Here is a 110,572-nt window from a genome sequence, read left to right as displayed (position 1 = left end):
AGTGCGAGTACTTCGCGCTGCGCGGCGTAGCCCTGCTCAAGGAGACGATCGAGAAGGTCCGCCAGCGCACCAACTTCGACCTCGAGATCATCGGCCTGCTCGGCACGATGTACGACAGCCGGACGCTGCACAGCCGTGAGGTCCTGCAGACGCTGGTCGACGGGTGGGGCGACAAGGTCTTCCACACCGTCATCCGCCGTACGGTGAAGTTCTCCGACGCCACGGTGGCGGGGGAGCCGATCACCGACTTCGCACCCGACTCCAAGGGTGCCGACGCCTATCGCCAGCTTGCTCGGGAGGTGCTCGTCCGGTGCCCCGGCGTGTGAGACTGCCTGGCGCCGACGAGCTGTTCCGACCAACCACCGCCCCCGAGGGCGCGGACGCGGCTGCCGCGGCCGAGGCGCCCGCGGCGGAGCGCGCGGCTCGCCCCAGCGGGCGGGTGAAGCACGACAGCAAGGTGACCGTCTACATGAACTCCGACGAGCTCCTCGACCTCGAGCACGCCCGCCTCGAGCTGCGGCGCGACCTGGGGCAGACGCTCGACCGGGGGCGGCTGATCCGCGAGGCGGTCGCGATGGCGCTGGCCGAGTACGCCGAGAACGGCGTCGACGGCGAGCTGGCACGACGGCTCGGGGCGTCGTGACGGAACCCGTCGCCGACGGCGGTGCCGGGGTCGACGAGGCGCCCGGCGGGGCGGTCACGAGCGAGGGCGAGGGACAGCCCGGCGGGTTCGTGGTCCACCTCGACGCGTACGAGGGCCCGTTCGACCTCCTGCTCCAGCTGATCGCCAAGCACAAGCTCGACATCACCGAGATCGCGCTCTCGAAGGTCACCGTCGAGTTCATCGCGCACCTCAAGGCGATGGGTCCCGAGGGCGACCTCGAGCAGACCACGGAGTTCCTGCTGGTGGCGTCCACCCTGCTCGACCTCAAGGCGGCGCGCCTCCTGCCGCAGACCGACGTCGAGGACGAGGAGGACCTGGCGCTGCTGGAGGCGCGGGACCTGCTCTTCGCGCGGCTCCTGCAGTACCGCGCGTTCAAGCAGGTCGCCGCCCGCATGCAGGAGCGCCTCGCGGACGAGTCGCGGCGCTACCCGCGCTCGGTCGCGCTGGAGCCGCGCTTCGCGACGCTCCTGCCGGAGGTCCTGATCAGCGTCGGACCGGAGGAGCTCGCCGTGCTGGCCGCGAAGGCGATGCAGCCGAAGGCGCCGCCGGTCCTCTCCCTGACGCACCTGCACGCGCCGCAGGTCAGCGTCCGGGACCAGGCGGTCGTGGTGGTGGAGCGGCTGCGGCGCGGGACGTCGATCACGTTCCGTACGCTGGTCGCCGACGCCCCCGACACGCTGACGAAGGTCGCGCGGTTCCTCGCCCTGCTCGAGCTGTTCCGGGAGAGCGTGGTCGCGTTCGACCAGGTCACGCCCCTCGGGGAGCTGACGATCCGCTGGACGGGCACGGAGGAGGGCGACGTGGAGGTGAGCGCCGAGTTCGACGAGGACCAGATCGCCGTGCCGGAGGAGACGGAGAGTGACGATGAGCGACAGTGAGCCGACCGGCGAGAGCCCTGCAGCGGAGCCCGCGTCGGCTCCCGAGGGAGCGGAGGACCTCGTCTCGTACCCCGTGCGCCCCGCCCTCGAGGCCGTTCTCATGGTCGCCGACCAGCCGCTCGACCACGTGATGCTCGCGTCCGCCGTGGGGCACCCTCCGGCCGACGTCGAGGTCGCCCTCGTCGAGCTGGCCCGGTCGTACGACGACGAGGACCGTGGGTTCGAGCTGCGCCAGGTCGCCGGCGGCTGGCGCTTCTACACGCGCGCCGAGTACGCCGGGGCGGTGGAGCGGTTCGTGCTCGAGGGGCAGCAGGCCCGGCTGACGCAGGCGGCGCTGGAGACGATGGCCGTCGTGGCCTACCGGCAGCCGGTCTCGCGCGCACGCGTGTCCGCGATCCGGGGAGTCAACGTCGACGGGGTGATGCGCACGCTGGTGACGCGCGGCCTCGTCGCGGAGGCGGGGGCGGACGTCGAGACGGGCGCCATCCTGTACGCGACCACGCCGTACTTCCTCGAGCGCATGGGCCTGTCCAGCCTCGACGAGCTGCCCGACCTCGCGCCGTTCCTCCCGGAGATGGACGACATGGACGACCCGGAGAGCCTCGGTCGTGAGGTGCCCCGGTCCGAGGCGGTCGCGGAGCAGCCCGAGGGCACCGAGCACGAAGACCCCCGCGGGGAGCAGGCATGACCGAGCACCCCGACGGCATCCGGCTCCAGAAGGTCCTCGCCCAGGCCGGGCTCGGGTCGCGGCGCGCCAGCGAGGAGCTGATGGCCAGCGGGCGCGTCACGGTCAACGGCGAGGTCGTCACCCAGATGGGGCTGCGGGTCCACCCGGAGTCCGACGTGATCCACGTCGACGGCAAGCGGATCCCGCCGCCGTCCGACCACGTCTACCTCGTCCTCAACAAGCCGCGCGGCGTCGTCTCGACCATGAGCGACGAGCGCGGGCGCAGCGACCTCTCGTCGTACGTCGCCGACCGCCCGGAGCGGCTCTTCCACGTCGGGCGCCTCGACACCGACACGAGCGGGCTGCTGCTGCTCACCAACGACGGCGAGTTCGCGAACCGCATGGCGCACCCGTCGTTCGAGATCACCAAGACCTACGTCGCCGAGGTCGAGGGTCAGGTCGCGCGAGGGCTCGGGCGGCGCCTGCGGGACGGGATCGTCCTCGACGACGGGCCGGTCAGCGTGGACCGCTTCGTCGTGAAGCAGACGTCGGCCGACCGGAGCATCGTCGAGCTCGACATCCACCTCGGCCGCAACCGGATCGTGCGGCGGATGCTCGACGCGGTCGGCCACCCCGTCGTACGCCTCACCCGGACCGCCTTCGGAGGGATCCACCTGGGCGGGATGAAGCCCGGCGAGCTGCGCGACCTCACGTCGGACGAGCTCGGGGTGCTGTTGGATAGCGTGGACCTGTGAGCTCCGCCCCGCAGTCCCGCCCGTTCCCCGGCCCCGTCCTCGTGGTCGGGTGCGGGCTCGTCGGCACCTCCGTGGCGCTCGCGCTCACCCGTGCGGGCGCCGACGTGCACCTGCGCGACGCCAATCCCGAGCACGCCCGCACCGCCGAGATGCTCGGTGCGGGCACTCTCGCGAAGCCGGAGGCGGCCGCGCTCGTGGTCGTCGCGGTGCCGCCGGACTACGTGGCCGAGGTCGTGGCGGACGCGCTGGGGGAGTGGCCGGACGCGATCGTGACCGACGTCGCGAGCGTCAAGCTGCCGCCGCTGCAGGCGCTGGCCGCGGCGGGCACCGAGGGCCTGGAGCGCTATCTCGGGAGCCACCCCATGGCCGGCAGCGAGCGGTCGGGCCCGACCGCCGCCTCGGACAACCTCTTCGAGGGCCGCGCCTGGGCGATCACGCCGCACGCCGCGGTCTCCGAGCTCGCGCTCGAACGGGTGCGCGACCTCGCGCGTACGGCGGGGGCGACCCTCGTCGAGATGCCTCCGGACGAGCACGACGTCGCGGTCGCGCGCGTCTCCCACCTGCCGCAGGTGATGTCCGTCCTGACCGCCGCGCGGCTGCACGGCGGCCCCACCGACCACCTGGCGCTCGCCGGCCAGGGACTCCGGGACGTGACGCGGATCGCCGGCAGCGATCCGGCCCTGTGGCGCCAGATCCTCTACGCGAACCGGCTGCCTCTCGTGGAGCTGCTGCGGGGCGTCCGCGACGACCTCGACGAGCTCCTGGACGGCATCGAGCGCCGCCAGGTCATCGAGGACGTGCTGGGTCGCGGGGTCTCCGGGACGCAGCTGATCCCGGGCAAGCACGGCGAGGAGCGGACCGCTGCGCTGGCCACCGTGTTCGTCCAGGTGCCCGACCAGCCGGGCGAGCTGGGGCGTCTTTTCCGCGATACGGGACAATCGGGGGTGAACATCGAGGATCTGCGGATCGACCACGACCTCGGCCGACCGGTCGGTGTCGCCGAGATCGCGGTGCGCTCCGAGCGCGCCGTCGAGCTCGCGGACGCGCTCACCGAGCGTGGCTGGACCGCGTACCTGTGATGAGAGACGCCCGCTGAGGGCACTGCCCTGCTAGAGAACGACCGCCAAGAGAACCGTCCGCGACCGAGGTCGCGACGCCTGTGAGGAAGGTTGGCCCCGTGCCCCCTGTTGTCATCGCTCTCGACGGCCCCTCCGGGTCGGGCAAGTCGAGCACGGCGCGAGGCGTGGCGACGCGTCTCGGTCTGGCCTACCTCGACACCGGAGCGATGTACCGCGCGATGACGTGGGCGGTCCTGGAGCGCGGGGTCGACGTGGAGGACGCCGCCGCCGTCGCCGCTGCCGCGGCGGAGGTCACGATCACCTCCGGGACGGACCCGCAGGCGCCCACGATCGCCGCGGACGGCGTCGACGTCTCCGGACCGATCCGCGGCCAGGCCGTCACCGACGCCGTCAGCCAGGTGAGCCGCGTGCCGGAGGTGCGTTCCCGGCTCGTCGCGCTGCAGCGCGAGACGATCGCCGCCTCGCGCGGGATCGTGCTCGAGGGCCGCGACATCGGCACCGTCGTCGCGCCGCACGCGCCGCTGAAGATCTTCCTCGTGGCCGACACGGCCGCCCGCGCCGCGCGTCGTGCCGCGGAGCAGGGCCAGGACGAGGCTGCCCACGTCGAGGCGACCGCGGCGTCGCTGCAGCGCCGCGACGCCATCGACTCGTCCCGTACGGCGTCGCCGCTGGCGAAGGCCGACGACGCGATCGAGCTCGACACCACCCACCTGACGCTCGACGAGGTCATCGACGAGGTCGTTCGCCTCGCCACGAAGGCCGTTCCCGATCTCGGAGGAAGCACCCCATGACCGACCCCCTCAACGAGACCGGTGGTGGGCGCGTCCCCGTCCTCGCCGTGGTCGGCCGACCCAACGTCGGCAAGTCCACGCTCGTCAACCGCATCCTGGGGCGCCGTGAGGCGGTCGTCCAGGACGTGCCCGGCGTGACCCGGGACCGTGTCTCCTACGACGCGGAGTGGAACGGCCGCGAGTTCACCGTGGTCGACACCGGCGGCTGGGACCCGGACGCGAAGGGTCTCGCCGAGCGCATCGCCGCCCAGGCCGAGGTCGCCGTGGCCGCCGCCGACGCCGTGCTGTTCGTCGTCGACGCCACGGTGGGCATCACCGACGCCGACGAGGAGGTCGTCAAGGTCCTGCGGCGCTCGGGGAAGCCGGTCGTCCTGGTCGCCAACAAGGTCGACGACGAGCGCGGCGAGCTCGAGGCCGCGTCCCTGTGGAACCTCGGTCTCGGCGAGCCGTTCCCCGTCTCGGCGCTGCACGGGCGCGGGGCCGGCGACCTGCTCGACATCATCCTCGACGTGCTCCCCGAAGCCCCCGAGGAGACCGACGACGAGGACGAGGGACCGCACCGCGTCGCGCTGGTCGGCAAGCCCAACGCCGGCAAGTCGAGCCTCCTCAACAAGCTCGCCGGCTCCGAGCGTGTGGTCGTGGACAGCGTCGCGGGCACGACCGTCGACCCGGTCGACGAGCTGGTCGAGCTCGGCGGGGAGGTGTGGCGCTTCATCGACACCGCGGGCATCCGCCGCCGGGTGAAGGAGGCGTCGGGGCACGAGTACTACGCGAGCCTGCGCACGACGACGGCGATCGAGCGTGCCGAGGTGGCCGTGGTCGTCCTGGACTCCAGCGAGCCGATCTCCGAGCAGGACCTGCGGATCATCCGCCAGGTCGAGGAGGCGGGCCGTGCGCTCGTCATCGCGTTCAACAAGTGGGACCTCGTCGACGACGAGCGGCGCTACTACCTCGACCGCGAGATCACCCGCGAGCTCGTCCAGGTGCAGTGGGCTCCGCGGGTGAACATCACGGCGCTGACCGGCTGGCACGTCGACCGCATAGTGCGTGCGCTCAACACCGCGCTCGACGGCTGGTACACCCGCGTGCCGACCGGTCTCCTCAACACGTTCCTCGGCCGGCTCGTGGCCGAGCACCCGCACCCCGTGCGCAGCGGCAAGCAGCCCAAGATCCTGTTCGGCACCCAGGCGAGCGTGGCACCGCCGACGTTCGTGCTGTTCACCTCGGGCAAGCTCGAGGACCAGTACCTGCGGTTCGTCGAGCGCCGGCTGCGCGAGGAGTTCGGGTTCGAGGGGTCTCCGATCCACCTGACCCAGCGCGTCCGGGAGAAGCGCAAGCGCCGCTGACGCGTCCGCGTACCCGTCCCGACAGAAGGACCCGGCCTCCCCACCAGATCGTGGTGGGGACGCCGGGTCCTCTGGTCGGGTCCCGACTCAGCTGACGGTACGGACGACCACGGTGTGGCTCCCGCCGTCGACGCCGTCGATGTACACCCGCTCGCCGGTGCGGCGCACGGGGTGGCCGTACGCCTTGCCGTTGCTGCTGTTCCAGACGACCTTGCCGTCGAGCTGGACCAGCACGTGCTTGCCGTCCACCGGGACACCGACGGAGCCCTCGGTGCCCTCCGGGGCGGTGAACCGGATCGTCAGACTCTTGTCGGTGTCGGTCCACGAGACGTCGATCGGACCCTCGGCCGTGACGAGGCGTCCTTCGGCGTGCCGCAGGCCCGCGGTGTGCGGGTCGACCTCCCACCGTGCGCCGCCCTCGGTGGGCTGGATGCCGAGCACCTGCTCGGTCAGCGCGCGGGTCGGGCCGGTCGACCAGCCGTGGGCGTACGACTGGTACGAGCTCACGACCTCACCGGACTCCCGCAGCGACTCCCAGAACGTGCTCTGGGGTCCCTGCGGGCTCTCCAGCATCCAGCCCCACTGCCGCTCCATGAGGTCGACGGCGGCCTCCTGGGCCTCCGGGTCGCCCGCCGCGAGCTGCGCCTGGAGCTCGAAGGAGCCGAAGAGCAGCTGCAGGTCGTCGTCGCGCTCGGGGGTGCGGGCGCCCCGCTCGACCCAGTTGGTCGTGCGCAGCTGCTCCATCGCGCGGTCGGCGCGGGCCTCGTCGAGGAGTCCCCACCAGACGGCGAGGGAGTTCGCGCTCTGCGGGTGGACGTCGCGGCGGTCGGGGTACCAGGCGAGCGCCCCGGCCTCGTCGTCCCAGAGGTAGGTCTCGATCGCGGTCGCGACCGTCTCCGCCTCGGCCCGCAGCTCGGCGGCGAGGGCGCTGTCGCCGACGCGGTCGGCCAGGGTCGCCCCGGTCCCGAGCAGGCGCCAGTACATGACGTTCGCCATCGACTCCTCGCCGTCGGGGATCCGTGACTCGTGGGTCGTGTCGTTGGTCTCGTCGATGAACAGCAGCCCGCGGTCGCTCTTCTTGGCGCGGATGTAGTCCAGGCCGGCGGTGTACTTCGGCCACACCTGCTTCACCCAGGCGAGGTCGGCAGTGTTCTCGTAGTTCTCGGCCGTCGCCAGCAGGGTCCACATGTGGTACGTGTCCGAGCGGTAGAAGCTCAGCTCGGGTCCGGCGTACGGGAGCTCGCCGGTGGCCTTCTGGTTCGCGTAGGCGGTCATGATCGAGTTGCGGACCGAGGTCGTGTCACCGGTCGACACGAACGCCGTGCCCTGCGAGATGCCGAGGTCACCCGGCCACACGGTGCGGTCGCGCTTCGCCCCGTCGACGAGGATCGACGCGCCGACGCCGGTCACCGCGCTGTTGTCCCACAGCGCGCCGGGCGCCGGCCAGCTGCGGCCGGTCGTCGGGTCGATGGTGTTGATCTGCGTCGTGTACGCGCCGGCGTACCAGAGCCGGTTGAGAAGGTCCGAGGACGAGTAGAAGTGGTTCTGGTAGTCCCGCAGGTCCTCCATGAGCGGTGCGGCGGTGTAGTCCACGACCACGTCGTCGATGGCGACCGACGCTGCGTCGTCGACGAAGAGCGTCACGTAGCGGAACGCGCCGCGCAGGAGCTCCTTCGGTGCCGACCACGAGCCGTCCGCCTGGGCGTCGACCCAGACGGTGCCGTCGCGTCCGCGCGGGCCGCCGGTGGACGCCTCGGACTCGCGGCCGACGTACTTCGTGGTCTCCGAGAACGCGATGCCGACGCGCGCGGGGGAGCCGGACACGGCGCCGAAGTCGAGGTTGAGGAGGCCCGCGATGTTGACCCCGAAGTCGAGGGTGACCTGCGAGCCCTGGCCGAGGACCATCGCCCCGTCGCCGAACGCGCCCTCTGCGTTCTGGACGGCGCCGGTGGACGTGTACACGGCGTCGGCCCGGACGGTACGCGACTCCGGTGCGAGGACGTACTTCTCCCACGGCTGGTCGACGGCGGCTCCCTGCTCGGGCGCGGACGCGGCGGGGGAGCTCAGGCAGAGCCCGAGCGCCGAGACGGCGAGCGCGGCGACCGCGACCGTGGTCCGGCGGGAGCGTCGTGAAGAGGAATGCATGGTGCCTTCCGGTCAGGCGGAGCGACGCAGGCCGCGGGGGTGCGGCGGCCGCTCCGGGGAGGGTGGGTGATCCGGATGAAACGTTTCATTCGGCAGCCACCGTACAAGTGACCCGCATCACGGGGAAGATCTGTGGCCGGATGCGGCCATGGCGCGGTCGCGTCAGCGACGAGGCGCTCCCGCGTCAGCGACGAGGTGCGTCCAGGAACGGGAGAACCGCCGCGAGCCACGCCTCGGGCGCGTCGGCGTGGATCAGGTGTCCGACCGGGATCGTGACGCGCCGGGCGTCGGGCACGCGCTCGACGAGCTCGTCGATCGACTCGTCCGGGACATGGCTGGTCGGCCCGCCCGCGAGGACGAGCGTCGGTGCCGTGATGTCGGCGAGGTCGTCGCGCCATGCGGGATCGGGGGAGTCGATCTGACGTCGTACGGCGAGCACCATGTCCCAGTCGAACGGCAGCGGCCCGTCGGGGCGCCGCGGGGTGGACGGCGTGCGAGGACGCAGCGCGCCGACGTCCTCGAGCACGAGACGGCGCACCCGGTCGGGACGGGTCGCGGTGACGCGGCACGCGATCGCGCCGCCGAGCGAGTGGCCGACGAGGTCGACCTGGTCGAGCCCGAGCGCGTCGAGCGTGCCGAGGACGTCGTCACGCATCCGGGCGAAGGTGTAGGGCGGCTCCCAGGGTGCCTCACCGTGACCGCGGAGGTCGATCGGGTGCACCTCGCGCCTCTCGGAGAGCGCGGGGAGGACGCGGTCCCAGTCGGCGCGGGTCTCGCCGAGGGCGGGGAGCAGCACCAGCGGGACAGGCATGGGCCGACCGTACGCGGAGGACGCCGCGGGCGGAACCGCCATCGGCCGGGTTCCGCTCGCGGCGTACCCCGGAGGAGTCGCCGAGGGTGGCCTTCCGCCGTCAGCGGCGTCGTACGAGGTAGACCGCCGCTCCGACGGCGAGGACGGCGGCGCCGGTGAGAACCGACACGAGCGGGAGCGCGAACGCGAGCGCGAGGCAGCCGGCGAGTCCGAACCCCGCGAGGAGCCGCGGCGGGCGACGCTCGTCCCGCCCGAGCGTCAGAGCCGACGCGTTGGCGATGGCGTAGTAGACCAGCACGCCGAACGAGGAGAAGCCGATCGCGCCCCGCAGGTCGGTCGTGGCCGCGAGCACCGCGACCACGGCGCCCACCGCCACCGTCGCGTGGTGGGGGACGCGGGCGCGGGGGTGCACCGCCGAGAGGGTGCGCGGGAGGTGGCCGTCGCGCGACATCGCGAGCACGGTGCGCGAGATGCCGAGCACGAGAGCGAGCAGCGAGCCCGCGGCGGCGACGCAGGCCGTGACGCGGACCACCGGCACGAGAGCGGGCGCGCCGGCCGCCTCGACCGCCGCGGCCAGCGGGTCCGTGGCCGCGGCGAGCCCCTCCGCGCCGAGGACCGCGAGCGCCGCGTACGCCACGGCGGCATAGGTGACGACCGCGACGCCGAGCGCGAGGGGGACCGCGCGACCGAGGGTGCGGACGGGGTCGCGCACCTCCTCACCGAGGGTGGCGATCCGCGCGTATCCGGCGAAGGCGAAGAACAGCAGGCCGGCGCCTTGGAGAACGCCGGAGACGGTCGCGCCCTCGTACCCCGGCGCGCCGGGGTCGGCGGCCTCGCCGGCGAGGCAGACGGCCACGACGACGGCGAGCACGAGGAGGACCACGGCCACGACGACCTGCGCGACGGCCGACGACCGCTGGACGCCGAGCGCGTCCACGACCGTGACGGCGAGGACGACCGCCACGGCGACGGGGCGGGCATGCTCCGGCCACGCGTACGCGCCGACGGTGAGCGCCATCGCCGCGCACGACGCGGTCTTCCCGACGACGAACCCCCAGCCCGCGAGGTAGCCCCAGAACGGCCCGAGGCGCTCGCGCCCGTACACGTACGTGCCACCCGACTCCGGGTAGCGCATGGCGAGACGGGCGGACGACGTGGCGTTGGCGTACGCGACAGCGGCGGCGAGCGCGAGGGAGACCAGCAGGGCCTCCCCGGCCGCCTCCGCAGCGGGAGAGAGGGCCGCGAAGATGCCGGCACCGACCATCGCGGCGAGGCCGATGCCGACGGCGTCGCGGACACCGAGCCTGCGGTCGAGCGTCGCGTCCTCCACGGCCCCATCCGACCACACGGAACGGGCATGGCGGTGACGGTCCCGTGAACGGTGGCTGCTAGGGTTGCTTCGCAGGTTCGGAGGCGGTTTCTCCGGGCTTCGGGCTGTGGCGCAGCTTGGTAGCGCACTTGACTGGGGGTCAAGGGGTCGCAGGTTCAAATCCTGTCAGCCCGACCGAAGTAGCTGCACGTCAGAGGCTGTTTCCGAGGAGCTCGGGAGCAGCCTCTGCGCGTTGGGGGGCCGCAGACGCCCCCTCGCCAAGACCCCGGACGAGGCGACGCTCAGCCGAGCGGCGGCCGGGCGAGCAGCCGCCGCGCCGCCCCTCGCATCGAGCCGAGCGCGATCGCGGAAGCGAGGGCCGCGATGCCGGGCGCCACCCACCACGGCCCCTGGGGGACGGGACTGCCCAGGAGGCCGAGCCCCAGCAGGGACATCGGCAGCACCGACAGCACGAACCCGGTAGCGACCGCGAGGCCCGCGAGGACGGCCGCCTCGCGCGTCACCATCGCCTTGATCTGGCGCGGGGTGGCGCCGGCCATCCTCAGTGCCGAGAACTCGCCGCGCCGTTGCATCGTCGCGGCGACCAGGCTGTTCGCCGCGGCGACCAGGACGTAGCCGAGCATCGGCAGGAGCACGAGCAGGTTGATCCACCGCTCGAGCGACGCGCTCTCCTCGTCACCGAGCGCCGTCTCGGACCCGACAGAGACCCGCTGGCGGGGAGCGGCCCAGCGCGTCACCGCCCCGCGGTCACCGGCGACGAGGAGGGTGTCGACGGAACGGACGGCGCCGTGCGCGGCGAGCAGGTCCGTCGAGGCGGTGACCGTGCCGAAGCCGAGACCGCGCCGGTACGTGGCGACGACTCGGGGACGTACCTGCGCCCCGTTGCCGAGGACCAGGTCCACGCGGTCGCCGACCTTCACATCCCAGCTCCGGGCGGCCGAGACGTCGAGGGCGACGGTGTCGCCGACCAGGTCGGCCAGCGTGCCGTCATCCACCCCGAGGTCGACGACCCGGTCGGCGTGCGGGCCCAGGCCGAGCGCGCCGTACGACTCGGTGGTCGGGTCGCCGAGGAGGTCGGAGGTGCGCAGCACCGTGGTCCTCACCATCGGGACCACCGCCTCGACCCCGGGCGTCGAGGACAGGTCGGCGACGTCGGCCCGGGAGACCTGGCCTGTCACCGTCGCATCCGCGACCAGCCCGTGCGCCACGTCGTCGGCGACGACCCGCGCCAGCGTGGAGAGGGCGTAGAACTGAGTGATCGTCAGGCCGATCGCCAGGGCCAGCACCGTCACCGCCCCGGCCGTTCGGACGGCGTACGAGCGGGTGTTGTGGACCGCCAGCCACGTCGGCACGTGGACGCGGCGAGAGGTCCCGTCCCCCCACCGGCTGGCGGCCAACCGGTCGGTGACGGCGCGCGCGATGCCGGGGCCGGACAGCGCCAGGCCGATGACCGCGACCAACGTCCCGGTCGCCGCGGAGAGGAACGCCGCCTCCCCGCGGACGAAGAGCGGCAGCACGGTCTGGCCCAGCGCCGCCGCGATCACCACCAGCCCGATCACGGTGCGGACGCGGGACGGCTCGCGCGGCTCGACCTCGGACTCGGCCATCGCCTCGGTCGACGGCATCCGGGACGGACGCATCGCCGCACCGCGCGCCGCCAGCTGCACGACGAGCACGGTGAGCGCGGTGACGATCAGCGCGGCGTACGGCGTCGTGGCGAGGCGAAGGTCGGCGCTGAGCATCCCGGCCTCGGTGAGGGCGTCGGCGAAGCGGTGCGCCAGCGGGTAGCCGAGCGCGATCCCGGGAGCCAGACCGATCAGCGCGGCCCCCGTCGCCTGCTGGGCGATCAGCCGCCTGACCTGTCGCGGCGTGGCGCCGACGGCGCGCAGCAACGCGAGATCGCGACGCTGGTTGCGCGCCGAGATCGCCAGTGCGCCGGCGGTGATGCAGCCGACCAGGAGCAGCAGCGTCCCGGCCAGCGACCCGGCCAGCTCGAGCAGCTCCCCGCGGGCCGCGGCGGCCTCGACCCGTTCCACACCCCCGCGGTCGACGCCGGTGCTCACCAGGTAGGCGTCGCCGAGGGAGGACACGAGCCCGGCGGCGACCTGCGCGACGTCGCTGCCCGCGGTGGTCCTCACCGCGATCAGGTCCGTGGTGCCGTCGGGCAGTCCGGCCAACCCGACGGCGGTCGCTGCGTCGAGCGAGATGCCGGAGCCGGGGGCATCGACCACACCACTGACCCGGTACGTGCGGCGGTCGCCGCCGACAGTGACCTCGACGTGGTCGCCGGGTCGCAGACCGGCCGCTCCGGCGAGCTCCTCGTCCAGCACGAGCTCGTCGTCGCCGTGCGGTGCCGCGCCGTCGAGGGGAGGCTCGTCGAGCGCGGCCACGTCCCAGCTGTGCGCGTCGGCGCGGAGGCCGCCGGCGAGCGTCGCCGGGACCGTCACGTCGGCCGCCACCTCGGCGACACCGTCGGCCGTGGCCACCTGCTCGGCCAAGGTCGTGGGGACGAGGACCCGTTCGGGAAGCGGGACGTCGAAGTCCTCGGGGACCTCGACGTGCTGCCGTGCGGAGACGAGGAGGTCGGCACCGGCGAGCCGGTGCGGCGGCACCGACGCGGTGATGCCGGACTCGGCCAGGACGGTGGCCGCGGTGATCATCGCGGTGCCGCCGAAGACCGCGAGCACCACGGCGACGAGCGCTCCGAGATGTCCTCGGGCGAGAGCGCGGGCCATGCCGCGTCGGGTGGTCGAGGGCACGGGTCAGGCCGTCCTTGCCAGAGCGGTGGAGCGCGCCCGAGAGAGCTCGCGCGTGAGCTCCTCGGCCGACGGCCGTGGCAGGTACTGCCTGATCCGTCCGTCGCCGAGAACCACGGTCGCGTGCGCCCGGGCTGCCGCGGCGGGGTCGTGGGTCACCATCACCACGGTCTGCCCGAGGTCGTCGACCACCTCGCGCAGCAGCCCGAGCACGTTGTCGGCGGCCGCGAGGTCGAGGGCGCCGGTGGGCTCGTCGGCGAAGACCACGTGCGGGCGCGCGGCGAGGGACCGCGCGATGGCGGCGCGCTGCTGCTGGCCGCCGGACAGCTCGGCGGGGCGCCTGCCGAGGTAGGGGGCGAGGCCGATCCGCTCGACGACCACGCGCATCCACCGCCGGTCGAGGTCGGCGCCGGCCAGCCGCAGCGGGAGCGTGATGTTCTCCTCGACGGTCAGCGAGGGAAGCAGGTTGTACGACTGGAAGACGAAACCGATCGTGTCGCGCCGGATCAGGGTCCGCTTGGTCTCCCTCAGCCGCGAGATCTCCCGCCCGCCGATGAAGACCTGTCCCGACGTGGGTGTGTCCAGCCCGGCGGCGCACTGCAGCAACGTCGACTTCCCGGACCCGGACGGCCCCATCACGGCCAGGAACGACCCGCGTGGCACCTGCAGGGACACGTGGTCGAGGGCCGGGGTCGCGGCGCCGTACGACTTGGTGACGTCGCGCATCAGCAGCGCGTCCGGAGCGTTCACCGCGTCCTCCTCGGCGAGGCCGGAACAGAGGCTCGGTCGTGGGTGTGCTCGCCGCTCAGGCGGTGTCGATCGGTCATGTCACGACCGTAGGAACGGCGAGCGTCCGATCCCATCCAGCCCGCTGGTGGACTCGCGGTACAGCACGCTGTACCGACCGGTCGTGCCGGCGTCGGTAGCGTGTGCGTCGATGACCAGGGAGAGGGAGCCGGGCCCCGCGAGCCGCGTGATCGTCCGCGTGCGGCGCGCGGTGACCAGCACGGGCTACGCCCTGTACGGCGCGGGGATCGGGCTCGTCGCGCTCTTCACGATCCCGGCTCTGCTGCTGATCGGCGTGCTGTGGTTCCTCCGGGTCGGGCAGCCGCTGGTCCGGCCCACGCGGCAGTCGGTCCGGTGGGTGGCCGACCTCGAACGGCGCCGGCTGAGACGCCTCGGCCACGACGTCGTCGATCCGCACGTGCTCGGTGCAGGCGCTGAGGACGATGCCGTGACGCGACGCGAGCTGGGCTGGCTGGTGGTCCACGGCACCCTCGGACTGATCCTCGGCGCGGCAGTCCTGCAGCTGGTCCTGATCACCGTGCACGACCTCACCTACCCGCTCTGGTGGGAGCACGTGGGAGCGGGGGAGCAGCTGCTGCTCAACGGGACGCTGCCCGCCCGGAACGACGAGCAGGCGTTGCTCGGACCGGTGATCGGCGTGATCGCCTTCGGGCTCTGGTTCGTCGCGGCCCCCGCGCTGCTCGCCTGGCAGTGCCGGCCGGGCCTGCAGCTCCTCGGTCCACGGCCCGGTGCCGACCTGACCCGCCGCGTGGCCGAGCTGACCGCGACCCGCGCCGCGGCCCTGGACGCCCACGCGGTCGAGCTGCGGCGGATCGAGCGGGCCCTGCACGACGGGTCGCAGAACCGGATCGTCGGGCTCGCGGTGCTGATCGGTGCCGCACGGCGCGAGCTCGGTCGCGACCCGAGCCGTGCCGACGAGATCCTGGCCCGCGCTCAGGACACCGCCGAAGACGCGCTCTCCGAGCTGCGCGCCGTGGTGCGGACGATCCTGCCGCCCGTGCTCGAGAACCGAGGGCTCCAAGGGGCACTGAGTGCGTTGGCCGCCGACTGCCCGGTGCCCTGCACCGTCACCCTCGACGTCCCTGTGCGCTGCCCGGCCAGCGTGGAGGCTACGGCGTACTTCGTGGTGGCGGAGTCCCTCACCAACGTGGCGCGGCACAGCCATGCCCGCCATGCCGAGGTCGAGGTGCGCCTGATCGGCGACCGGCTGCACGTCCGGGTCGCCGACGACGGGAGCGGCGGAGCCGACCCGGACGCCGGTTCGGGGCTGTCCGGGATCATCGGCCGGGTGGAGGCGCACGACGGGCGCGCCGCACTGAGCAGCCCGCCCGGCGGGCCGACGGAGATGAGGGTGGAGCTTCCATGCGGGTCGTGATCGCCGAGGACGACACCTTGCTGCGCGAGGGGCTCGGCCTGGTGCTGCAGGGAGAGGGGTTCGACGTGGTCGCGGCCACCGGCGACCCGGAGGCGTTCTTGGCCGCGGTCGACGAGCACCGCCCTGAGATCGCGGTCGTCGACGTCCGGATGCCTCCGACCCACACCGACGAGGGGATCAAGGCGGCGGTGGCCGCCCGCAGGGCGCATCCCGGGCTGGCGGTGCTGGTGCTCTCGGCGTACGTGGAGCAGAGCTTTGCCACCGATCTTCTGGCGGACGGTGCAGAACGGGTGGGCTACCTGCTGAAGGAGCGGGTCGGGCGGGTCGAGTCCTTCGTCGAGGCGCTCCGCCGAGTGGCCGAGGGCGGCACGGCGATCGATCCCGAGGTCGTGGCGCAGCTGTTCGCCCAGCGACGCGCCGGGGACCCGCTCGAGGCGCTCACTCCCCGCGAGAAGGAGGTGCTCTCGGTGATGGCCGAGGGGCTGGGCAACAACGCCATCGCGCAACGGCTGCACATCACCGACAACGCCGTGCACAAGCACATCCGCAACATCTTCATGAAGCTCGACCTCCCGCCCGACGACCACACCGACCGGCGGGTGGCCGCCGTTCTGCGCTACCTCGAGGTCAGCTGACGCCCTTTCTCGTACACCCCTGTACAGGTTAGCCTGGACGGACACCGGGGAGGAGTGTCCGTGGACAGAAGGATCGGGGGAGGCACGCGGCTGACGCGCGCCCTCTCCCCATCCTCGGCGCCCCTCGCCGTCGGCGGGCTGACGGTCGTCGGGGCGGCTCAGGCGCACCGGGGGCTCCTCGTCGCCGTCGCTCTCGGCGTGGGAGTGCTCCTGGTGGCCTCCCTGGCCGCCTCGCGGGACCTCGCGGGGTTGCCGCTGCTCGCGGCGCTCGCCCTGGCGGCCGCCGGGGTGACCACCGCCTGCTACGGCGATCCCCGCAACCTCGGCTGGTTCGCGATGTGCGCCATCGCGGGGTGGGTCGCGTGGACGTCACCGCCGCGCACCGCCGCCGTCGCCGGGACGGCCCTGGCCGCGACCTTCGTGCTTCAGCTGCTGACGGTCAGCCGGGAGCCCGGATGGGTGACCTGGGTCGCGGGGACGGCGCTGAGCACAGGGGCCTTCATCTTCACCCGGCGCCAGCGCGAGCTCGTCCTGCGCCTGCGCGACGCGCAGACGGAGCTCGACCAGCGCGCACGGACCGAGGAACGGCACCGCATCGCGGGTGAGATGCACGACCTCGTCGGGCACACCCTGACCGTGACCCTGCTGCACCTCGACAGCGCGCGGCTGGCCCTCGACGACGACCTGCCACGGGCGCGCGGCTCGCTCACGGAGGCCGAACGTGCGGCCCGGACGAGCCTCGACGACGTCCGCGCGGCGGTGTCCCTGATGCGCACGGCCCCCTCCCCGACGACCCGGCCGGCGCCGTCGGCGACCGACATCGCGGACCTCGTCCGGTCGTACCGCCGGGCCGGCGCCGAGGTCGTTCTCGAGGTGCGGGGCCCGCTGACCAGGCTGGACGGGAGCCGCGGCCTGGCCGCGTACCGCGTCGTCCAGGAGTCGCTCACCAACGCCGTACGGCACGGGGACGGCGCCCCGGTCCAGGTGCGGATCGACGCGGGAGCGGCTCGCACCACGATCACCGTCCGCAGCGGTGGAACGCCCAGCGGTGCGGCCACCGGCGGGATCGGGCTGGCGGCGATGCGCGAACGGATCGAGACGGTCGGTGGCCGGCTCAGCGCCGGGCCCGTGCCCAGCGGCTGGCAGGTCGAGGCGGTGCTCCCGACGTGAGCGTCGCACCGGTCACCGTCCTGGTCGTCGACGACCAGGAGCTCGTCCGCACCGGGCTGCGCGGCATCCTGCGGGAACGGTACGGGTTCCGCGTCGTCGGGGAGCTCGAGGACGGGGCGGACGTCGTCGCCGCCGTCGCCCGTCTCGAGCCGGCCGTCGTCGTCATGGACGTCCGGATGCCCGGCGTGGACGGGGTGAGGGCCACCCGCGCCCTGGCCGACTCCGAGAACCCGCCACCGGTGCTGGTGCTCACCACCTTCGAGGACGACGACATCCTGGCGGAGTCGCTGCGCGCCGGCGCGGCGGGCTTCCTGCTCAAGGGAGCACCCGCCGAGGACCTGCAACGCGCCGTCCGGACACTGGCCGCGGGCGGCGCATGGCTCGACCCCGCCGTCACCGGCCGAGTCCTGGCCGGCTACCGGGAGGCGACGCCGCCGATCCTTCCCGGCGCGCAGGTCGACGTGCTCACCCCGCGCGAGAAGGACGTCCTCGCCCTGATCGGTGCGGGCCTGTCCAACGCCGAGATCGCCGCGGAGCTCGTCCTCGGAGAAGGCACCGTCAAGACCCACATCGGCCACCTCTTCACCAAGCTCGACCTCCGGGACCGTGCCGCTGCCGTGATCTTCGCCTTCGACCACGGCCTCGTGCGCCCCGGCGGCGCCCCAGGCGCCTGGCGCGCCGTCACGGCGACAGCCGCGCGACCAGGGACCTGACGATCTGCTGCTGCCCCGCGAGCGAGGGGTGGACGCCGTCCGGACCCTGGAGCGCCGGGTCGGCGGGGACGCCGAAGGGCGACACGAGGTCGACGACGGGGTCGTCGACGGCGGCAGCGAGGGCGTCGGCGAGCGCGACCAGGTCGGCGTTGCGCCAGGAGCTGGACCCGAAGCGGAACGCGGGGTGGCGCCCGGCACGCTCCTCGTCGACCGGCACCGGCGTGAGCCAGACCCACTGCACGCTCGCTCGTTCGGCGGCGATCCGGCGCAGCTCGCGGAGGTTCGCGACGCTCTCGGGGAGGGCGACCTGCGGCTTGCCGCCAGCGATGCGGGTGACGTCGTTGCCACCGAGCGCGCACACGATCCAGTCGGGTGCCGGGTGCAGGAGCGAGGGCCAGCGGCGCAGGACCATCGCGGTCGTGTGGGCCGACAGGCCGGCGTTGACCACGGTGACGTCCGGTCCGGTACGCGCGAGCGCGTGCCGGAGGATCTCCGCCCACGACTGGAGGTCGTCGGTGATGCTGTCCCCGACCGCGAGGACGCGGGCTCCGGGCTCGAAGGGGAGCCGCGCGAGCCGACGGGCGAACACGCTGTCGGCGACCAGCTCCTCGGCCGCGGCGCGTGCCTGGGCGTCGAACCGGTCGCGGACCGCGACGTACTCCTCGTGCGTGAGCCCGAAGATCCCCGGCACCGCGTCGGCGATGCCGGGGAGGTAGCCGTAGAGCTTCTCGAGGTGGACGTACTGCAGCTGGTCCGCCACCGCCGCGACGCCAGGACGCTCAGGCACCGCGAGCCCCCTTGCCGCCGTCGACGGCGAAGACCGCACCCGTGGCGTACGAGGCGGCGGAGGAGGTGAGCCACGCGACGGCTGCGGCCACCTCGTCGGGACTGCCGAGTCGTCCGAGCGGCGCCGTCGAGCCGATCTGCTGCCTGACCTCGTCGGACTGGGCGGCGATCCCGCCGGAGACGATCGAGCCGGGCGCGACGGCGTTCACGCGGATGCCGCGGTCCGCGTAGTCCAGCGCGGCACTACGGGTCAGTCCGATCACGGCGTGCTTGGCCGCGACATACGCGGCCATCCCGGGTGCCGCGGCGATGCCGGCGGTGGAGGCGACGTTCACGACGCTGCTGCCCTGGGGCAGGGCAGGCAGCTCGGCTCGCAACGCCACGAGGGTGCCGCGCAGGGTCACCTGGAGAACCCGGTCGACGTCGTCGAGCGCCAGATCGCCGAGCGGCGCTGGACGGTGCGTGGCGCCGGCGTTGTTGACCGCGATGGAGAAGCCGTCGTCGGCCGCCTCCTCGACCACGGCACCCACCGCGGCGTCGTCGGTGATGTCGACGGGGATCGCGCGGCTGGTCACGCCCGCGCCCTTCAGCTGGGCGACCAGCCGGTCCAGCCGTGCGGTGTCCCGTGCGGCCAGGACGAGCCGGGCCCCGGCCGAGCCGAGCGCGTGCGCGATGGCACCACCGATGCCGCCGTTGGCGCCGACGATCAGTGCGGTGCGTCCTTCGAGAGTGCCGGCCACAGGCTTCTCCTTCCCGGTGGTGGCGGAGCTTGGGGTGTCGATCCTCGTCAGCCGCGGGCGACCAGCGGCGGCCCCGAGCGCGAGTGGTCCGGATTCGCCGGTCGCGGGTCCGACGCGCGCGGACCGCGGAGTGCGCGGTAGCGCGAGGGCGGCATCCCGAAGTGGCGCGCGAACGCCTGCCGGAAGGCGTCGGTGCTGCGGAAGCCGGTGTCTCGCGCGATCGTCTCCACCGTCAGTCGCGTCGTCGCCAGCAGCCGTGCGGCGGCCTCACAGCGCAGCCGTCGGACCAGGCGGCCCGGCGGCGTCCCGAACTCGCTGACGAAGAGCCGCGTGAGGTGGCGGTTGCTGACGTTGACCCGTCGGGCCAGGGCGGCGGTGCCCAGGTCACCCGCCAGCTCCGCTCTGATGTGGTCCACGCACTCGCGGGCGAGGGCCGGACCGGCCTCGGCCAACTGGGGGGACCCGCCCGGGGCTGCGAGCCCGACCGGCCCGTCCGGCGGCAGCGCGAAGCTTCGCGCGACGGCGCGCGCGAGATCTGCCCCGAGGTCGTCCTCGACGAGCCTCCGCGCGAGGTCGACGGCCGCGCCGATCGCCTCCCGCGCACGGGCGTGCGGTGGGGGCGGTCGGTGGTGGGCGAGCGTCTCTGCGCCGTCCAGACGTCGCGCGGCCGCGAGCAGGGCGGCGCCAGCGCCGAGCGACGTGACACGTGCGGCGTCGCGGCCGACCCGCAGCACGTGGACCGGCGTGGACGGGTTCTCGGTGACGGCGGCCGCACCGCAGGCGACCACCAGCGTGTCGACGGGTCGCCGCAGGCGGTCGAGCGCCACGTCTGCGAGCAGCGCGACCCCCGCCTCCGTCCTCAGGACCGCGCCGCCCACCGAGGCGAGGAGCGGCTCGTACCGGGCCTCGGGCGCGAGCTGGTTCGCGACCTGGAGCGCGCGGGCGAGCGACGCGATCCCGAGCAGGTCCGTGGCCCGGTCGACCACCACGACCACGGTACGGCGCGGCCGCCGGTGTCGTGCTGACGCAGGCAGGTCCCGGCTGCTGCGGACGTCCTCCAGCGCGGCTTGCATGCTGACCACTCAACCGCCGACCGAGGGCCCAGGTCGTCGGACCACGGACGGAGATCGTTCTCCGACCCCAGGGGGAGGCGTCACCCGGCGGCGTGCGCGACGGTGGAGGCGTCACGACGACGAGAGGGGACGTGCGATGGCGTGCACGGTGACGGTCGACATGTTCGTGTCGGTCGACGGCTGGGCCGGCGGCGAGGGCCTGCCGGGATTCTTCGGATACCCCGGGCCGGACCTGGCCGCGTGGGACGCCGCCGAAGCGGCGGCCCCGCAGCGGGTGGTCATGGGACGACGGACGTACGAGGCGTTCGCGGCCCTGCCGAGCGAGGCGTGGGGAGAGACCTGGGACCTGGCGATGGGCCTGGAGAAGATCGTGTTCTCCACGACGTTGCGCGAGGTCCCGTGGCCGAACACCCGGGTGTGCGCGGACGACCTGCTGGACGAGGTGCGGACGATGAAGGCCGGCGACGGCACACCGATCCGTACGTGGGGGAGCCTCTCGCTCGCCCGGCAGCTGCTGAACGCCGGGCTGGTCGACACGCTCCGCCTGATGACCTTCCCGCTCACCGCGGGTGACGCCGGTCGCGACCCTGCCTTCAAGGACGTCGCCGCGGCCGATCTCGAGCTCGTCGGTCACCGCGTCCTGGACGACCGGATCGTCCTCACCGAGTACCGGCCCACCGGTAAGGACATCCCTCGCGCCTGACGTGCGTCGCGGGCCTACTCGGCGAGCGGGCTCAGGACCCGGACCTCGAGCTGCGGCGCGGCCGTCCGCAGCCGCCCGTGCCGCCACGCGGTGTGGATCGAGACCGCGGCGACGACGCAGCCCAGCGTCCCGAGGGCGAGGTCGCCCAGCGTGTCCGTGTAGGCGCCCTCCCGCTCCGTCGACTTGCTGAGGAAGGCGGCGAACTCCGCCAGCTCCCAGACGATCGCCGCCGTCGCGCCGAAGGCGAGGGCCCGCTCGACGGTCGCGCCAAGGCTGGCGGTGCGAGGGAGGGTCAGCAGGATCACGGCGGCCGCGAGCAGCCCGGTGTTCATGAAGTGCATCCAGTCGTCGAACCAGACGATGGTGTCGTACAGGTCCATCCGGTTGCCGAGGATGTCGGTGAAGCACGTGATGGTGATGAGGAAGTCCGCGAGCCACGGGAACGACGCCCGCTCCCGCCACCACACGTGCCACACCACCGGCACGGTGAAGGCGAGCATCGGGTACGCGATGGCGCGCGGGAGCGCACCCTTGTCCTCGAGGTTGCCGACCTCGGGGAACGCGAGCGCCGAGGCGAGCATCAGCACCAGCAGGATCTTGGCCGCGATGTCGAGACGCCGGAGCAGCGCGGGGACGGGATGCCGGACTTCGGCGACGTCGGTCATGCGCAGAGGCTAACCGAGGGGCGCCTCCGCTCCGCTCAGCCGGTCTGGTCGCTGTCCTTGTGCGCGCCCCACCCGTGCCAGCGCTCGACCTCGATCCAGGCACTGACGCGAGCGCGGTCGCGGTTCGTGTAGGCGTGGCCGGTGTAGTGCGTCGAGAGGCGGTCGATGTCGGCGAGGCCCTCGTCGTCCTTCATCTCGACGACCCGTCCCAGCACGGTCACGTGCGTGGCCCAGCCGTCCTCGGACAGGACGGTGAGGCTGACCCGCGGATCACGGCGCACGTGCTGCAGCCGGACGCGCGCCTCGTCCATGTTCACGAGGACGCGGCCGTCGTCCTCCCAGAGGTACCAGGTGGCGGTCGTGACCGGGGAGCCGTCCTTGCGCACGGTGGCGATGACGGCAGGGTTCGGTCGGCGCAGCAGGGCGATCGCGTCGTCGGGCAGCGGCGGCTTCGACACCGGGGGCTCCTTCGCTCGGGATGGGCGGTCCCTCGTCACGCTACTGCGCGGTCAGCCGCTCGTCGCGGCGGTCAGCCGCTCCTCGATGAGGGTGAGCGCCTGGCGCTGGGTGTCGTTCAGGACATCCGAGGTGTGCTCCAGGATGATCGCGACGTCCTCTCCGAGGTCGAGGGTGGACCCCGCCGCGAGGTGCTCGCGGACGGCAGGTGCCGCTGCGGCGACGATGTCGGCGGCGAGGCGGTCCGCCTCGGCGTACGGCGTCTGCTGGTCGAGAGCGTCGAAGCGGGCGTAGAGGTCGGCGGCGGCCGCCAGGAGTGCGGGGTCGGCGAGGCGCTCGTAGAAGCCCGCGAGCTCCGCCGTGCCCTCGTCTCCGGCGAGGTGCGCGAGCAGGATCGCCTGCTCCCGGTCGACCCGCGCGAGGACGGACGGGCCCGTGGCGGCGGCGAACAGCGCCGCGTACCGGCCGATCTCCGGAGGGAGGTCGGGCGCCGACCGGTCGAGACGCAGCCGCGCGATCAGCGCACGTCGCGCGGAGAGACGGTCGATCTCGGCGGCGAGCTCGTCGTCGAGCCGCTCCAGAAGGGCGTCGGCCTCGTCAGGGCGGTCGAGGACCTCCGGCAGGTCCTGCAGCGCGATCCCCAGCGCGGTGAGCCGCTTGACGCGCAGGACCCGCACGAGGTCGTGGACGTCGTACTCGCGGTAGCCGTTGGACGAGCGCGGCGGCTCCGGGAGGACGCCGACCTGGTGGTAGTGCCGCAGCGTGCGGACCGTCACCCCGGCGAGCGTCGCGAGCTCGTTGCTACGCATCCCACGTCACCTCGTCGCGGTCGACCGTCGGCTCCAGCGTACGCAGCGCGCGCGACCGCACCGCGACGAGCGCGGTGACCGCCCACAGCGCGGCGAGCGTGACGGCGGCCGCCTGGACGCCTCCGTACTCCGTCACGACCGCCGCCAGCACGAGGCCGACGGGAGCCGCCGCCGTGGCTGCGGCGTTCTGGGTGCCGAGAACGCGCCCACGCGCGGCGTCCGGGATCCGCTCCATCAGGAGCACGGTGAGCGAACCGTTGAGGAGCCCGCTCGAGGCGCCGACGACGAACGCGCCGGCGAACACCACCCACGGCGCGGCCAACGTCGCCATCACAGCGAACCCGAGCGTCGTCCCGAGCAGTCCGAGAAGCAGGATCCGCGCCCGCGACACACCCGTGCCGGCGACGGCGTACGCCGCGCTTCCCCCGAGCATCCCCACCGCGAGAGCGGTGAGCACGAAGCCGAGCAGCCCCGGCCGCCCGGCGAGGGTGAAGTGGACCGGCAGGACGAGTCCCTGGAACGCGGCGAGCATGAGCACGGAGACGGTGCTGACGGCGGTGACGGCGACGAGGAAGGGGCTGCGCGCGAGCGTTCGCAGGCCCTCCCGCAGGTCTGCGGTCGCGCTCCGCGGGCCCACGACCTCCTGGGGCTCCGCGACAGCGGCGCCGACGTCGCGAGGGAGGAGGAGGGTCGTGAGCGCGGCCGCGAGCGAGGTGGCGGCGGTGATCCACAGCACCGTCGCGCCGTCGAAGACCGTCATCAGCGTCCCCGCGACTGCTGGTCCGACCACGAGGGCGAACGCGGCGAGACCTTCCCGGAGACCGACGAGCCGCTCGGCGGAGATCCCGCCGTGCCGCACGACGGCCGGCAGCAGAGCCTCGCGTGCCGTCATGCCGGGCACGTCACCGAGGGACCCCACGACACCCAGGAGCACGAACCAGCCGAGCGACAGCCCCGTCACCAGGTCCACGACCGGCAGCGCCGCCACCGACGCGGCGGAGACAAGATCGGTGAGCACCGACGCCGTACGCCGGTCGATGCGGTCGATGACGACACCCATGAACACGCCCGCGAGCACCGCAGGCATCGCCGTCGCCGCCGCGACCACCCCGGCGCCGAGGGCGCTCCCGGTGGTCTGCAGGACGATCAGCGGCAGGGCGATGGCGGCGATCGCGTTGCCGAGCAGGGACAGGAACGACGAGGTGAGGTACGCGGCCGGGGCGAGGGTCATGCCTCGAGCGAAGACCATGACGCTACGTCGGGGTCAAACGCGCCGCCGTGACCCGGCCCGGCCACGAACCTCGATAACCACAGGAAAGGCGCGGTGCCGGTGCGCCACACTGAGCGCGTGCTCCTGACCGTCTCGACGACCCACCGGCCCGCGACCGACCTCGGCTACCTCCTCCACAAGCACCCCGACCGGGTGCAGGAGTTCCGGCAGTCGTTCGGCGTGGCCACCGTGTTCTACCCCGAGGCGACCGACGAACGCTGCACCGCCGCGCTGCTGCTCGACGTCGACCCGGTGCGGCTCGCCCGCTCCCGCGCGAAGGAGTCTCCCGACTTCACACTCGCGCAGTACGTCAACGACCGCTCGTACGCGGCGTCGTCCCTTCTCGGGGTCGCCATGGCGCACGTGTTCAGCACGGCGCGCAGCGGGCGCTGCACCTCCCGGCAGGAGCTGGCCGACCGCGCGATCCCGCTCGAGATCACGATCCCCGTCCTTCCCTGCCGCGGCGGTCCCGCGATCGCGCACCGTCTCTTCACCCCGCTGGGATGGACCGTGGAGGCGGAGGCGATCCCGCTCGACGAGCGCTTCCCGGAGTGGGGCGACTCCCGCTACGTCCGGCTGCGGCTGATCGGCGTCGTTCGGCTGGCCGATGCACTGAACCAGCTGCACGTGCTCCTGCCGGTGCTCGACGAGTCGAAGCACTACTGGCAGGGCCCCGACGAGGTCGACAAGCTCCTGCGCTCGGGCGAGGGGTGGCTGGCGACGCACCCGGACCAGGACCTCATCGCGCGCCGGTACCTGGGTCGTCGCGGCGCGTTGACCCGGATCGCCCTCGCACGCCTCGCGGAGCTGGGCGACGACGTCGAGGACGCAGTCACGCCCGCGGAGGACGAGGAGGCGCTCCAGCCCGAGGCGGCGCGGGCCCCGCTCAACACCCAGCGCCACGACGCGGTGCTCGAGACACTCCGCTCGCTCGGCGCCACGTCGGTCGTCGACCTCGGCTGCGGCCCCGGCCAGCTCCTCGCGCGGCTGATCGCGACACCGCCGTTCACCCGCGTCGCCGGCACCGACGTCTCTGCGCGGACGCTGCAGCACGCCGCGCGGCGGCTGCACCTCGACCGGATGAGCGAGCGTCAGGCGGAGCGCATCACGCTGCTCCAGAGCGCCCTCACGTACGAGGACGCGCGGATCGCGGGATACGACGCGGCGGTTCTCATGGAGGTCGTCGAGCACGTCGACCCGTCGCGGCTGGAGGCGCTCGAGCGCGTCGTCCTCGGTGCCGCGAGGCCGGGCGCGCTCCTCGTGACCACCCCGAACCGCGAGTACAACGTCCGGTACGAGGGGCTCAGCGGCATGCGTCACCCCGACCACCGGTTCGAGTGGGACCGGGCGGAGTTCGCCGCGTGGTCGGACCGGGTCGCCGCGACGTACGGCTACACCGTCGAGCGCCGTGGCATCGGCCACCACGACGAGGAGGTCGGCAGCCCGACCCAGATGGCCGTCTTCACCAGGAACGGGGGCGACAGCGATGAGTGAGGTCCGGGTCCCCGCACGCGGTCTGGTCGTCCTCGTCGGGGTGTCCGGCAGCGGCAAGTCGACCTTCGCCCAGGCGCACTTCAAGCCGACCGAGGTCGTGTCGAGCGACTTCTGCCGCGGCCTGGTCGCCGACGACGTGAACGACCAGTCCGCGACGCCCGACGCGTTCGACGTCCTGCACTACATCGTCGCGACCCGCCTCCGCCGCGGGCTGCTGACCGTCGTCGACGCCACCAACGTCCAGAAGGCATCCCGGGCGGAGCTCGTCGCGCTGGCCAAGCGCCACGACGTCCTCGTCGACGCGATCGTGCTCGACGTGCCCGAGCAGGTCGCGACCGAGCGCAACGCGCAGCGGCCCGACCGCGACTTCGGGCGCCACGTCGTCGCGCGCCAGAAGCGTGACCTCGACCGCTCGCTCCGCCGCCTCGGCAAGGAGGGCTTCCGGCGGGTGCACGTGCTGCGCGGGGACGAGCAGATCACGGCCGCCGAGATCGTGCGGGAGCGCCCCTGGAACGACCGCACCGACCTCCACGGACCCTTCGACGTCATCGGCGACGTTCACGGCTGTGCCTCCGAGCTGCGCACGCTGCTCACCGACCTCGGCTGGACGCTGCGGTACGACGGCGCCCAAGCCGTCGGCGCGTCGCACCCGGAGGGGAGGACCGCCGTCTTCGTCGGTGACCTTGTCGACCGCGGTCCCGACACCCCCGGAGTGCTCCGCCTGGTCATGGGAATGGTCGCCGACGGAGAAGCACTGTGCGTGAGCGGCAACCACGAGGCGAAGCTCGTCCGCGCACTCCGCGGATCCAAGGTCACCGTCGCCCACGGGCTCGCCGAGTCGCTCGAGCAGTTCGACGGCGAGAGCAACGACTTCCGCAAGGCCGCCCTCGCCTTCATGGACGGTCTCATCGCCCACTACGTCCTCGATGACGGGCGGCTCGTCGTCGCGCACGCGGGGCTGAAGGAGGCGTACCACGGGCGATCGTCGGGGCGGGTGCGCGCGTTCGCGCTGTACGGCGACACGACCGGGGAGACCGACGAGTACGGTCTGCCCGTCCGCTACCCGTGGGCGCAGGAGTACCGAGGTCGGGCGACGGTGGTCTACGGCCACACGCCGGTGCCGCGGGCAGAGTGGGTCAACAACACGATCTGCCTCGACACCGGCGTCGTGTTCGGCGGGGAGCTCACCGCCCTGCGCTATCCCGAGCGCGAGATCGTCTCGGTCCCGGCCGAGCAGGAGTGGTACGCGCCGGCGCGCCCGCTGGCGCCGGTCGGCGACGGCAGGGAGCCGCTTGCGCTGTCGATCGACGATGTCGCGGGGACGCGGTGGCTCGAGTCCCCGCACGCGGGGAAGGTGAAGATCCCCGAGGAGAACGCCGCGGCGGCGCTCGAGATCATGAGTCGGTTCGCCGTCGACCCGCGTTGGCTGGTCTATCTCCCGCCGACGATGTCGCCCGCCTCAACCTCGCGGCTCGACGGATACCTCGAGCACCCCGCGCAGGCGTTCGACGAGTACGCCGCGTGGGGCGTGACGCACGTCGTGTGCGAGGAGAAGCACATGGGCTCGCGGGCGATCGCCGTCCTCGCCCAGGACGAGGAGACCGCCGAGCGCCGGTTCGGCATCGGCGACGGCTCCACCGGTGCGGTCTACACCCGCACCGGGCGCCCGTTCCTCGCCGACACGCGCCCGCTCGTCGACCGGCTGCGCGAGGCGGCGTCGCCGCTGTTCGCGTCCCTGGAGACGGACTGGCTCGCGCTCGATGGCGAGCTGCTCCCGTGGTCGGCGAAGGCGCAGGACCTCATCACCTCCCAGTACGCCTCCGTCGGCGCTGCCGCCCGTCACGCGCTGCCCGCGGTGGTGTCCGTCCTCGAGCGGACCGCCGGGCGGGGGCTGGACGTCGCGCGTCTGACGGAGCACGCGCGACGGCGACTCGCGAACGCGGAGGCGTTCAGCGAGGCGTACGCGGCGTACTGCCGTCCGACCGACGGCCTCGACGGCATCACGTACGCGCCGTTCCAGGTCCTGGCCGTCGAGGGCCGGACGCTCGCCTCGACGGAGCCGCACCCCTGGCACCTCGCCGAGCTCGGCCGGCTCGATGCCGCGCTGATCACCCCCACGCGTCACCGCCTCGTCGCCCTGGCCTCGCCGCAGGAGCGTGCCGCGGCGGTCGACTGGTGGCAGGAGCTCACGGCGGGCGGGGGAGAGGGCATGGTCGTGAAGCCCGCCCACCACGTCGAGGGGCGACGGGTGCAGCCCGGCCTCAAGGTGCGCGGCCCGGAGTACCTGCGGATCGTCTATGGACCCGACTACACCGATGCGCTCGACGTGCTCCGCGACCGCAACCTCGGCAAGAAGCGCCAGCTCGCCCTGCGCGAGCACGGGCTGGGCCTGGACGCGCTGGACGGCTTCGTCGACGGGGAGCCCCTGTGGCGCGTGCACCAGCGGGTGTTCGCGGTGCTGGCGCTCGAGTCGGAGCCCGTCGACCCCCGTCTGTAGCGGACCCGAGCCCGGACCGAGCCGCAACGCGCATGCGGACCGGCGCCCAGCGCCGTACCTTCACTCCAAGGTCTCGGCCTCCCGTCAGAAGGGATCCCTACCGTGAGCGACTCCGACACTGCGGCCACCGCTGCCGACACGGCCCCGCCGGCGTACGCCCTCGCGGCCGAGGACGCCGTCGCCCAGGTGGGCTCCGACGCGACGACGGGGCTCAGCTCCGCCGAGGCGTCGGCGCGGCTCGCGTCGTACGGGCCGAACGAGATCGCTGCGGAGAAGCCCCCGACGGTCTGGGCGATCGCCGCGCTGCAGCTGCGCGACCCGATGAACCTGATGCTCGTGGCGGTCGTCGTCGTCAGCCTCCTGATCGGGGAGGTCCCGACGGGGATCGTCGTCGCCCTGCTCGTCCTCCTCAACCTCGTGCTCGGCACCCGCCAGGAGCTCACCGCGCGGGCGAGCGTGGACGCGCTGGCGAAGATCCAGGTCCCGCAGGCGCGCGTCGTCCGCGACGGCGAGCAGCGGCTGGTGCCGGCGACCGAGGTGGTCCCCGGCGACGTCGTCCAGGTGGAGGCGGGTGACATCGTCCCGGCGGACGGACGCATCCTCCGCTCGGCGACGCTCGAGGCGCAGGAGGCGGCGCTGACGGGGGAGAGCGCGCCGATCGCCAAGGACGCCCGGGCGCTGCCGTCGGCCGACGTCCCGCTCGGGGACCGCACCAACATGCTCTTCCAGAACACGTCGGTCACGCGCGGCACGGGCGCCCTCGTCGTGACCGCGACCGGCATGCAGACCCAGATGGGGCAGATCGCCACGATGCTGACCTCGGTGACCCGCACGCGGTCCCCGCTGCAGAAGGAGCTCGATGCGCTGACCAAGGTCCTCGGGATCGTGGCGTGGGGTGCCGTCGCGGTCATCGTCGTCGTCGGCCTCCTGCGCGGCATCCCGGGCAAGGACCTGCTGCTGCTCGGCACGGCGATGGCGATCTCGGCGATCCCCACGGGCATGCCGGCGTTCGTCTCGGGTCTGCTCTCGCTCGGCGCGAAGCAGCTCGCCGAGGCGAAGGCGGTGGTGAAGAACCTGACCGACGTCGAGACCCTCGGGGCCACCAGCGCGATCAACACCGACAAGACCGGGACGCTCACGCTCAACCAGATGATGGTCTCAACCCTGTACGCCGCGGGCTCGTGGTTCACCGTCGAGGGGGAGGGCTACCGCAAGACCGGCGAGATCCGCGGCGTCGCCGGCACCCCCACGCCCGACTTCACGCGGCTCGGTCTCGGGCTGGTCCTCGACAGCGACGCGGTGGTCGGCGACGACCAGACGGTGATCGGCGACCCGACGGAGGCGGCTCTGGTCGTGCTCGCTGCGAAGCTGGGGATCGACGCGGACGAGACGCGGCGTGCCTACCCGCGTCTGGCAGAGGTCCCGTTCGACTCCGACTACAAGTTCATGGCGACGTTCCACCGCGTCCGGCTCGACGACGCCGAGCACGTCGTCGCCCTCGTGAAGGGCGCCCCGGACGTCGTCCTCGCCCGCTGCAGCACCGCCGGTGGTCCGCTCAGCGGCTCGGCCGTCCCGATCGCCGAGGCACGCGACGGGATCACCGAGGCCAACCAGCGCATGGGGGAGAAGGGCCTGCGGGTGCTCGCGTTCGCAGTGCGCGTCATCGACGACGCCGACCTGGGGCGGATGACCACCGACCCCATGGCGCTCGTCTCCGACCTGGGTTTCGTCGCCCTCGCCGGCATCATCGACCCGCTGCGCGCCGAGGCCAAGGACGCCGTACGCGTCGCGCTGGCCGCGGGCATCGACGTCCGCATGATCACCGGCGACCACGCCGTGACGGCCCGCGCGATCGGTGAGGACCTCGGGCTCGGGCCCGGCGCGATCAGCGGGACGGAGCTGCAGGCGCTGAGCGACGAGGAGCTGAAGCACCGGCTGCCGGAGCTGCACGTCTTCGGACGGGTCACGCCTGAGGACAAGCTCCGGCTCGCCCGCGCGATGCAGGAGGAAGGACTCATCGTCGCGATGACCGGCGACGCGGTGAACGACGCCGCGGCGCTCAAGCAGGCCGACATCGGCGTCGCGATGGGGAGCGGGAGCGAGGTCACCAAGCAGGCCGGCCGCATGATCCTCACCGACGACAACTTCGGCACGCTCGTCCACGCCGTCGAGATCGGGCGCCGGGCGTACGACAAGGTCGTCGCCTACGTGCGCTTCCAGATGACGCAGCTGCTGGCGCTCGTCCTGATGTTCCTCGCCGCGACCGTCTTCGACATCAACGACGGCGTCGCCATGCGCCCGTCGATGGTGCTGTTCCTGCTGTTCTTCGCGACCGCGGTCGGCGTCGTGGTGATCGCGGTCGACCCCGGTGATCCCGACGTCATGCACCGGCCGCCCCGCGACCCCGCGCTCACGATCTCCAACCGTCGCGCGGTGACGCAGTGGCTCGTGTACGCGGCGGCGCTGTTCGTCGCCGGGCTGCTGCCCCTCGTCGCGGGGCCCGACGAGCCGCGGACGGACACCGCCTCCGTGTCGATGACGATGACCTTCGTGGTGATGGGGCTGGGCACGGCTTTCAACGCGGTGGTCAACCGGCGCGATCCCACGAGCGGACTCGCCCCGCCGGTCCTCAAGGCGGCGGGGATCGCGCTGGTGACGGTCACGGCGCTGTTCCTCGCGACGCAGCTCCCCACCCTGCGCACCGGCCTGGGCGCGGTGGCGCTCACGCCGCGGGAGTGGCTGGTCTGCGCCGGGCTCGCGGCGCTCCTGCCGCTGGTCGTCGAGGTGGGCAAGGCGATCCGTCGGCGGCGGACCGGCGGCCCCGCGACCCTCGACGCCGCGTCGGTGGTGTCGCCGGTCCGCGCGCTGCCGGGCTGACCGCGGAAACCGCCTCGGCGGCCGCGGCCCCGCCGTACGATGCAGGGAGCCCGCACGGGGGTGCGGGCCTGGCTCTGACTGGATGGCGATGTGATCAGGTCCGACGAGCTCCGTGCCCTTCCGCTGTTCGACGGGATGCCGGACGCGCAGCTGGAGGAGCTCGTCGCGCTCGGCGACGAGGTGGCGATCGAGCCCGGCGAGGTGCTGTTCCGCGAGGGTGAGGATGCCGACGCCTGGTGGCTCCTCGTGGACGGCGTCATCGCGCTGTCGCGTCGCGTGGGCCGGGAGGAGACCATCGTCCGGCGGATGGAGGTCCCGGGTCAGTGGGCCGGCGGCTTCCGCGCGTGGGACGCCCACGGCCGCTACCTCGCGACCGGTCGTGGTGAGCGCCCCGGGCGCCTTCTGCGCGTCCCGTCGGAGGTCCTCGGGGACCGGTCCCGCGTCTGGTTCCCGTTCGCCGCGCACCTCATCGAGGGCGTCTACAGCACCGCCCGCAGCATCGAGTCCACCGCTCGGCACCGCGAGTCGCTGCTCACGCTCGGCACGCTCGCGGCCGGGCTCGCGCACGAGATCAACAACCCGGCCGCTGCCGCGACCCGCGCGGTCGACGCGCTCGAGGAGACGGCCGCGCAGGTGCTGGCGTCGTTCGTCGCGCTGGCCGAGCACGGGGTCTCGCCGGCAGCGCTCGCCGCGACCGACGGGCTGCGCCAGGAGCTGGAGCCGGCGAGCGACGTCGACGCGCTCGCGCGAGCCGACGCCGAGGACGCACTGGCGGACTGGCTGGACGAGCGGGGCGTCGAGGACGGGTGGCAGCTGTCCGCGCCCCTCGCGGCCGCGGGAGCCGACGTCGCGTGGTGCGAGCGGGTCGCGGAGGCGGTGGGCCCGGCCGCGCTGGGCGGCGCCCTCGCGTGGGTGGCGAGCGCGGCCGAGACCGCGGCGCTGCTCGCCGAGGTCAAGGGCGCGACCCACCGCATCTCGAGCCTGGTGTCCGCGGTCCGGTCGTACTCGCAGGTCGACCGAGGACCGACGCAGGAGGCGGACCTCACCGAAGGGATCGAGAGCAGCCTGATCATGCTCGGGCACCGGTTGCGCGACGGCGTCGCGGTGTCCCGGGACTACGCGCCCGACCTGCCTCGCGTGGAGGCGAACGTCGCGGAGCTCAACCAGGTCTGGACCAACGTCATCGCCAACGCCGTCGACGCGATGGACGGCGCCGGCGAGCTCGCGATCGCGGTGCGGTCCGACGGCGAGCACATCGTCGTGACCTTCGCGGACTCGGGACCCGCGGTCGACGACGAGGTGCTCGCACGGGCGTTCGACGCGTTCTACACGACGAAGGACGTCGGCGAGGGCGCGGGCCTCGGCCTCGACATCGCGCGGCGCGTCGTCGAGGAGCGGCACGCCGGCACCATCGCGCTCACCCGCGAGGGAGACCGGACCGTCGTGAGGGTGACGCTCCCGGTCCACGGGCGACCCGGCTGATCACCTGTCGGCGGCCAGCAGGTCGGCGGGGGAGGACAGCGTGCCGCGTACGGCGGTGGCCGCCGCCACGAGCGGAGAGACGAGGTGCGTACGCCCGCCCTTGCCCTGACGCCCCTCGAAGTTGCGGTTGGACGTCGACGCGCTGCGCTCGCCGGCGCCGAGTCGGTCGGCGTTCATCCCCTGGCACATCGAGCACCCGGCGCCCCGCCACTCGGCCCCGGCCTCGGTGAACACGACGTCGATCCCCTCCGCCTCGGCCTGGAGCCGGATGCGAGCGGACCCCGGGACGACGAGAGCGCGGGTGTGGTCGGCGACGCGGCGGCCCTCGAGCACCGCGGCCGCCGCGCGGAGGTCCTCGATCCGGCCGTTGGTGCACGACCCGATGAAGACGGTGTCGATCGCGACGCTGCGCAGGGGAGTGCCGGGCTCGAGTGCCATGTAGTCCAGCGCCCGGACGGCGGCAGCCCGCTCGTGCGGGTCGGCGAAGTCGTCCGGGGACGGGACGACCGCGCCGAGCGGCACGCCGTGCGACGGGTTCGTGCCCCACGTGACGAAGGGCGTCATGCGGGACGCGTCGAGCACGATCTCCGCGTCGAAGACGGCGTCGTCGTCGGTCCGCAGGGTCCGCCAGTATTCCTCGGCGGCGTCCCACTCCGGGCCGGTCGGCGCCTCCGGGCGCCCTCGCAGGTAGTCGAACGTCGTCTCGTCGGGGGCGATCATGCCGGCTTTGGCGCCCCACTCGACCGACATGTTGCACAGCGTCATCCGCGCCTCCATGGAGAGCGCCTCGATCGCGGAGCCGCGGTACTCGACCACGTGCCCCGCACCTGCGCCGGTGCCGGTCGACGCGATCAGGGTGAGGGCGAGGTCCTTGGCGGTCACGCCGTCGGGCAGCACCCCGTCGACGGTGACCGCCATCGTCCTCGGGCGGGCCTGCCACAGCGTCTGCGTGGCGAGGACGTGCTCGACCTCGCTCGAGCCGATGCCGAACGCCAGGACGCCGAACGCGCCGTGGGTCGAGGTGTGCGAGTCGCCGCAGACGATCGTCATGCCCGGCTGCGTGAGCCCGAGCTGGGGACCGACCACGTGGACGATGCCCTGGTCGAGGTCGCCGAGCGGGTGGAGCCGGATGCCGAACTCTGCGCAGTTGCGGCGCAGCGTCTCGATCTGGGTCCGCGAGAGCAGGTCGGCGATCGGCCGGTCGAGGTCGGTCGTCGGCACGTTGTGGTCCTCCGTGGCCAGCGTCAGGTCTGGCCGGCGCACCGTCCGTCCCGCCAGCCGGAGGCCGTCGAAGCCCTGGGGCGACGTGACCTCGTGCAGCAGGTGGAGGTCGACGTAGAGCAGGTCGGGCTCGCCGTCGGCACGGCGTACGACGTGGGCGTCCCAGATCTTCTCGCTGAGCGTACGAGGCACGTCGCGAGGATATACGATCCGGACTCAGACGAGCTTGGGGAACGACACCAGGATGCCGCTGAGGACGAGGCAGCCGACGATCCCCAGCGTGAGCAGCGCCCACTGGCTGCGCCGGTCGCGCATGCGTCCGGCCAGCGCGCCGAAGAACAGCACGGCCGCGAACGCGATGGTCAGCGCGGTGTAGTTGTCGCCCCGCTGGTTGTTGCGCAGTGCCTCCCGGAACTTCGCGTCGGCGCGGGCGTCGGACGCCTCGGCCTGGGCGGTCTCGGGGATGGCGTACTCGGGCAGCGCGAACGGGGACGCGGCGGCGTCCGGGTTCTGCAGCGGACGACTGGCGATCCACACCGGGAAGGCGGTCTTCAGCGGCTCGGGGAAGCGCTGCTCGAGGAAGTCGGCGAGCTGGGTGTCGCCCTGCTGGTAGGCCGACAGCCACTGCGAGAAGAGCTGCACCTGGATCGTCTGCTTGCGGTTGGCGTCCGCGTCGAGGCGGCTCGCCTCGATCCGCGCGGTCGACGCCTGGCTGAACGCGATCGACATCGCGCCGCTCCACTTGCTCGCCTGGAAGCCCGTCCACGCGGTGAGGATGGCGGTGACGGACAGCAGGACGACGGTCACCAGCTCGCGCCAGTCGGTCCTGTCGTGCGTGGTGGCCCGCGCGTCCATGGTCGGAGTATGTCGGAGCCTCAGGCTTCCTGCCCGGCCACCACGTCGCCGAGCCAGCGGCGGAGCTCCGTCGCCAGCGCCACCGGAGCGTCGAGCTGGACCAGGTGCCCGGCGTCGGGGACCACCGTCAGCGTGCTGCCCGGGATCGCCTGGTGGAGCCGGTCGGCGCGGTCCGGCGGGATCCACGTGTCCTCGGCGCCCCACACCACGTGCGTCGGGATGGCAACGTCGCCCCAGCGCGGCTCGAGCTCGGCAGTGTGGCGCTCGTCGGCCTGGGCGATCTGGCGGTAGAACGCGGCCTGTCCCTCGGGGCCGCACCACGGCTCGGCGAGCATCGCCGTCGCCGCCGGGGTGAGGCCGACGTGGCTGGCGGTCGCGAGGTACGCCTCGAGCGCGCCGCGGTGGACGGCGGGGGGAAGCTGGGCGAACACGTCGGCGTGCTCCTTGACCAGCCGGAAGAAGGGCGACCCCCACGGGCGCAGCGCCACGACGTCGACCAGGCAGAGGGACGCGTACGACGCTCCGTGCAGGAGATGGGCGCGCAGCGCCACCGCGCCTCCGATGTCGTGCGCGACGACGTGCGGGCGGTCGAGGCCCCAGTGCTGGAGCAGCGCCACGAACGCCTCACCCTGCACGCCGAGGTCCACGGCGTGGTCGGCGTCCTTCGACGAGACGCCGTAGCCCGGCATGTCCCACAGGTGCACCGTGAAGTCCGTCCCGAGCGCGTCGGCGTACGGCTGCCACAGCGCGGACGACCACGGTGTTCCGTGACACATCACCACGGGTGGCCCGCTCCCCACCGTGCGCCACGCGATCCGACGTCCCTGCCACGAGAGCTCTCCGTCCTGCGTCATGCCTCCAGCCTGTCAAGCGCCTCCGCCGCACGGGCATAGCGGCCGCTGACACGCCGGAACGCCACCGCGAGCTCGGGCGGACCGTCGACGGTGAAGTCGGCGTCGAGCATGCCGAGCCAGAGCGCGAGCTGGTCGGGGGAGTCCGAGCCGACGTGGGCGATGCAGGTCGTCGCGTCCACCTCCTCGACGATCACCGCCGGAGGGACCCGCGCGATGATGCGGTCCGCGGGGGCGCACACCCGTGCCCGCGCACGGACCTGCCACTGCGCGGTGCCGAGCGAGCGCTCGACGAACCCGACCAGGTCGCCCTCGGGCTCGTCGCGCGGGGTGAACCGGCGGCCGTTGGGGACCCGCAGGCGCATCCGGTCCACCCGGAACGTACGCCAGCCCTGGCGGTCGACGTCCCATGCCGGCAGGTACCAGCGGCCGCGGGTGTGGACCAGCCGGTACGGCTCCGCGGTGCGGCGGCCCTCGGTCCCGTCGCGGGCCGTGTAGTCGAACCGCAGGCCCTCGTGGCGTCGTACGGCGTCGGCGATCGCGGTCAGCACGTCGACGGCGACGGCCGCGGCCTGGGGCGTCACCGCGACGGTGGCGTCGACCAGGGCGTCGAGGCGGTGCTGGACCCGGTGGGGGAGCGTCTGCTCGAGCTTCGCCAGCGCCCGGAGGGACGTCTCCTCGAACCCGGTCACGCCGCCGGCCGCGGTGTGCAGCGCGATCGCGACGGCGAGCGCCTCCTCGTCGTCCAGCAGGAGCGGCGGCACGTCGGCGTCGGCACCGAGCCGGTAGCCGCCCGCGACACCGGGGGTGGCGTCGACCGAGTAGCCGAGACCACGGAGGCGCTCGACGTCCGAGCGGATCGTGCGGGTGCTCACGCCGAGCCGGTCGGCCAGCTGGGGGCCGCTCCATCCCCGCTGCGACTGGAGCAGCGAGAGGAGGCGCAGAAGGCGCGCGGACGTCGAGATCACGGTCCTATCCTGCCTCCGATCGCGGAAGGAAGTCTTCCGCAAGCCTTCGTACCGTCGGGAGATGGACGACAACGCAGCACTCCGGCCGTACCGGATCGACGTCCCCCAGAGCGACGTCGACGACCTCCACGACCGCCTCCGGCGCACGCGGTGGCCTGACTACCCCTCGGGCTCCGACTGGAGCCGTGGGGTGCCGCCCGACTACCTCCGCAGCCTCGCGGACTACTGGCGCGAGGACTTCGACTGGCGTGCACAGGAGGCGCGGCTGAACGAGATCCCGCAGTACACGACGACGATCGACGGGCAGGACGTCCACTTCTTCCACGTCCGCTCGCCGGAGCCAGGGGCGATGCCGCTGGTGATGACCCACGGGTGGCCGAGCTCCTCGCTGGAGTTCCTCGAGGTGATCGGGCCGCTCACCGACCCCACGGCGTACGGCGGTGACGCCGCGGACGCGTTCGAGCTGATCCTGCCTTCGATGCCGGGGTACGGCCTGTCCGCGCCGGTCAGCGAGGCCGGCTGGGGCAACCTCTTCCGTGTGGCGCAGGCGTGGTCCGAGCTGATGCGACGGCTCGGCTACGAGCGGTACGCCGTCCAGGCGACCGACGCCGGCGCGGGGGTCGCGGGGATGCTCGCGATGATCGACCCGCAACGCGTGGTCGGCGTCCACCTCACCGGGACGACCGCGGGCATGCCGTTCGGGCCGCCGCTCGACGTCGAGGAGTTCGAGGGCGAGGACCGCGAGCGCGCCGAGCGCTACAACGCGTACCAGCAGGACGGGATCGGCTACCTGCACCTGCAGGCGACGCGCCCGCAGACCCTGTCGTACGCGCTGTCGGACTCCCCGGTCGCGCAGCTGGCCTGGATCGTCGAGAAGTTCAAGGAGTGGACCGACCCGGCCGCCGAGCTCCCCGAGGACGCGGTCGACCGTGACCAGCTCTTGACCAACGTCAGCCTCGCGTGGTTCAACCGCGCCGGCTCGTCCTCGGCGCACGCGACCTATGAAGGCATGCAGGCGTGGCGGCAGATTCTCGCTGCCCAGGACTCGGGCGGGCACGTCGGCAGTTCCGACGACGGCGAGGCGCCGGCGGGGCCGCCGACCGGGTACGCGGTGTTCGCCGCCGACACGACGATCCGTTCGGTCGCCGACCCGGACGGGCAGGTCGCGCACTGGTCGACGTTCGACACCGGCGGGCACTTCCCGGCGATGGAGGTCCCCGAGCTGCTGGTCGAGGACGTGCGGACGTTCTACCGGCCGCTGCGGTAGCCGCCCGGACCCGGGCGGCGCGGGGGAGTAGGCTGGGCAACTCCTCAGACAAGCAGAGAGGTTGTCCTGCGTGCAGATCCAGCGTCACGCCCTCGCCGACCAGGCCTCCGCCGCCCTGCTCGACCGCATCCGCGCGGGCGAGTGGCCGCTCGGCCACAAGCTGCCGGGCGAGACCACGCTCGCCGCTCAGCTGGGGGTCGGCCGCTCGACCGTGCGCGAGGCGGTGCGCGAGCTCGCCGGCAAGGGCGTGCTCCAGTCCCGCCAGGGCGCGGGGGTGTTCGTCACCGCGACCGACGTCCCGGAGGACTGGGACGCGGTCCTGCGCCGTGCCGGGATCGCGGCGGTGATCGAGGCCCGCATGGCGATCGAGGCGGAGGCCGCGGCGCTGGCCGCCGTACGACGGACGCCCGCCGACCTGCGCGCGCTACGACGTGCCCTGCGCGGACGGGCGGTGGAGGGACCGTCGCTCGAGCGGGGTGCGATCGCGGCGCACGTCGACGCGGACATGGCGTTCCACCGGGCCGTCGTCGTGGCGGCGCACAACGAGGTGCTCGTCGAGCTCTTCGACGGCTTCGTGCCACGACTGCGTACGGCGATGGTCGACATGCTGCGCATCCGGCCGCTGCCGTCGGAGGAGGCCGACCACGCGGCCCACGTGGCGCTCGTCGACGCCGTCGCCGCGCGCGACGCCCGCGCCGCCGCCGACCACAGCCGCACCCACCTCGCCTCGCTCAAGGAGGCGCTCGCGTGACCGGCACCGTTCCCGTGGTCGCCCTCGACCGCGTCACGTTCCGTCGCGGGGACACGCAGATCCTCCATGGCATCGACCTCACGGTGCGGACGGGGGAGCACTGGGCGCTGCTCGGGCCCAACGGCGCGGGCAAGAGCACGGTGCTGGGCTTCTGCGGGGCGCTCACCCACCCGACGACCGGCACGGTGCACGTGCTCGGCGAGCGGCTCGGCCGCGTCGAGCTGCAGGAGCTGCGGCGCCACATCGGTCATGTCAACCCGCGCCACCCGTTGCGGTCGCCGCTCACCGTCCGCGACGTCGTCCTCACCGGCGCGACGGGCACGATCGAGCTTCCGCTGCGCTGGGTGCCGGACCGCGCGCTGGTCGCCGAGGCGGAGGAGCTGATCGCCGAGGTGGGCCTCGCCGAGCGGGTCGACGCCCGGTGGCCGACCCTCTCGCAGGGCGAGCGCGGGCGGACGCTCCTCGCGCGGGCGCTGCTGCCGAGGCCGCGCCTCCTGCTCCTCGACGAGCCGTCCACCGGACTCGACGTCGCGGCGCGCGAGCAGCTCCTCACGACGGTCGACGACCTGGCGCGCACCCGTCCCGAGGTGGCGACGATCCTCGTGACGCACCACCTCGAGGAGCTGCCCTCGTCGACGACGCACGCTCTCCTGATCGCCCGCGGGCGCACCGTGGTGAGCGGGGACGCGACCGAGGTGATCACGACCGCGCACGTCAGCGCGGCGTTCGAGCACCCGATCCACGTCGGCCGTGCCGAGGGACGGTGGAGCGCCCGGGCTGGACGACCGCCACGAGGTCGCACGCCGGCGCCGATGACGGCTTAGGCGTCAGGCGCCAGACGGGTCGTTCGGCGCCTCACCCGCCGGAGCGTTCGAGGACGGCTCGCTGTCCTGGTCGTCGTCGTCCACCACCGCCCCACGGTCGGACGCGTCGCCGGTGCCGTGGACGTCGGCATCGGCCGAGGACCGGATCTCGTCCGTCTCGGGAGCGTCGTCGTTGATCGCCTCGTCGGGGCCGACGTCGAGGGGTTCGTTGGATGCGTTCGTCATGGGGACCTCCTGGACGGAGGACTACCCGCTGCGAGGCGTCACAATCCTGCCCGCGCCCGGGTGGTCCACGCCGTGGCCGTGAGGGTGAACGGTGCGTCGGGAAGCCGGGCGCGGCAGCTCTCCCGCACCGCGGCCACGCCGTCCGCATCGAGTCCGGCGACGTAGGACCCGGCGGGACCGACGCCGAGGGTGAACGGTTCCCACCACGCGTCGAACGTCGGGAACGCGACCTCGACGGTCAGCGCCCCCGCGTCGATCCGGGTGAACCCGGCCTCCGAGAACAGCTCGGCCAGGTGGCCTTCGCGGGTGCCCGCGAGACCCGACTCGTCAGGTGCGCCCGGGTCGACGTCGTGGACGGCCTGCCAGAAGGCAGCCAGCGGTCCCGTGCCGCCCTCGTGGTCCCAGACGCACGCCGCGACCCACGCGTCCCGGGCGGCGACGCGTCCCATCTCGCGCAGCCCTGCCACCGGGTCGGCCATGAAGTGGACGACGAGCTGGGCGAGGACGGCGTCGAAGTCCCCGTCGGAGAACGGGAGGTCCTCCGCGGGCGCACGGTGGACGTCGACCGCGGGGAGGCGCTCGTGGAGGGCGCGGACGAACGGCTCAGACGGGTCGACCGCCGCGACGGCGCCCTCACCGACGACGGCCGCGAGCCGTGCCGTCAGCGCGCCCGGGCCGCACCCCACGTCGAGCGCCCGCCGACCTCTCTCGAGGTCGGCGAGCCGGACGAACGCGTCGGCGAGCGGCTCGGAGAACCGTCCCATGAACCGCTGGTAGGACGTGGCGGCGACGTCGAAGGACATGTTCCGAATCTAGGACGCGGCGCCGCTCCTGGCCGCCGTCCTTGCCTCTCGCATGGCGACGAAGTGGGGGTTGGTCATGATCCCCAGGATGTTGCCGAACGGGTCGACGACCGACGCGGTCACGAACCCGCTGCCGTCGCCCTGCTCGGTGACGGGCAGGTGCGGCGTGGCGCCGAGGGCGAGGAGGCGGTCGAGCGAGGCCGCCAGGTCGTCGACGTGCCAGTAGGCGACGACTCCCGCCGGGCCCGACGGGCGGTCGGCAGGGGCGTACCGGGCGTCGATGATGCCGAGCTCGTCCTCGTCGTCGCCGATCCGGAACTCGACGTACGCCGGTGCCTCCTCGCGGGGAAAGGCGTAGTAGGCGTCGATGCCGAGCACCTCGGCGTACCAGGCGCGAGCGGCGACGACGTCGTCGGCGTAGAGGCTGAGGGTGGCGAGTCCGCGAAGCATGGTGTGGTCCTCTCGTCGTGTTGGTGAGAACCATGCTTCCGCTCAAAGTGCTCACCAACTGAGCACTTTTTTTGCGAGACTCGAGACATGCGCGCGGACCGGCTCGTCGCCACCCTCCTGCTCATGCAGTCACGCGGCCGCGTCACCGCCTCCGAGCTCGCCTCCGAGCTGGAGGTCTCGGTGGCGACCGCCCGCCGTGACCTGGAGGCGCTCTCCGCCGCAGGGGTCCCGGTCTACGCCCAGCCTGGGCGGCACGGCGGTTGGTCGCTCGTCGGCGGTGCTCGGACGGACCTCAGCGGGCTCACCGCCTCCGAGGCGCGTGCGCTCTTCCTGCTCGCCGGCCCGGCCGCCGGCGGCGCGCCCGAGCTGCGGTCGGCGCTGCGCAAGCTGGTCCGCGCGCTGCCGCAGACGTTCCGCGCCGACGCTGAGGCCGCGGCCGAGGCGGTCCACGTCGACGCGACCCCGTGGGGCGGCACGGATCGGCCGCGTCCTGCGCTCGTCGACCGGCTCCAGGACGCGGTCGTCCGGCGGCGGCGGGTCCGTCTCGTCTACGACGGCCGCGACGGCCCGTCGGAGCGGACGGTCGATCCCTGGGGTCTGGTCGACAAGGACGACCGCTGGTACCTGGTCGCGGGCACGGCCCGTGGCCGACGGACGTTCCGCGTGGACCGGGTGCGGGCGGCCGAGGTCACCGAGGAGCCGGCGGAGCGCCCGGACGACCTCGCGCTGGAGGACGCCTGGGCCGACGTCGTCGCGACGATGGAGCAGCGTCGCTCGCTCGTGTCCGCGGTCGTCCGGGTCGACGCCCGCTTCGTGCCGATCCTGCGCGACCACTTCGGTCGGCACTGCGCGCCCGAGGAACCCGGCCCGGACGGGGCCGTACGGGTCCGGGTCGCCGCGCACACGGCGGAGTCGGTCGCCGAGCAGCTCGCGGGGTGGGGATCACGGGTCCAGGTCGTCGAGGGCGATGCCGTCCGCGCCGCGCTGGCGCGCATCGGCGCGGAGCTCGTGGCGCAGTACGCCGACCGGCGATATTCCGCGCGCGCTGACGGCCTGCCGCCCGGTACGGTCCGGCGGTGAGCACCGCACGCGACATCCTCGGAGACCGGAGCCTGCCGCCCGGTTTCGCCCATCCGCACGCCTCGGAGGAGGCGCGCCGCATCGCCGAGGACGGGTTGATCCTGCGCACGCAGGTCGGCTCCGGCGTCCACGGCACCGCGGTGGACGGGCAGGACGACCGTGACGAGATGGGGATCTGCCTCGAGCCCGCGGCGTACGTCACGGGGCTTGCGCGGGTGCCCGGCGGTGTCGACGCCGAGATCCAGGTGGCCTTCGAGCAGTACGAGCGCCACACCGTGTGGGACCGTCCCGGCGGTCTCGCCAACCGGTCCGGCGCGGGCGACCTCGACGTCATCGTCTACTCGGCGCGGAAGTGGTGCCGTCTCGCGCTCGCGGGCAACCCGACGGTGCTCCTGGTCCTCTTCGTCCCCGACGAGGAGGTCGTCTTCCGCGACGAGGCCGGCTCCGAGCTGGTCGACAACGCCGACCGTTTCGTCTCCAAGTTCGCCGCGCAACGGTTCCTCGGGTACCTCCGGGCCCAGCGCGCGGCGATGACGGGCGAGGTCGGCGCTCACACCAACCGGCCCGAGCTCGTGGCGGCGCACGGCTACGACACGAAGTACGCCATGCACGCGCTGCGGCTCGGCATGCAGGGTGTCGAGCTGCTGACGGCGGGCCGCATCACGCTCCCCGTGCCGGAGCCCGGCGGCGGCCTCCTGCGGTCGGTACGGCGTGGCGAGGTGCCGCTGGACGAGGTGCTCGCGGCGATCGGTGAGGCCGAGGCCCGGCTCGCCGCCCTGGCGCGCAGCGCTGACGTCCCGGACGAGCCCGACCGGACGTGGGCCGACGCGTGGCTGCACCGCAGCCACCTGGCGTACTGGGAACGGCGTGCGGCCGCCTGACGCGGCTCAGGCGTGTCACAACCAGCGGGTCGGTCTCGTCGGAGGGGTCATGAACGTCGAAGCGACGAGAATCGCCTCATGAGCCCGCTCGACGACGAGGACCTCCGGCGCCTGCGCCCGCTGGCGTTCGCGGTGGCGTACCGCATGCTGGGCTCGGTCGCGGAGGCGGAGGACGTGGCGCAGGAGACGCTCCTGCGCGTGTACGCGACCGAAGGCATCGAGAACCACGACGCGTTCGTCACCACGGTGGCCACGCGGCTCAGCATCGACGTGCTGCGCTCCGCCCGGAGCCGCCGCGAGCAGTACGTCGGCGACTGGCTCCCCGAACCCCTGACGGGGGCGCCGGGGACGGTCGCCGACGCGTCGGCGCACGCGGTGCTGGCCGACGACGTCTCGACGGCGTTCCTCGTGCTGCTCGAGAGCCTGAGCCCGACCGAGCGCGCCGCCTTCCTCCTCCACGACGTCCTCGGCTACTCCTACCCCGAGACGGCCGAGGTGCTCGAACGCACGCCTGCGGCGGTCCGCCAGCTGGTGTCACGGGCGAGACGTCACGTCGCCGACCAGCGCCCGCGTTACGGCGACGACGAGGACCGGCGTACGGAGCTGGTCTCGCGCTTCCTCGCCGCGTGCGAGCGGGGCGAGGTCGACGGGTTCGTCGAGGTGCTCGCCGAGGACGTCGTCTTCACCGGGGACGGCGGGGGCAAGGTGCCGCCGGGGTTCGCCATCACGCGCCCCGTCGCGGGGCGTCTGGCGGTCGCCCGCCTTCTGGCCGGGTTCGTCCGCCGCGGGCTGCCGGTCACGCTGACCCCGCTGACGGTCAACGGCGGGCCGGGTGTGCTCGTCTCGGCCGGTGCCGAAGCCGGTGGGGGAGTCGTCGCCGTGTTCACCCTCGAGGTCGCCGACGGACACGTCACCCAGATCCGCTCCGTCGTCAACCCCGACAAGCTGCGCCACGTCGGCCCACCCGCCGATCTTCTGCGGCTGGCGCGGCTCGCGGCGGATCAGCGGTGAGCCGCCGGTAGCCGCACGGTGACGCCGAGCCCGCCGTCGGGGCGTGGGGTGAGAGTGAGAGCACCGTCGTGCGCCTCAGCGATGCTCTTCACGATGGCGAGCCCGAGCCCCACGCCCGCGTGGTCGGTGCGGACGCGTTCGGTGCCGCGCTGGAACGGCTCCACGAGCGTCGACGTCCGCTCCGGCGTCAGTCTCTCGCCGGTGTTCTCGACCGTGAGCACCACCGTCGTGGGTTCGGCACGGGTCGTGACCCGCACCCACCCCTGCTCGGGCACGTTGTGGACGATCGCGTTGTGCACGAGGTTCGTGGTCATCTGCAGCAGGAGGGCGTGCGAGCCGAGCGTCGGCGCGCGGTCGCCGGAGGTCTCGAGGGTGAGTCCCCGTGCCTCGGCGAACGGCAGGAGCGTCTCGGCGACCTCCTCCGCGACGAGCGAGAGGTCCACCTGCTCGCGGACGAAGGTCCCCTGGTCGGTGCGGCTGAGCAGGAGCAGAGCTTCGGTGAGGTCGATCGCGCGCGCGTTGACGGCGCGGAGGCGTTCGACGAGCTCGCCGTTGTCGTGGTCGGGATCCTTGCGAGCGACGTCGAGGAGGGTCTGCGTGATCGCCAGCGGGGTGCGCAGCTCGTGGGACGCGTTGGCGGCGAACCGCTGCTGCTCGGCGACCTGGGCCTCGAGCCGGGCCAGCATCGCGTCGAAGCTGTCGGCCAGCTCGCGGAACTCGTCCTGGCGGCCCTCCAGCTCGATGCGGTGGGAGAGCGACCCGCTCGCGGCCTTGCGGGTGGCCGCCGTGATGCGGTTCAGCGGGGCGAGCATGCGGCCGGCGAGGAGCCACCCGCCCACGAGCCCGACGACGAGCAGGACCCCCATCGCCTGGGCCGCCCGGGGAGCGAAGGCACGTTGGAGGTCCCCGCGGTTCGGGATGAAGGGCGAGCGCGGGTCGCCCGGCCCGAGCACGATCTGCTGGTCGGGCACGTACCGCAGGAGGAACAGCCAGACGGTGGTGAGCAGCAGCGCACCCGCGACCATCAGGAACCCGGCGTAGCTGAAGGTGAGCTTGAGGCGGACGCTCAGGCCCGGCGGCCTAGCCACGGTCCGCCCCGTCGGCTGCTCCGGCCGGCGCCGTGTCGATGCGGTAGCCGACGCCCTGGACGGTGGCGATCAGCCAGGGCTCACCGAGCCGCTTGCGCAGCGCGGAGACGGTGATCCGTACGGCGTTGGTGAACGGGTCCGCGTTCTCGTCCCACGCGCGCTCCAGGAGCTCCTCGGCGCTCACGACGCCGCCTTCGGCTCCGACGAGTACCTCGAGCACGGCGAACTGCTTGCGGGTGAGCGCGACGTAGCGGCCGTCGCGGTAGACCTCGCGGCGGAACGGGTCCACCCGCAGCCCGGCGAGCTCGCGGACCGGCGGCCGGCTGTGGGCGCGCCTGCGGTAGAGCGCGCGGAGCCGCAGGACCAGCTCCTGCAGGTCGAACGGCTTGGTGAGGTAGTCGTCGGCGCCGAGCCCGAACCCGGACGCCAGGTCGTCGATCCTGTCGGCGGCGGTCAGCATCAGGATCGGCATCCCGCTGCCGGAGCCGACGATGCTCGCGGCGATCTCGTCGCCGGACGGACCGGGGATGTCGCGGTCGAGCACGGCGACGTCGTACGTGTGGATGCTCAGCATCTCGAGCGCGGTGTCGCCGTCGCCGGCGATGTCGGACGCGATCGCCTCCAGGCGCAGGCCATCTCGGATGGCCTCCGCCAGGTAGGGCTCGTCCTCGACGATCAGCACACGCATGCTCGCCCATGCTACGAGCCGTGGTGTATCGCGGGCATATCGAGATCTGCGTACGCCCTGGCAACACGCCGCTGCCTTGACTGGGGCGCATGACCTTCCGCAGACCACCACAGGCCCGGACCCGCAGGCGTCGACCCGCGTTCGTCGCTGCCGTCGTCGTCGGCGCGACGCTGGTCGGCGTCCTCGGCTTCGAGGCGCTGACCCCCGTGCCCGGCCCGACCGCGGGCGTCCTCGACACGCTGACGCGCGACCGCGCCGAGCGCGGAGGGTCGGGGCGGGTCCCGGACGGCGTGACCGTGTTCGACGACGGGTACGCGGCCGTCGCGAGGCTCGACCCCGACCTCCTCGCCGCCCTGCGCGAAGCCGCGACCGACGCCGCGGACGAGGGGATCACGATCGTGGTCAACAGCGGCTGGCGTTCTGCGGCGTACCAGGAACAGCTGCTGGACGAGGCAGTCTCTGAGTACGGGACCACCGCGGAGGCGGCGCGGTGGGTCGCCACGCCGGAGACGTCGCCGCACGTGTCGGGGGACGCGGTCGACGTCGGCCCTTCCGAGGCCGCGTCCTGGCTGGCGGACCACGGGGCGTCGTACGGACTGTGCCAGGTCTACGCGAACGAGCCCTGGCACTACGAGCTTCGCCCGGACGCCGTCGACGAGGGGTGCCCGCGTCGGTACGCCGACCCCACCCACGATCCCCGGATGCAGCCGTGAGGACCACCACAAGCGGGGCAGGGGGAGCCGGTGGCGGGAATGACCCACGACCCCGACCGGTTCGTCACCGTCATGAGAGCTGTTGCGTACGAGAAGTTCGGAGACGCCGACGTCCTCGAGGTCCGTGACCTCCCCGAGCCGCACATCGGCCCGGACACCGTCGTCGTCAAGGTCGTCGCTGCCGGCGTGAACCCGGTCGACTATAAGATCCGCGAGGGCTACCTGCAGGGACTGATCGACGTCGACCTCCCGGCGATCCCGGGCTGGGACGTCGCGGGAGTCGTGGAGAAGGTCGGCCTCGACACGCCGGAGCTCCAGGCCGGCGACGAGGTGTACGCCTACGCACGCAAGGACGTGGTCTCGGGCGGCACTCTCGCCGAGTACGTCGCCGTGCCCGTCCGTACGGCCGCCCTCAAGCCCGCCTCGCTCTCCTTCGAGGAGGCGGCCGCCGTCCCGCTGGCCGGCCTCACGGCGCTGCAGAGCGTGCGCCGCGCGGGAGTCGCCGAGGGATCGACGGTCCTCGTCCACGCGGCCGCGGGCGGCGTCGGCTCGTTCGCGGTCCAGCTGGCCGTGCACGCCGGGGCGCGCGTGGTCGGCACCGCGTCCGAGCGCAACCACGACTACGTACGCTCGCTCGGCGCCGAGCCGGTGGCGTACGGCGAAGGGCTGGTCGAGCGCGCCCGCGCCCTGGCCCCCGAGGGGTTCGACGTGATCCTCGACTACGTGGGCGGGGACGCGATCGACACCGCGGCTGCCCTCCTCAAGGAGGGCGGGCACATCGCCTCGATCACCGACGCCCGGGCCCGGGACGAGCTCGGCGGCAGCTACGTGTGGGTGCGGCCGGACGCCGACGACCTCGCGGACCTGACGCGCCTCATCGAGGCCGGAGCGGTGACGGTCGAGATCGCGGAGGTGTTCGACCTCGAGAAGGCCGCCGAGGCCCACCGCGCCGTGGAGACCGGTCACACGCGAGGCAAGGTCGTGGTGCGGGTCGGCTGACCGTCGTCACGGCGCCCCGGCGCCGCTGCTGCGGCGGCGCAGGGAGCCGAGCGGCAGCAGGTAGCCGACGGCGATGACGAGGTAGCCGACGATGCTGACCACCGGCAGGACGAGGCCGACCGCGATCATGACGACGTACCCGGCCAGTCCGGGAGTGAGTCGTCGCGTCATCGCGCGGACCTCTCCCGCCGGCGCGTCGCTGCGGACGAGTGCGGCTCGCACGGCGTACCGCCAGAGGCTGGAGATCACCAGCGCGGCGGCGAGCAACGTGAGCCCGTAGACCGTCGCGGCCACGCTGCTCGCCCCCTCGTCGCCCACGCTCTCGGCGAGCAGTCCCGTCGGGAAGGGCACGAACGAGACGACGAGGAGGAGGAGCAGGTTGAGGCGCAGGAACCACGCGTCGGCGTGGTCCAGGAACTCGGTCATCGCGGTGTGCGCGATCCAGAGGGCGCCGACCGTCGCGAAGCTCACCACGTAGGCCAGGTACGACGGCCACTGGTCGAGCACCGCCGCCAGGAGGTCGTCGGAGCCGGGCGGCACCGAGATCTCCAGCACCAGCAGCGTGATCGCGATCGCGAACACGCCGTCGCTGAACGCCTCGAGGCGACTCGTGCGAAGGGCGTACCGGTGGCGGACCCCGTCGTCGTGGGCCATGGGACCAGGATCGACCCGCCCCTCGCCCGAGGGCCAGGGGCCGTGCAGACGATTGCCGGCGCCGCGGGACGGGTACGGGCAGAGGGCCAGTCCCGCCGAACGGAGGATCCCGTGCCCGACGCCGCCCCGTACGACCCTGACGTCCTGACCGTCCTCGACCCTGCCGACGGCTCCCTGGTCGGGCGCCTCGCGTGCGCGACGCCGGCCGAGGTCGACGCGGCGGTCGAGCCCGCGGCGAAGACGGCTCCCGACTGGGCCCGAACGTCGCCGACCGATCGGGCGGCCCGAGTGGCCGAGGCCGCTGCGCTGGTCGAGGCCGCCGCCGACGAGCTCGCCCTCCTCACGACCCACGAGATGGGGAAGCCGCTGGCCGACGCCCGCGGCGGAGTCGAGGCGGGTGTCGCGACGCTGAGGCAGTACGCCGAGCTCGGCCCGCTGCACCGCGGTCGCGCGCTGCAGGGCGGGTGGGACGCGACCGACCTGATGATCCCGCAGCCGCGGGGCGTCGTCGCGGCGATCACCCCCTGGAACGATCCCGTCGCCGTGCCCTGCGGGCTCCTCGGAGCCGCGCTCGTGACCGGCAGCACGGTCGTGCTCAAGCCGTCCGAGCGCTCGCCCCACACCGGTCTCGAGCTGGCGCGGGTGATGGCGGAGGCGCTCCCGGCAGGGGTGCTGCAGGTGCTCGTGGGCGACGGTCGGACGGGCGCGGCGCTGACCGGTTCGGCGCAGGTCGACCTCGTGGCCCACGTCGGATCGACTGCGACCGGACGCGCCATCGCGCAGGCGGCCGCCCGGACCGGGGCGAAGGTGGTCCTCGAGAACGGCGGCAACGACCCGATGATCGTCGACGAGGGCGTCGACGTCGCGTGGGCCGCAGAGCAGGCGGCGCTCGGCGCCTTCGCCAACGCGGGACAGATCTGCACGTCCGTCGAGCGCATCTACGTCGTGGAGCCGGTCGCCGACGCCTTTCTCGAGGCGCTGGTACGACGCGCCGACGCGCTCGTCGTGGGTCCCGGGACGGACCCGGCCACGCAGCTGGGTCCCCTCGTCGACGAGCGCCTGCGGGGGACCGTGCACGAGCACGTCGAGGGCGCGGCGGCCGCCGGTGCGACGGTGCTGACCGGGGGCGAGGTGCCGGGCGGCCCGGGGACGTTCTATCCCGCGACCGTGCTCGCCGGGTGCACCGACGACATGGCCGTGATGCGCGAGGAGACCTTCGGGCCCGTGGCGCCCGTGAGGGTGGTGCCCGACTTCGCAGCGGCACTGGACTGTGCCGCGGCCGGCCCCTACGGGCTCGCGGCGGTGGTACTCACGGCCGACATGGAGCACGCCCAGCGCGCTTGGCGCGAGCTCCCGGTCGGGACGGTCAAGGTCAACGCCGCCTTCGGAGGGGCGCCGGGCGGGGCCGCCCAGCCGCGAGGCGCGAGCGGGTCCGGCTTCGGGTACGGACCGGAGCTGCTGGACGAGATGACGACGACCAAGGTCGTCCACGTGGGCGTACCGCACGTGTGAGGGCGTGCGTCTGGTCCCGCCGGGACGGCCACGACGTGGCGTAGGTTGCTGGGATGCGACGTGCGTCCGTCCCGCTCCTCGCGAGCGTCCTCCTCGTGGTGTCGGCCTGCGCGTCCCCGTCGGCGGACGACGGGGCGACGGCGGACCCCGAACCAGCTCCTGCGACGGCGACGCGCTCGGCGACGGCGACGGCGGCTCCGACGGTGACCGCGGCACCGCCGGCGGCCGCGGCCGTCGACGCGTCCGTTCTGGCGCTCCGGGCGACGCGTCCGGCGACCGCCCGTTCCTGTGGTCCGCAGGACGTGGCCCTCTCGCTCACGCCGGTCGAGCCCGCGCTCGGCCACCGCTACGCGCGCGTCGCGCTCCGCAACGTGTCGGGCTCTGCCTGCACGGTCGAGGGCTACCCCGGTGTCGGCGGTCAGGGCCAGAGCGGTGACCCGCTCGTGCTCGCGGCCGAGCAGCGGCAGCGCACGGGGGAGTCCGCGGGAGTCACGCGCATCGCCCTCGGTCCGGCGGCGGAGGCGTTCGTGAACGTCGAGTGGGGCGGGTCGCTCGGGGGAGCCGAGACCGAGCGGATCACCGCCCTCGCCCTCCAGCTCGCGCGTGGGCAGGACCCGGTCGTGGCGCGCACGGAGGAGAGCCTCGACATCGGCAACGGCACGACCGTCCGCGTCGGCCCGTGGGAGGCCGGACCGGCGACGGCGCGCGCGGCCGCCTGCAAGGTCGGGCCGCGCCGTACGCCGTCAGGCATCAAGCGGTTCTGGACCACGGACCGACGGTGCTACACGTCACGCTGGTTCGCCGGCGCCCACCGGCGGATGATCCCCTACGGCTGCACGCGCGCCCCGTGGTACGCGCCGTCGTCGCGGTGCACCGGCGGCAAGGGGTTCCACCACGGGCTCGACCTCGACATGCCGAAGGGGACGAAGGTGTACGCCGGGGTGTCCGGCCGGATCATCACCCGCGGGATCGGCACCGCGTACGGCAGTCGCGCGGTGATCATCCGCTCCCGGGGTCGGGACATCCTCCTGGGCCACCTCCGTTCGCGGGCGGTGCAGCACGGCGACCGCGTCCGCAAGGGCGACCTGGTCGGGCGCAGCGGGGCCCGCGGAGCGCCGGACGGACCGCACCTGCACCTCGAGGTGCGACCCGCCGGCGGTTCGTACCGGTCCGCCGTGAGCCCACGACGGGTCGCGGGCCTGACGGTCGCGCGCTAGGACGCTGCGTGGCGCCCGGCGGCGTCAGCGGGCGAACGGGCCGCTCAGCACCGCCCACTGCAGCAGCATGATCGTCTTGGCGTCCACCACGTCGTGGCCGATCCGCGCGACGGCGTCGTCGATGCCGAGCTCCACGACCTCGATGTCCTCGCCCTCGTCGGCGATGCCGGCGGTCGTCCCGGCCCAGCGGTCGCCGGAGTACGGGGCGGCGAAGAAGTGGAGCTTCTCCGTGACCGACCCCGGGCTCATGTAGACGTCGAACACGTGGGTCACCTCGCCGACCTCGACGCCTGTCTCCTCCGCGGCCTCGCGGCGGATCGCGGTCTTGGGGTCGTCCTCGTCGAGCAGTCCCGCGGCAGCCTCGAGCAGCATGCCGTCGGGGTGCCCGTTGACGTAGACGGGGTAGCGGAACTGCCGGGTCAGGAGGACGGTGCGCCGCTCGAGGTCGTAGAGGAGGATCGTCGCGCCGTTCCCCCGGTCGTAGGTCTCGCGGCGCTCGGTCGTCACCGTGCCGTCCGGACGACGGCGGTCGTACGTGGTGGCCCGCAGGACGAACCAGTCGCTCGCGAGGAGCTCCACCTCGCGCACCGTCACGTCGGGATTGCCGTCGAGGTCGAGCCCGGTCAGGTGCAGGCCCGTCCGTCCGCGGCGGTCCGGCGTGTCCACTCCAGCGGTCATCCTCGTCTCCTCGTTCGCGGCCGCCTGCGACGCGTCCCGGATGCGTCGATGCTGGCCTCATGCAGCGTGACACGGCCGAGGGCGACGACCGCAGCCGCCCCGGCGACTTCGTCGAGGACTTCGCGGGGACCGGACTGGACCCGGAGGTCTGGATCGCCAGCTACCTGCCGGCGTGGAGCTCGCGCGCGGCGGCCGCGGCGACGTACGCGGTGGCTGACGGCGCCCTCACGCTGTCCATCCCGCCGGAGCACCCGCTGTGGTGCCCCGACCTGCACGAAGGTCCGCTCCGGGTGTCGGCGGTGCAGTCGGGGAGCTGGTCCGGGCCGGTGGGGAGCACGCGGGGACAGCAGCCGTTCCGCGACGGGCTCGTCGTGCGGGAGGCGCAGCCGAGGCTGGACGGCTTCACCCCGAGGTACGGCCGGGTCGAGGTGACCTGCCGGGCGGAGATCGGCCCTCGGTCGATGTTCTCGGCGTGGATGGTGGGGCTCGAGGACGAGCCGGAGCGGTGCGGCGAGATCTGCCTGGTCGAGGTGTTCGGCGACGCGGTGACCGCCGGGCCGGACGGGCGTCCGGTGGTCGCGTACGGCGCCGGGATCCACGCGTTCCGGGACCCGGCGCTCGTGGAGGAGTTCCGCACGGAGCCGGTCGCGCTCGACGTCGCGGAGCGGCACACGTACGGGGTCGACTGGCGGCCGGGGGCGGTCGCCTTCCTGCTCGACGGAGCCGTGGTGCGGACGGTGGCGCAGGCGCCCGACTACCCGATGCAGCTGATCCTCGGCGTGTTCGACTTCCCTGAGCGGGCGAGCGTGGAGGAGCGCGAGGGCAGGGTCCTGCCGCCCACCCCACGTCTGGTCGTCGAGCGGGTCGTCGGGCGCGTGGACGAGGATGGGCGGTGATGGACACCGCGAACCCGCTCGAGCAGCTGACCCTGGACGACCTGCGCACCCGGACGAGCGCGAAGTGGCGGTCCTACCCGCCGGACGTGCTGCCGTCGTTCGTCGCCGAGATGGACGTGCCTCTCGCCGACCCGGTCGCGCGGGCGCTGCACGACCTGGTCCGCCGCGGTGACACGGGCTACCCCAGCGGGACCGGCTACGCCGAGGCGCTCGCGGGCTTCGCGTCCGAGCGGTGGGGCTGGGACGGGGTGCCGGTCGGCCGGTCGTCGATGGTCGCGGACGTGATGACGGGGTTGACCGAGGTCGTCCGGCTGGTGACCGAGCCGGGGTCGCCGGTGGTGGTGAGCCCGCCGGTGTACCCGCCGTTCTACGGCTTCATGGCCGCGGCGGACCGGGAGGTCGTCGAGGCGCCGCTGGGCGAGGACGGGCGGCTGGACCTCGACGTGCTCGGCGCCGCGTTCGAGCGGGCGGTGGCCACGGGACGGCCCGCCGCGTACCTGCTGTGCAACCCTCAGAACCCGAGCGGCGTCGCGCACACCGCGGCCGAGCTCGAGGGCGTCGCCCGGCTCGCTCGCGCGTTCGGCGTCAGGGTGGTCGCGGACGAGATCCACGCTCCGGTCGTGCTCGACGGTGCGCGCTTCACCCCGTACCTGTCCGTCGAGGGCGCCGACGACGGATTCGCGGTGATGTCGGCGTCGAAGGCGTGGAACCTCGCAGGGATGAAGGCCGCGATCGTGCTCGCGGGGGAGACCGCGGAGAAGGACCTGGCTCGCATCCCGGAGGTGGTCGAGCACGGGGCGAGCCACCTCGGCGTCGTCGGCCACACCGCCGCGCTGCGCGAGGGCGGGGCGTGGCTGGACGCGGTGCTGGCCGGGCTGGCGGCCAACCGGCAGCACCTCGCGTCCGCGCTGGCCGAGCGGCTGCCGTGGATCGCGTTCCGGCCGCCCGAGGCGACGTACCTGGCGTGGCTGGACTGTCGCGGACTGGGACTCGGGGACGACCCGGCGGAGGTGTTCCTGCAGCGCGGGCGGGTGGCGCTGGGGTCGGGGCTGCCGTTCGGGACCGGGGGAGCGGGGCGTGTCCGGGTGACCACGGCGACGTCGAGGGCGATCCTGTCGGAGATCGTGGAGCGGATGGCGGCTGCGGTCGCGTCGGTGCGGTAGCGGACGCGCCCCAGGGTGGCGCGTCATCGGCGACGGGAGACGAGGGTCGCCGCAGGACCGGTGAGGTAGGCGTTGCGGGCGGCGACGCGCACCCGGACCCGTCTCGCGGCGGAGGAGACGGGCAAGGTTCTCGTCCCTCCTGCGGCGGTCGTACGCTTCCATGCTCCCCACGCGCGACCGGGCCTGCGCGTCCGGAAGACGATGTCGTGGGTGAACGCCGCGACCTCCTGACGCCAGGTCACGCGCACGCGGGTCCGGGACCACGCCGCGCGCAGTCCGGTGACTGCCCGCGGTCTCTGCCCCGAAGCGCGGACCCGTATCGGTTTCGACCAGGCGCCCTGCATGGTGCCTCGGCGGGGCTGGACCTGGATCTCGTACAGGCCGCCCGCGGCGAGCCCCGTGATCACCCGCGTGCTTCCCGGCTTGAACCCGGTCGTCACCGCAGGGGAACCGGGCTTGCTGAGGAGCCGGTAGCGGACGCGCGCGGACCAGGCGTCGATCCGGGTCGTGTCCCAACGGAGGGTGATCGACCGGTTGCCGCCGAGGCCGGTCGGGGCGAACGTCGCCGGCCACGCCACGGTCGCCTTGATCGACGGGCGGGTGGTGAGCGTGCCGTTGGCGACGAGCGCGTCGGCGAAGGCCTGCGCCAGGTGCGTCTGGCCCGAGGGCGTCGGGTGGATCCCGTCCCACGTGAAGGTCGCCGGGGTCCATCCGAGCGCGGTGCTCGCGACGGTGATCGACGACGTGACCGTGTCGAGCTCGGACGCGAGGGTGCTGATCCGGTTGTTCAGGTCGAGCGTCTCAGCGGCCTTCACCAGCTCACCCGTGTCCGGGACGCGTTGGGTGGTGACCTGGCCGAGGACGATGTCGACGTCGGGGTCGACGGTTCGTGCGGTCTCGATGGTGCGGCGGAGGTTGTCTGCGGTCGCCTCGGCGGTGCGGACCCTCAGGTCGTTGAACCCGATCATCAGCACGATCACGTCCGGGGCGTAGGTGGCGACCTCGTCGGCGACGCGCGGCAGGGAGGAGGTCGTCGTGGCCCCGGCCACAGCCGCGTGGTCGAGGTCGAACCGCGGGTCGAGATAGTGCAGCGTCCCGTACGCCAGGTCGCGACGCGGGCCGACGAGGTCGACGTCGGCACCGACGGACTGCAGACCGCGCCACAGCCAGTAGCGGTAGGTGAAGTCGCCCGAGCGGCCCTGGGTGATCGAGTCACCCGCCAGCATGATCCGGGTCGGCTCGGTCGTCGCGACCGCCGCGTGCCCGGCCACCGGCAGGCAGGCAGCGGCCAGGAGCTGGGTCAGGAGAACAGAGGTCGCCACCTGTGCAGCACGTACCCACAACCGCCTCACACCGACCCCCTCGACGTGACCGGCACGCAAGGGAGCCGGCCGCAGCGCTTCTCGCTGGTTCCGTGCCAGCGTGCGCTGCTGATCGAGCTCCGGTCATCGACATTCGACGAGGTTGGCTCGCCGCGAGCGGTCGATGGCCGGAGTTCAGACGGCGAGCGACAGGGCGAGGAACGCGACGGCGAGGAGGGGCGCGGTCCCCTGAGCGACACCGGCACGGAGCCGAGCGGGCGACCGGACGACCAGGACCACGGCGGCGGCCAGCATCGACCCGCAGCCGGCGAAGACGAGTGCGCGCCCCGCGTCCGTCTGGTCCACGCCGAGCAGCACGAGGCCGACGGTCGTCGTCACGGCGAGGAAGAGGTTGTAGAAGCCCTGGTTGTACGCCATCTCCCGGGTGGCCGCAGCGTCCTCGGCGCTCATCCGGAACGTACGTCGGGTGCTGGGGTGCTCCCATCGCACGGACTCCATGACGAAGATCCAGACGTGGAGGGCGGCGGCCAGAGCGGCGAAGACGACGGCGAGGACGGTCATGCCTTGCATGATCCGCCTTCGCCGCGGCTCAGGCCGGGATCGTCGCCGTGTCGATGACGAACCGGTAGCGCACGTCGGAGGCCACCACGCGGTCGTACGCCTTGTCGACGTCGTCGGCCGTGATGGTCTCGATCTCGGCACCGATGCCGTGCTCGGCGCAGAAGTCGAGCATCTCCTGCGTCTCGCGGATGCCGCCGATGTTGGAGCCGGCGAGGCGGCGGCGGCCCCCGATCAGGGAGAACGCGTGGAAGGACTGCTTGTTCTCGGGAGCGCCGACGAAGACCATCGTGCCGTCGAGCGTGAGCGTGCGGAGGTACGCGTCGACGGGGAGGTCGGCCGACACGGTGTTGATGATGAGGTCGAAGGAGCCACGGAGCCGCTTGAGCGTGTCGCGGTCGCCGGTCTCGTAGTGGTCGGCACCGAACCGGAGGCCGTCGTCCTTCTTGGACAGCGTGTGGCTCAGGACGGTCACCTCGGCACCGAGCGCGTGCGCGATCTTGACCGCGAGGTGGCCGAGCCCGCCCATGCCGACGACCGCGACCTTCGTGCCGGGGCCGGCGCCCCAGTGCCGCAGCGGGGAGTAGGTCGTGATGCCGGCGCACAGCAGCGGCGCGGCGACGTCCAGCGCGATGCCCTCGGGGATCCGCAGGACGTAGTTCTCGTCCACGACGACCTGCGTCGAGTAGCCGCCGTAGGTGGGGGAGTCGTCGGCGTAGCGGCCGTTGTACGTCGGCACGTTGCCGCGCAGGCAGAACTGCTCCTCGCCGGCGAGGCAGTTCTCGCACTCGCGGCAGGAGTCCACGAAGCAGCCGACCCCGACCCGGTCGCCGACGGCGTGCCGCGTGACCCCGCTGCCGACCGCGCTCACGACGCCGGCGATCTCGTGACCCGGGACCATCGGGAAGATCGACGAGCCCCACTCCTCACGGGCCTGGTGGATGTCGGAGTGGCAGATGCCGGCGTAGGCGATGTCGATGAGGACGTCGTGCTCGCCGACCTCGCGCCGCTCGACCGTCGCGCGCTCGAAGGCGGCTCCGGCGGACGCGGTGACCAGGGCAGGGACGGTGATGCTCATCGACACTCCTCGAGGGGATGCGGGTGGGACCCGGCGAGTCTCTCAGATCGCCCGTCGCCGTCGAGCGGCGTCCCCTGCGGGTGTCGCAGCGGCATCTCCGGGGTACCCGACGGCTGTGAATCCGATCCTCTCCGTCGCGGCCGTCCCGACCAGCGCGGCGGGCGGTGCGCTCCTCGCCGGCGCCGCCTTCGGTGTCGCCGCCCTCCGCCGGTTCGCCGCGAAGCCGTTGCACCCTCGAGGGGCGGTCGTGGAGGCGACCCTCTCCCGGACCGGTGTGCCGGAGGGTGGCCGCGCCAGCGGGGTCGCGTGGATCGACGAGCCGGGCCACGACCGGGTCATCATCCGGATGTCACGCGCCGTCGGGCTGCCCGAGTCCTGGCCGGACGTGCACGGCCTCGCGCTGCGGGTGCCGGTGGGAGGGGACGACTACGGCGACCTGCTGCTGGCGACGACGGGGTGGGCCGGACTCGGGCGGTTCGTCCTGACGGCGGCTCGCCGCCCGACGACGCGGCCCATGACCACGCTGCTGCCGTACCGGAGTCCAGCCGGCCCCCTGCTCGTGGGCGCCCGGGCCGCGGACGGCGGGACCCGGCTCCGGCTGTCGTGGTCGAGGCTGCGGGGCCCGTGGCAGCAGTTCGCCGTCGTCGACCTCGCGGCGACCGCCGGTCCGGACGCGCCCCTGCGGTTCGACCCGGTGCGTCGGACGGTGCCGGGTCTGGAGAACTACGGGTGGGTGGAGCGCCTGCGGGAGCCCGCGTACGCGACCGCTCGCCTGTCCCGATCCGCAGGGGACCGTCCGCGGGAGCCGAGCACCTCAGTCTGAGGGCCTGCGACCCACCTCGGCGGACGCGAGCCACGCGGGCAGGTCGTCAGGTCGTGCCGGCGGAGGGTCGGCGATCCGCGTGGCGATCCCGTCCGGGTGCAGCGTGGTCGGCCACGGGTCGGCGAGCGCGGAGACGATCGCGTCCCGGTCCAGGCCGGCCCGTGCCATGGCCGCGATCTCGCGCGGGTTCACGCCGAGGGGGAGGTCGCCGTTGCCGAGGTCGGTGCCGTACAGCACGCGGCCGCCGGCGGCGTGGAAGCGGCGCAGGTTGTCGAGGGCGAGTTCCTGCGTCGCGGGGTCGTCCCCGTGGATGTCGAGCGTCGTGATCCATCGCTGGCCCTGCCTGGCTGCGTCGCGGACGAGGTCCTCGTCGAGCTGCTCGGTCCACGGCGTGTGCGCGAGCACATCGATCCCGGCCGCCGTCGCGAGGGCCGTCGTCCCGGGGCCCTCGACGTGCGCGACGACGGGGAGGCCGTGGTCGCGGGCCGCGTCGACGAGCGCGGTGAGCGTCGCGCGGTCGGGGACCGGACCGGCGTCGGCGTTGAGCGTCACCTTGGCGGTCGTGGCGCCGACCGCAGCCTGCTCCGCGACGGCCTCGGCGGCGTCGGCGGGGGAGCGGACCTCGCGCACCGCACCGGCAGGGCACCACGAACGATCGCCCGGGTAGCCGCCCGGGGCGGCGAGGAAGGCTCCGGCGAAGCGGACGTACGGAGCACCCTGGTCGTGTGCGGCAGCCGCCTCCCGCGCCAACGCGGCCACCGTCGTCGCGTCGCCGCCGAGGTCGACGACGCCCGCGAGCCCGCTGCCGCGGAGCCGGTCGGCGTCGACGAGCTGCAGGTGGACGTGGTGGTCGACGAACGGCGGGAGCCACGTCGCCATGCTCAGCTGCCGATCTCGGTCCGGACGGCGAACAGCTCGGGGAAGAACGTGAGCTCGAGTGCGCGCTGGAGGAACGGGACGCCGCTCGAGCCGCCCGTCCCACGCTTGCTGCCGATGATGCGGGACACGGTCTTGAGGTGGCGGAACCGCCAGAGCTGGAAGTTGTCCTCGAGGTCGACGAGCTCCTCGCAGGTCTCGTACGCCGACCAGTTCTCCTCGGCGGCCGAGTAGATCCCGGTGAAGACCGGCACCAGGGCGGGGTGGAACGTCCACGCCTTCGTCACGTCGCGGTCGAGCACGTCCGCCGGGATCCCGTACCCGGCACGAGCGAGGTAGCGGAGGAACTCGTCGTACAGGCTCGGCGCCTCCAAGACCTCCCGCAGCATCTCCCGGTGCGCGGGCTCGGCGTCGAACACCGTGAGCATCGCGGCGTTCTTGTTGCCGAGGACGAACTCGACGGCGCGGTACTGGTACGACTGGAACCCGCTCGCGTTGCCGAGGACCCCGCGGAACTGCGCGTACTCGGTGGGTGTCAGCGTCGCGAGCACCGACCACTGCTCCGCGAGCGTCCGCTGCACGTGCTTGACGCGGGCGATGCGCTTGAGAGCCGGGCCCAGCTCGTCCGCGCGGAGGAGGGCGCAGGCGCTCTCCAGCTCGTGCAGCACGAGCTTGAGCCAGAGCTCCGTGGTCTGGTGCTGGACGATGAAGAGCAGCTCGTCGTGGTGCTCGGGTCGGCTGATCGGCCGCTGCGCCGAGAGCAGCGTGTCGAGGTCGAGGTAGCCGCCGTAGCTCATGCGGTCCGAGAAGTCGGTGACGACGCCCTGTTCGACCGTGCGGGTGTTCGCGTGCACGCCGTGCGGCGGCGTCTCTTCGGGACTCACCCCGTCACCGTATGCGATGTGACCGAGGACACGGACAGGCGAACCCCGGTCTGCGTTAGGTTAGGCAAGCCAAACCTAAGTGAAGAGCCCTTCATGCCGCCCGGACCGACGTCGTACCCGACCGCCACGAGGAGCCCGCATGACCCCGTCGCCCCTGCTGACGAACGGCACCACCGCACACTACGCCGACACCCTCCACGAGGTCGTCGACCGCCTGGCCGAGCGTGTCGGCTCCCGCACGACACCCTTCTCCGGGAGACCTCGCGACGTGCTCGAGCGGCTCGTGGACGCCGTCGACCTCGACGCCGAGCCGGTGGGGGACGCCGCCGCGCTGCGTGAGATCGACACGATGTTCGTCGACAACGCGGTCTGGTTCCACCATCCGTCCTACGCCGCACACCTCAACTGTCCCGTCGCGATCCCGGCGGTCGCCGCGGAGGCGGTCCTCGCCGCGGTGAACACCTCGGTCGACACCTACGACCAGTCGACGATCGGCACCTTCATGGAGCGCCGCCTGGTCGCGTGGACGGCGGGGCGTATCGGCTTCGCACACGGGGACGGCATCTTCACCTCCGGAGGGACCCAGTCCAACCTGCACGCCCTGTTCCTCGCACGCGAGCACGCGCTCGCCGTCCACGGCACCGGCGTCCCGACGGGCGCGGAGCGGTCGGCCCTCCAGCAGCGGATGCTCGTCGTGGCGACCGAGAGCAGCCACTTCAGCGTGCAGAAGTCCGCGCTCCTGCTCGGTCTGGGACAGGACGCCGTCGTCGCGGTCCCCACCGACGCCGACGGGCGTATGGACGCCGCCGCACTGCGCACGACGCTGGACGTCGTCGAGCGCACAGACCGGATCCCGATGGCCGTCGTCGCGACGGCCGGCACGACCGACCGCGGGTGCGTCGACCCGCTCGTCGCGGTGGCCGACGCCTGCGACCGCCACGGGGCGTGGCTGCACGTCGACGCCGCGTACGGGTGCGGCCTGCTGGTCTCCCCGACTCGACGGCACCTCCTCGACGGGATCGAGCGCGCACGCTCGGTGACCGTCGACTTCCACAAGAGCTTCTTCCAGCCCGTCTCCTCGAGCGCGCTGGTCGTCCGCGACCCCGCCGACCTCGAGCGGTCGGGCTGGCACGCCGACTACCTCAACCCTGACGGCGCCGACGAGCCCAACCAGGTCGACCACTCCCTCCAGACGACGCGCCGGTTCGACGCGCTGAAGCTGTGGGCGACGCTCCGCGCACTCGGGGCGGACGGCATCGGGGCGCTGTTCGACCGCGTGCTCGACCTCGCCGTCGACGTGCACCGCGTCGTCGAGGACGACCCCGACCTGCGCCTGCTCGCGCGGACGGATCTCAGCACGGTGCTGTTCCGCTACCAGCCGCACGGCGTCTCCGACGCCGAGACGGACCGGCTCGTACCGATGATCCGCGCCGCGATGCTCGCCTCGGGGCGCGCGATGGTCGCCAAGACCGTCGTCGACGGACGGCCCTGCCTCAAGCTCACGCTGCTCAACCCGGACGCGACGGTGCAGGACGTCAGGGGCGTGCTCGCCGTGGTGAAGGAGGAGGGGGAGCGAGGGCTCGGGACGCTGCGCCGGCCCGCACCGCGGGTGGAGCCCTCGCTCGACGCCTGGAGGCTGCGCGAGGGCGTGGAGGTGGCGCGATGACGTACGACCTGCTCGGCATCGGGATCGGCCCGTTCAACCTCGGGCTCGCCTGCCTCGCCGATCCGCTCGACGAGGTGGCGGCCGTGTTCCTCGACGAGTCCCCGGAGTTCCGCTGGCACCCCGGCATGATGATCGAGGGGTCGACGATCCAGGTCCCGTTCCTCGCCGACCTGGTGACGATGGCCGACCCGACGTCGCGGCACTCGTTCCTGAGCTTCCTCAAGGAGTCCGGGCGGCTCTACCCGTTCTACATCCGGGAGAGCTTCTACCCGCTGCGCGCCGAGTACGACGCGTACTGCCGGTGGGCGGCCGACCGGCTCGACACCCTGCGGTGGGGCCGACGCGTCGAGGCCGTGGAGCACGATCCTCGCGACGACACGTACGTCGTCCGGGCGCGTCTCGCCGACGGGAGCGTCGAGACCTACCGCACCCGTCACGTCGTCCTCGGCACCGGCACCCGCCCCACGGTGCCGGCAGCGGCGCACGGCCTGGACGGTCCGTGGCTGCACAGCGCCGACTACCTCCGCCACCGCGACGCGCTGCGCGGCTCCCGCGCGGTCACGATCGTCGGGAGCGGGCAGTCCGCCGCCGAGATCTACCGCGACCTGCTCGAGGACGCGCACCCCGACACGTACCGGCTCGACTGGGTCACGCGCTCGCCGCGGTTCTTCCCGATGGAGTACACGAAGCTCACCCTCGAGATGACGTCGCCGGAGTACACCGACCACTTCCACGCGCTGCCGCTGGAGCTGCGTCAGCTGCTCGGCCGCGAGCAGCGGGGTCTCTACAAGGGCATCAGCGGCGACCTCGTGGACGACATCTACGACACGCTCTACCGCAGGAGCGTCGACGGGCCGGTCCCGACCAGCCTGCTCACGGACACGGCGCTGGTCGACGCGAGGTGGACCGGCGAGGAGTATGTCCTGCGCCTGCGCCACGACCAGCTCGGCGAGGAGTACGAGCGCCGCACGGAGCGGCTGGTCCTCGCCACCGGGTACGCCGCGTCGGTGCCCGAGTGCGTCGAGCCGATCCGGCACCTGCTCGCGTTCGACGAGCTCGGCCGGTTCGCCGTCGGCCGCGACTACGCCGTCGACGGCGACCGGCGCCGTGTCTTCGTCCAGAACGGCGAGGAGCACACGCACGGCCTCACCGCGCCCGACCTCGGGTTCGGGGCGTGGCGCTCCTCCACGATCCTGGCGGCGGTCACCGGCCGGGAGGTCTATCCGATCGAGCGTCGCATCGCCTTCCAGGAGTTCGGCGTGCCTGCCGGTGCCGAGCGCGTACGACGTCGGACCCGCGAGCAGGTGAGCGTCCGATGACGGCGCGGACGGCGCCGCCCTTCGTGACGCCGAGCGCCGTGGGCGAGATCGCGTTCGACCGGGTGGTCCCCGAACGCGACGCCGCGCGGGTGCAGCGCTGGCTCGCCGACCCGCACGCCGCGTTCTGGCAGATGGGCGGTCTCGACGTCGCCCAGGTGGAGGCCTACCTCGAGGGCGTCGACGGTGACCCGTACCAGGACGCGTGGCTCGGGTCGGTCGACGGAACGCCGACCTTCTTCGCCGAGACGTACGACCCGGCGCACGTGCTGCTCACCGAGGTCTACGGCGCGCAGCCGGGTGATCTCGGGATGCACGTGCTCGTCGCCGCACCGGGTGAGCGACGCCGGCACGGCCTCACCGACGCGGTCATGACGGCCGTGATGCGTCTCTGCTTCGACGCTCTCGGCGCCGAGCGCGTCGTGGTCGAGCCGGACGTCCGCAACGACGCGATCGCCCGCAAGAACGCCGACGCCGGGTTCTCGGTCCTGCGGGACGTCCCGCTCGGCGACAAGGTCGCACGGCTGTCGGTGTGCACGCGCGTCGACTTCGCCCGCAGCCGACTCGGAGGAGGAGCCCGATGACGCTCGACGCCGCCCACCTGCGCCCCTGCACCATGGCGCGGGCGCAGCGCCACCTCGTCGCCAAGGCGCTCGCGGAGTTCGCCCACGAGCGGCTCCTCGCACCGGTCGACGTCGGCGACGGCTGGTTCCAGGTCGTCCTCGGCGACGAGGCCGTCTACCGCTTCCGCGCCCTCCGTCTGCGCCTCGAGCACTGGGTGCTCGACGAGTCGTCCCTGAGCCGGACGGTCGACGGGGAGCCGTGCGACCTCGACGCGTCGGAGCTGGTCCTCGAGCTCCAGCCGCTGCTCGAGATCCCGGACCACCTCCTCGCGACGTACCTGGAGGAGATCGCCGCCACGCTCGCGGCGGCGGCGTACAAGGTCGACCAGGGCGGGCCGACCGCGCACGAGCTGCTCTCCGCGGACCTCCCGACGGTCGAGGCCGCGATGACCGAGGGGCACCCCGGGTTCGTCGCGAACAACGGACGCCTCGGGTTCGGGCTCGACGCGTACCGCCGGTACGCGCCCGAGGTCGGTCGCCCCTTCTCGCTGCAGTGGGTCGCCGCCCGTCGCGACCTCACCCACCTCGCGCTCGGCGCCGGGCTGGACGAGGCCGCCCTGTACGAGGGTGAGCTCGACGCGTCGGAGCGGGACCGCTTCGGAGGCGTCCTCGACGACGTCGGGCTCGACCCCGCGGCGTACCGGCTCCTGCCCGTGCACCCGTGGCAGTGGGACACCCGGCTGGCCGTGACCTTCGCTCCCGACGTGGCGCGGCGCGACCTGGTCCCGCTCGGGCGGGGCGCGGACGCGTACCAGGCGCAGCAGTCGATCCGGACGATGCTCAACCTCTCGCGGCCGGACCGCCACTACGTCAAGACGGCGCTGGCGATCCAGAACATGGGCTTCCTCCGCGGACTCTCCCCGGCCTACATGCGGCACACCCCGGCCATCAACGACTGGGTCGCGGCTCTCGTCGCCGCCGACCCCACGCTCGGTGCGTGCGGCTTCGAGGTGCTGCGCGAGCGGGCGTCGATCGGCTACACGGGAGACGTCTACCACCGCGCACCGGCGCCCTCGGCGCAGCGCAAGATGGTCGCGGCGCTGTGGCGGGAGAGCCCGGTGACCCGGATCGGCACGGACGAGCGCCTCGCGACGATGGCGTCCCTGCTGCACCGAGACCACGACGGAGCCGCGTACGCGTCGGCGCTGATCCGGGCGTCCGGTGTCGGGGCCGAGGCGTGGGTCGCGCAGTACCTCCACGCCTACCTGCGCCCGGTCGTCCACTGCCTCCTCGTGCACGACCTCGCGTTCATGCCGCATGGTGAGAACGTGATCCTCGTCCTCGCCGACCACGTGCCGCGACGCGTGCTCATGAAGGACGTGGGGGAGGAGGTGGCGGTCCTCCGCGAGCGTGACCTCCCCGACGAGGTCGCCCGGATCCGGCAGCCGGTCGACGCCGCCGAGCAGGCGCTCGCGGTGTTCACCGACGTCTTCGACGGCGTGCTGCGTCATCTCGCCGGCATCCTGCACGTCGACGGCGTCCTCGACGAGGACCGGTTCTGGGCGCTCGTGGCGGCGTGCGTCGACCAGCACGCGGCCGAGCATCCGGGGCTGTCGTCGCGCGTGGACCTGCGCGTCGACCGCTTCGCCCACTCGTGCCTCAACCGGCTCCAGCTGCGCAACACGCTCCACATGGTCGACCTCGCGAGCCAGTCGGGGTCGCTGATCTACGCCGGCACGCTCGCGAACCCGATCGCGCGCAGCGCCGTGGCGGTGCCGGCATGACGGCCCAGCTGTTTCGCGACGCCTACGGCGTGCCCCATGTGCGTGCGGGCTCCCTCGTGGAGCTGGCCGAGGCGCAAGGCAGGGTGACCGCGCACGACCGGGGAGGGCAGATCCAGGTCGAGCACTGGCGGACCGAAGGGCGGCTGGCCGAGCGCGTCGGGGAGCCCGGCGTCGCGTGGGACCGCTTTGCCCGCGGTGCGCGCCTCGCCGACACCGCGCGACGCGCGTACGACGCCCTGGAGGAGGACGACCGGGAGCTCGTCGCGGCGTACGTGGCGGGGGTGAACGCGGTGCTTCCGGAGGCCGACTGGCCGGACTGGGCGCCGCTGGGCATCCTGCACGTCGCCCATGCGCTCTTCTCCGACCTGCCGGCGCTGCTCTGGCGCGAGCACGTGCACCGTTCGCTCGGACCCGCCTACGGCGACGCCGTCGTCGACCTGTTCCGGGCCGACGCCGGTGGCTCCGGCAGCAACGCGTGGGCGGTGCACGGCTCACGGACCGGTACGGGTCTGCCGATCCTCGCCGGGGACCCGCACCGCGTGATCGAGATCCCCGGCGTCTACCAGCAGGTCCGCCTGGCCTGTCCTGGCGTCGACGTCGTGGGGCTCGCGTTCCCCGGCGTGCCCGGCGTCGCGCACTTCGGGCACGCGGGCTCCGTCGCCTGGGGCATCACCAACGCGATGGCGCACCACGTCGACGTGTTCCGCGAGCGGCTGCGCGGGACCGAGGGCGGCGGGGTGGAGGCGTACGGCGCGTCCGGCTGGGAGCCGGCGTCCTGCGGGACGGAGGACCTGCGGGTACGCGACTCCGGCGCGGTCGCCGTGCCGTGGGTCGAGACCGCGCGCGGCGTCGTCGTCTCGGGTCTCGTCGCCCTGCCCGCACCCGGGACCGAGACGACGGCGTACTCGGCGCGCTTCCCGGCGCGCGCGGCCACGGACCTCGGCGCCGCCGCGATCCGCCCGTTGCTGCAGGCCCGCAGCGCCGAGGACGTGGCGGAGGCCTTCGGCCGGTGGGTCGACCCTGTCAACCGCCTGCTCGTGGCCGATCGCGGCGGCACGGTCCTCAGGCTCACCGTCGGGCGCGTCCCGGACACCGGGGCTGCTGCCCGCCGCCTTCCCCGCGACGCGTGGAGTGCCGACGCCGCGGACGTCGGGTGGCGCACGCTGCCCGACGCCCAGCCGGTGGACGCGTTCGCCGTCGACGCGAACGAGAGGCCGGACGAGCCGACCCGGGCGTTCGGCTACGCCTACGCGCCACCGCACCGGGCGACGCGGATCCGGGCGAGACTCGCCGACCTCGTCCGGGGTGAGCGGACGCTCGCCGTCGCCGACCTGCACGACGTCCATGCGGACACGCTCTCGCTCGGCGCCGAGCAGCTGCTCGCGCGCCACCTCCCCGACGCGACGAACACCGGCCTCTCGCCTGCCGCGCGCGCGATCGTGCGACGGCTGCACGCCTGGGACCGGTGCATGGACGCCGACAGCGTCGAGGCAGCCGCGTACGCGGCGTGGCGAAGCGCCCTCGTCACCCGGGTCGCCGCGATCCCGGCCCTCGCGCCCTTGCACGAGCCTCACGGGATGGATGCCGTGTTCGCGCCGTGGTTCGACGTCCGCGCGAGGGTCGGGGACGGGCTTCTCGCCCTGCTCGGCGAGCAGGGGGCCGCGGTCGGCGTCGCCATCGACGCCCCGGTCCTCGCCCGCGCCGCGCTGGAGGACGTCGCGCAGAGTCCCGCTGCCCGCACGTGGGGCGACACCCACCGGCTCGACCCCGTCCGGGTCCTGGCCGGGGTCCCCGGTGCGGCCTTCGCCCCGCTCGAGCCGGCTGCGCTCTCCGGCGACACCGACACCGTCCGAGCCGCCGCCAGCACCCCGGGAGTGAGCGACGTCTGCTGGCGCGGCTCCGTCGCCCGCTGGATCTGGGACCTGTCCGACCGCGACGCGAGCCGGTGGGGTGTCCCGTTCGGCGCGGCGGGCGATCCGGACGACGTGCACGCCACCGACCAGCTCGCCACGTGGCTCGCCGCCGGGACCGCGCCCGTCGTCACCGCGTGGGACACCCTCGAGCAGGAGGACCTGCCGTGACCGCCGTCTCCGACCGCCTGATCACCGGCGCACCAGGGGAGACCGTCCACCGCGACGCCGTCGACGGCTTCGGGGCCGTCACCGTCCGCGTGCTCGACCCGGAGGGCGACCTCGCCACGATCCATCGGTGGGTGACGGCGCCGCGGGCCCGCTTCTGGGGGCTGGAGGCCCTGACGGCCGACGAGCTGCGCGACCTGTACGCGTACGTCGACGGGCTCGCCACGCACCACGCGTTCCTGGTGTGCCGCGACGAGGTGCCCTTCGCGCTGCTGCAGACGTACGTCCCCGAGCACGATCCGGTGGGGGAGTGCTACCACCCCGCGCCGGGCGACGTGGGCCTCCACTTCTTCCTCGGTGAGCAGGTGGGGACGCGCGAGCAGCAGTGGGCGGTCCTGGTGCGCACGATCGTGGCCTTCGTGCTCGGTCCGCCGAGCGCTCAGAGGATCGTCGTGGAGCCCGACGTGGGCAACGCCCGCGCTCTCGCGATCCTCGACATGCTGGGCTTCGCGCTGGGCCCCGAGATCGTGCTCCCGGACAAGACCGCGCGGCTGGCCTTTCTCGGCCGCGAGCGCGCCGACCTGCTCCTGGCGCGAGCCACCGGCGAGCTCGGCGGCGCGCCGGTGCGCCAAGAGGGACTCACCGGCGATCCGCACGGCTAGGATCTCGTCCGCGGCACGGTGGCGGCGCACGGTTGCGCACCCGTTGGAAGGGAAGTGCGCATGGGTGGAGACTCTGTCGACCAGGTCGTCTTCTGGGGGGTCGTGGCGGCGCGGCTGCTGGTGCCGCTGTTCATCTTCAAGTTCCCGTTGCCGGGGATCGTCGCGTGCATGCTGCTCGACGGGGTCGACCAGACGGTCTTCCAGACCTTCACGTCGCTCGACCTCACGTACTACCAGAGCTACGACAAGGCGCTCGACATCTACTACCTGGCGCTCGCCTACGTCGCGACGATGCGCAACTGGACCAGCCGTCCGGCGTTCGAGGTGGCGCGGTTCCTGTTCTTCTACCGGCTCGTCGGGACGACGATCTTCGAGCTGACCGGTGGCGAGCACCGCTGGCTCCTGCTGATCTTCCCGAACACCTTCGAGTACTTCTTCATCTTCTACGAGATCGTGCGTCTGCGGTGGGACCCGAAGCGGTTCTCGATGCGGTGGTGGATCCTCGCGGCGGCCGCGATCTGGGTCTTCATCAAGCTCCCCCAGGAGGCCTGGATCCACGTCTTCAAGCTCGACCTCACCGACACGATGCGCGACGTCGCGTGGTTCACGCCCGCGATGGTGCTGGCGATCCTCGCGCTGGCGGCGGTGTTCTGGTTCGTCGTACGCCCGCGGCTCGCGCCGGCCGACCACACCTGGCAGGTCGCCGCGGAGCCGATCCCGGCAGAGATCGACGAGGAGCGCGAGCGTGCCGCGCTCCGGGTGGCGCGCGGCAAGGTGTTCGACGCGCGTCTCCTGGAGAAGATCGTCGTCGTGGCGCTGGTCAGCATCATCATCGCCAACATCGTCCCGAGCGTCACCGCGACGCCGGTCGAGATCGCGATCAGCTGCGCCGTGCTCATCGTGGTCAACTCGACGATCGGCCTCTGGAGCGCGCGCCGCGGTGGTGGCTGGGACTCGGTGCTGGCGACCTTCGTCGTGCTGTCGCTGGTCAACATCGGGCTGGTCTACGCGGCGAACTTCCTCGTCCCCACCAACGACGAGTTCTTCCTCGCGGCCGGCTTCTTCTTCGTCTTCCTGCTCACGCTCGTCGTGACCCTGTACGACCGCTACCGGCCGGTCCTCGACGTGCGGACGGGTGTGGTGCGCCAGGGGGAGGTAGCCTCAGCGCCGTGACCGACTCCGCGCCCTCCGCCGGCCGGGCCCCCGCCCCGACGGCCCCGGGGCTCGCTGGTCAGCGCGGTGTCCTGGTGATCGTCAGCGGGGGCACGGCGACGATGGCGCGCGGTGCCGGAGGGGGTCTCGAGGTCAGCGCCGAGGGCGTGGACGTGCTGCGCGGTGTCGTCGACGGGTGGGCGGCGGTCCACCGGGTCCCGGCCGAGCTCGTCCTCGACCTGCCCCTGCGCGACAGTGCCGAGATGGGCCCTGAGGACTGGACCCGCTGGCACCGTCAGATCCGCGCCGCGCTCCCGTCCGTGGCGGGCGTCGTCCTCGTGCACGGCACGGACAGCATGGCCTTCAGTGCCGGTGCGCTCTCGTACGCGCTGGCCGATGCGCCCCGCCCCGTCGTGCTCACCGGCGCCCAGCGCGGACCGCGCGAGCCGGGCACCGACGTCGCCGACAACCTGCGGCTCGCCCTCGACGCGGCCGTGTCGGGACCGTCGGGTGTCTCGCTCGCGTTCGCGGGCCGGATCCTCGCCGCGGCCACCGTCTGGAAGCGCTCGACGACCGACCTCGACGGCTTCGCCGGGGAGCCCGGCACCAGCACGCGACGGTCCACGCTCCTGCCGGTCGGACGCTTCCACGGGTACGACGCCGACCGCTTCGTCGCCCTCGCGACCGTCACGCTCGAGCACTGGCACGACCAGCTGACCTGGTCCCGGGAGCCGGCGGGCGTCGTGCTCCGCGTGTTCGGCGGGGGGACGGCACCCACCGACCCGCTCGCCGAGGCGCGGCTCGCAGCCCTCGCGGAGGCCAGGATCCCGGTCGTCGCGGTCAGCCAGACGCCGGCGGCAGAGGTCGACCTCGGCCGCTACGGCGCCGGGCGCGCGCTCGTCGAGGGCGGCGTGGTGAGCTGCGGCGCGATGACGGTCGAGGCGGCGTACACGAAGCTGCACTACCTGCTGGGCTGCGGCCTCCCGTACGAGGAGATCACGCAGGCCTTGGCCGAGGACCTGGTGGGAGAGTCCCGGCGCGGCTGATCGGGCGATGTCCGAAACGTCCGATTGCAATCCTTTCGTCCCTGACCCTCGGCTCGCGTGAGGCTCGTGGGTGGTGCGCCCCGACCGCTGCCATCGCCGCCGCCGTAGCGCCGGCGGGAACCCACTCACGCGAGGAGACCACCATGGCAACCACCATCGGGCACGAGACCTCCACCGGCGAGGAGCCCCAGCCGACGCCGGCGCCCGAGCCGACCACGCCGACGAAGCCGGTCCACCACGGGACGCCCCAGCGCGGCGTCGACGTGATCCCGTCGTCGTCGTTCAAGACGGGGCGCTTCGGCAGGATGTTCCGGCACCTGCCGGTGTTCGAGCACACCGCCGACGACATGACAGCCCTGGCCCAGCGCATGGTCGAGCCGGCCGGGCCGCCCGCCGCCGAGAACCCCGACATCCCGTCCGGCTACACCTACTTCGGGCAGTTCGTGGACCACGACATCACGTTCGACCCGGTGTCGAGCCTGCGGCGCCAGAACGACCCGGACGCGCTGCACAACTTCCGTACGCCGCGCTTCGACCTCGACTCCCTGTACGGACGCGGGCCGGCGGACCAGCCGTACCTCTACGACGACTCGGGACCGGTCACCAAGATGCGTCTCGGCGAGGACGTCGGCGTCGTGCCGGGCGAGACCAGCGGTGCCGGGCCGGACCTGCCCCGCAACGACCCCCGGCAGCGCGACGGTCAGGAGGTGTTCTTCGGCCGCGCCCTCATCGGGGACCCGCGCAACGACGAGAACCTGCTCGTGTCGCAGCTCCACCTGTCGATGCTGCAGTTCCACAACCGGGTCGCGGACGTGGTGGGGTCGACGACGCCGCTCACCGGTGACGACGCGTTCAAGGAGACGCAGCGTCTGGTCCGCTGGCACTACCAGTGGGTCGTCGTGCACGACTTCCTCGAGCGGATCGTCGGCAAGGCCGTCGTCGACGACATCCTCCGCACGGAGACGTACGTGTCCGACCCGAACGGGTCGACGATCGCCCTCGTACGCCCCACGTTCCAGTTCTACAAGCCCGCGAACGACGCCTACATCCCGGTCGAGTTCGCGGTGGCGGCGTACCGGTTCGGGCACTCGATGATCCGCGGTCGCTACCACATCAACGACTTCGTCCGGAACGCGCGCGGCAACCAGGGGCCGATCCCGATCTTCGGTCCCGAGCTGCCGCCCGACGAGCTGTCGAACCTCAACGGCTTCCGCCGGCTGCCTCCGCAGTGGGCGGTCGAGTGGAAGTTCCTGGTCGACATGCCGGGCTCCGGGACCACGCCGCAGGCGTCGCTGCCGATCGACACCCAGCTGGCACGGCCGCTCGCCGACCTGCCGCTGTCCGTGGCCGCGTTCCCGCCGCACGCGCTCGCCGAGCGCAACCTGCAGCGCGGCGTCGCCCTCGGTCTGCCGGCCGGCAACACCGTGGCGCGCGCCATGGGCATCGAGCCGCTGGACGCGGACACGCTCGGCATCGGCGACCTCGGGGAGGACCTGAGGATGCACCCGCCGCTGTGGTTCTACATCCTCAAGGAGGCGGAGGTCCTCGCCGAGGGCAAGACGCTCGGGCCCGTCGGCGGGCGGATCGTCGCCGAGGTGCTGCTGGGCATGCTCAACGAGGACCCGCTGTCGTACCTCAGCGTCGAGCCCAACTGGACGCCGCAGGCGCCGATGGCGCGTGACGACGGCTCGTTCGACCTGCCGCAGCTGCTGCGGTTCGCGAAGGAGGCGTGAGCCGTACGCCGGTGCGGCGACGGCTCAGGAGTGGCTGCGGACCAGCGTCCGGAAGAACGCGATGCCCCGCTCGAGGTCCTCGACGTGGAGGAGCTCGTCGGACGTGTGGATGCTGGCCCGCTGCTCCTTCGTCATCGTGAACGGCGAGAACCGGTAGACCGAGTCGCTCGACACCGCGAAGTGGCGGCTGTCGGTGGCCCCGGTCTGGACGTACGGCACGACGACCGCGTCGGGGTAGGTCTCGGCGACGGCCGTGCACAGCAGCGCGAACGCCTCGTTGTCCGTGCGCGAGACCGGTGCCGGGTCGCTGCCCTCACGCACGCTCACCGCGACCGAGTCGTCCCCGATCACCGACCGGAGGCGTTCGATCACCGAGGTCACCGTCTCGCCGACCGCGATGCGGATGTTGACGTTCGCCCACGCCCGCGACGCGATCACGTTCGCGCCGGGGCTGCCGGAGAGCTGCGTCGTCGTGGTGGTGGTGCGCACGATCGCGTTGGTCTCGGCGCCGACCTTCGACAGCACCTGGGCCAGCGGCTTGTTGACGCGGTCGGCGTTGGCCAGGACCTGGCGCAGCGGCGGGGGAGTGTGCGGCGCGATCGCGGCGAGCATCTCGACGATGGGCCGCGAGAGACGAGCGGGGAACGGGTGGTCGTCGATCCGCACGATCGCCCGCGCGAGGCGTGCGGTCGCCCCACGACGCGTCGGCGTCGACGCGTGGCCACCCGCGTCGGTCGTCTCGAGCAGGACGTCGAGCACGCCCTTCTCGCTGACGCCGATCATGGCCGTCTGCGGCTTCACTCCCGGGAACGCCCCCTGGACGACGGCGCCGCCCTCGTCGTTCACCAGCCACGGGACGACGCCTTCGGAGGTCAGGTGGGCGGCGATCGCCTTCGCGGTCTCGCCCGAGATCTCCTCGGTGTCGCCGAAGCTCAGGTAGACGTCGTGCGCCGGCACGAAGCCCTCGGCGAGGAGGGACTCGACCGCCTCCGCGACGGCGACGAGGTGACCCTTGTCGTCGAGCGCGCCGCGTCCGTGCACGGCGCCGTCGGCGATCTCGCCGCCGAACGGGTCGCGGCTCCAGTCCTCCACGACGACGGGGACGACGTCGTAGTGCGCCATCAGCACGATCGGCCGCGCGTCGGACCGCCCGCGCCAGCGGTAGAGCAGTCCGCCGCCGATCCGGGTCAGCTCGGTCTCGGCGTGCAGTCGCGGGTAGAGGTCGGCGAACGTGCGGCGGAACCGCTCGAACTCCGCCTGGTCGACCTCGTCGGCGTCGCGCGACGAGACCGTGCGGCAGCGGATCAGGGCGGACAGGTGCTCGGCGGCGCTGCTCATGGCTGCTCCTGCGGGGTGGTGGGTGTGGACACGGGTTGGTGCGAGAAGGCGCCGCGGGGGACGACGACGAGGCAGGCGGCCGCGATCAGGGCGGTCACGCCGCAGATCGCCCAGACGGTCACGTACCCGTGCAGCGGCGCGGCCGTGACGTCGGGGTCCACGGTGCCGCCCGAGGCGAGAGCGAGGGCGAACACGCTCGACGCGAAGGCGCCTCCCAGCGTCTTGGTGGTGTTGGTGAGGCCGGTGGCGACGGCGGTGCCGCCGGGCGGTGCCGCCGAGGCGGCGGCTGCGGGGAGAGCCGCGACGAGGGCACCCGAGCCGAGGCCGGCCGTCGCCATGCAGAGGACGACCTCAGGGAGCGAGTCGTGGAGCAGCAGGAGGCCGAGGTAGCCGATCCCGACCAGCGTCGCGGCGCCGATGAGCGTACGACGCGGGGTGAGGGCCGCGGACACGCGCGCGAAGAGGGCGGCGCCGACGAGCAGCGAGAGGACGTAGAGACCGATCACCGGGGCGACGCCGCTCGCGGACAGGCCGAGCCCGTAGCCGTACTCGTCGGGGTCGGTGCGCGCGAACGTCGACAGCGGGATCTGGGCACCCAGGATGCTCACCCCGAACAGCAGCGCGGTGAGCTGGACCGGCCACATCGACGACCGGCGCATCACCGCGAGGTCGATGAGCGGGTCGGGGTGGCGCTTCTCCTGGCGCACGAACGGGACGAGGAGGACGAGTCCCAGCGCGAACGTCAGCCAGGGCCACGGGGAGGCGAGCCCGTCGACGCGGACGAGCATGAGGCCACCGACCACCAGCAGCAGACTGGTGCTCAGGAGCCCGGCCCCGACCAGGTCGACCCTCCCGGCGCTGCGGTGGTGGACGTCGGGGACCCAGCGGACGACGACCAGGACGACGAGCGTCGTCGCCACCGCGGGAACGGAGAGCACCAGCACGAGGTCGCCGTCGAACACCGAGTCGAACAGCCCCGCGCTCAGGGCGCCGAAGATCGCGCCGGCCTGGAGGGCGGCCACGATGATCCCGGTCGCGCGCCGCGTCGTCGCGGCCGGGTCGGCCTCCCGCGCCGAGCGGATGTGGATCAGCGCGACCTCGAGCGGGAGCCAGACCGTGAAGATGCCCTGCGCGGCCCAGAAGACGAGGTACGACCCGAACCCGGGAGCGAACGCGATGCCCCACGTCGAGACGGCGGTGACGACGGCCGCGATCAGGAGCAGCCGGCGGTGGCCGTACAGGTCCCCGAGCTTGGACAGCACCGGCACGAGCATCGCCGAGACCAGCAGCTGCGCCGCCTCGAACCAGTTGACGTCGGCGTCGTGGATGCCGAGGTTGCGCGCGATGTCGGTCATCAGAGGCGTGTAGTAGCCCTGCAGCATGCCGCTCACGAGCTCGACGAAGAACAGCGCGCCGACGATGCCGCCGACGGCCTTGGGGGTACGCACCGGGGTCCTCCTGGGGATGCGCTCGAGCCGACGCCCGGAGCCAGACGATGCTACGTCAGCGCCCGAAGGTGCGGTCGACGAACGCCGGTGTCTCCTTCTTCGCGTTGGCGGCGCGGGCGATCGCGGTGTTCTTGGCCGCGAGCATCGCGAGCTGGAGACGGCGCTCGACCGCGAACGCCCGGCGCGGCGAGGCGTGGCGCGTGCGGTTGAGGAGCGCCTTCGACGCCGCGACCGCGTCGGGGGAGCGGGACACGATCTGGGCGATCAGCTCCTCGGCCGGGACGCCGGGGTCGTCCGCGACGCCGGACACGAGGCCGTACGCGTGGGCCGTCGACCCGTCGACCACCTCGCCGGTCATCGTGAGACGACGGGCCACGTCGCCGCCGACGAGCTCGCGCAGGCTGACCGTGCCGCTCATGTCGGGGACGAGACCCCACTTCGCCTCGAGCACCGACCACCGCGCGTCGGGCGTGCTGAACCGGAAGTCCGCGGCGGTGGCGAGCTGCAGCCCGGCGCCGTAGCAGTAGCCGTGCACGACGGCGACGACCGGAACCGGCAGCTCCCGCCAGGTCCAGACCGCGTGCTGGAAGAGGTTCTGGCCGCGCAGCGGGTTCGGGACGAACGAGCGGGCGATCGTCGCGGGGCTGCGCATCACCGACCCGAAGTCGAGACCGGCGCAGAACGCGTCGCCCGCGCCGCGCAGGACGACCGCACGGACGCTGCGGTCGGCGCGCACCTCCCGGGCCGTGGAGACGAGCTCGCGCAGCATCGCGATGTCGACGCCGTTGAGCTTCTCGGGGCGGTTGAGCGTCACGGTGGCGACGGGGCCGGCGATGTCGAGGAGGACGCGAGGTTCAGGCATGGCGCACATGTTACTCAGCGGTAGCGGGCCGGTGTCGCCTCCTGTCGTGGGGCCTGCGCGCGGCTAGCGTGGAGTGATGGCGACGCCGCGCGTGCGAGTCGGGATCTCCGGGTGGAGCTACGCGTCGTGGCGCGGCGACTTCTACCCGGCCGGGGTGCGGCAGGCGGACGAGCTCGCGTACGCCGCGGAGCGGATGACCGCCATCGAGGTCAACGCCAGCTTCTACCGGCTGCAGCGACCCACGACGTACGCGCGCTGGTACGCGGAGACTCCCCGCGGCTTCCGGTTCGCCGTCAAGGGCAGCCGGCTGCTCACGCACCTCCTTCGCCTGCGCAACCCCGAGGAGCCGCTGGCGACCTTCCTCGCGTCCGGCGTGCTGGTGCTGCGCGAGAAGCTCGGACCGATGCTCTGGCAGCTCCCGGCCCAGGGCGCGCCGACGCCGGACGCGCTGGACGCGTTCTGTGCCAGGCTCCCGCGCACGTACGGCGAGGCGGTGGAGCTGGCCCGCGGCCACGGGTCCCAGATCAGCGGCGAACGGGTCTGGCTCCCGGACACCGCCGAGGGATCGCAGCGGCGGCTCCAGCACGCCGTGGAGGTGCGGTCGCGCGAGGGGCTGGACGAGGTCGTGGACGTCCTGCGGCGGCACCGCGTGGCCCTCGTGGTCTCCGACGGCGCGGGTCGGTGGCCGACGGTCGAGCACCGGACCGCCTCGTTCGCCTACGTCCGGCTGCACGGGCACACCGTGCTCTACCACGGCGGCTACTCGGCGCGGCGGCTTCAGACGTGGGCCGAGCGCATCCGGGAGTGGGACGTGCCGACCTGGGTGTTCTTCGACAACGACGCCGACGGGCGGGCGCCGTACGACGCGGTGGCGCTGTCGCGGCTGGTGTCCTGACCGGGCCGTCCAGTAGCGTCCGTCACCCACCCGCGCGGTCGCGCCGCGTACGCCGGTTCCAGGAGATCCCGTGGCCCGACTGTCGCTCCTCGTCGTGCTGCTCGGCCTGCTCGTCGCCGGGTGCGGCGACGGACCCGCGGCCGTCCCGCTCGGCGGTGCCTCGGTCGCGCCGTCGACCGTCGAGCGTCCGTGGGGCACGGTGAGGACCTTCCCTACGCTGCAGCGGGCGGAGATCCCGCGAGAGGCCGACATGGTCTTCGCCGCCGAGATGGTCGTGCACCATCGGCAGGCCCTCGACCTCACCCGCAACCTCCTCGTGCACGAGGGCGTCGACGAGCGGGTCGCGGCCGCCGCACGCTTCATCGAGCAGGACCAGCGCGCCGAGATCACCACGATGCAGAGGTGGATCGACTCCTGGACGACCTCCCTCCCCGAGCTCGCGCACCACGTCCACGCCCACGGCGCCGGGAGCATGCCGGGGATGGTGCCGCAGGCCGAGGTCGATCGGCTCCGGTCGCTCGAGACGCCCGAGGCAGAGGCCTCCTTCCTCCGGCTCATGGTCGAGCACCACGAAGGCGCGATCGCGATGTCGGAGGACTACCTCGGGAACGACCACAACAGCTTCACCCGGAGCATCGCCCGGCACGTCGTCCGCGAGCAGACCGTCGAGGTGACGTACCTGCTTCGCCTGATCGACGGGCGCTGAGAGGGGCGCGGGGCGGGGCCGCCCCGTACGGGGCGGCCCTCGTAGCGCGGTGGTCAGTCGCCGGCGGTGCGGGTGGCGCGGGTGCCGCGCGTGTCCCGGGTGGGTGTGTCGCCTTGTGTCGCACGCGTGGCCTGCGTCGCGCCCGTGGCCCGCGTGCTGGTCGCCTGCGTGGCAGCGGTGGCCCGCGTGCTCGTCACCTGGCTCGCGCGCGTCGCGTCCGTGACGTCGTCCGGTCGGTCGTCATCATCGTCGTCCGCGACGACGACCGCGGTGTCGTCGTTGTCGAGCCGCTTGGTCACCGCCGGCTCCGAGCCGCTGCCGTCCGTGCTGGCGCTGGCCACCGACGTGGCGCCCCAGACGACGCCCCCGAGGGCGACGGACAGGCCGAGCGCTGCGACGCCGGTACGGATGAGGGTGCTGCTCATGGTGTTCTCCTCGTCGTCTGCCGGCGGTGCCGGCGCGAACTGTTGCTGACACCCCTGACTCTCGGCGGCCGGGGTGAGACCCGGGTGAGCCGCCGGTGAGAGGGGTCTCATCTGCGCCTCGGCGGCGATCGGCGTGGCGCCCTTCCGCGACCTAGAGTTCCTGGATGGACCGCCTCGACGTCCTCGCCGTCGTCCTCGCCGGCGGCAAGGGCAGCCGTCTCGCCGACCTCACCGAACGCCGGCCCAAGCCCGCACTCCCGGTCGCGGGCACCTACCGCCTGGTCGACATCGTGCTGTCCAACCTCGTGCACAGCGGTATCGACGAGGTCTGGATGATCGAGCAGTACCTGCCCGGGGCCCTCAACGCGCACCTCGCGCACGGGCGCCCCTGGGACCTGGACCGCTCGGAGGGCGGCCTGCAGGTCCTGCCGCCGTTCGAGGGCACCGAGGGGAGCGGCTTCGCCCAGGGCAACGCCGACGCGCTGGCCCGCCAGGCGGAGGCCCTGCGCGAGCGGGCGCCGGACGTCGTGCTCGTGCTGAGTGCGGACCACCTCTACACGCTCGACCTCGGCGACGTGCTCGCGACGCACACCGCGTCGGACGCCGACCTCACCGTGGTGACCACGACCGGCGTCCCGGACCCTTCGCGCCACGGCGTCGTCGAGTGCGCGGGAGACGGTCGCGTCACCGGGTTCGCGTACAAGCCGGACGAGCCCGCCACCGACGTCGTCGCCGCCGAGATCTTCGCCTACCGGACGACCACCCTGCTCGACGCGATCGGCGACCTCCTCGAGACCCACGACCAGCTCGACGACTACGGCGACCAGCTCGTCCCGTACCTCGTGGAGAACCGTCACGTGGTCGAGCACCGCCTCGACTCGTACTGGCGCGACCTCGGCACCGTCAACGGCTACTGGCGCGCGCACATGGACGTGCTGGACCGCACCGGAGTCGACCTCGAGGACCCGCGCTGGCCGATCCGAACCGCGGCGCCGGTCCGGCTGCCGGCCAGGATGACGCCCTCGGCTCGGGTTCACGAGGCCCTCGTCACGGCCGGCTGCCGCGTCGACGGGTCGGTCCGGCACAGCGTCGTCGGGCCGGACTGCGAGATCGCCGAGGGAGCGGAGGTCGTCGACAGCGTCCTCCTCGAGGGCGTGCGCGTCGGGCCGGGCATCCGTCTGGTCGGTGTCGTGGCGGACGCCGGCGCCGAGATCACCGGCGGGTCGGCTCGCGGCTCCGACGACGTCGTCACCCTCGTCGGTCCGGACGGCACGGTGTCGGGCCGCGCGCCTCGCGAGGACTGATCTCAGGCGCCGAGGACCTCGCCGAGCGCGTCGATGCCCTGGTCGAGCTCGTCCTCGGTCACGACGAGCGTCGGGGCGATCCGCAGGGTGCTCCCGTGCGTCTCCTTGCAGAGCACGCCGTGCTGCACGAGCGCGACCGCGGCCTCGCGCCCGCTCAGACCGCCGGGGGAGATGTCGATGCCGGCCCACAGCCCGCGGCCGCGCACCTCGTCGACACCGCGTCCGACCAGCCCGGCCAGCCGTCCGTGGAGGTGCTTGCCGAGCGTCGCCGAGCGCTCCTGCATCTCGCCGGTGCGCAGGAGGGCGACGACGGCCCGGCCGACCGCGCAGGCCAGCGGGTTGCCGCCGAAGGTGGATCCGTGCTGGCCGGGCCGCAGGACGCCCAGGACGTCCGCACGCCCGACGACGGCCGACACCGCGACGATGCCGCCGCCCAGCGCCTTGCCGAGGGCGGTGAGGTCCGCCGTGACGCCGTCGTGCTCGAGCGCCAGCGTCGTCCCCGTGCGTGCGAGGCCCGACTGGATCTCGTCGACCACCAGCAGGCAGCCGGCGTCGTCGGCGATCCTCCGGGCCGCGGCCAGGTAGCCCTCGGGCGGCACGACGACGCCGGCCTCGCCCTGGATCGGCTCCAGCAAGATCGCCGCCGTCCGCCCGTCGACCGCCTCGGCGAGCGCGTCGGCGTCGCCGTACGGGACCCGGACGAACCCCGGCGTGAACGGTCCGTAGCCGGTGTAGGCGTCCGGGTCGTCGGAGAACGACACGATCGTCGTGGTCCGGCCGTGGAAGTTCCCGCTCGCGACCACGATCGAGGCCGTGCCCTCCGGCACCCCCTTGACCTCGTACGCCCACTTGCGTGCGACCTTGACCGCCGACTCGACCGCCTCGGCACCGGAGTTCATCAGCAGCACCATCTCGGTGCCGGTGAGCTCCGCGAGCTCCTCGCAGAACGCGCCGAGCTGGTCGTGGTGGAACGCGCGGGACGTGAGCGTCACGCGGCCGAGCTGCTCGACCGCCGCTGCGACCAGGGCGGGGTGCCGGTGCCCGAAGTTGAGGGCCGAGTAGCCGGCGAGGAAGTCCAGGTAGCGCCGGCCTTCGACGTCGGTCACCCACGCGCCGGACGCCTCGTGGATCACCACGGGGAGCGGGTGGTAGTTGTGCGCGCTCCAGCGCTCGTCCCTCGCGACGATCTCGGCGGGTTCAGGTGCGCCATACCTCAGGCTAGGCGCTGTGGCACCCTCTCGGCACCGGTGTTCGCGTCAACTAGGCTGTCGCGCGTGAGCCCGGCGACCGATCCCGCAGCACCTGTACGCCGCTGGCGTGCCGTGCGCGCCGGCGTCGTCGCGTCCACCGCGCTGAGCGTCGCCCTGCTCGGCCACGTCGCCGGTGGCGGCGCGGTCCCGTCGACGCCCGCCGTGCTGGTCTTCGCCGCTACGGCGTCGCTCCTCTCCTACCACCTCGCCGCGCGTCGCTGGTCCGTCCGGACCCTCACCGGCCTGGTGCTCGCGGTCCAGGCCGGCGTCCACCTCTGGTGCTCCACCGCCGCCCCGGCGACGCCCGAGGCGACGACGGTCCCGGACTCCGCGATGCTGCTCGGCCACCTCGTCGCGACGGTCGCGACCGTCGCCCTGCTGCGCCGTGGCGAGGAGGCGCTCGCCGGTCTGGCCGAGCGCGTCGTCGCGCGGCCCGCCCGCCGGATCGCGTACGCCGTCGCCGCCCTCGTGGCGTCGACGTCGTCGCCCCGCACGCGCCGCCCCGCCCGGCGGGCCGTCCGCTCCGCACCGCTCCCGCTGCTCCTGCTCGGACCGACGGCCACCCGCCGTGGCCCGCCGGTGTGCGTCTGACCCCGTCACGCACCCCCATCGAGCAGAAAGCACTGTCATGAAGAAGTTCGTCCTGCGCTCCGGCATGCTCGCCGGAGCCGCAGCCCTCGTCCTCGCCGGCGTCGCCCCCGCCTCCGCGCACGTCGGCGTCGACGCGCCGGACGCCACCAAGGGCGGCTGGTCCACCCTGTCGTTCCGCGTCCCGACCGAGTCCGACACCGCCAGCACGACCGCCCTGACCGTCACCTTCCCCGAAGGCGCCGACTTCGAGTACGTCGCCACCCGGACCAAGCCCGGCTGGACCGTCACCCAGGTCGAGGGGACGTCGGTCACCTGGACCGCCGAGAAGGGCGTCGGCATCGCGCCGGGCGAGTTCGACGTCTTCGACCTGCGGGTCGGGCCGATGCCGACCGACGTCGACACCCTCGAGTTCCCCGCGACCCAGACGTACTCCGACGGCAGCACGGTCGCGTGGGACCAGCCGACCCCGGAGAGCGGCGAGGAGCCGGAGCGGCCCGCCCCGGTCGTCACGCTCGCCGAGGCCACCGAGGACGGTCACGGGGCGCACGGCGCGGACACGGCGTCCGACGACACGGCCTCCGACGAGGCAGCCGCGGACGACGCGTCCGAGGGCGTCGACGGCTGGCTCGTCGGCGGCATCGCCGTCCTGGCGCTCGCGCTCGGTGCCCTGGGGGCGAGCCTCGTCCGCCGGAGGCCGCGCAACCCATGAGCACCGCCCTCCGCAGGCTGCGCCGCGTCGCGCTCGCCTGCATCGCCGTCGTCGGGCTGCTGCTGGTCAGCAGCCCGGCGGCGGTCGGCCACGCCGTCCTCGTCTCCACCTCGCCCGAGGACGGCTCCACCGTCGCCACCCTGCCCTCCGAGATCGTCTTCACCTTCAACGAGAACGTCACGACTCCGGCGTACGTCGCGGTCGAGGCGCCGGACGGGACGAAGGTCACCGCGGGTGACGCCCGTACCGACGACACCGCGGTCCGGGCGGCGCTGACCGATGCCGGGATCGCGGGGGAGTACCGCGCCTCCTACCGCGTGGTCTCCGCCGACGGGCACCCGATCAGCGGCTCGGTGTACTTCACCGTGACCGAGGGGCGTACCGTCGAGAAGACCCGGGACGACGAGGGAGCCGACGACGCGAGCTTCCTCCACGAGCACCGCGCACACTTCCTGTGGGGCGCGGCGGGAGTCGTCGCTGCTGCGGCGCTGCTGCTGTGGCCGCGGCGCCGGGAGGAGAAGGAGGAGAAGTGATGGCCGCGCCCGCACGCTGGGCTCTCGGGGCGTTCCTCGCGACGTTCGCGACGCTGTACGTGGCGATGGTGGTCGGGGGAGCGGCGCCGGAGCCGCCCGCTCCCGGCATCCCGGACCCCGGGTCCTTCGTCGGCTGGTCGATCCCGGTCGTGAAGGTGCTGGGCGACCTCGCGGGCCTGGCGACGGCCGGGTTCCTCGTGACGGCGGCGTTCCTGCTCCCCTCCAGCGCCCACGACGTCCAGGGGTTGTCGGCCCGCGCGCTGCGTCGCGCGTCGGCCGCGGCGTTCGTGTGGGCGGGCGTCACCCTCGTCCTCTTCGCCCTGAACGCGGCCGACCTCCTCCTCATCCCGGTCGACCAGCTGTCGTGGAGCGTCCTCACGCAGTTCTTCGACGGGACCGAGCTGGGCTGGGCGCTGGTCGCGCAGGCGGTGATCGCCCTCCTCGTCGCCGTGCTCGCGCGGCGGACCTTCAGCGTGCGGGCGGCTGCGCTGCTGCTGGGTCTGGCGCTCGGCGGGTTCGTCCCCCAGGCGCTGTCCGGTCACTCGGCGGGCTCCGGGTCGCACGACCTCGCCGTCGTCAGCCTCCTGCTCCACCTCGTCGGCGCGGCGCTGTGGGTCGGCGGGCTCGCGGGCCTGGCCTGGATCGCGGTCCGGGGGAGCCGCCGGCTGCCGGCAGGCGTCGCACGCTTCTCGACGCTCGCGCTGTGGTGCGTCGCGATCATCGGCGTCTCGGGCGTCGTCAACGCGGCCACCCGCATCCAGGGCCTCGGCGACCTCGACTCGCAGTACGCGATGCTCGTGTGGGCGAAGGTCACCGCCTTCGCCGTGCTCGCGGCGTTCGGGCTCGTGCACCGGCGTCGTACGGTCGTCGCGCTCGAGCAGGCCGACGGGCTCGAGGACGAGGGCCCCGCGCACGGACGCGCCCGGTTCCTCTTCCTCAGGGTCGCCGCGGTCGAGCTGATCGTGATGGGCATGACGGTCGCGGTCGCGGTCGCGCTGTCGCGCACCCCGACGCCGCGCCCGGCCGACCTCTACCAGAGCCCGGCCGAGGCGATCCTCGGCGGTGCGATCCCACCGGAGCCGACGCTCTGGCGGCTGGTGTGGGGTTTCACCCCCAACGGTGTCGGCCTGGCGGTCGTGGGCCTCGGCCTCGCCCTGTACGTCGCGGGGCTGCGCGTCATGCGCCGCCGGGGCGACCACTGGCCGGTGGGCCGCACCCTCGCCTGGATGGCCGGCCTGGTGATGGTCGCGTGGGCCACGTTCGGCGGGCTCGGCGTCTACTCGCACGTGCTCTTCAGCGCGCACATGGTCTCGCACATGGTCCTGAGCATGGTCGCGCCGATCCTGCTCGTCCTCGGCGCGCCGGTGACGCTGGCGCTGCGGACGCTGCCCGGGCCGCGCCAGAAGGGCGACGTGTCGCCGCGCGCCATGCTCGTCTCGCTGCTGCACTCGCGGTTCGTCAAGGTCGTCACGTTCCCGCTGTTCGCGGCGGTCGTGTTCGTCGGCAGCCTGTACGGGCTCTACTTCACCCCGCTGTTCGAGATGGCGATGGAGAGCCACATCGGGCACGGGCTGATGGAGCTGCACTTCCTGGCGGCCGGATCGCTGTTCTACTACGTGATCATCGGCGTCGACCCCTCGCCGCGGCGGCTCGCGCCGCTGTGGCGGTTCGTGATCCTGCTCGTCACGATCCCGTTCCACGCGTTCTTCTCGATCGCGCTGATGGCGATGACGACGGTGATCGCCGGCGACTACTACCTGTCGCTCGGCCTGCCGTACGCGTCCGACCTGCTCGCCGACCAGTACCTCGGCGGCGGCATCGCGTGGGCGATGGGCGAGGTCCCGCTGGTGCTCGTGATGGGCGCGCTGTTCGTGCAGTGGTTCCGCTCGGACTCGCGGGAGGCGGCGCGGCTGGACCGCTCGGCGAGCAAGAACGAGGACGCCGACCTGGCGGCGTACAACGCCTACCTCGCGAGGCTCGCCGAGGGACGGCCGCCGGGCGCGGAGACGACAGGAGCCCGGACCGACCCGAAGGCCGACCGGGCTCCCGAGCGCTGACGCGGCTGGCGCCTCGTCAGCGCGCAGTCGACGTCACGGCGTGTAGAGCGTCGTGGTGTTGGTGCGTGCCGCCTCGAAGCGGGCCTGGACGTCGGCCCAGTTGACGATGTTCCACCAGGCCTTCACGTAGTCGGCCTTCACGTTCTGGTACTGCAGGTAGAACGCGTGCTCCCACATGTCGAGCATGAGCAGCGGGACCAGACCGACCGGCAGGTTGCCCTGGTGGTCGTAGAGCTGGCAGATGATCGGACGCTGACCCAGCGTCTCCCAGGCGAGGATCGACCAGCCGGAGCCCTGGATGCCGAGCGCGCTCGCCTCGAACTGGGCCCGGAACTTGTCGAACGACCCGAAGAAGTTGTCGATCGCGGACCCGAGCTCGCCGTCCGGCTTGTCGCCGCCGTCGGGGGACATGTTCGGCCAGAACACCGAGTGGTTCACGTGCCCGGCGAGGTTGAACGCGAGGTTCTTCTCGAGCAGGTTGACGGTCCCGAGCGAGTCCTTGTCGCGCGCCTCGGCCATCTGCTCCAGCGCCGTGTTGGCGCCGGTGACGTAGGCCTGGTGGTGCTTGCTGTGGTGCAGCTCCATGATCTTGCCGGAGATGTACGGCTCGAGAGCTCCGTAGTCGTACGGCAGATCGGGCAGGGTGTAGTCAGCCACGTGTCCTCCATCGATTCTCTTGAGTTGTCCTCACAGTCTCTCAGCCCTCATCCGGGTGCAAGCGCGGGGTTCACCAGGCGATCCGCGGAGCCTGCACGGCCAGCAGTTAGTCTTGGTGGCGCCCGTGAGACCCGCGTCGCCGACGCAGCCGAGTGAAGGAACCCAGTGACCGCCGCCCCGAACGCCTCGAGTGCCGAGCGTGTCCTGACGATCCCCAATGCGCTGAGCGTCCTGCGCCTGCTCGGGGTGCCGTTGTTCCTGTGGCTGGTCCTCGGTCCGGAGGCCGACGTCCTGGCGCTCGTCGTGCTGGTGATCTCGGGCGTCACCGACTACCTCGACGGCTACCTCGCGCGGCGGCTGGGGCAGACCTCCAAGGTCGGCGCGCTGCTCGACCCCATCGCCGACCGGATGTACATCCTGGCGGTCGTCTTCGGTCTCGCGATGCGCGACATCATCCCGTGGTGGCTGGCGCTCCTGCTCCCGCTGCGCGACGTGATGCTCTTCTCGCTCGTGCCGTTCCTGCGCACCCGGGGCTACAGCTCGCTGCCGGTCCACTTCCTCGGCAAGGCCGCGACCGCGGGCCTGCTGTACGCGTTCCCGCTGCTGCTCCTCGGCGACGACACCGGCACCGTCGCGGGGCTGGCCCGGGTGTTCGGGTGGGCGTTCGCGATCTGGGGCGTCGCGCTGTACTGGTGGGCCGGCCTCCTGTACGTCTGGCAGGTGCGGCGCCTGATGGCGACCGTGCCGCCGGTGAAGGCGCGCTAGGAGAGACGCGTGGCGGAGCGTCGTACGGGGGGAGCAGGTCCGGCACCGGGGGGCGTGCCGTCCGCCGACGCCACGGGCAACTCGATGACGCTCCTGCAGAACATCATCGACCGCCCCCTGGACGACGACTACTACACGCACGCCCCCCACGCGCGCACCACGCGCGGCCGCCTGGCGGCGATCGCGGTGGTCGCGTTCTTCGCACTCCTCATCACCCTCGCGGTGCTCCAGACCCGGGCGAACCGCCCGGAGGCCGAGACCGAGCGGGCGGTGCTGAGCCGCCAGATCGAGCAGCGCAAGTCCGACATCGCGACGCACCAGCAGGAGGTGTCGGAGCTGACGAGCTCGGTCTCCCGGCTGCGGCGCCAGCAGTCCGGGTCCGAGGCGCTGGCCCGGGCGCAGGAGCAGCGCGCCGTCGTCGGCACCGTCGCGGTGACCGGGCCTGCGCTGCGGGTGACGGTCGACAGCGCGCCCGACGCCGACGACCGTCCCCTCGCCCGTGTCCGGGACAAGGACCTCCAGCTCCTCGTCAACGGGCTGTGGCAGGCCGGCGCCGAGGCGATCGCGATCAACGGCAACCGGCTCACGGCGATGTCGTCGATCCGTTCGGCGGGCGAGGGCATCACGGTCAACTACCGCTCGCTCACCAGCCCGTACGTGGTGACCGCGATCGGCAACCCGCGTACGCTCCCGGGGAACTTCGTCGAGACGCCCGCCGCCCAGACGTGGACCGACCTGAGGCAGAATTTCGGCATGCGGTTCGACGTCAGCGGGCGCGACGAGGTCACGCTCCCCGCCGCACCGCGCCGGGCGTCCACGATCCGCCACGCCAAGGTGCTGGAGGTGCCGAAGAAGTGATCGCCGTCCTCGGACTCGTGGTCGGAGTCGCCCTGGGCCTCATCTTCGAGCCCACCGTGCCCGCCGGTCTCCAGCCGTACCTCCCGATCGCGGTCGTCGCCGCGCTCGACGCGGTCTTCGGCGCGATCCGCGCGTACCTCGACGGGCGCTTCGACGACAAGGTCTTCGTGGTCTCGTTCATCTCCAACGTCCTGATCGCGGCGCTCATCGTGTTCGTCGGAGACCAGCTCGGCGTCGGATCTCAGCTGTCGACCGGCGTCATCGTCGTCCTCGGCATCCGGATCTTCTCCAACGCCGCGGCGATCCGGAGGCATCTCTTCCATGCGTGAGGTGAGCCGTGCCTAGGGTGGGCCCGAGAGGAGGACAGCATGGCTGAGCCGAAGGCACCCGACTCGTCCAAGGCCTGGGCGCGCGTCAAGCACGCCCTCACGGGCCGGCCGAGCCGCGGTCAGTGGGTCGTGGCCGTGCTGTTCCTCGTGCTCGGCTTCGCCGCGGTGACACAGGTCCGCTCGACGAACGACGACGACTTCGCCGGCATGCGGCGCGACGAGCTCGTCAACCTCCTGGAGACGCTCGACAGCACCGACGAGCGGCTGACCCAGCAGCGGGCGGAGCTGTCCGCGACGCAACGGCGCCTGCAGCAGAGCTCCGAGCGCAACCAGGCCGCGATCGAGGAGACGCGCAAGGCGGCCGACACCCTCGCGCTGCTCGCCGGCACGGTCCCCGCCGTCGGACCGGGCGTCGTCATCACGGTCGACGACCCCGACCAGACGGTCGGTGCGAGCACGCTGCTCAACGCGATCGAGGAGCTTCGCGACGCCGGTGCCGAGGCGATCCAGGTCAACGGCGTGGTCCGCGTGATCGCGCAGTCGTACGTCACCGACTCGTCGGAGGGCGCGGTGCGCATCGACGGTCGCGAGGTGAAGCGGCCCTTCGTGATCGAGGCGATCGGCGACTCCCATACGCTGGACCAGGCCGTGGTGTTCCGGGGCGGGCTCGCCGACCAGGTGGAGGCGCTCGGGGGAGAGGTCACCGTCGATCAGACGGACTCTCTGGAGGTCACGGCACTGGCCGAGGAACGCGAGGCCGAGTACGCTCGGCCCGCACGTTGACGACGAGGAGCGAGCGTGATCCCCGAAGACCTCCAGTACAGCGCCGACCACGAGTGGGTCCGGCTCGACGGCGACATCGCGACGGTCGGCATCACCGACTACGCGCAGGACCAGCTCGGTGACATCGTCTACCTGTCGCTGCCGGCGGTCGGCGAGGCCGTCGAGGCGGGCGCGGTGATCGGCGAGCTCGAGTCGACGAAGTCGGTCAGCGACCTGTTCGCCCCCGTCACCGGCGAGATCGTCACGGTCAACGACGCGCTCGAGTCCAGCCCCGAGACGGTCAACTCCGACCCCTACGGACAGGGCTGGCTGATCACCGTCCGCGTGTCCGATCCGGGGGCTCTGGAAGATCTGATGGACGCCGCCGCGTACGGGGCGACGACCGAGTCCTGATCAGGCTCGCTGCCGGTCCCGTGTGTCGGTTGACCGCCCCCCGGCAGGCACGTAGGTTTCACTGCAACAGCCGTCAGCCTGAAGCACGGGTTGAGAGTAGCGAAGGGGATCCCCGCCAATGTCGCGCACGAACGAGGACGACCCGACTCCGGACGTCCCCGAGAGCCCGTCTGAGACGACGTCGACCATCTCGTTGCCCCCGACGTCGGACACCGACCTGGGGTCGGGCGGCGGGCTGAGCGCGGACGACGCGGCGGCGCTCGACGCGCTGCCGCCGGGCTCGGCGCTGCTGGTCGTCCAGCGCGGCCCGAGCGCGGGATCGCGCTTCCTGCTGGACACCGACGAGGTGTCCGCCGGGCGCCACCCCGACAGCGACATCTTCCTCGACGACGTGACCGTCTCGCGCCGCCACGCGGTGTTCCGGCGGACCGAGGAGGGCTTCACGGTGAGCGACGTCGGCAGCCTCAACGGCACCTACGTCAACCGCGACCGGATCGACGACGTGCTGCTCAACAGCCGCGACGAGGTCCAGATCGGCAAGTTCCGCCTGGTGTACTACCCGAGTGCCGCGAGGGGCGCCGCGTCGTGACCGAAGACGGCGCAGCGTGACCCAGCCCGCGCCGCATGCCGGTCGGTTGAGCATCGGGGAGGTGCTCGACGAGCTTCGCGCGGACTTCCCGGACATCTCGATCTCCAAGATCCGCTACCTCGAGACCGAGGGTCTCGTGGAGCCGGAGCGGACGCCGTCGGGATACCGCAAGTTCTCGCGCGCCGACGTCGAGCGCCTGCACCTGGTGCTGCGCGTGCAGCGCGACACGTACTGGCCGCTGAAGGTCATCCGGCAGAAGCTCGACGACCTCGACCGCGGTGTCGTCGCACCCGACGACGAGGGCACGCTCCAGGTGCCCCGGGTGATCATGTCGTCCGACGGGCTCCCGGGCCCCGACACGTTCGCGAGCAGCCCCAAGGACATCCGGTTCCGGCGCGCCGAGCTGCTGCAGGCGACCGGCATCGCCGAGGAGCTCCTCGACGCGGCCGAGCAGTACGGCCTGGTGTCGCCCTCGTCGGGCTACTTCACCGAGGCCGACGTCGTCATCGTCAAGACGCTCGGCGACCTGGCCGCCTTCGGGCTCGAGCCTCGTCACCTGCGGTCCTTCCGCTCCGCCGCCGACCGCGAGGTGGGGATGGTGGAGCAGATCGTCGAGCCGCTGCGGCGTCGTCGTGATCCCGGCTCGGCGGCACGCGCGGACGAGACCGCACGCAACGTCGCCGCCCTCTCGGTGGTCCTCCACACGATGCTCGTCAAGAACGGACTGCGTCGCCGGGGGTAGTCTGAAGTCGTGCGGGAGCTCGATGTGGTCGGCGTTCGGGTGGAGATGCCCACCAACAACCCTCTGGTGCTGCTCCGTGAGGTCTCGGGGCCGCGCTACCTACCGATCTGGATCGGTGCGGTCGAGGCGACGGCGATCGCCTTCGCCCAGCAGGGAGTGGTGCCGCCACGGCCCCTCACGCACGACCTCCTGAAGGACGTGATCGAGGCGCTCGGCGACGAGCTGACCGAGGTCCGCATCACGGAGGTCAAGGACCACGTCTTCTACGCCGTGCTCGTCTTCGCCTCCGGGGCGGAGGTCGAGGCGCGGCCGTCGGACTCGATCGCGCTCGCGCTCCGGACGGGGACGCCGATCTACTGCGACGAGGACGTGCTGACCGAGTCGTCGGTGGGGGTGCCCGACGAGGAGGAGGAAGAGGTCGAGAAGTTCCGCGAGTTCCTCGACGAGATCACTCCCGAGGACTTCGAGCAGGGAGGTTCGTGAGCCAGGACTCATCCTGGACCTGAGGTTGAGGGTCGCCCCGGCGCGTCGCGACGGATGTCGTTGACCACCCGGGGGAGCGGCCCTACCTTGAACGGGCAGATGACGGTGCGAGACGGAGGCTCCGGTGGGCGGCAAGCAGAACTCGACGACCCGGCATGACGAGGGTGTCGACGCGGCGCGTGAGGCCGCCGGTGATCAGGGCCTGCTCTTCGACGACGACGTGGCCACCGTCCCCGAGGACACCGGCTTCCGCGGGCCGACCGCGTGCAAGGCCGCCGGGATCACCTACCGACAGCTGGACTACTGGGCCCGCACGGGGCTCGTGGAGCCGTCGATCCGTGACGCGAGCGGCTCGGGCAGCCAGCGGCTCTACTCGTTCCGGGACGTTCTCCTGCTCAAGATCATCAAGCGCCTCCTCGATGCCGGGATCTCGCTCCAGCAGATCCGGACGGCGATCCAGCACCTCCGCGAGCGCGGCACCGACGACCTGACGACGGTGACCCTGATGAGCGACGGCGTGTCGGTCTACGAGTGCCGCTCCGCCGACGAGGTCATCGACCTCCTCCAGGGCGGCCAGGGCGTGTTCGGCATCGCCATCGGCGGCGTCTGGCGCGAGATCGAGGGCACGCTGTCCGACCTCCCGAGCGAGCGCGCCGAGTCGTCCGCCGAGGACCCGGCCGACGAGCTGGCTGCGCGTCGCCGCAACCGGCGCGTCGGCTGACCCGGCACCAGCTCAGCGCTCGTCCCCGTTTTGAAGGGTTGCGGTCGGTCTTTGGGTCGCCATACCCGCGCGAACCCTTCACAACGGGGAGGCGGCGAGCGGCTGGTAGCCTGACCGCGTACGGCCGAACACGTCACGCGGGAGAGCCCGCGCAGCGTCGCGGCGCCGAAGGGGCAATTCCTCCCCGGAACCTCTCAGGCACCAGGACCGCGTGACCCAGGCACTCTGAAGCGCACAGCCGCGTGACAGAGGGGGAGGGTTGACCGACCCACCCGAGCCTGCGGGAGATCGCGCATGAGCGACACGTCCACGTCACCCTCTTCGTCGTCACGGCCCACGCTGTCCGAGCTGGCGGGAGCCGCGCCGTTCGCTGCGCGCCACATCGGCCCCGACGCGGCCGAGCAGACGCAGATGCTGGAGGCGCTCGGCTACGGCAATCTGGACGACCTGATGGCGGCCGCCGTCCCGAAGGGCATCCGTCTCGGCGAGACGCTGTCGCTGCTCCCCGCGCTGTCGGAGCCGCAGGTGACCGCGGCGCTGCGCGACCTCGCCGCCCAGAACAACCCCGGCGTGGCGATGATCGGGCTCGGCTACCACCCGACCGTGACGCCCCCGGTCGTCCGGCGCAACGTGCTCGAGGACCCGCGCTGGTACACCGCCTACACGCCGTACCAGCCCGAGATCTCCCAGGGCCGGCTCGAGGCGCTGATCAACTTCCAGACGATGGTCGCCGACCTCGCCGGCCTGCCGACCGCCAACGCGTCGCTGCTCGACGAGGGGACGGCGGCGGCCGAGGCGATGACGCTGACGCGCCGGGCCGTCCGCGCCAACGCCGACAAGCCGTTCGTCGTCGACACCGGCTGCCTCCCGCAGACCCTCGCGGTCGTGCGGACCCGCGCCGAGGCCATGGGCATCCCGCTGGTCGAGGCCGACCTCGCGGAGGGGTTGCCCGACGGCGACCTCTGCGGTGCCCTGATCGCCTACCCCCGCCAGGACGGGGCGATCGCCGACCCGGCCGACGTGATCGCGGCCGTGCACGAGCGCGGCGGGCTGGCCGTCGTCACGAGCGACCCGCTCGCGCTCACGCTCCTCGCCTCTCCGGGGTCGCTCGGGGCCGACGTCGTGGTCGGTTCCAGCCAGCGCTTCGGCGTCCCGATGTTCTACGGCGGTCCGCACGCGGGCTTCATCGCCGTCAAGGACGGGCTGGAGCGTCACCTCCCCGGGCGTCTGGTCGGCGTGTCCGTCGACGCCGAGGGACGCCCGGCGTACCGGCTCGCCCTCCAGACCCGCGAGCAGCACATCCGCCGTGACCGTGCGACGTCCAACATCTGTACGGCGCAGGTGCTCCTGGCCGTGGTCGCGTCGATGTACGCCGTCTACCACGGCCCGGAGGGGCTCCGCCAGATCGCGTACCGGGTCCACCGCAGCGCGGCCGTCCTCGCCGAGGGACTGCGCCGGCACGACGTCGAGGTCGTCCACGACACCTTCTTCGACACCGTCCTCGCGCGCGTGCCCGGGCGCGCCGGCGACGTCGTCAGCGCTGCCCGCCGCCTCGGCGTCCACCTGCGCCCGGTCGACGAGGACCACGTCGGGATCAGCACCTCCGAGGTCACCACGCCGGCGCACCTGGAGGCCGTCTGGGAGGCGTTCGGCATCACCGGCGCCGATCTCCCGGCGATCGACCTCGCCGCCCCCGACGCCCTGCGCGGCGCTCCGCGGCGTGACGACGACGTCCTCACCCACGAGGTCTTCAACACGCACCACTCCGAGACCGAGATGCTGCGCTACATCGCGCGCCTCGGCGACCGCGACTACGCGCTCGACCGCGGGATGATCCCGCTCGGCTCCTGCACGATGAAGCTCAACGCGACGACCGAGATGGAGCCGGTGAGCTGGCCGGAGTTCGCCGACCTGCACCCGTTCGTGCCGGGCGAGGACGCCCAGGGAACCCTGCGGCTGGTGAAGCAGCTCGAGTCCTGGCTCGCGGAGGTCACCGGGTACGCCGCCGTGTCCGTCCAGCCCAACGCCGGGTCCCAGGGGGAGCTGGCCGGCCTGCTCGCGATCCGCGGCTACCACCGCAGCCGTGGCGACGAGGCCCGTGACATCTGCCTGATCCCGTCCTCGGCCCACGGCACGAACGCCGCCTCGGCCGTGATGGCCGGCATGCGCGTCGTGGTCGTCAAGGCCGCCGACGACGGCGAGGTGGACCTCGACGACCTGCGCGCCAAGTGCGCGGAGCACGCCGACGACCTCGCGGCGATCATGGTCACCTACCCGTCGACGCACGGCGTGTACGAGCACGGGATCACCGAGCTCTGCGACGTGGTCCACGGTGCCGGCGGGCAGGTGTACGTCGACGGGGCCAACCTGAACGCGCTTCTCGGGCACGCGAAGCCCGGCGAGTTCGGCGGGGACGTCAGCCACCTCAACCTGCACAAGACGTTCTGCATCCCGCACGGCGGCGGCGGCCCCGGCGTCGGTCCCGTGGCGGTCGCGGAGCACCTCAAGCCGTTCCTGCCGAGCCACCCGATGGCGCCGCTGGCGGAGGACCGGGAGGGCATCGGCGCGATCAGCTCCGCCCCGTACGGCTCCGCCGGCATCCTGCAGATCTCGTGGGCGTACGTCGCGCTGATGGGCGCGCAGGGCCTGACCGACGCGACCTCGGTGGCGGTGCTGAACGCGAACTACGTCGCGCACCGGCTGCGCGAGCACTTCCCGGTGCTCTACGCGGGCGACCACGGTCTGGTCGCGCACGAGTGCATCATCGACGTCCGCCCGCTGACGAAGGCGAGTGGCGTCAGCGTCGACGACGTCGCGAAGCGGCTGATCGACTACGGCTTCCACGCGCCGACGATGAGCTTCCCGGTCGCCGGGACGCTGATGGTCGAGCCGACGGAGTCGGAGTCGCTGACCGAGATCGACCGCTTCTGCGACGCGATGATCGCGATCCGTGCCGAGGCCGACGCGGTCGAGCGCGGCGACGTCGCGGTGGAGGAGAGCCCGCTGCGCCGCGCCCCGCACACGCTCAAGGCGCTGGCAGGGGAGTGGGACCGCCCGTACGACCGTGACCTCGGCGCGTTCCCCACCGGCAGCCACGTCGACAAGTACTGGCCGGCGGTGGCGCGGATCGACCAGGCGTACGGCGATCGCAACCTTGCGTGCGCCTGCCCGCCTCCGGAAGCATTCGCGGAGTGACCTCGCAGCCCGACGCGCACCCCGTCCTTCCCTCGACCGCCGTCCACCTCGAGGCCGCGGTGGCCGCGGCGCAGGCAGGGAGCCGCGTCCCGTCGCTGAGCGCCGCGGTGGTCCGTGACGGGGAGGTGGCGTGGTCCGGCGCGCGCGGCACCGCCGTCCACGCCGGCGGGACGGCACGGGCGACGGCTGACACGCAGTACCGCATCGGGTCCATCACCAAGACCCTCACGGCCGCGCTGGTGCTGCAGCTGCGGGAGGAGGGTGCGCTCGACCTCGCTGACACGGTCGGCACGTACGTCCCGGAGGGCCCGTTCGCCGACGCGACGGTCCGCGGCCTGCTCTCGCACGCGGGCGGGCTTCCGGCCGAGCCTGCGGGGCCGTGGTGGGAGCGCAGCCCCGGCGGCCCGTACGCCGACCTCGTCGCCGCCAACGCCGACGCGACGCGGGTCCTCGGGGCGGGCGAGCGGTACCACTACTCGAACCTGTCGTACGGCATCCTCGGCCGCGTCGTCGAGGTGCTCCGGGGCGCGCCCTGGCGCGAGGTCCTCACCGATCGGATCCTGAAGCCGCTCGGGATGTCGCGCACCTCGTACGCGGCGACCGCCCCGCACGCCGACGGCTTCGCGGTCGAGGCGCTGACCGGCGCCCTCGTCGCCGAGCCGCACCAGGACTCGGTCGCGATGGCCCCGGCCGGACAGCTGTGGAGCACCCCGAGCGACCTGTGCCGGTGGCTCGCGGAGCTGGCGTGTCCGACGCTCCTCAGCCCCGCGTCGCTGACCGCGATGACGACACCGCAGTCGGGCGACCCGGACGAGAAGGGCGCGGGCGCGTACGGGCTGGGGCTCCGGCTCTCCGTCGCGGGGGAGCGGGTCCTCGTCGGTCACGGCGGCTCCATGCCCGGCTTCCTCGCCGGCGCGTACGTCGACCGTGACTCCGGCGTCGGAGCGGTGGTGCTCGCGAACACCGCGTACGGGCTCGACGTCGGCGGGCTCCCGCGCACGATGATCGAGACCGTGCTGGCGCACGAGCCGGTGATCGCGCCGGAGTGGACGCCGACCCGCGAGGTGCCGGACGCGGTGCGCGAGCTCCTCGGCACCTGGCACTGGGGGCACCAGCCGGCCACGATGTCGTACGACGGCAGCGTGCTGGCGCTCGCTTCCGAGGGCGGCCGCGCGTACACCTTCGCGCCGGCCGGCCCCGACACCTGGACCGGGCTGAGCGGCTACCAGCTCGGCGAGACGCTGCGGGTCGTCCGCCGCGAGGACGGGTCGGTGAGCCACCTCGACGTCGGCACGTTCTGCTACACGCGGGTCCCGTACGACCCCACCGTCCCGATCCCGGGCGGCGCCTGACGCTCAGCGCCCGCCGAGGAGCCCCCGCTCGTACGCGGTGGCGACGGCTGCGGCACGGTCCTTCACGCCGAGCTTCTCGTAGACGTGCCCGAGGTGCGTCTTGACCGTCGCCTCGCTCACGAAGAGCAGCTTCGCGATCTCACGGTTCGAGCGGCCCCGCGCGACGAGCGCGAGCACCTCCTCCTCGCGGCCGCTCAGCTCCTGCGAGCGCGCCCGGACCCGAGACACCACGCGCGTCGCCACCGCGGGCGACAGGACCGACTCCCCGCGCCCGGCGGCGCGGATCGCGGCGAAGAGGTCGTCGCGCCGCGCGTCCTTGAGGAGGTAGCCGGTCGCCCCGGCGTCGAGCGCCGCCATGATGTCGCGGTCGGTGTCGTACGTGGTGAGGACGAGGACCCGACCCGGGAACCCGCGCTCCTGCAGTGCGGCGATCGCGTCCACGCCACCGCCGCCGGGCATCCGCAGGTCCATGAGGACGACGTCCGGCTGCAGCGAGACGGCGAGCCGCACGCCGGCCGGGCCGTCGGACGCCTCGCCGACGACCGCGAACTCCGACGAACCCTCGAGCATGCCGCGCAGGCCGTCGCGGACCACTGGGTGGTCGTCGACCAGCAGCAGGCGCAGGGCGGGCTCAGTCATGGCACCCCGACGGTACGCGGAGCGAGACCGCCGTCCCGCCCCCGGGCTCCGACTCGACCACCAGCACGCCACCGGCCCGGTCGGCGCGGCGACGCATCCCCGCGATACCGAAGCCGCCACCGTCGCTGGTCCCGTTCGGACCCGCCGGGTCGAACCCACGTCCGTCGTCGCGGACGTCGAGCACGACCTCGTCGTCGGTGTACGAGAGCGTGATGCCGACCCGCGACGCGCCCGCGTGGCGCGTCACGTTGGTGAGCGACTCCTGGACGACGCGAAGCACCACCGCCTCGACGTCGGGCGGGAGAGGCTCGGGCTCGCCGGTGACGACGACGTGGGACGCGACCCCGGCCTCGGCGGTCCACTCCTGCGCCCGGCTGCGGACGGCGTCGACCAGGTCGAGGGTGTCGAGCGCAGCCGGTCCGAGCGCCTGCACGGAACGCCGTGCCTCGTCGAGGGAGGCGCGGGCCAGCTCGGCGGCGCGCTTGCGGTGGTCGGACGCCGCCGCGTCGTCGTACGCCTCGTCGGCCGCCTGCAGCTGGGTCACGATCCCGGCGAGCCCCTGCGCGATCGTGTCGTGGATCTCGGCGGCGAGCCGCTCGCGCTCCTCGTGGATCCCGGCCTCGCGGGCCCGCCTCACCAGCGCCTCCTGGAGCGCGGCGTTCTCCTCCATCGCCTCCTCGAGCCGGGCGTTCGTGCGCTCCAGCTCGGCGATGGTGGCGACCCGCTCGTCAGCCAGGGCGGACTCCTGGCCGGCGATCGCGGTGAAGACGAGCACGAGGCCGAAGTTCAGCGCCAGGAGTCCGAGGAACACCAGCGTCTGCGTCGTCCCCGACGGCGGGAAACCTCCGGACTGGGAGCCGGCCATGGTGACCGCCGTGACGCCGAGGACGACCGGCACCCAGCGGCCCTTCGCGTAGAGAGACGCGTCGAAGTACGCGACGAACCCGAAGACCGCGCAGAACGGGTTGAGCCACGACATCACGAACGCGGCGAGCGTCCGGAGCACCACGTACGTCTGCCCCAGCTTGTCGTCGAGCCGCCCGCCGTCCCACCGCCGGTCGACACACCACCAGTGGCCGACCGCGACGAGCACCGCCAGCGCGACGACGTACGGCAGCTGGGCGACGAACCCCAGCGGCTCGGCCGTCAGCACCGCGAGGAGGGTGGCGACGGCGAGGATCCCGTACGGCCCGCGGCGCTGCAGCACCGCCCAGCGCTGCTCGATCCGTGCCGCCAGCTCGCTCATCGCCTCCGCCTCGTCCGCTCCCGCCCCCCGCGGGTCACTCCCACCGGAAGTATCGCGCAGCCAGGGCGCCGAGCCCGACGGTCCAGGCCAGCAGCACGAGGACGTGGAGCAGGTCCGGGCTGCGCCCGGCGGCGGCCTCGTCGAGGGCGAGCGCCGCGGCTCCGTTCGGGGTGAGCGCGACGATGTCGCCGAGGAGCCCGGGGAGCACCGTGACCGGGAGCCACACGCCGGCGGTGAACATCGTCGGGAAGAACACCACCGTGCCGATCGCCGCCGATGCCTTGGTCGACGGGGCGAGGCCGGCGATCAGCCCGCCGGTCGAGAGGTTCGCCAGGACCGCCAGGACGAAGATCCCCAGGTAGGTGAGCGGAGATCCCGGCAGCGACACGTCGTAGACGAGCCGCCCGACCGTGACGGCGAGGATCGACCCCGCGAGGATCCCCGCGCCGTGGATCACCCACTGCGCCATGAGGATCTGCGTCGGCCTCGCCGGCGTCGTCGCGTAGCGCCGCAGCACCTGGTTCTCGCGGTACGCCGAGATGACCGCGGGCATGGACTGCAGCGACGCCATGATCGCCGACAGCAGGACGACGATCGGGACGTAGAGGTCGATGACGCGGATGCCGCCCAGGTCGTCGCTGGCCTCACGGAAGGACGGGATGGCCCCCAGGACGCAGAGGAGGATCGTCGGGAAGGCGACGATCCAGAACATGGATCCGGGCTCACGGAGCATGAGACGGCCCTCGGTGCGCAGCATCGCGGCGGCCGGGGAGGTGGCGGTGCTCATCGGATCGACTCCTTCTCGGGCGCGTCGGTGGTGGTCTCGTCGCCGGCGACGAGGTCGAGGTAGGCCTCGTCGAGCGACGACTCGGTGACCCGCAGGTGCTCGGGCCGGACGTGCTGGTCGTGCAGCCAGTCGAGGACGCGGAGCACCGCCGCGTCGTCGCACGCGACCTGGAGGCGTCCGCTGCGCTCCATCACGTCGGACACCCCCGCGAGGGCGACGAGCCCTCCGGTGTCGAGCGCGCGGTCGGGCACGAACGACATCACCAGCGGCGCTGCCGTGCGCCCGATCAGCCCCTCGGGAGTGTCGACGACGAGGATCCGGCCCCGCTCCACCAGCGCGATCCGGTCGCACAGGTGCTGAGCCTCCTCCATGAGGTGCGTGACCAGCAGGATCGTCGTCCCGTCGGCGCGGACCTCCTCGACCAGGTCCCACACGTCCCGGCGCGAGCGCGGGTCGAGCCCGGTGCTCAGCTCGTCGAGCAGCGCGACGCGGGGTCGTCCCACGAGCGCCAGCGCGATCGCGAGCCGTTGCTGCTGCCCGCCGGACAGCTTGCGCCACGGGTGGTCCAGGCGGTCGCCGAGGCCGAGCCGCGTCGCCAGCTCGAGCGGCTCGCGCGGGTCGTCGTAGAACGACGCGAAGAGGTCGAGCGCCTCGCGGACCCGCAGCTTGGGCTGGAGGCCCGCGCTCTGGAGCTGGACGCCGACCGAGCGCTTCACCGCGTCGTGGTCGGCGACGGGGTCGAGCCCGAGGATGCGGACGGTCCCCGCGTCGGGGCGCCGCATCCCGGCGATGCACTCGACGGTGGTGCTCTTGCCCGAGCCGTTGGGGCCGAGCACGCCGAAGATCTCCCCCTCGGCAACGGCAAGGTCGACGTGGTCGACGGCCACCACCGGACCGTACGTCTTGCGCAGCCCGCGGACGTCGATCGCGGGCGCTGGTGTTGTCGTCATACGGTCCATCCCATCGCGGGGCGCGGCGCCGGCACATCCGCCGACCGGGTCGTCGTCGCTCCGCCGATCGGCTGCGGCGTGCTGCCTCGGAAGCGCTCAGACACGGTCGTAGACCAGGACGGCGTTGCCACCCGGGAACGTCTTGAGGTCCGTCAGGTCGAACGCGGTCGGGGCGAAGGGTGCACCGCCGAACGCCTGGATCCCCGCCCCGGCGACCACCGGGTAGCGCTTGACGACCATCCGGTCGATCTCGGGCAGCAGCGTCGCGGCGAGCCGCCCGCCCCCGCAGAGGTAGACGTCCAGCGGGGAGTCCTCGGACTTGAGGCGGCGGACGAGCGAGACCGGGTCGTCACGGACGATCGTCACCGCGGGGTCGAGGTCCTCCTGGGTCGTCGACACCACGTACTGGCGCAGGTGGGGGAACGGGCTGGTGAGCCCGGCGGCGAGCCCGGGCTCGTACGACCGGCGTCCCATCAGGACGGTGTCGAAGTGGCGGTTCGGGGCGTCCGACAGCCCGAGCTGGGCGCGCCCGTGGACGGGCAGGACGTCGGGATACTCCTCGAGCATCCAGGCCGTGTAGGCGTCGGACGCCGGGTAGAAGTCGACCTCGTCGTCCGGTCCGGCGATGAAGCCGTCGATCGACAGGGCGATGAAGTAGGTGAGTCGTCGCATGCCTCCAGGCTCGTGCGGGGCGGTGTCGGGACCAACGGCGAACGCTGAGACAATCCATAACCCACGGGTGATGAGAGCGGAGGATCGACGGGGTGGAGCTCAGGGACATCGAGATCTTCCTGACGTTGGCCGACGAGCTCCACTTCGGGCGTACGGCCGAGCGGCTCGGCGTCTCGCAGGCGCGGGTGAGCCAGGCGATCGGCAAGCAGGAGCGCCGGATGGGGACCGCGCTCTTCGTGCGGACCAGCCGGCAGGTCGCCCTCACGCCGGTCGGGGAGCGGCTCCGTGACGACCTGCGGCAGGGGTACGAGCTGATCCGCGCCGGGATCGCGACGGCCAGCCGGGCCGGCGCCGAGGCCTCGGGCGAGCTGCGGATCGCGACGATGGGAGCGATCGGCCACGAGATGCAGCCGGTGGTCGCGGCGTTCGAGGAGCAGCACCCGCAGTGCACGGTCGCGCACCGGGAGTTCCACTTCAGCGACCCGTTCGGAGCGCTGCGCCGCGGCGAGGCGGACCTCCAGGTGATGTGGTTGCCGCTGCGCGAGCCCGACATCCGGGTCGGGCCGCGGGTGCTCACCGAGGGTCGGGTGCTCGCGATCGCCTCGGACCACCCGCTCGCGCAGGCCACGGAGGTCTCGCTGGAGGTCCTCGGCGACCTCCGCGTGCCCGACCTCGGCCCGACGATGACGGGCTACTGGGAGCAGGCGATGCTGCCCCGCACGACGCCGTCCGGGCGACCCGTCCTGAGGGCCGCCGTCGCGGCGCGGACCTTCCACGAGATCCTGACCGTCGTCGCGGCGGGCGACGCGGTCTCGACGCTGAACGCCCACGTGCTCCGCTACTACACCCACCCCGGCGTCACGTTCGTGCCGATCGACGACGCTCCGCTGACGGAGTGGGTGCTCGCGTGGTCGACCGAACGCGAGTCGACGGAGATCAGGGCGTTCGCGGAGGTGGCTGCGGGCCTGGGCACGCGTCCGGTCTGAGCCTCAGGACGCGGTGATCGTGCTCCGGTGGCGCGACCACCAGTCCTGCAGGGCTGCGACGGCGGGAGCGGGTGCCTTGGCCCACGCGAGGTGGTCGATCCGGGCGCCGTCGGGCGCGTCGGCGCGGCGGTAGTCCCACCACGTCACGGACTCCTCGCGGACGGCACGGACCAGGGCGCGTGCGGCGCGCGGCACCGACAAGGTGTCGCCCTCGACCTGGAGGACGAAGGTCGGCAGGTCGAGCGCGTCGTGGGGGAGCCGGCCGACGGGGTAGGGGAATCGACGCCGGCGCACCAGCCGGGACCACTCGCGCATCAGGGTCTTGGGCTGGGGACCGCCAAAGCCCCACGAGGGCCAGTAGCCGTAGACCGCGGTGACCGGCGGGACGGCGGCGGCGAGGCTCCAGATTCCCCACGCGCGGCTGCCGTAGCGGCGGTAGTACGGCTCGGAGGCTCCGGCGAGCACGAGGCCGTCGGCCTCCCCGCCGCTGAGCAGGTGCCCGAGCGCCACCTGGCCGCCCAGGCTGTGCCCGAGGAGCACGACGGGGATGCCCGGGTGCTGGTCGCGGATGTGCGCGACGTGCTCGGCGAGCGCGTCCGCGAGGTCGGCGTACGCCCAGTCGTTGTCGCGCGACGGCGGCTCGGTGTCGCGGTCGATCCCGCGGGCAGCGAGGGTGCAGGAGCTCCAGCCGACGGCGGTGAGCGCGTCGGCGAGCTCACGGTAGTACCGCGAGTGGACGCCCATCGCCGGGGCGATGACCACGTGCGGCTTGGTGGGATCGGTGTGCACGAGGGGGAAGTCTAGGACGCCTGGGTCGGGTCGGCGTACACGACCACGCGTCCGTCCCGCGCGAAGCCGGCCAGCGTGACGGACGCGCGGTCGCACAGCCGGGCGGCGAGCGTCGTGGGCGCGCCGACCCCGACTACGGCGGAGACCCCGGCGACGGCTGCCTTCTGGACGATCTCGAACCCGATGCGGCCGCTGGTGCAGAGGGCCAGGCCGTCGGTACGGACGTCGTGGAGCAGGGCGTGACCGACCGCCTTGTCGACCGCGTTGTGACGGCCGACGTCCTCACGGACCACGACGACGGTGCCGTCGCGTCCGAACAGGCCGGCGGCGTGCGCGCCCCCGGTGCGGTCGAAGTGGCGCTGGTGGCGGCGCAGCAGGGTCGGGAGCGCGGCGAGCGCCGCCGGCTCCCAGGCGTCGCCGGCCGGCGCCCGCTCCGGCAGCTGCGACACCAGGTCGTCGACCTCGTCCAGCGAGTCGGTCCCGCAGACCCCGCACGCCGACGTCGCGCGGAGCGAACGCTCCTGCCAGGTCCGTGCCGGCTCCGAGGCCAGCGCGACGGTGACGACGTTGAACCGCTGCTCCTCGGTGAGGTCCGCGTCGGTGCAGTACGCGATGCCGGAGATCGCCTCGTGGCCCGCGACCACGCCCTCCGACAGCACGAGGCCCGCCGCCAGCTCGAAGTCGTGCCCCGGCGTCCGCATCGTCACCCCGAGGCGCCGGGCACTCGCCCCAGGAGCGGAGATCCTGATCTCCAGGGGCTCCTCGGCGATGAGCCGGTCCTCGTGCGCGCGAGAGACGCCATCGACCCATTCGACGACGCGACGACGCGCGGTGGGTGCGGTCATGTCTCCAGCCTATTCCGGGAGCGTGGAACGCCGGGTCTAGCATCGAGGCATGACGACCCGCCGGGCACCCGCCCTCGACCCGACCGACCCGCTCGGCATCGACGACCTGCTCGAGCCCGAGGAGATCGCGATCCGCGACAGCGTCAGGGCGATGCTCGACGCCGAGGTCGAGCCGCACGTCGCGGAGTGGTTCGAGACCGGCGAGGTCCCGGCGCGCGACCTGATGCGGTCCTTCGGCAAGCTCGGGCTGCTCGGCATGCACCTCGAGGGCTACGGGTGCGCCGGCACCAGCGCGACCGCGTACGGGGTGGCCTGCCTCGAGCTGGAGGCGTCCGACTCCGGGATCCGGTCGATGGTGTCCGTGCAGGGCTCGCTGGCGATGTTCGCGATCTGGGCGTTCGGCAGCGAGGCGCAGAAGCAGGAGTGGCTGCCGCGGATGGCCTCCGGCGAGGCGATCGGCTGCTTCGGGCTGACCGAGCCCGACGCCGGGTCGGACCCGGCGGGCATGCGGACGCAGGCACGTCAGGAGCCCGGCGGCGACTGGGTCCTCGACGGCACCAAGATGTGGATCACCAACGGCTCGATCGCCGACGTCGCGGTGGTCTGGGCCCAGACCACCGACGGGGTCCGGGGGTTCGTGGTCCCGACCGACACGGCCGGATTCACCGGCACCGCCATCAAGCACAAGATGTCGCTGCGGGCGTCGGTCACGGCCGAGCTGGTCCTCGACGGCGTACGCCTGCCGGCCGACGCCGTCCTGCCCGAGGTCACCGGTCTCAAGGGGCCGCTGTCGTGCCTGAGCGAGGCCCGCTACGGCATCGTCTGGGGCGCGATGGGTGCCGCGCGCTCGTCGTACGAGGCCGCCCGCGCCTACGCGGGGACCCGGACACAGTTCGGCGCGCCGATCGCGGCCTTCCAGCTGACCCAGGCGAAGCTCGCCGACATGGCGCTCGAGCTCAACAAGGGCATCCTGCTGGCGCTGCACCTCGGCCGTCGCAAGGACCGGGTGGGACTGCGCCCGGAGCAGGTGAGCTTCGGCAAGCTCAACAACGTGCGCGAGGCGCTGGAGATCTGCCGGACGGCCCGCACGGTGCTGGGCGCCAACGGCATCTCGCTGGAGTACCCCGTGATCCGCCACATGAACAACCTCGAGTCGGTGCTCACCTACGAGGGCACCTCCGAGATGCACACGCTGATCATCGGCCAGGCGCTGACCGGCCTCCCGGCCTTCCGGCCGTCGCAGGGCTGAGCGCGCGCCGTGTCCACCTGGTTCGCGTGGTTCGTCGCGCTCGCAGCGGTCGGTGTCGCCGCCTACGCCGCGTACCTCCTGGTGCGCAACCGGCCGGTCGACAACCCGCTGTTCTACCTCGCCGCTGCGCTCGAGGTCGTCCTCGTGGTCCAGCTCGTGGCGGGCTGCGTCGCGCTGGCCGCCACCACGCGTGACATCGAGGGCGTCACGTTCGTCGGCTACCTGGTCACCTGCGTGCTCGTCCCGCCCGCGGCCATCATCTGGGGCGTCGCGGAGAAGAGCCGGTGGGGGACCGGCGTCGTGGTCGTGGGGATGCTCACGGTGGCCGTCCTCGTCGCCCGTCTCGTCCAGCTCTGGAGCGGCCATGCCTGATCGACCCGACTCCGCGTCCTCGCAGGAGGAGCCTCGCGCCGCCACCGGCTCGGGGTTCGGACGCGTCCTCGTGGCCGTCTACGCCGTCTTCGCGCTCTCCGCGACGGCGCGCTCGGTCGTGCAGCTCGCCCTCCACTTCGACGAGGCGCCGCTGGCGTACCTTCTCTCGGCCTTCGCCGCCGTCGTCTACATCGTCGCGACCGTCGCTCTGGCCCGGAAGGGCGAGACGTCGTCCAAGGTGGCGACGGCGGCGATCGCGGTCGAGCTCGTGGGCGTGCTGGTGGTCGGCACGCTGACGGTGCTCGACCCGGAGCTGTTCCCGGACGCGACCGTGTGGTCGGACTTCGGCGCGGGCTACGGCTACGTCCCCCTCGTGCTCCCGATCGTGGGCTTGTGGTGGGTCCTGCGTACCCGTTCACGGAACCGTGTGACCGGACGGTAACCTCGTCGCGTGAGTGAACGCACCGTGATCACCTTCGGAACGTTCGACGTGTTCCACGTCGGGCACGTCCGCATCCTCGAGCGCGCCGCGGCCCTCGGGGACCGCCTGGTGGTGGGGGTCTCCGCGGACGCGCTCAACATCCGCAAGAAGGGCAGGGCACCCGTCTTCTCGCAGGACGAGCGCATCGAGATCGTGTCCGCCCTCCGGGTCGTCGACGAGGTGTTCGTCGAGGAGAGCCTCGAGCTCAAGGGCGACTACATCCGCAAGTTCGAGGCTGACGTCCTCGCGATGGGCGACGACTGGAAGGGACGCTTCGACGAGTTCTCGTCGCTGTGCGAGGTCGTCTACTTCCCGCGGACGCCGTCGGTCTCGACGACCGCGCTCATCGAGCACATCGCGTCGACGAGCTGACCCCGGGGGACCGGGGGCCGGTCACGGCTCCTCGGGCAGTCCCGCCTGGCGACGGCGCCGCACCTGGGCGATGCGGACGACCACGAAGACCACGGCCGCGAGCAGGACCAGCACGAGCACGACCTTGGAGTAGGTCCCGACCACGTCGCTGACTGTCTCCCACCGGGACCCGAGCCCGTAGCCGAGCATGATGAACAGCGTGTTCCAGATCGCGCTGCCGAGCGCGGTGAGGGTCAGGAAGAGCCGCAGCGGCATCCGCTCCAGCCCCGCCGGGATCGAGATCAGGCTGCGGAAGATCGGCACGAAGCGCCCGAAGAACACCGCCTTCGTGCCGTGCTTGGCGAACCACGCCTCCGTCTTCTCGACGTCGGTGACCTTCACGAGGGGCATGCGGGCGACCACCGCGTACAGGCGGTCGCGACCGAACCACTGCCCGATCCAGTAGAGCGCGAGCGCCCCGACGATCGAGCCCAGCGTCGTGCACACGAGGGCCGCCGCGAGGTTCATGTCGCCGACGCTGGCGGTGAAGCCGGCGAGCGGGAGGATCACCTCGCTCGGGATCGGCGGGAAGATGTTCTCGAGCGCCACGGCAAGGCCGGCGCCGGGGGCTCCGAGCCAGTCCATCAGGTCGGCTGCGAAGCCCGCGATCCCTCCGATGTCACTCACGCGTAGAGCCTAGCGAGACCCCCTGAGCGTCCTCTCAGGCACTCCTGCGTGCGCGTCGGCGCTCGGACCAGCGCCGGACCTCGGCGTCCACGTCCCGGGGCGGCGTGATGACCGGCGGCCCGCCGCGGAGCTGGCGTCTCGCCTCGACGACGCGCCTGTTGAAGGCCTCGACCGCCTCCCGCACCGCCGTCTCGGCGCCGAGACGGTCCAGCGTCGCGTCGAGCGCGGCGTCGTCCTTGCGCAGCTGCAGCGCCTCCGGCAGCACCCCGGTGATGTGCTCCCGGTCGATCAGCCGCTTGACCCACCAGTCGGGGTCGTGCGCGTCGCCGAGCCCCGGGATCGGCTTGCCGTGCAGCGGCAGGTCGTCGAACTCGCCCCGGGCCATCGCGGCGCGGATCTGCTGGTCGACGTACGACGCCTGCTGCACAGCGACCGTCTCCGGGTCGACCCTGCCGTCCCCAGGGCGGCGGGCACGGTCACGAGCACCGTCACGGGTGCGGTCACGGTCGGTCACGGAACCACCTCCGCCTCCAGGCTAGCCCGCACCTCATCCCGCCGGGGTGATGCCGCGTGCCGCCTGGCAACGGAAGATGTAAGGGCTGCGAGGAAGGGGGATCCCGCGTGAACGTGGTCATCGGCGTGGTCGTCGTGGTGGTGGTGACGGCGCTGACGGTCACCGCGATGCTCGTGGTCCGCAAGCATGCTCCCGAGGGCAGCTACTTCTCCGACGGCGACCGCGCGTCAGGCGTCTTCGGCGTCCTCGCGACCGGGTTCGCGGTGATCCTGGGCTTCATCATCTTCCTCGCCTTCGAGTCGTACGACGGTGCGCGCTCCGGTGCGGAGACCGAGGCGCTGCTGGTCGTGAGGCAGGTGGAGACCGCCCAGTTCTTCGAGCCGGACACGGCGGGGGAGCTGACGGGGATGCTGGTCTGCTACGCACGCTCGGTCGTCGGGACGGAGTGGCCGGCGATGGACGAGGGGACCCTCGGTGACGCGTTGAACCCCTGGGGTGCTGAGATGTTCCGCACGATGCGCACGGTCCAGCCGACGACCGACGCGCAGGACTCCGCGTACGACCGGTGGATGGACCAGACGGCGGACCGGGAGCAGGCGCGGATCGACCGGGTGCACGGCGTCGAGGGGGTCGTGCCGCTCCCGATCTGGCTCGCGCTGTTCGTCGTCGCCGCGGTCATCTTCGGCTACATGCTGTTCTTCGCCGACCGGGCCGAGCGTGCCCGGACGCAGGCGATGCTCATGGGCAGCGTGACGGTGGTCGTCACGCTGCTCCTGCTCCTGCTCGTCTTCTTCGACAACCCGCACGGCGACGGCGTCGGCCGCCTCGAGCCGGTGGCGATGGAACGGTCGCTGCGGCTGATCGACGCCGCCCTCGAGGCTGTCGACGTCGAGCCGAGCATCCCGTGCGACAGCGATGGCCGAGCGCTCTGAGCCGGCCGAGCGCCGGGAGGGCGTGGTCCGGGACCTCGCGGTCACCGTCCTCCTGGTCGTCGCCGCGGTCGCGACGTCGTGGAGCAGCTACCAGGCGGCCCGGTGGCACGGTGAGCAGGCGGAGGCCGCGAGCCGGACGAGCGCGATCCGCTTCGAGGCCGCCCGTGAGCAGGGGCTGGCCGAGGCCCAGAACGAGATCGACGTCGCGACGTTCATCGCCTGGGTCGACGCGGACCGCGGCGGGGAGCGCGACCTCGCGGCGTTCTACGAGGCCCGCTTCCGGCCGGAGTTCCGGCCTGCGTTCGAGGCGTGGAAGGCGACCGACCCGTTCACCGACCGGACGGCGCCGCCGACGCCGTTCGCGATGCCCGAGTACGCCGTGGCGGCGAGCACGAAGGCCGACCAGCTCGACCGCGAGGCCGAGGCCTCGGCTGCGGAGGTCCGCGAGGACATCCAGCGGGCGAGCAACTACGTGCTGACGGTCGTCCTCTACGCGGTGGCGCTGTTCTTCGCTGGGATGAGCACGAAGATCGGCAGCCGTCGTCTGCAGACGGTCATGATCGCCGCCGGCTACGTCGTGCTCGTCGGCGCGATCGCCTGGATCGCGACGTTCCCGGTGAGCATCTCGATCTGAGCGGTCGGCGTCAGTCCAGGACCGGCGCGTAGGTGAGGAGCACGTTGCCGCCGTCGAACTCCCGCAGCCCCGTGCGCTCCAGCCGGACCGGGCCCGCCACGCCGGCGAGCACGCTCTGCCCGTGGCCCAGCACGACCGGGTTCACGATGATCCGCACCTCGTCCACGACTCCCGTCGGCAGCAGCTCGGCGACGAGCGTGGAGCTGCCGAAGATCGCGATGTCCTTGCCCGGCTTCTCCTTGAGCGCGCGGACGTGCTCGGCGATGTCGTCCGCGACGAAGGTGGTCGGGCCCCACGGGTGCTCGCTCATCGTGCGCGACGCCACGACCTTGGGGAGGTCGTTCATGAATCCGGCGACCACCGGGTCCTCCGCGTACGCCTCCGGGGTGGGCCAGTAGGCCGCCATCAGCTCGAACGTCCGCCGCCCCATCACGATCGTGTCGATGTGGTCGCCCTGGGCGCGCGAGTACTCCTCGAACTCCTCGTCCAGGGCGAACCACTCGATGTCGCCGTCGCTCTCGGCGTGGTATCCGTCGGCAGTGGTGAGCAGGAACGCGTACACCGATCTCATCGCGGCGTCTCCTCAGGTCGTGGGCGGGGTACGCGGTGATGACCGTGCAGGACGGGCGAACTCATCGGCGGGCGGTGGCAGACTCGGGGGATGACCGCGACCGAGCTCGTGCCGACCGCCGAGGGACTGCCCGACCACGCCGACCTGCTCGACGCCACGCGCGCTGTCCGCGAGGTGTTCGCCCCGACCCCGCAGCAGGTCTGGCCCCTGCTGTCGGACGCGCTGGGGACGACCGTGTGGGCCAAGCACGAGAACCACACGCCCCTCGGCGCGTTCAAGGCACGCAGCGCGCTGGTCTTCTTCGACCGTCTGGCACGCAGCGGAGCGTTGCCGTCCGGAGTCGTCTCCGCGACCCGCGGCAACCACGGGCAGGCGCTCGCGTACGCCGCCGGGCGGCACGGCATCCCGGCGACCGTGGTCGTGCCGCGGGGCAACAGCCGCGAGAAGAACGCCGCCATGCAGGCCCTCGGGGCCGACCTGATCGAGCACGGCGACGACTTCCAGGAGTCGCTGGAGCACGCCGTCCGGCTCGCCGACGAGCGCAGCGTCACGCTCGCCCCCAACTTCCACCCGTGGCTGGTCGCCGGGGCAGGCACGTACGCGATGGAGCTGCTGACGGCGGTGCCGGACCTCGACGTGGTCTACGTGCCGATCGGCCTCGGCTCCGGCGTGTGCGGCATGCTTGCGGCCAAGGCGGCGCTCCAGCACCCCGTCGAGGTCGTCGGCGTCGTCTCCGCCGGCGCGACGGCGTACGCGGACTCCGTGGCCGCCGGGAGGCTGGTCTCCTCGCCCGTGACCACGCAGATCGCCGACGGGATGGCCTGCCGCACCCCAGTCCCGGAGGCGCTCGCGCTGATCCGCGACGGGGTCTCGCGGCTGGTCGTGGTGAGCGACGACGAGGTCGCGGACGCGATGCGGCTGCTGTTCCGGACGACGCACAACGTCGCGGAGGGCGCGGGGGCGGCTGCCACTGCGGCCGCGGCGCAGGAGCGCGCCCGCAACAAGGGCCGGACGGTCGGGGTCGTGGTCACCGGCGGCAACGTCGACACCGACGTCTACGCCACCGCGCTCGGCCGGCCGTCGTGAGCGAGAGGTCGGTCGCGGAGCACCTGGCCGCCGTGACCCCCGCCAAGCGGCGTCGTGACGCGGAGACGCTGCTGGCGATGATGTCCCGGATCACCGGGGAGGAGCCGGTGATGTGGGCGACGATCGTCGCGTTCGGCAGCTACCACTACCGGTATGCCAGCGGCCGCGAGGGAGACGCGCCGGCCGCCGGGTTCGCGCCGCGCAAGGCGGCGACGACGATCTACCTGCCTGACGGCGTCGGCACGTACGAGGCGGAGCTGGCGCGACTCGGCCCGCACACCACGGGCGTCGGGTGCCTGTACGTGAAGGACCTCGAGGCGGTCGACCTCGAGGTCCTCGAGCGGATCGTCACGGCCTCGTACGCGCGGGTGAGCGCGGGCACCTTCGGCGAGCGCGCCCGTGACGGCGGAGGCGAAGGCTGACCGGCCGCCTCAGAGCATCCGTCGGACGAAGCGGTCACGGTCGACGAGCTGGTGCTTGAGCACGAACCCGACATGGAGGGCGACTGCCGCGTAGAGGACGAGGTGGCTCGTCACGTGCAGCGCGACCAGCGTGTCGTCGTCGGCGAACGACCAGGGTGCCTGCCACTCGCCCTCGTCACTGGTCTCGAAGTCCTCGCCGGAGCCGAGCACCAGGGCGAGACCGGACAGCGGCACGAGGAACAGGAGCGCGTACAGGGTCCGCTCGACCAGCTGGGCGACCCGCTGCTCGCCGGGCGTGACGGTGGAAGGCCACGGTGGCAGGGTGCTGGCGAGGCGCCACGTGAGGCGGACGATCGCGAGCGCAAGGATGCCGACGCCCAGAGCGACGTGCACCGGCAGCAGCAGGTCCTCGTCCCCGTCGTACGCGCTGTCGACCCACCCGTCCAGCGGACCTCCGCCACCGGTCATCGTGTAGCCGACGAGGAGCTGGGCCAGGAGGGCGAGCACGGTCGCCCAGTGCAGCAGGCGCGCGACGACGCCGTAGCGGGCGTCTGTGCGAGGTGCCGTGCTGACGACCACCAGGGCCTCCGATCGCGGCGAGGGGACTGCCGCTCAGGATCGCTGCCCGGCAGCGGGTCCGCAAGGCGTCGATGAGTCCCGGCCGCCGGCGGGGTCGTACGAAGGAGTCCCGATCCCTCGGAGGTGCACCATGACGACCGGCGCCGATCCGGCACTGACGGCCCGGCAGATGTTCGACGCGTACCGTGCTCAGGACCGCGAGACGGCCGAGGAGCTGCTCGCGCCGGACTTCGTGTTCACGAGCCCGCAGGACGACCACATCGACCGTGCGGCTTACTTCGCGCGGTGCTTCCCGACCGCCGACCGTTTCACCCGCCAGGAGCTGCTGCACGTCGTGGAGGTCGGTGGGGGCGACGTGCTGATGGTCTACGAGTACGACGTGCGTGACGGCGGCACGTTCCGCAACGCGGAGCTCGTCACGATCGACGACGGTCGGCTCACGGAGGTCCAGGTGTTCTTCGGCGGTGCCGTGCGCTGAGCGTGGCGGCTCACCGTGGCGCCCATCCGAACATCTCCGCCGCGGGGAGGGTCGCACCGTCGAGCCGGCCGAGCGCCTCCACGATCCGGCGCTCCTCCCACCGCAGGTGCGACTCGAGCACGGACGCGAGCCCCTCGACCTCGCCGCGCAGCGCCTCTCGCGCGGCGGTGTCGGCCCCGTGCGCCGCGGTCGCGAGGCGCTCGATCCGTCCGAGCAGGTCGGCGACGAGCGTGTGGTCGTGCGCGAGCTCGGCGAGGACGGGCGCCAGCTCGGGCACCGCCGTCGCCAGCGCCGGGAACGCGGTGTTGTCCTCGCTCGTGTGGTGGCGGGTGACGACGGCGCAGAAGGCGAGGCAGTGCTGGCGCAGCGAGCGGGGGAGCGGCCGGCCGGTCCCCTCGATGGCCGGGTCGTCGAAGGCGTCGAGCAGGAGGTCGAGGTGGGTGCGGAGCTCGTCGTGGACGGCGACGAGGGCTGCTCCGAGGGCTTGGGAGCGGTCGGAATCGTGAAGACTCATACGGGGGAAGCGTGCCACGATCGTGCCGTGCCGCGCTTCTCTGCCTTCGACGGGACCCTGCTCGCCTTCCACGCGTCGGGGGACGGTGAACCCCTCGTCTGCGTCCCCGGCGGTCCGATGCAGGACTCCTCCTACCTCGGAGACCTCGGCGGGCTCGACGCGCGACGACGCCTCGTCCTCCTCGACCCGCGGGGGACCGGGGAGTCGGCCGTCCCCGAGGACCCCGCCTCGTACCGCTGCGACCGCCAGGTGGACGACGTCGAGGCGCTCCGCGTGCATCTCGGCCTGGAGCGGATCGACCTCCTCGGGCACTCGGCGGGGACGAACGTCGCCGTCCAGTACGCGCAACGTCGCCCGGAGCGGGTCCGGCGGCTGGTCCTCGTCACGCCGAGCGCGTTCGGCGTGGGAGTCGCCGTGACGCCCGAGGACCGGCTCGACCTGGCGCGGCTGCGCAGGGACGAGCCGTGGTTCCCGGAGGCGTTCGGCGCGCTGGAGGAGGTCGTGGCCACGGGGACGGCCGGGCCCGGCACGCGGGAGGCGCTCGAGCCGTTCTGGCACGGTCGCTGGGACGAGCGCGCGCAAGCCCTGCACGCGGCTCAGGTGGCACGTCGCGACGACGCGCTCGCCGCCGCGTTCGCGGCCGAGGGGGCGTTCACGCCCGAGGAGACGCGCCGCGCGCTCGCGGACTTCGAC

At 73.0% G+C, this 110,572-nt stretch carries 114 protein-coding genes, 1 tRNA gene and 1 riboswitch (2 of these 116 running past the window's edge); of the genes, 69 read left to right on the top strand and 46 right to left on the bottom strand.

The features are described 5' to 3' along the window. The 8 genes from ACQSSQ_RS11185 to der form a co-directional block, all read left to right on the top strand. On the top strand, positions 1–326 hold the final stretch of the coding sequence (locus ACQSSQ_RS11185) for a ParA family protein (RefSeq protein ID WP_431327159.1). Its footprint begins 562 nt before the window's first position; 326 of the gene's 888 nt are visible here — the last part of the coding sequence; the start codon falls outside the window, past its left edge; its stop codon occupies positions 324–326. Next, positions 311–643, top strand: a complete 333-nt coding sequence (locus ACQSSQ_RS11180; protein ID WP_431327158.1) for a hypothetical protein — start codon at positions 311–313, stop codon at positions 641–643. Before ACQSSQ_RS11185 ends, ACQSSQ_RS11180 begins: the two co-directional genes overlap by 16 nt. Then, the gene (locus tag ACQSSQ_RS11175) at positions 640–1,542 is read left to right on the top strand and encodes a segregation and condensation protein A (protein ID WP_431327157.1); all 903 of its coding nucleotides are present in this window, start codon (positions 640–642) and stop codon (positions 1,540–1,542) included. Before ACQSSQ_RS11180 ends, ACQSSQ_RS11175 begins: the two co-directional genes overlap by 4 nt. Next, positions 1,529–2,230, top strand: coding sequence for an SMC-Scp complex subunit ScpB (scpB, locus tag ACQSSQ_RS11170; protein ID WP_431327156.1), 702 nt, complete (start codon positions 1,529–1,531; stop codon positions 2,228–2,230). Before ACQSSQ_RS11175 ends, scpB begins: the two co-directional genes overlap by 14 nt. Further along, positions 2,227–2,964, top strand: coding sequence for a pseudouridine synthase (locus tag ACQSSQ_RS11165; RefSeq protein ID WP_431327155.1), 738 nt, complete (start codon positions 2,227–2,229; stop codon positions 2,962–2,964). Before scpB ends, ACQSSQ_RS11165 begins: the two co-directional genes overlap by 4 nt. After that, positions 2,961–4,043: a prephenate dehydrogenase gene (locus tag ACQSSQ_RS11160; protein WP_431327154.1), complete on the top strand. Its 1,083-nt coding sequence runs from the start codon at positions 2,961–2,963 to the stop codon at positions 4,041–4,043. Before ACQSSQ_RS11165 ends, ACQSSQ_RS11160 begins: the two co-directional genes overlap by 4 nt. A 98-nt stretch (positions 4,044–4,141) precedes the next feature. Continuing rightward, on the top strand, positions 4,142–4,834 hold the full coding sequence (gene cmk / locus ACQSSQ_RS11155; protein ID WP_431327153.1) for a (d)CMP kinase: 693 nt from the start codon (positions 4,142–4,144) through the stop codon (positions 4,832–4,834). Further along, the gene (gene der, locus ACQSSQ_RS11150; protein WP_431327152.1) at positions 4,831–6,180 is read left to right on the top strand and encodes a ribosome biogenesis GTPase Der; all 1,350 of its coding nucleotides are present in this window, start codon (positions 4,831–4,833) and stop codon (positions 6,178–6,180) included. Before cmk ends, der begins: the two co-directional genes overlap by 4 nt. An 87-nt stretch (positions 6,181–6,267) precedes the next feature. Here der and ACQSSQ_RS11145 read toward each other — a convergent pair whose 3' ends face one another. From ACQSSQ_RS11145 to ACQSSQ_RS11135, 3 genes are all read right to left on the bottom strand, one after another. Further along, positions 6,268–8,325 (bottom strand): alpha-L-rhamnosidase-related protein, encoded by a 2,058-nt coding sequence (locus ACQSSQ_RS11145; protein ID WP_431327151.1) that lies wholly within the window; start codon positions 8,323–8,325, stop codon positions 6,268–6,270. A 184-nt stretch (positions 8,326–8,509) separates the two neighbouring features. Continuing rightward, entirely contained in the window at positions 8,510–9,136 is a 627-nt protein-coding gene (locus ACQSSQ_RS11140; RefSeq protein WP_431327150.1) for an alpha/beta fold hydrolase, read from the bottom strand. 100 nt (positions 9,137–9,236) lie between these two features. Further along, positions 9,237–10,466, bottom strand: a complete 1,230-nt coding sequence (locus ACQSSQ_RS11135) for an APC family permease (RefSeq protein ID WP_431327149.1) — start codon at positions 10,464–10,466, stop codon at positions 9,237–9,239. A 100-nt stretch (positions 10,467–10,566) separates the two neighbouring features. On the opposite strand from ACQSSQ_RS11135, the gene ACQSSQ_RS11130 reads away from it, so the two are divergent. Beyond that, a tRNA-Pro gene (locus tag ACQSSQ_RS11130) sits at positions 10,567–10,640 on the top strand. Positions 10,641–10,747: 107 nt separating this feature from the next. On the opposite strand, the gene ACQSSQ_RS11125 is transcribed toward ACQSSQ_RS11130, so the two are convergent. Further along, entirely contained in the window at positions 10,748–13,225 is a 2,478-nt protein-coding gene (locus ACQSSQ_RS11125) for an ABC transporter permease (RefSeq protein WP_431327148.1), read from the bottom strand. A 3-nt stretch (positions 13,226–13,228) separates the two neighbouring features. Then, on the bottom strand, positions 13,229–13,972 hold the full coding sequence (locus ACQSSQ_RS11120) for an ABC transporter ATP-binding protein (protein ID WP_431327147.1): 744 nt from the start codon (positions 13,970–13,972) through the stop codon (positions 13,229–13,231). Positions 13,973–14,159: 187 nt separating this feature from the next. On the opposite strand from ACQSSQ_RS11120, the gene ACQSSQ_RS11115 reads away from it, so the two are divergent. Genes ACQSSQ_RS11115 through ACQSSQ_RS11100 form a run of 4 tightly spaced genes read left to right on the top strand, consistent with a single transcriptional unit; the run spans position 14,160 to position 17,922 of the window. Further along, positions 14,160–15,404, top strand: a complete 1,245-nt coding sequence (locus tag ACQSSQ_RS11115) for a sensor histidine kinase (protein ID WP_431327146.1) — start codon at positions 14,160–14,162, stop codon at positions 15,402–15,404. Next, positions 15,392–16,039 (top strand): response regulator transcription factor, encoded by a 648-nt coding sequence (locus ACQSSQ_RS11110; protein WP_431327145.1) that lies wholly within the window; start codon positions 15,392–15,394, stop codon positions 16,037–16,039. The genes ACQSSQ_RS11115 and ACQSSQ_RS11110 overlap by 13 nt, the downstream gene beginning before the upstream one ends. A 60-nt stretch (positions 16,040–16,099) precedes the next feature. Next, the gene (locus tag ACQSSQ_RS11105; protein WP_431327144.1) at positions 16,100–17,209 is read left to right on the top strand and encodes a sensor histidine kinase; all 1,110 of its coding nucleotides are present in this window, start codon (positions 16,100–16,102) and stop codon (positions 17,207–17,209) included. Continuing rightward, complete coding sequence (locus ACQSSQ_RS11100; protein WP_431327143.1) at positions 17,206–17,922, top strand: response regulator; 717 nt, start codon at positions 17,206–17,208, stop codon at positions 17,920–17,922. Before ACQSSQ_RS11105 ends, ACQSSQ_RS11100 begins: the two co-directional genes overlap by 4 nt. Here the strand turns inward: ACQSSQ_RS11100 and ACQSSQ_RS11095 are convergent. The 3 genes from ACQSSQ_RS11095 to ACQSSQ_RS11085 are packed head-to-tail and all read right to left on the bottom strand — an operon-like array spanning position 17,891 to position 20,521. After that, positions 17,891–18,709, bottom strand: a complete 819-nt coding sequence (locus tag ACQSSQ_RS11095) for an SGNH/GDSL hydrolase family protein (protein WP_431327142.1) — start codon at positions 18,707–18,709, stop codon at positions 17,891–17,893. The two genes, ACQSSQ_RS11100 and ACQSSQ_RS11095, sit on opposite strands and share 32 nt — an antisense overlap. Further along, on the bottom strand, positions 18,702–19,448 hold the full coding sequence (locus ACQSSQ_RS11090) for an SDR family NAD(P)-dependent oxidoreductase (protein ID WP_431327141.1): 747 nt from the start codon (positions 19,446–19,448) through the stop codon (positions 18,702–18,704). The genes ACQSSQ_RS11095 and ACQSSQ_RS11090 overlap by 8 nt, the downstream gene beginning before the upstream one ends. Before the next feature lie 47 nt (positions 19,449–19,495). Further along, positions 19,496–20,521 (bottom strand): GlxA family transcriptional regulator, encoded by a 1,026-nt coding sequence (locus ACQSSQ_RS11085; RefSeq protein ID WP_431327140.1) that lies wholly within the window; start codon positions 20,519–20,521, stop codon positions 19,496–19,498. A gap of 136 nt (positions 20,522–20,657) precedes the next feature. Here ACQSSQ_RS11085 and ACQSSQ_RS11080 point away from each other — a divergent pair, with 136 nt between their 5' ends. Next, a complete protein-coding gene (locus ACQSSQ_RS11080; RefSeq protein WP_431327139.1) occupies positions 20,658–21,224 on the top strand; it encodes a dihydrofolate reductase family protein in 567 nt (188 codons plus the stop codon). A 14-nt stretch (positions 21,225–21,238) separates the two neighbouring features. Here ACQSSQ_RS11080 and ACQSSQ_RS11075 read toward each other — a convergent pair whose 3' ends face one another. Genes ACQSSQ_RS11075 through ACQSSQ_RS11060 form a run of 4 tightly spaced genes read right to left on the bottom strand, consistent with a single transcriptional unit; the run spans position 21,239 to position 24,385 of the window. Next, complete coding sequence (locus ACQSSQ_RS11075; RefSeq protein ID WP_431327138.1) at positions 21,239–21,889, bottom strand: DUF2238 domain-containing protein; 651 nt, start codon at positions 21,887–21,889, stop codon at positions 21,239–21,241. 35 nt (positions 21,890–21,924) lie between these two features. Then, complete coding sequence (locus ACQSSQ_RS11070; RefSeq protein WP_431327137.1) at positions 21,925–22,347, bottom strand: PPOX class F420-dependent oxidoreductase; 423 nt, start codon at positions 22,345–22,347, stop codon at positions 21,925–21,927. Between the two features lie 51 nt (positions 22,348–22,398). Then, positions 22,399–23,154, bottom strand: a complete 756-nt coding sequence (locus ACQSSQ_RS11065) for a helix-turn-helix domain-containing protein (protein WP_431327136.1) — start codon at positions 23,152–23,154, stop codon at positions 22,399–22,401. Next, positions 23,147–24,385 (bottom strand): MFS transporter, encoded by a 1,239-nt coding sequence (locus ACQSSQ_RS11060; protein ID WP_431327135.1) that lies wholly within the window; start codon positions 24,383–24,385, stop codon positions 23,147–23,149. Before ACQSSQ_RS11060 ends, ACQSSQ_RS11065 begins: the two co-directional genes overlap by 8 nt. Positions 24,386–24,502: 117 nt before the next feature. On the opposite strand from ACQSSQ_RS11060, the gene ACQSSQ_RS11055 reads away from it, so the two are divergent. The 4 genes from ACQSSQ_RS11055 (at position 24,503) to ACQSSQ_RS11040 (ending at position 32,774) form a co-directional block, all read left to right on the top strand. Next, on the top strand, positions 24,503–25,918 hold the full coding sequence (locus ACQSSQ_RS11055) for a 3' terminal RNA ribose 2'-O-methyltransferase Hen1 (RefSeq protein WP_431327134.1): 1,416 nt from the start codon (positions 24,503–24,505) through the stop codon (positions 25,916–25,918). Next, positions 25,911–28,415 (top strand): polynucleotide kinase-phosphatase, encoded by a 2,505-nt coding sequence (locus ACQSSQ_RS11050; protein WP_431327133.1) that lies wholly within the window; start codon positions 25,911–25,913, stop codon positions 28,413–28,415. Before ACQSSQ_RS11055 ends, ACQSSQ_RS11050 begins: the two co-directional genes overlap by 8 nt. Before the next feature lie 102 nt (positions 28,416–28,517). Continuing rightward, positions 28,518–31,292, top strand: coding sequence for a cation-translocating P-type ATPase (locus ACQSSQ_RS11045; protein ID WP_431327132.1), 2,775 nt, complete (start codon positions 28,518–28,520; stop codon positions 31,290–31,292). Between the two features lie 90 nt (positions 31,293–31,382). Further along, positions 31,383–32,774, top strand: a complete 1,392-nt coding sequence (locus ACQSSQ_RS11040; protein ID WP_431327131.1) for a sensor histidine kinase — start codon at positions 31,383–31,385, stop codon at positions 32,772–32,774. Here the strand turns inward: ACQSSQ_RS11040 and leuC are convergent, their stop codons facing one another. From leuC to ACQSSQ_RS11020, 4 genes are read right to left on the bottom strand one after another with little or no spacing between them, the layout of a single operon-like run. After that, complete coding sequence (leuC, locus tag ACQSSQ_RS11035) at positions 32,775–34,187, bottom strand: 3-isopropylmalate dehydratase large subunit (protein WP_431327130.1); 1,413 nt, start codon at positions 34,185–34,187, stop codon at positions 32,775–32,777. 24 nt (positions 34,188–34,211) lie between these two features. After that, a complete protein-coding gene (locus ACQSSQ_RS11030; protein ID WP_431327129.1) occupies positions 34,212–34,850 on the bottom strand; it encodes a hypothetical protein in 639 nt (212 codons plus the stop codon). Between the two features lie 20 nt (positions 34,851–34,870). After that, a complete protein-coding gene (locus tag ACQSSQ_RS11025; RefSeq protein ID WP_431327128.1) occupies positions 34,871–35,704 on the bottom strand; it encodes an alpha/beta fold hydrolase in 834 nt (277 codons plus the stop codon). Continuing rightward, a complete protein-coding gene (locus tag ACQSSQ_RS11020; RefSeq protein WP_431327127.1) occupies positions 35,701–36,669 on the bottom strand; it encodes a helix-turn-helix transcriptional regulator in 969 nt (322 codons plus the stop codon). Before ACQSSQ_RS11020 ends, ACQSSQ_RS11025 begins: the two co-directional genes overlap by 4 nt. A 61-nt stretch (positions 36,670–36,730) precedes the next feature. Here ACQSSQ_RS11020 and ACQSSQ_RS11015 point away from each other — a divergent pair, with 61 nt between their 5' ends. The 3 genes from ACQSSQ_RS11015 (at position 36,731) to ACQSSQ_RS11005 (ending at position 39,511) form a co-directional block, all read left to right on the top strand. Further along, positions 36,731–37,936, top strand: coding sequence for an epoxide hydrolase family protein (locus ACQSSQ_RS11015; protein ID WP_431327126.1), 1,206 nt, complete (start codon positions 36,731–36,733; stop codon positions 37,934–37,936). 70 nt (positions 37,937–38,006) lie between these two features. Beyond that, positions 38,007–38,687: a FadR/GntR family transcriptional regulator gene (locus ACQSSQ_RS11010; RefSeq protein WP_431327125.1), complete on the top strand. Its 681-nt coding sequence runs from the start codon at positions 38,007–38,009 to the stop codon at positions 38,685–38,687. Further along, the gene (locus ACQSSQ_RS11005) at positions 38,684–39,511 is read left to right on the top strand and encodes an ABC transporter ATP-binding protein (RefSeq protein ID WP_431327124.1); all 828 of its coding nucleotides are present in this window, start codon (positions 38,684–38,686) and stop codon (positions 39,509–39,511) included. Before ACQSSQ_RS11010 ends, ACQSSQ_RS11005 begins: the two co-directional genes overlap by 4 nt. Positions 39,512–39,514: 3 nt before the next feature. On the opposite strand, the gene ACQSSQ_RS11000 is transcribed toward ACQSSQ_RS11005, so the two are convergent. From ACQSSQ_RS11000 to ACQSSQ_RS10990, 3 genes are read right to left on the bottom strand one after another with little or no spacing between them, the layout of a single operon-like run. Next, positions 39,515–39,736, bottom strand: coding sequence for a hypothetical protein (locus ACQSSQ_RS11000; RefSeq protein WP_431327123.1), 222 nt, complete (start codon positions 39,734–39,736; stop codon positions 39,515–39,517). Between the two features lie 38 nt (positions 39,737–39,774). Continuing rightward, positions 39,775–40,539, bottom strand: a complete 765-nt coding sequence (locus ACQSSQ_RS10995) for a class I SAM-dependent methyltransferase (protein ID WP_431327122.1) — start codon at positions 40,537–40,539, stop codon at positions 39,775–39,777. Between the two features lie 9 nt (positions 40,540–40,548). Continuing rightward, entirely contained in the window at positions 40,549–40,989 is a 441-nt protein-coding gene (locus ACQSSQ_RS10990; RefSeq protein ID WP_431327121.1) for a VOC family protein, read from the bottom strand. A gap of 87 nt (positions 40,990–41,076) precedes the next feature. Between ACQSSQ_RS10990 and ACQSSQ_RS10985 the strand changes: the two genes are divergently transcribed. The 3 genes from ACQSSQ_RS10985 (at position 41,077) to sigJ (ending at position 43,961) form a co-directional block, all read left to right on the top strand. Further along, a complete protein-coding gene (locus tag ACQSSQ_RS10985; RefSeq protein ID WP_431327120.1) occupies positions 41,077–42,069 on the top strand; it encodes a helix-turn-helix transcriptional regulator in 993 nt (330 codons plus the stop codon). After that, positions 42,066–42,950, top strand: a complete 885-nt coding sequence (locus ACQSSQ_RS10980) for a DNA polymerase beta superfamily protein (RefSeq protein ID WP_431327119.1) — start codon at positions 42,066–42,068, stop codon at positions 42,948–42,950. The genes ACQSSQ_RS10985 and ACQSSQ_RS10980 overlap by 4 nt, the downstream gene beginning before the upstream one ends. Before the next feature lie 78 nt (positions 42,951–43,028). Further along, a complete protein-coding gene (gene sigJ, locus ACQSSQ_RS10975; protein WP_431327118.1) occupies positions 43,029–43,961 on the top strand; it encodes an RNA polymerase sigma factor SigJ in 933 nt (310 codons plus the stop codon). Here the strand turns inward: sigJ and ACQSSQ_RS10970 are convergent. Both ACQSSQ_RS10970 and ACQSSQ_RS10965 read right to left on the bottom strand, forming a co-directional pair. Next, entirely contained in the window at positions 43,952–45,049 is a 1,098-nt protein-coding gene (locus tag ACQSSQ_RS10970) for a sensor histidine kinase (RefSeq protein ID WP_431327117.1), read from the bottom strand. The genes sigJ and ACQSSQ_RS10970 overlap by 10 nt on opposite strands. Continuing rightward, entirely contained in the window at positions 45,042–45,737 is a 696-nt protein-coding gene (locus ACQSSQ_RS10965; protein WP_431327116.1) for a response regulator transcription factor, read from the bottom strand. The genes ACQSSQ_RS10970 and ACQSSQ_RS10965 overlap by 8 nt, the downstream gene beginning before the upstream one ends. An 89-nt stretch (positions 45,738–45,826) precedes the next feature. Here ACQSSQ_RS10965 and ACQSSQ_RS10960 point away from each other — a divergent pair, with 89 nt between their 5' ends. After that, on the top strand, positions 45,827–46,450 hold the full coding sequence (locus ACQSSQ_RS10960) for a M15 family metallopeptidase (RefSeq protein WP_431327115.1): 624 nt from the start codon (positions 45,827–45,829) through the stop codon (positions 46,448–46,450). A 39-nt stretch (positions 46,451–46,489) separates the two neighbouring features. Then, positions 46,490–47,449, top strand: coding sequence for an NADP-dependent oxidoreductase (locus tag ACQSSQ_RS10955; protein WP_431327985.1), 960 nt, complete (start codon positions 46,490–46,492; stop codon positions 47,447–47,449). A gap of 6 nt (positions 47,450–47,455) precedes the next feature. On the opposite strand, the gene ACQSSQ_RS10950 is transcribed toward ACQSSQ_RS10955, so the two are convergent. Next, positions 47,456–48,103: a TMEM175 family protein gene (locus tag ACQSSQ_RS10950; RefSeq protein WP_431327114.1), complete on the bottom strand. Its 648-nt coding sequence runs from the start codon at positions 48,101–48,103 to the stop codon at positions 47,456–47,458. Between the two features lie 111 nt (positions 48,104–48,214). Between ACQSSQ_RS10950 and ACQSSQ_RS10945 the strand changes: the two genes are divergently transcribed. Both ACQSSQ_RS10945 and ACQSSQ_RS10940 read left to right on the top strand, forming a co-directional pair. After that, positions 48,215–49,615: an aldehyde dehydrogenase family protein gene (locus ACQSSQ_RS10945; RefSeq protein WP_431327113.1), complete on the top strand. Its 1,401-nt coding sequence runs from the start codon at positions 48,215–48,217 to the stop codon at positions 49,613–49,615. 53 nt (positions 49,616–49,668) lie between these two features. Continuing rightward, positions 49,669–50,832, top strand: a complete 1,164-nt coding sequence (locus ACQSSQ_RS10940) for a peptidoglycan DD-metalloendopeptidase family protein (RefSeq protein WP_431327112.1) — start codon at positions 49,669–49,671, stop codon at positions 50,830–50,832. 24 nt (positions 50,833–50,856) lie between these two features. On the opposite strand, the gene ACQSSQ_RS10935 is transcribed toward ACQSSQ_RS10940, so the two are convergent. After that, positions 50,857–51,510, bottom strand: coding sequence for an NUDIX domain-containing protein (locus ACQSSQ_RS10935; protein ID WP_431327111.1), 654 nt, complete (start codon positions 51,508–51,510; stop codon positions 50,857–50,859). Between the two features lie 59 nt (positions 51,511–51,569). On the opposite strand from ACQSSQ_RS10935, the gene ACQSSQ_RS10930 reads away from it, so the two are divergent. Together ACQSSQ_RS10930 and ACQSSQ_RS10925 are read left to right on the top strand one after the other, a co-directional pair. Further along, on the top strand, positions 51,570–52,406 hold the full coding sequence (locus ACQSSQ_RS10930; RefSeq protein WP_431327110.1) for a glycoside hydrolase family 16 protein: 837 nt from the start codon (positions 51,570–51,572) through the stop codon (positions 52,404–52,406). Continuing rightward, positions 52,406–53,569 carry a MalY/PatB family protein gene (locus tag ACQSSQ_RS10925; RefSeq protein ID WP_431327109.1) on the top strand — a complete coding sequence of 388 codons (1,164 nt, stop codon included), beginning with the start codon at positions 52,406–52,408 and terminating at the stop codon, positions 53,567–53,569. The genes ACQSSQ_RS10930 and ACQSSQ_RS10925 overlap by 1 nt, the downstream gene beginning before the upstream one ends. A 23-nt stretch (positions 53,570–53,592) precedes the next feature. On the opposite strand, the gene ACQSSQ_RS10920 is transcribed toward ACQSSQ_RS10925, so the two are convergent. The 3 genes from ACQSSQ_RS10920 to ACQSSQ_RS10910 form a co-directional block, all read right to left on the bottom strand. Next, positions 53,593–54,891 (bottom strand): GDSL-type esterase/lipase family protein, encoded by a 1,299-nt coding sequence (locus tag ACQSSQ_RS10920; RefSeq protein ID WP_431327108.1) that lies wholly within the window; start codon positions 54,889–54,891, stop codon positions 53,593–53,595. Between the two features lie 174 nt (positions 54,892–55,065). Further along, entirely contained in the window at positions 55,066–55,452 is a 387-nt protein-coding gene (locus ACQSSQ_RS10915) for a DUF1304 domain-containing protein (RefSeq protein WP_431327107.1), read from the bottom strand. 28 nt (positions 55,453–55,480) lie between these two features. Further along, positions 55,481–56,527 carry an NAD(P)-dependent alcohol dehydrogenase gene (locus ACQSSQ_RS10910; RefSeq protein ID WP_431327106.1) on the bottom strand — a complete coding sequence of 349 codons (1,047 nt, stop codon included), beginning with the start codon at positions 56,525–56,527 and terminating at the stop codon, positions 55,481–55,483. A 115-nt stretch (positions 56,528–56,642) separates the two neighbouring features. Between ACQSSQ_RS10910 and ACQSSQ_RS10905 the strand changes: the two genes are divergently transcribed. Beyond that, entirely contained in the window at positions 56,643–57,350 is a 708-nt protein-coding gene (locus ACQSSQ_RS10905; protein ID WP_431327105.1) for a hypothetical protein, read from the top strand. Here the strand turns inward: ACQSSQ_RS10905 and ACQSSQ_RS10900 are convergent. Next, positions 57,342–58,229 carry an amidohydrolase family protein gene (locus ACQSSQ_RS10900; protein ID WP_431327104.1) on the bottom strand — a complete coding sequence of 296 codons (888 nt, stop codon included), beginning with the start codon at positions 58,227–58,229 and terminating at the stop codon, positions 57,342–57,344. The genes ACQSSQ_RS10905 and ACQSSQ_RS10900 overlap by 9 nt on opposite strands. 2 nt (positions 58,230–58,231) lie before the next feature. Then, positions 58,232–59,110, bottom strand: a complete 879-nt coding sequence (gene kynA, locus ACQSSQ_RS10895; protein WP_431327103.1) for a tryptophan 2,3-dioxygenase — start codon at positions 59,108–59,110, stop codon at positions 58,232–58,234. A 139-nt stretch (positions 59,111–59,249) separates the two neighbouring features. On the opposite strand from kynA, the gene ACQSSQ_RS10890 reads away from it, so the two are divergent. The 9 genes from ACQSSQ_RS10890 (at position 59,250) to ACQSSQ_RS10850 (ending at position 71,110) form a co-directional block, all read left to right on the top strand. Then, positions 59,250–60,776: a pyridoxal phosphate-dependent decarboxylase family protein gene (locus tag ACQSSQ_RS10890; RefSeq protein WP_431327102.1), complete on the top strand. Its 1,527-nt coding sequence runs from the start codon at positions 59,250–59,252 to the stop codon at positions 60,774–60,776. Next, on the top strand, positions 60,773–62,095 hold the full coding sequence (locus tag ACQSSQ_RS10885; protein WP_431327101.1) for a lysine N(6)-hydroxylase/L-ornithine N(5)-oxygenase family protein: 1,323 nt from the start codon (positions 60,773–60,775) through the stop codon (positions 62,093–62,095). The genes ACQSSQ_RS10890 and ACQSSQ_RS10885 overlap by 4 nt, the downstream gene beginning before the upstream one ends. After that, the gene (locus ACQSSQ_RS10880) at positions 62,092–62,676 is read left to right on the top strand and encodes a GNAT family N-acetyltransferase (RefSeq protein ID WP_431327100.1); all 585 of its coding nucleotides are present in this window, start codon (positions 62,092–62,094) and stop codon (positions 62,674–62,676) included. The genes ACQSSQ_RS10885 and ACQSSQ_RS10880 overlap by 4 nt, the downstream gene beginning before the upstream one ends. Continuing rightward, entirely contained in the window at positions 62,673–64,439 is a 1,767-nt protein-coding gene (locus tag ACQSSQ_RS10875; protein ID WP_431327099.1) for an IucA/IucC family protein, read from the top strand. The genes ACQSSQ_RS10880 and ACQSSQ_RS10875 overlap by 4 nt, the downstream gene beginning before the upstream one ends. After that, a complete protein-coding gene (locus ACQSSQ_RS10870) occupies positions 64,436–66,520 on the top strand; it encodes a penicillin acylase family protein (RefSeq protein WP_431327098.1) in 2,085 nt (694 codons plus the stop codon). The genes ACQSSQ_RS10875 and ACQSSQ_RS10870 overlap by 4 nt, the downstream gene beginning before the upstream one ends. Continuing rightward, complete coding sequence (locus ACQSSQ_RS10865) at positions 66,517–67,179, top strand: GNAT family N-acetyltransferase (protein ID WP_431327097.1); 663 nt, start codon at positions 66,517–66,519, stop codon at positions 67,177–67,179. Before ACQSSQ_RS10870 ends, ACQSSQ_RS10865 begins: the two co-directional genes overlap by 4 nt. Before the next feature lie 60 nt (positions 67,180–67,239). Then, a complete protein-coding gene (locus ACQSSQ_RS10860) occupies positions 67,240–68,352 on the top strand; it encodes a hypothetical protein (RefSeq protein ID WP_431327096.1) in 1,113 nt (370 codons plus the stop codon). Beyond that, positions 68,349–69,377 (top strand): asparaginase domain-containing protein, encoded by a 1,029-nt coding sequence (locus ACQSSQ_RS10855; protein ID WP_431327095.1) that lies wholly within the window; start codon positions 68,349–68,351, stop codon positions 69,375–69,377. The genes ACQSSQ_RS10860 and ACQSSQ_RS10855 overlap by 4 nt, the downstream gene beginning before the upstream one ends. A 143-nt stretch (positions 69,378–69,520) precedes the next feature. After that, positions 69,521–71,110, top strand: coding sequence for a peroxidase family protein (locus ACQSSQ_RS10850; protein ID WP_431327094.1), 1,590 nt, complete (start codon positions 69,521–69,523; stop codon positions 71,108–71,110). A gap of 24 nt (positions 71,111–71,134) precedes the next feature. On the opposite strand, the gene ACQSSQ_RS10845 is transcribed toward ACQSSQ_RS10850, so the two are convergent. Genes ACQSSQ_RS10845 through ACQSSQ_RS10835 form a run of 3 tightly spaced genes read right to left on the bottom strand, consistent with a single transcriptional unit; the run spans position 71,135 to position 74,758 of the window. Continuing rightward, positions 71,135–72,448 (bottom strand): M20/M25/M40 family metallo-hydrolase, encoded by a 1,314-nt coding sequence (locus ACQSSQ_RS10845; protein WP_431327093.1) that lies wholly within the window; start codon positions 72,446–72,448, stop codon positions 71,135–71,137. Beyond that, entirely contained in the window at positions 72,445–73,896 is a 1,452-nt protein-coding gene (locus tag ACQSSQ_RS10840; RefSeq protein ID WP_431327092.1) for an MFS transporter, read from the bottom strand. Before ACQSSQ_RS10840 ends, ACQSSQ_RS10845 begins: the two co-directional genes overlap by 4 nt. 55 nt (positions 73,897–73,951) lie before the next feature. Further along, positions 73,952–74,758, bottom strand: coding sequence for a crotonase/enoyl-CoA hydratase family protein (locus ACQSSQ_RS10835; protein WP_431327091.1), 807 nt, complete (start codon positions 74,756–74,758; stop codon positions 73,952–73,954). A 76-nt stretch (positions 74,759–74,834) separates the two neighbouring features. On the opposite strand from ACQSSQ_RS10835, the gene ACQSSQ_RS10830 reads away from it, so the two are divergent. Then, positions 74,835–75,653, top strand: a complete 819-nt coding sequence (locus tag ACQSSQ_RS10830) for a DUF72 domain-containing protein (protein WP_431327090.1) — start codon at positions 74,835–74,837, stop codon at positions 75,651–75,653. Positions 75,654–75,723: 70 nt separating this feature from the next. Beyond that, positions 75,724–76,359 (top strand): DUF305 domain-containing protein, encoded by a 636-nt coding sequence (locus tag ACQSSQ_RS10825; RefSeq protein WP_431327089.1) that lies wholly within the window; start codon positions 75,724–75,726, stop codon positions 76,357–76,359. A gap of 53 nt (positions 76,360–76,412) precedes the next feature. Here ACQSSQ_RS10825 and ACQSSQ_RS10820 read toward each other — a convergent pair whose 3' ends face one another. Beyond that, the gene (locus tag ACQSSQ_RS10820; protein ID WP_431327088.1) at positions 76,413–76,784 is read right to left on the bottom strand and encodes a hypothetical protein; all 372 of its coding nucleotides are present in this window, start codon (positions 76,782–76,784) and stop codon (positions 76,413–76,415) included. Between the two features lie 164 nt (positions 76,785–76,948). Here ACQSSQ_RS10820 and ACQSSQ_RS10815 point away from each other — a divergent pair, with 164 nt between their 5' ends. Next, positions 76,949–78,088 carry a glucose-1-phosphate adenylyltransferase family protein gene (locus ACQSSQ_RS10815; RefSeq protein WP_431327087.1) on the top strand — a complete coding sequence of 380 codons (1,140 nt, stop codon included), beginning with the start codon at positions 76,949–76,951 and terminating at the stop codon, positions 78,086–78,088. 2 nt (positions 78,089–78,090) lie between these two features. Here the strand turns inward: ACQSSQ_RS10815 and rocD are convergent, their stop codons facing one another. Continuing rightward, on the bottom strand, positions 78,091–79,275 hold the full coding sequence (gene rocD, locus ACQSSQ_RS10810; RefSeq protein ID WP_431327984.1) for an ornithine--oxo-acid transaminase: 1,185 nt from the start codon (positions 79,273–79,275) through the stop codon (positions 78,091–78,093). A gap of 87 nt (positions 79,276–79,362) precedes the next feature. Between rocD and ACQSSQ_RS10805 the strand changes: the two genes are divergently transcribed. The 4 genes from ACQSSQ_RS10805 to ACQSSQ_RS10790 are packed head-to-tail and all read left to right on the top strand — an operon-like array spanning position 79,363 to position 83,228. Beyond that, complete coding sequence (locus ACQSSQ_RS10805; protein ID WP_431327086.1) at positions 79,363–79,929, top strand: hypothetical protein; 567 nt, start codon at positions 79,363–79,365, stop codon at positions 79,927–79,929. 37 nt (positions 79,930–79,966) lie between these two features. Beyond that, positions 79,967–80,638: a YcnI family copper-binding membrane protein gene (locus ACQSSQ_RS10800; RefSeq protein WP_431327085.1), complete on the top strand. Its 672-nt coding sequence runs from the start codon at positions 79,967–79,969 to the stop codon at positions 80,636–80,638. Then, entirely contained in the window at positions 80,635–81,171 is a 537-nt protein-coding gene (locus ACQSSQ_RS10795; RefSeq protein ID WP_431327084.1) for a copper resistance CopC family protein, read from the top strand. The genes ACQSSQ_RS10800 and ACQSSQ_RS10795 overlap by 4 nt, the downstream gene beginning before the upstream one ends. Continuing rightward, on the top strand, positions 81,171–83,228 hold the full coding sequence (locus tag ACQSSQ_RS10790) for a bifunctional copper resistance protein CopD/cytochrome c oxidase assembly protein (RefSeq protein ID WP_431327083.1): 2,058 nt from the start codon (positions 81,171–81,173) through the stop codon (positions 83,226–83,228). Before ACQSSQ_RS10795 ends, ACQSSQ_RS10790 begins: the two co-directional genes overlap by 1 nt. Before the next feature lie 33 nt (positions 83,229–83,261). Here ACQSSQ_RS10790 and ACQSSQ_RS10785 read toward each other — a convergent pair whose 3' ends face one another. Beyond that, the gene (locus ACQSSQ_RS10785) at positions 83,262–83,885 is read right to left on the bottom strand and encodes a superoxide dismutase (RefSeq protein ID WP_431327082.1); all 624 of its coding nucleotides are present in this window, start codon (positions 83,883–83,885) and stop codon (positions 83,262–83,264) included. Positions 83,886–84,050: 165 nt separating this feature from the next. Here ACQSSQ_RS10785 and clsA point away from each other — a divergent pair, with 165 nt between their 5' ends. The 11 genes from clsA (at position 84,051) to ACQSSQ_RS10730 (ending at position 94,095) form a co-directional block, all read left to right on the top strand. After that, entirely contained in the window at positions 84,051–84,650 is a 600-nt protein-coding gene (gene clsA / locus ACQSSQ_RS10780; protein ID WP_431327081.1) for a cardiolipin synthase ClsA, read from the top strand. Positions 84,651–84,659: 9 nt separating this feature from the next. Next, positions 84,660–85,508 carry a DUF881 domain-containing protein gene (locus tag ACQSSQ_RS10775; protein WP_431327080.1) on the top strand — a complete coding sequence of 283 codons (849 nt, stop codon included), beginning with the start codon at positions 84,660–84,662 and terminating at the stop codon, positions 85,506–85,508. Continuing rightward, on the top strand, positions 85,505–85,837 hold the full coding sequence (locus tag ACQSSQ_RS10770) for a small basic family protein (protein ID WP_431327079.1): 333 nt from the start codon (positions 85,505–85,507) through the stop codon (positions 85,835–85,837). Before ACQSSQ_RS10775 ends, ACQSSQ_RS10770 begins: the two co-directional genes overlap by 4 nt. A gap of 39 nt (positions 85,838–85,876) precedes the next feature. Then, on the top strand, positions 85,877–86,620 hold the full coding sequence (locus ACQSSQ_RS10765) for a DUF881 domain-containing protein (protein WP_431327078.1): 744 nt from the start codon (positions 85,877–85,879) through the stop codon (positions 86,618–86,620). Positions 86,621–86,635: 15 nt separating this feature from the next. Then, positions 86,636–87,013 carry a glycine cleavage system protein GcvH gene (gene gcvH, locus ACQSSQ_RS10760; protein WP_431327077.1) on the top strand — a complete coding sequence of 126 codons (378 nt, stop codon included), beginning with the start codon at positions 86,636–86,638 and terminating at the stop codon, positions 87,011–87,013. Between the two features lie 118 nt (positions 87,014–87,131). Beyond that, positions 87,132–87,602 (top strand): FHA domain-containing protein, encoded by a 471-nt coding sequence (locus ACQSSQ_RS10755; protein ID WP_431327076.1) that lies wholly within the window; start codon positions 87,132–87,134, stop codon positions 87,600–87,602. A 16-nt stretch (positions 87,603–87,618) separates the two neighbouring features. Continuing rightward, positions 87,619–88,344, top strand: a complete 726-nt coding sequence (gene ftsR, locus ACQSSQ_RS10750; RefSeq protein ID WP_431327075.1) for a transcriptional regulator FtsR — start codon at positions 87,619–87,621, stop codon at positions 88,342–88,344. A 9-nt stretch (positions 88,345–88,353) separates the two neighbouring features. After that, positions 88,354–88,827, top strand: coding sequence for a bifunctional nuclease family protein (locus ACQSSQ_RS10745; RefSeq protein ID WP_431327074.1), 474 nt, complete (start codon positions 88,354–88,356; stop codon positions 88,825–88,827). A gap of 124 nt (positions 88,828–88,951) precedes the next feature. After that, the gene (locus tag ACQSSQ_RS10740) at positions 88,952–89,548 is read left to right on the top strand and encodes a MerR family transcriptional regulator (RefSeq protein ID WP_431327073.1); all 597 of its coding nucleotides are present in this window, start codon (positions 88,952–88,954) and stop codon (positions 89,546–89,548) included. A gap of 128 nt (positions 89,549–89,676) precedes the next feature. After that, a riboswitch (glycine riboswitch) is annotated at positions 89,677–89,768 on the top strand. Positions 89,769–89,842: 74 nt separating this feature from the next. Further along, positions 89,843–92,743, top strand: a complete 2,901-nt coding sequence (gene gcvP, locus ACQSSQ_RS10735) for an aminomethyl-transferring glycine dehydrogenase (protein WP_431327072.1) — start codon at positions 89,843–89,845, stop codon at positions 92,741–92,743. Continuing rightward, positions 92,740–94,095, top strand: coding sequence for a serine hydrolase domain-containing protein (locus ACQSSQ_RS10730; protein ID WP_431327071.1), 1,356 nt, complete (start codon positions 92,740–92,742; stop codon positions 94,093–94,095). The genes gcvP and ACQSSQ_RS10730 overlap by 4 nt, the downstream gene beginning before the upstream one ends. Before the next feature lie 3 nt (positions 94,096–94,098). On the opposite strand, the gene ACQSSQ_RS10725 is transcribed toward ACQSSQ_RS10730, so the two are convergent. The 5 genes from ACQSSQ_RS10725 to ACQSSQ_RS10705 all read right to left on the bottom strand — a co-directional run bounded on the left by ACQSSQ_RS10725 (position 94,099) and on the right by ACQSSQ_RS10705 (position 98,389). Next, positions 94,099–94,734: a response regulator gene (locus ACQSSQ_RS10725; protein WP_431327070.1), complete on the bottom strand. Its 636-nt coding sequence runs from the start codon at positions 94,732–94,734 to the stop codon at positions 94,099–94,101. Next, positions 94,727–95,980, bottom strand: a complete 1,254-nt coding sequence (locus ACQSSQ_RS10720) for a sensor histidine kinase (protein ID WP_431327069.1) — start codon at positions 95,978–95,980, stop codon at positions 94,727–94,729. The genes ACQSSQ_RS10725 and ACQSSQ_RS10720 overlap by 8 nt, the downstream gene beginning before the upstream one ends. A 34-nt stretch (positions 95,981–96,014) precedes the next feature. After that, complete coding sequence (locus ACQSSQ_RS10715; RefSeq protein ID WP_431327068.1) at positions 96,015–96,767, bottom strand: ABC transporter permease; 753 nt, start codon at positions 96,765–96,767, stop codon at positions 96,015–96,017. Next, a complete protein-coding gene (locus ACQSSQ_RS10710; protein ID WP_431327067.1) occupies positions 96,764–97,717 on the bottom strand; it encodes an ABC transporter ATP-binding protein in 954 nt (317 codons plus the stop codon). Before ACQSSQ_RS10710 ends, ACQSSQ_RS10715 begins: the two co-directional genes overlap by 4 nt. Before the next feature lie 96 nt (positions 97,718–97,813). After that, positions 97,814–98,389 carry a dihydrofolate reductase family protein gene (locus tag ACQSSQ_RS10705; RefSeq protein ID WP_431327066.1) on the bottom strand — a complete coding sequence of 192 codons (576 nt, stop codon included), beginning with the start codon at positions 98,387–98,389 and terminating at the stop codon, positions 97,814–97,816. Between the two features lie 92 nt (positions 98,390–98,481). Here ACQSSQ_RS10705 and ACQSSQ_RS10700 point away from each other — a divergent pair, with 92 nt between their 5' ends. Then, on the top strand, positions 98,482–99,375 hold the full coding sequence (locus ACQSSQ_RS10700; protein ID WP_431327065.1) for a LysR family transcriptional regulator: 894 nt from the start codon (positions 98,482–98,484) through the stop codon (positions 99,373–99,375). Positions 99,376–99,378: 3 nt separating this feature from the next. Here the strand turns inward: ACQSSQ_RS10700 and ACQSSQ_RS10695 are convergent, their stop codons facing one another. Further along, the gene (locus ACQSSQ_RS10695; protein ID WP_431327064.1) at positions 99,379–100,164 is read right to left on the bottom strand and encodes an alpha/beta fold hydrolase; all 786 of its coding nucleotides are present in this window, start codon (positions 100,162–100,164) and stop codon (positions 99,379–99,381) included. A gap of 11 nt (positions 100,165–100,175) precedes the next feature. After that, positions 100,176–101,009 (bottom strand): formate dehydrogenase accessory sulfurtransferase FdhD, encoded by an 834-nt coding sequence (locus tag ACQSSQ_RS10690; protein ID WP_431327063.1) that lies wholly within the window; start codon positions 101,007–101,009, stop codon positions 100,176–100,178. Between the two features lie 49 nt (positions 101,010–101,058). On the opposite strand from ACQSSQ_RS10690, the gene ACQSSQ_RS10685 reads away from it, so the two are divergent. Genes ACQSSQ_RS10685 through ACQSSQ_RS10670 form a run of 4 tightly spaced genes read left to right on the top strand, consistent with a single transcriptional unit; the run spans position 101,059 to position 103,483 of the window. Next, complete coding sequence (locus ACQSSQ_RS10685; RefSeq protein ID WP_431327062.1) at positions 101,059–102,258, top strand: acyl-CoA dehydrogenase family protein; 1,200 nt, start codon at positions 101,059–101,061, stop codon at positions 102,256–102,258. Between the two features lie 9 nt (positions 102,259–102,267). Next, positions 102,268–102,630: a hypothetical protein gene (locus ACQSSQ_RS10680; RefSeq protein WP_431327061.1), complete on the top strand. Its 363-nt coding sequence runs from the start codon at positions 102,268–102,270 to the stop codon at positions 102,628–102,630. Then, on the top strand, positions 102,623–103,072 hold the full coding sequence (locus ACQSSQ_RS10675; protein ID WP_431327060.1) for a hypothetical protein: 450 nt from the start codon (positions 102,623–102,625) through the stop codon (positions 103,070–103,072). The genes ACQSSQ_RS10680 and ACQSSQ_RS10675 overlap by 8 nt, the downstream gene beginning before the upstream one ends. Positions 103,073–103,081: 9 nt before the next feature. After that, positions 103,082–103,483 (top strand): FAD synthase family protein, encoded by a 402-nt coding sequence (locus tag ACQSSQ_RS10670; protein ID WP_431327059.1) that lies wholly within the window; start codon positions 103,082–103,084, stop codon positions 103,481–103,483. Between the two features lie 21 nt (positions 103,484–103,504). Here ACQSSQ_RS10670 and ACQSSQ_RS10665 read toward each other — a convergent pair whose 3' ends face one another. Beyond that, on the bottom strand, positions 103,505–104,149 hold the full coding sequence (locus ACQSSQ_RS10665; protein ID WP_431327058.1) for a DedA family protein: 645 nt from the start codon (positions 104,147–104,149) through the stop codon (positions 103,505–103,507). Positions 104,150–104,183: 34 nt separating this feature from the next. Further along, positions 104,184–104,663, bottom strand: a complete 480-nt coding sequence (locus tag ACQSSQ_RS10660; RefSeq protein WP_431327057.1) for a DnaJ family domain-containing protein — start codon at positions 104,661–104,663, stop codon at positions 104,184–104,186. A 107-nt stretch (positions 104,664–104,770) separates the two neighbouring features. On the opposite strand from ACQSSQ_RS10660, the gene ACQSSQ_RS10655 reads away from it, so the two are divergent. After that, positions 104,771–105,595: a bestrophin-like domain gene (locus ACQSSQ_RS10655; protein ID WP_431327056.1), complete on the top strand. Its 825-nt coding sequence runs from the start codon at positions 104,771–104,773 to the stop codon at positions 105,593–105,595. Beyond that, positions 105,579–106,229 carry a hypothetical protein gene (locus ACQSSQ_RS10650; protein WP_431327055.1) on the top strand — a complete coding sequence of 217 codons (651 nt, stop codon included), beginning with the start codon at positions 105,579–105,581 and terminating at the stop codon, positions 106,227–106,229. Before ACQSSQ_RS10655 ends, ACQSSQ_RS10650 begins: the two co-directional genes overlap by 17 nt. Positions 106,230–106,239: 10 nt before the next feature. Here the strand turns inward: ACQSSQ_RS10650 and ACQSSQ_RS10645 are convergent, their stop codons facing one another. Continuing rightward, positions 106,240–106,800, bottom strand: coding sequence for a dihydrofolate reductase family protein (locus tag ACQSSQ_RS10645; RefSeq protein WP_431327054.1), 561 nt, complete (start codon positions 106,798–106,800; stop codon positions 106,240–106,242). A gap of 90 nt (positions 106,801–106,890) precedes the next feature. Between ACQSSQ_RS10645 and ACQSSQ_RS10640 the strand changes: the two genes are divergently transcribed. Then, entirely contained in the window at positions 106,891–107,886 is a 996-nt protein-coding gene (locus ACQSSQ_RS10640) for a threonine dehydratase (protein ID WP_431327053.1), read from the top strand. Then, positions 107,883–108,308, top strand: coding sequence for a DUF1801 domain-containing protein (locus ACQSSQ_RS10635; RefSeq protein ID WP_431327052.1), 426 nt, complete (start codon positions 107,883–107,885; stop codon positions 108,306–108,308). Before ACQSSQ_RS10640 ends, ACQSSQ_RS10635 begins: the two co-directional genes overlap by 4 nt. A 9-nt stretch (positions 108,309–108,317) precedes the next feature. Here ACQSSQ_RS10635 and ACQSSQ_RS10630 read toward each other — a convergent pair whose 3' ends face one another. Next, positions 108,318–108,887, bottom strand: coding sequence for a cytochrome b (locus tag ACQSSQ_RS10630; RefSeq protein ID WP_431327051.1), 570 nt, complete (start codon positions 108,885–108,887; stop codon positions 108,318–108,320). Between the two features lie 130 nt (positions 108,888–109,017). On the opposite strand from ACQSSQ_RS10630, the gene ACQSSQ_RS10625 reads away from it, so the two are divergent. Then, complete coding sequence (locus ACQSSQ_RS10625) at positions 109,018–109,365, top strand: nuclear transport factor 2 family protein (protein ID WP_431327050.1); 348 nt, start codon at positions 109,018–109,020, stop codon at positions 109,363–109,365. Positions 109,366–109,375: 10 nt separating this feature from the next. Here ACQSSQ_RS10625 and ACQSSQ_RS10620 read toward each other — a convergent pair whose 3' ends face one another. Further along, positions 109,376–109,879, bottom strand: a complete 504-nt coding sequence (locus ACQSSQ_RS10620; protein WP_431327049.1) for a hemerythrin domain-containing protein — start codon at positions 109,877–109,879, stop codon at positions 109,376–109,378. 27 nt (positions 109,880–109,906) lie between these two features. Here ACQSSQ_RS10620 and ACQSSQ_RS10615 point away from each other — a divergent pair, with 27 nt between their 5' ends. Next, positions 109,907–110,572, top strand: the 5' portion of a protein-coding gene (locus ACQSSQ_RS10615; RefSeq protein ID WP_431327048.1) for an alpha/beta fold hydrolase. 177 nt of this gene lie beyond the right edge of the window; the window shows 666 of its 843 coding nt (coding positions 1–666); the start codon lies at positions 109,907–109,909; its stop codon lies off the right edge, out of view.

It is taken from the genome of Mumia spirodelae (assembly GCF_050632745.1).
GTDB lineage: Bacteria > Actinomycetota > Actinomycetes > Propionibacteriales > Nocardioidaceae > Mumia.
The sequence above is the reverse complement of the archived record's forward strand: the minus strand, read 5'-3'. Positions and strand labels throughout refer to the sequence as shown.

What these genes read in the sequence shown, in the direction of transcription:
- ACQSSQ_RS10650 (WP_431327055.1), top strand. Translation starts at nt 105,579, where the DNA reads ATGGCCGAGCGCTCTGAGCCGGCCGAGCGCCGGGAGGGCGTGGTCCGG.
- ACQSSQ_RS10955 (WP_431327985.1), top strand. Translation starts at nt 46,490, where the DNA reads ATGACCCACGACCCCGACCGGTTCGTCACCGTCATGAGAGCTGTTGCG.
- ACQSSQ_RS10990 (WP_431327121.1), bottom strand. Translation starts at nt 40,989, where the DNA reads ATGCTTCGCGGACTCGCCACCCTCAGCCTCTACGCCGACGACGTCGTC.
- ACQSSQ_RS10710 (WP_431327067.1), bottom strand. Translation starts at nt 97,717, where the DNA reads ATGACGACAACACCAGCGCCCGCGATCGACGTCCGCGGGCTGCGCAAG.
- ACQSSQ_RS10640 (WP_431327053.1), top strand. Translation starts at nt 106,891, where the DNA reads ATGACCGCGACCGAGCTCGTGCCGACCGCCGAGGGACTGCCCGACCAC.
- ACQSSQ_RS10995 (WP_431327122.1), bottom strand. Translation starts at nt 40,539, where the DNA reads ATGTCCTTCGACGTCGCCGCCACGTCCTACCAGCGGTTCATGGGACGG.
- ACQSSQ_RS10675 (WP_431327060.1), top strand. Translation starts at nt 102,623, where the DNA reads ATGCCTGATCGACCCGACTCCGCGTCCTCGCAGGAGGAGCCTCGCGCC.
- ACQSSQ_RS10815 (WP_431327087.1), top strand. Translation starts at nt 76,949, where the DNA reads ATGGACCGCCTCGACGTCCTCGCCGTCGTCCTCGCCGGCGGCAAGGGC.
- ACQSSQ_RS10950 (WP_431327114.1), bottom strand. Translation starts at nt 48,103, where the DNA reads ATGGCCCACGACGACGGGGTCCGCCACCGGTACGCCCTTCGCACGAGT.
- der (WP_431327152.1), top strand. Translation starts at nt 4,831, where the DNA reads ATGACCGACCCCCTCAACGAGACCGGTGGTGGGCGCGTCCCCGTCCTC.
- ACQSSQ_RS10795 (WP_431327084.1), top strand. Translation starts at nt 80,635, where the DNA reads ATGAGCACCGCCCTCCGCAGGCTGCGCCGCGTCGCGCTCGCCTGCATC.
- ACQSSQ_RS10845 (WP_431327093.1), bottom strand. Translation starts at nt 72,448, where the DNA reads ATGAGCAGCGCCGCCGAGCACCTGTCCGCCCTGATCCGCTGCCGCACG.
- ACQSSQ_RS10790 (WP_431327083.1), top strand. Translation starts at nt 81,171, where the DNA reads ATGGCCGCGCCCGCACGCTGGGCTCTCGGGGCGTTCCTCGCGACGTTC.
- ACQSSQ_RS11060 (WP_431327135.1), bottom strand. Translation starts at nt 24,385, where the DNA reads ATGACCCTCGCCCCGGCCGCGTACCTCACCTCGTCGTTCCTGTCCCTG.
- ACQSSQ_RS11115 (WP_431327146.1), top strand. Translation starts at nt 14,160, where the DNA reads ATGACCAGGGAGAGGGAGCCGGGCCCCGCGAGCCGCGTGATCGTCCGC.
- ACQSSQ_RS10965 (WP_431327116.1), bottom strand. Translation starts at nt 45,737, where the DNA reads ATGCGTGTGCTGATCGTCGAGGACGAGCCCTACCTGGCGGAGGCCATC.
- ACQSSQ_RS10720 (WP_431327069.1), bottom strand. Translation starts at nt 95,980, where the DNA reads ATGAGCGAGCTGGCGGCACGGATCGAGCAGCGCTGGGCGGTGCTGCAG.
- ACQSSQ_RS11000 (WP_431327123.1), bottom strand. Translation starts at nt 39,736, where the DNA reads ATGACGAACGCATCCAACGAACCCCTCGACGTCGGCCCCGACGAGGCG.
- ACQSSQ_RS10960 (WP_431327115.1), top strand. Translation starts at nt 45,827, where the DNA reads ATGACCTTCCGCAGACCACCACAGGCCCGGACCCGCAGGCGTCGACCC.
- ACQSSQ_RS11140 (WP_431327150.1), bottom strand. Translation starts at nt 9,136, where the DNA reads ATGCCTGTCCCGCTGGTGCTGCTCCCCGCCCTCGGCGAGACCCGCGCC.
- ACQSSQ_RS11165 (WP_431327155.1), top strand. Translation starts at nt 2,227, where the DNA reads ATGACCGAGCACCCCGACGGCATCCGGCTCCAGAAGGTCCTCGCCCAG.
- ACQSSQ_RS11015 (WP_431327126.1), top strand. Translation starts at nt 36,731, where the DNA reads ATGGACGACAACGCAGCACTCCGGCCGTACCGGATCGACGTCCCCCAG.
- ACQSSQ_RS10940 (WP_431327112.1), top strand. Translation starts at nt 49,669, where the DNA reads ATGCGACGTGCGTCCGTCCCGCTCCTCGCGAGCGTCCTCCTCGTGGTG.
- ACQSSQ_RS10830 (WP_431327090.1), top strand. Translation starts at nt 74,835, where the DNA reads ATGGCGACGCCGCGCGTGCGAGTCGGGATCTCCGGGTGGAGCTACGCG.
- ACQSSQ_RS10875 (WP_431327099.1), top strand. Translation starts at nt 62,673, where the DNA reads ATGACGCTCGACGCCGCCCACCTGCGCCCCTGCACCATGGCGCGGGCG.
- ACQSSQ_RS10645 (WP_431327054.1), bottom strand. Translation starts at nt 106,800, where the DNA reads ATGAGATCGGTGTACGCGTTCCTGCTCACCACTGCCGACGGATACCAC.
- ACQSSQ_RS11110 (WP_431327145.1), top strand. Translation starts at nt 15,392, where the DNA reads ATGCGGGTCGTGATCGCCGAGGACGACACCTTGCTGCGCGAGGGGCTC.
- ACQSSQ_RS10930 (WP_431327110.1), top strand. Translation starts at nt 51,570, where the DNA reads ATGCAGCGTGACACGGCCGAGGGCGACGACCGCAGCCGCCCCGGCGAC.
- ACQSSQ_RS10985 (WP_431327120.1), top strand. Translation starts at nt 41,077, where the DNA reads ATGCGCGCGGACCGGCTCGTCGCCACCCTCCTGCTCATGCAGTCACGC.
- ACQSSQ_RS10685 (WP_431327062.1), top strand. Translation starts at nt 101,059, where the DNA reads ATGACGACCCGCCGGGCACCCGCCCTCGACCCGACCGACCCGCTCGGC.
- ACQSSQ_RS10910 (WP_431327106.1), bottom strand. Translation starts at nt 56,527, where the DNA reads ATGAGCATCACCGTCCCTGCCCTGGTCACCGCGTCCGCCGGAGCCGCC.
- ACQSSQ_RS10620 (WP_431327049.1), bottom strand. Translation starts at nt 109,879, where the DNA reads ATGAGTCTTCACGATTCCGACCGCTCCCAAGCCCTCGGAGCAGCCCTC.
- ACQSSQ_RS10625 (WP_431327050.1), top strand. Translation starts at nt 109,018, where the DNA reads ATGACGACCGGCGCCGATCCGGCACTGACGGCCCGGCAGATGTTCGAC.
- ACQSSQ_RS10890 (WP_431327102.1), top strand. Translation starts at nt 59,250, where the DNA reads ATGACCCCGTCGCCCCTGCTGACGAACGGCACCACCGCACACTACGCC.
- ACQSSQ_RS10885 (WP_431327101.1), top strand. Translation starts at nt 60,773, where the DNA reads ATGACGTACGACCTGCTCGGCATCGGGATCGGCCCGTTCAACCTCGGG.
- ACQSSQ_RS10925 (WP_431327109.1), top strand. Translation starts at nt 52,406, where the DNA reads ATGGACACCGCGAACCCGCTCGAGCAGCTGACCCTGGACGACCTGCGC.
- ACQSSQ_RS10820 (WP_431327088.1), bottom strand. Translation starts at nt 76,784, where the DNA reads ATGAGCAGCACCCTCATCCGTACCGGCGTCGCAGCGCTCGGCCTGTCC.
- ACQSSQ_RS11080 (WP_431327139.1), top strand. Translation starts at nt 20,658, where the DNA reads ATGGCGTGCACGGTGACGGTCGACATGTTCGTGTCGGTCGACGGCTGG.
- ACQSSQ_RS10715 (WP_431327068.1), bottom strand. Translation starts at nt 96,767, where the DNA reads ATGAGCACCGCCACCTCCCCGGCCGCCGCGATGCTGCGCACCGAGGGC.
- ACQSSQ_RS10870 (WP_431327098.1), top strand. Translation starts at nt 64,436, where the DNA reads ATGACGGCCCAGCTGTTTCGCGACGCCTACGGCGTGCCCCATGTGCGT.
- ACQSSQ_RS11075 (WP_431327138.1), bottom strand. Translation starts at nt 21,889, where the DNA reads ATGACCGACGTCGCCGAAGTCCGGCATCCCGTCCCCGCGCTGCTCCGG.
- ACQSSQ_RS10935 (WP_431327111.1), bottom strand. Translation starts at nt 51,510, where the DNA reads ATGACCGCTGGAGTGGACACGCCGGACCGCCGCGGACGGACGGGCCTG.
- ACQSSQ_RS11025 (WP_431327128.1), bottom strand. Translation starts at nt 35,704, where the DNA reads ATGACGCAGGACGGAGAGCTCTCGTGGCAGGGACGTCGGATCGCGTGG.
- ACQSSQ_RS10690 (WP_431327063.1), bottom strand. Translation starts at nt 101,009, where the DNA reads ATGACCGCACCCACCGCGCGTCGTCGCGTCGTCGAATGGGTCGATGGC.
- ACQSSQ_RS10705 (WP_431327066.1), bottom strand. Translation starts at nt 98,389, where the DNA reads ATGCGACGACTCACCTACTTCATCGCCCTGTCGATCGACGGCTTCATC.
- ACQSSQ_RS10725 (WP_431327070.1), bottom strand. Translation starts at nt 94,734, where the DNA reads ATGACTGAGCCCGCCCTGCGCCTGCTGCTGGTCGACGACCACCCAGTG.
- ACQSSQ_RS10880 (WP_431327100.1), top strand. Translation starts at nt 62,092, where the DNA reads ATGACGGCGCGGACGGCGCCGCCCTTCGTGACGCCGAGCGCCGTGGGC.
- ACQSSQ_RS11030 (WP_431327129.1), bottom strand. Translation starts at nt 34,850, where the DNA reads ATGGACGCGCGGGCCACCACGCACGACAGGACCGACTGGCGCGAGCTG.
- ACQSSQ_RS10765 (WP_431327078.1), top strand. Translation starts at nt 85,877, where the DNA reads ATGGCTGAGCCGAAGGCACCCGACTCGTCCAAGGCCTGGGCGCGCGTC.
- scpB (WP_431327156.1), top strand. Translation starts at nt 1,529, where the DNA reads ATGAGCGACAGTGAGCCGACCGGCGAGAGCCCTGCAGCGGAGCCCGCG.
- sigJ (WP_431327118.1), top strand. Translation starts at nt 43,029, where the DNA reads ATGAGCCCGCTCGACGACGAGGACCTCCGGCGCCTGCGCCCGCTGGCG.
- ACQSSQ_RS10900 (WP_431327104.1), bottom strand. Translation starts at nt 58,229, where the DNA reads ATGGCGACGTGGCTCCCGCCGTTCGTCGACCACCACGTCCACCTGCAG.
- ACQSSQ_RS10800 (WP_431327085.1), top strand. Translation starts at nt 79,967, where the DNA reads ATGAAGAAGTTCGTCCTGCGCTCCGGCATGCTCGCCGGAGCCGCAGCC.
- ACQSSQ_RS11085 (WP_431327140.1), bottom strand. Translation starts at nt 20,521, where the DNA reads ATGCAAGCCGCGCTGGAGGACGTCCGCAGCAGCCGGGACCTGCCTGCG.
- ACQSSQ_RS10850 (WP_431327094.1), top strand. Translation starts at nt 69,521, where the DNA reads ATGGCAACCACCATCGGGCACGAGACCTCCACCGGCGAGGAGCCCCAG.
- ACQSSQ_RS10915 (WP_431327107.1), bottom strand. Translation starts at nt 55,452, where the DNA reads ATGACCGTCCTCGCCGTCGTCTTCGCCGCTCTGGCCGCCGCCCTCCAC.
- ACQSSQ_RS10755 (WP_431327076.1), top strand. Translation starts at nt 87,132, where the DNA reads ATGTCGCGCACGAACGAGGACGACCCGACTCCGGACGTCCCCGAGAGC.
- ACQSSQ_RS11050 (WP_431327133.1), top strand. Translation starts at nt 25,911, where the DNA reads ATGAGTGAGGTCCGGGTCCCCGCACGCGGTCTGGTCGTCCTCGTCGGG.
- ACQSSQ_RS10835 (WP_431327091.1), bottom strand. Translation starts at nt 74,758, where the DNA reads ATGCCTGAACCTCGCGTCCTCCTCGACATCGCCGGCCCCGTCGCCACC.
- ACQSSQ_RS11065 (WP_431327136.1), bottom strand. Translation starts at nt 23,154, where the DNA reads ATGCGTAGCAACGAGCTCGCGACGCTCGCCGGGGTGACGGTCCGCACG.
- ACQSSQ_RS10860 (WP_431327096.1), top strand. Translation starts at nt 67,240, where the DNA reads ATGGGTGGAGACTCTGTCGACCAGGTCGTCTTCTGGGGGGTCGTGGCG.
- ACQSSQ_RS11145 (WP_431327151.1), bottom strand. Translation starts at nt 8,325, where the DNA reads ATGCATTCCTCTTCACGACGCTCCCGCCGGACCACGGTCGCGGTCGCC.
- gcvP (WP_431327072.1), top strand. Translation starts at nt 89,843, where the DNA reads ATGAGCGACACGTCCACGTCACCCTCTTCGTCGTCACGGCCCACGCTG.